The following is a 106865-nucleotide window of genomic DNA, read 5'->3' as shown; positions in this document are numbered from 1 at the left end:
CTTGGGGTCCTGGGTGTGCTCGTCGCGCCAGAAGCGGTAGCCCTCGGCGCTGCGGTCGATGACGGCCTCGGCGCCCATCGCCCGGCACCAGATCAGGACGTTGTCGCCCTGCTTCATCCCGGCGCCGTTGCGGGAGACCAGCTGCCGGTAGGCGGTGGAGTTGACCAGGCCGGGGGCGGCGGCCTCTTCCCAGCTCAGGTGCTCCGGCTTGGGCATCAGCTGGTTGGACTTGACCAGGGCGATCTCGGCCAGGCCGCCGAAGTTGGTCTCGAAGCCCCAGATGCGCTGCTCGGGGTCGAGCATGGTGTCGTCGTGCCCGTCGGCCGACTCCAGCTCGACGCTCAGGCAGTGCGCCACGACCCGGTCGCCGGGGCGCCACTTGTTCACGCCGGGGCCGGTGCGCAGGACGACGCCCGCGAGGTCGGAGCCGATGACGTGGTAGGGCAGGTCGTGCCGTTTGCCGAGCGGGGAGGTGCGGCCGTAGCGCTCCAGGAAGGCGAAGGTCGGGACGGGCTCGAAGATGGACGTCCAGACCGAGTTGTAGTTGACCGAGCTGGCCATCACGGCGACCAGGGCCTCGCCGGGGCCGACCTCCGGCACCGGGACCTCGTCCAGGTGCAGCGAGCGGCGCGGGTCCTTGTCGCGGGTGGCCAGGCCGGAGAACATCTCCGCCTCGTCCTTGCGCACGGTGACCGCGCGGTAGGACTCGGGGAGCGGCAGTGCCGCGAAGTCGGCGCTGCTGCGGGGGCCTTCGGCCGCGATCACGGCGTCCAGGATTTCCTTCATGTGACTCGCCTCCGGCGAAGCGTTCCGCCGCCGCGCCGCGGGCCGCCGGACGGCGGCTGCGGCGGAACGTGGGGGGAACGCTGGGGTCGGGTGGGGTGAGGGTGCCGTCGTCGGTCCGGCGTGGACGGGGACGGAACGGGTGGAGCGAAGGAACCGCGCGGTGGCGCGGAGGGCCTGTGACGCAGGCGTCCGGGCCAGGGGAGACAGCCGGCCTGCGGGGGGTCACCGCGGGCCGTCCGCCCGGACTGGGGCTACCGTATGGCACCGCGTGCCAGTCGTAAAGACACTGCGTGCCATATTTTTCTTTTCAGTGTCACCCCGCGCGAGGCGGCAGGCAACAGCGGCCGTCCGGGTGATCCGGACGGCCGCTGAGCAGGGTCTTCTCGAAGAGCGGAACTCAGGCCCTGCGGAGGGCTTCCTCGATGCTGCGCAGGATCTGCGCGGGCGAGGCGTCCGTACGCGCCACCGCGACCACGACCTCGTCCTGCCGGGTCACCGTCGCGGGCCGGTGGGCCGCACCGCGGGACGGTATCCGGCCGGCCCCGATGCCCGTGCCGAAGGTCGCCTTGATGACGTCGAAGGCGTGCTCCAGTTGCGCCTCCACGTCGCCCTTGCCGTCCGCCCGCAGCCAGCGCCGCAGCACGTGGTTGTGCGCGGCCACCACCGCGGAGGCCGCGACCTCGGCGAGCAGCGGGTCGTCGTCGCCGTACCCTTGCGCGCTCTCGTCGAAGTGGCCCAGCAGATAGCGGGTGAAGAGGCGCTCGTAACGGGCCACCGACGCGATCTCGCGCTCCCGCAGCGTCGGCACCTCGCGTGTCAGCCGGTAGCGCTCGACCGACACCTCGGGCAACTGCGCGTACATCCGCAGCACTTCGGTGATGCCGCGGCACACCGTGTCGAGCGGGTGCTCGTGCGGGTCGGCGGAGTCCAGCACCGCCTGCACGCGCACCAGGGTGTCGTCGTGGTCGGGGAAGATGGCCTCTTCCTTGGAGCGGAAGTGCCGGAAGAACGTGCGCCGCGCCACGCCCGCCGCCGCGGCGATCTCGTCGACGGTCGTGGCCTCGTAGCCCTGCGTGGCGAACAGGTGCATCGCGGCCGCCGCCAGATCCTGCCGTACGCGCTGCCGCTGGGCGGCGGCGCGGGGGACGATCGCGCCCTCGGGGACGCCGGACTTCGCGGACTGGGGCATGTGGGGAACGTAACACGGCGGACCGCCCCGCCCGGCACCCGGGGGAAAAGAGCCCCAGGCAGGGCCCGTGTCCCCGGCGGGTGTCCGGCGAGGGCGTCCGGGGCGTTCAGCGGCGGGCATACTCGCGGAAGCCGCGGCCGGTCTTGCGGCCCAGGCACCCCGCGGACACCAGATGCTCCAGCAGCGGCGCGGGCGCCAGGCCCGGGTCGCGGAATTCGTCGTGCAACACCTGCTCGATCGCCAGCGACACGTCGAGGCCCACCACGTCCAGCAGCTCGAAGGGCCCCATGGGATAGCCGCCGCCGAGCTTCATCGCCGCGTCGATCGCCTCCACGCTCGCGTAGTGGTCCTGGAGCATCTTCACGGCGTTGTTCAGGTACGGGAAGAGCAGCGCGTTGACGACGAAGCCCGCGCGGTCGCCGCAGTCCACCGGGTGCTTGCGCAATCTCGCGCACACCCCGTGCAGGGTGGCCCGCACGTCGTCGCCGGTCAGCACGGTGGAGACGACCTCGACCAGCTTCATGGCCGGCGCCGGGTTGAAAAAGTGCATCCCGGCGACGTCCTGCGGGCGCCCGGTCGCCCGGGCGATCGCCACCACCGGCAGCGAGGACGTCGTCGTCGCCAGCACCGCACCGGGCCGGCACACCTTGTCCAGCGTCCGGAAGAGCTCCTGCTTGACGAACAGGTCCTCGGCCACCGCCTCCACCACCAGGTCGGCCGTCGCCAGGTCGTCGTACGACGCGGCGGGCGTCACCAGCGCCGCCGCGGCGTCCCGCTGCCCGGCGTCCAGCCGCCCCCTGGCCACCGCGCGGTCCAGCGCCGCCGCGACCCGCGCGACCGCCCGCTCGGCCTTCTCCGGGCTGCGCGCAGCCAGCCGCACGGGGAAGCCCGCCTTGGCGAAGACCTCGGCGATGCCCGTCGCCATCGTCCCGGACCCGGCCACGCCCACCGTGCGGACCTCGCGCCCGGGGGCGGCGGGTCCGGCCGCACCGTCCTGGGTGCGGGGCTCGGGCACGACCGCGGAGCTGCCCGGTGCCTCGTAGCGGTAGAAGCCGCGGCCCGACTTGCGGCCGTGCAGCCCCGCCGCGGCGAGCTGGCGCAGCACGGGCGCGGGGGAGTGCAGCCGGTCCCGGGTCGCCTCGTACATCGCGTCCAGCACGGTCGTGGCGGTGTCGATGCCGATCAGGTCCAGCAGCGCGAGCGGGCCCATCGGCAGGCCGCAGCCCAGCCGCATCGCCGCGTCGATGTCCTCCCGGGTCGCGTAGCGAGCCTCGTACATCGCGGCGGCCTGGTTGAGGTAGCCGAACAGCAGGCCGTCGGCGATGAACCCGGGGCGGTCGCCGACCGGGACCGGCTCCTTGCCGAGGCTGCGCACCAGTGCGGTGACCGCCGCGGTGGTCTGCGGCGAGGTCAGCACGGTGGAGACGACCTCGACCAGCTTCATGGCCGGCGCGGGCGCGAAGAAGTGCAGGCCCAGCACCCGGTCCGGGCGGCCGGTCTCGGCCGCGAGTCGGGTCACGGACAGCGCGTTGGTGCCGGTCGCGAGGATCGCCTCCGGCTTGGCCAGCCGGTCCAGGGCCGTGATGACGTCCCGCTTGATGTCGTAGCGCTCGTCGACGACCTCGACGACCAGGTCGGCGGCCGAGGCCGCCCGCAGGTCGGGGAAGGTGCGGAAGCGGGCGAGCGCGTCGGCCCGCTCGCCGCCGGTGCAGCGCCCGCGCTCCACCGCGCGGGCCGTCGAGCGCTCCAGGGCGGCGACGGCGCGGCGGGCGGCGCCGGGGTCGGTGTCCACGCCGATGACCTCGTGGCCGGCCCGGGTCATGACCTCGGCGATGCCGGTGCCCATGGTGCCCAGGCCCACGACGGCGACGACGGAGAGGGGCGCGGCGGCGGGCGAGCCGCTGCCGGGCTGCGCCGCGGGGGCGGTGAGTGCGGGTGACGCGGGGGGTGCGGAGGGACGGGACATCGCGTGACTCCAGACGCTGGGAAGCGCGGGCGCGCCGCGGCGCGCACGGCGGGATGAGGGTGGGTGGAGTCGCGGGGCAGCCGGTGTGGTGGGGGCGCGCCCGCGGGAAACCCGGCCGGCCCTGTCCCGGGGCCGGCCGCGATGATGCCGGACCGAACGTCGTCGTGCGGTGCAGGGCGGCTGCGTCACCAGGCCGCCGTGCACGGTGCTTTCGAGGGTAACCGGCGAGTAACTTGAGCGCCACCCCTGCGCGCATGTGATCTGGGTCGCCGACAGATGAGCGCGCGGTGGCGGGTGCGGGCGGCGCCGCCCGTACGCCCCCGTGGCGCACGGACGGCCCGCCCGCACCCGCCGGGCAGGGGTCAGAGCAGCGTCAGCTGGGTGTCGCCCGGGCCGCCGCGATCCTGCTCCCGTTCCCGCGCGGGCCCCCGCTCCGGTGCGGCCTCCCGCTCCCGCGCCGCCTCCCGCTCCCGCGCCGCCTCCCGCTCCCGCGCCGCCTCCCGCTCCCGCGCCGCCCCCCGCTCCCGTACGCCACCGCGATCCGCCTCCGGCCCGCGGAACCCGCCGGCCGGGCCGCAGCCGAACTCGGCGGCGAACTCGTGCACCTGGCGGGTGATCCGGCGCTGGTACCACGTCGGCGCGTACGAGCCGCCCGCGTACATCACCTCGTAGCGCCGTACGAGATGCGGGTGCTCGCGGGCCAGCCACGCCATGTACCACTCCCGGGCGCCGGGCCGCAGGTGCAGCACCAGCGGGGTCACGGACCCGGCCCCGGCCGCGGCGACGGCCCGCACCGTCGCGCGCAGCTGCTCCGGCGAGTCGCTGAGGAAGGGCAGCACCGGCGCCATCAGCACCGACACCGGTATCCCGTTCTCCGCGAGGGTGCGGCAGACCGCCAGGCGCGTCTGGGGGGAAGGCGTGCCCGGCTCCACGCTGCGCCACAGCTCCCCGTCCAGGAAGCCGACCGACAGCGCGATGGACACCTCGGTGACGCGTGCGGCCTGCCGCACCAGCTCCAGGTCGCGCAGGATCAGCGAGCCCTTGGTGAGGATCGAGAAGGGGTTGGCGCGGTCCCGCAGTGCCGCGAGGATGCCGGGCATCAGCCGATACCGGCCCTCGGCCCGCTGGTAGCAGTCGACGTTGGTGCCCATCGCCACGTGCTCGCCGCGCCAGCGCGGCGCGGCCAGCTCGCGGCGCAGCAGCTCCGGCGCGTTGGTCTTCACCACGATCTGGGTGTCGAAGCCCAGTCCGGTGTCCAGGTCCAGATAGCTGTGGCTCTTGCGTGCGAAGCAGTAGACACACGCGTGGCTGCACCCGCGGTAGGGGTTCACCGTCCACTCGAAGGGCATGCGCGACGCGCCCGGCACCCGGTTCAGGATCGAGCGGGCGCGCACCTCGTGGAAGGTGATGCCGCGGAATTCGGGCGTGTCGAAGCGGCGGGTCACCGCGTCGGTGCCGAAGAGCGCGGCCGTCGCGTCCTCCCGGCCCAGCTGTTCCCAGCGCATGGCGCCCTCCCTGCGGTCGTCCGGTGTGCCGTTCTCCTCCACAATAGAACACAGATTCGAAAATCAGGTGTGGTTGGCTTGTGCGGCGCGTGAAGAACGCGCACGGACACGGACCGAGGAGAATCAATGGCGCTGGTCGAGGCCACCACCGAGCGGATCGTCGCCGCGGAGCCGGAGCGCGTCTATGCCGCGCTCGCCGACTACGCGGGCACCCGCGGCCGGGTGCTGCCTGAGCAGTTCAGCGAGTACGAGGTGCGCGAGGGCGGCAAGGGTGCCGGGACCCTGGTGCACTGGCGGCTCCAGGCCACGAGCAAGCGGGTGCGCGACTGCCTGCTGGACGTCACCGCGCCCGCCGAGCGGCAGCTGCTGGAGAGCGACCGCAACTCCAGCATGACCACCGCCTGGACGGTGGCCGAGGCGGGCGCCGGGCGCAGCAAGGTCGTCGCCACGACCCGCTGGCAGGGCGCCGGCGGCATCGGCGGCTTCTTCGAGCGCACCTTCGCCCCCAAGGGGCTCAACCGCATCTACGACGAGATCCTGGCGAAGTTCGCCGCCGAGGTCGAGGGCGGCAACTGAGCACCCGCCGGGGCGTTTTGCCCCGCCTGCCACTCGACCGGCTTCGTGATCTTTCACTGGTACGGGTGGTTTTGCCTACTTCCTGAGAATCGCCGCGCCCCTGCTTCGTTGTCGCCTCATGGCGGAGACGGTGGCGGAGCAGGTGTGACGAGGGGAGTGACGGGTGGCAGGCAGCGCGCTCACGGCGCGGAAGGCGGCACTGGCCAAGGACGGCGCAGGCGGCGCAACGGAGGAGGACGGGGAGCGGCGCGGGGCCCGCAGCCCCGCCCTGCGGCAGACGGCGGGGATCACCGGGAGCCCGCCGGAGGGCGCCGCGGCCGTCCGGCCGGCCCCGGGCGGCGGAACCCCGCGGGAGACCGGCGACGAGGCGGGAGGGCCGGACCTGGCCGCGCCCGTCGACCTGGCGCCGCGCCGGGTCCGGCTGGTCTTCCTGGGCCTGATGCTGGCCCTGCTGCTGGCCGCGCTCGACCAGATGATCGTGGCGACCGCGCTGCCCAAGATCGTCGGCGAGCTGCACGGCCTCGACAAGATGTCATGGGTCGTCACCGCGTACCTCCTGGCGTCCACCATCGGCCTGCCGATCTACGGCAAGCTCGGCGACCTCTTCGGCCGCAAGGGCGTCTTCCAGTTCGCGATCCTGACCTTCGTCGCCGGCTCCGCGCTGGCGGCCTGGTCGCGGTCGATGAACGAGCTGATCGCCTTCCGCGCGATCCAGGGCATCGGCGGCGGCGGGCTGATGATCGGTGTCCAGGCGATCATGGCCGACATCGTCCCGCCCCGGGAGCGCGGGCGCTACATGGGCACCATCGGCGCCGCCTTCGGGCTCGCCTCGGTCGCCGGGCCGCTGCTCGGCGGGTTCTTCACCGACCACGCCTCCTGGCGCTGGTGCTTCGCGATCAACATCCCCTTCGGCCTGGTCACCCTCGCCGTCATCGCGCTGGTGCTGAAGCTGCCCAAGCCGGCCGCGCGCCCCAAGCTGGACGTGCTGGGCGCGCTGCTGCTCGCCGCCGGCTCCACGTGCCTGGTGCTGCTCACCACCTGGGGCGGCTCCACGTACGGCTGGCGCTCCCGGGAGATCCTGGGCCTGGGCGCGGGCGCCGCGGGCTGCGCGCTGCTCTTCCTGATCGTCGAGCGGTACGCGGCCGAGCCCGTCATCCCGCTGCGGCTCTTCCGGGACGGCGTCTTCAACGTCACGGCCCTCATCGGCTGCGTCGTCGGCGTCGCCCTCTTCGGCGCCGCCAGCTACCTGCCGACCTTCCTGCAGATGGTCGACGGCGCGAGCGCCACCAGCTCGGGCCTGCTGATGCTGCCGATGATGCTCGGTGTCGTCGTGGCCTCCGTCGTCGGCGGCCAGCTCATCAGCCGCACCGGGCGGTACAAGATCTTCCCCGTCCTGGGCGGGGTGCTGTCCGCGGCCGGCATGTGGCTGCTGTCGCTGATGGACGCGGACACCCCGCAGGTCACGTACAGCGTCTACATGGCCGTGCTCGGCCTCGGCATCGGCATGGTGCTGCCGGTGCTGGTGCTCGCCGTGCAGAACTCCGTGCAGCCTTCCGACATCGGCGCGGCCACCAGCGCCAACAACTACTTCCGGCAGATCGGCGGCTCCGTCGGCGCCGCGGTCTTCGGCACCCTGCTCGCCAACCGGCTCGGCAAGCGCCTCGCCGTCGAACTGCCGCACGGCGCCCGGCTGCCCGACCCGCAGTCGGTCACCCCGCAACTCGTCCGCACCCTGCCCGCGGAGGTGCGCGACGGCTACATCCGCGCCTACGCCGAAGCCATGCCCCGGATCTTCCTCTACCTGGTGCCGGTGCTCGTCCTCGGCTTCCTCTTCGCCTTCCTGCTCAAGGAGAAACCCTTGGTCACCCAGCACGGCCCCGGGGCCGCGACCGCCACCACCGCGTACGACGGCCCCGCCGCCGGGTATCTGGACGGTACGGCGGGCGACCCGTCACTGCCCGGCGCCCGGACGGCCCCGTTCGCGTCCCCGCCGCACAGCGGGGTCGCCGTGTGCGGCACGGTCCAGCACTCCGACGGCAGCGGGGTCGGCCTTGCCGCGCTCACCCTCATCGACGGCACCGGGCGGCAGGTCGGGCGCGGCGCCACCGCCACGGACGGCCGCTTCGCGCTCAGCGCGCCCGGCGGGGGCAGCTACGTCCTGATCGCCGCGGCCGGCGGGCACCAGCCGCAGGCGGTCAGCGTCACCGTCGGCGAGCACCCGGTCGACCTCGATGTCGTCCTCGGCGGTGCGGGGCGCCTGGCGGGCGCGGTGCGCACCGCCGACGGCACGCCGGTGCGCGAGGCCGTCGTGACCCTCACCGACGTCCGCGGCGACGTGGTGGGCACCGCCCGCAGCGGCCGCGAGGGCGAGTACGTCCTGGCCGAGCTGGTCGCCGGCGAGTACACGCTGGCCGCGAGCGCCCCCGCCTTCCGGCCCGCCGCGCTCCCCGTCACCGTCCAGGCCTCCCGCGAGACCCGGCAGGACGTCGAGCTGGCGGGCGGCGCGGCCCTGCGCGGCACCGTCCGCGCGCCGGGCGGCCGCACGGTGGAGGACGCGCGCGTGACCCTGCTGGACGCGGCGGGCAACGTCGTCGACTCCGTCACGACCGGCCCCGACGGCAACTTCCGCTTCGTCGACCTGGCGGCCGGGGAGTACACCGTCATCGCAGCCGGTTACCCGCCGGTGGCCACCGTTCTCCAGGTCGCGGGCGGCGGCCGCACCGAACGCGACCTCCAGCTCGGCCACCCGGATTAGCGCTCCGGCCATACCCGAGCCCCCTCCCGCGCGTGCGCGCGCTCTGCGCTGCCGCGCGGGGTACCGGGGGCGCGCCTGCGCCGCGGGGCGGGCGTTTTCAGGCCGCGCCCGCCCGCCCGGCGGGCGTTTTCAGGGGCGCGTGGGTGCACCTCCCAGGCGGAGCCTGGGGGAGGACTGCGCGAGCAACCCACCACCGGCCGGTGGTCCTGGGGGCACCTCCCAGGCGGAGCTCTGGGGGAGGACCGAACTGCCCCTTCGGGCCGGTGACGACCCGCGCCGCGAACGTGGCTGAGCGCGCAGTTCCCCGCGCCCCCCCAAACGCTCACCCGGCAGCGCAGCCGCAGCCCGGGGACGCTCGCCCGGCGCAGCAGGGAGCGCACCGCCCTGCGCAAGGGCGGAGGTCAGTTGCTGGGTTTGGGGCACTGGGTGCCCCGGATGTCGGTGTAGGAGCCGCCGATACGGTACGTGCCGGCCGCCGGCACGTACAGGCGGGTCCACTCGCCGTCCGCGGCGAGACACCCGTGATGGTTGTCCTTCGCCCCTTCGATCCCGAGCACCGGCGACCACGGGATCCTCAGCAGCACGCTGCCGGCGTTCGGCATGGAGACGGTCAGCTCCGCCGGCCCGGCCTCCTCGACGGTGGCCGGCGGGTCGGCGAGCGGCTCGACCTCGCCTGCGACCTTGAAGACCTGCCAGTTCGCGTCGCTCCACACCGGGTGCAGCCAGTCCGGGGCGGAGCGGACGATCTTCGCCTCGGCGACGGCCGCGCCGTCCGGCTCGTCGGCGGGCAGCACGACGTAGTAGACGCTCCAGTGCTCCAGCCACGCCTTGTACGTGTCGGGGCTGAGCGTGCCGTCGTAGAAGAGCGGGTTGCGCTCGACGTCGGCCTGCCGGTTCCAGCCGCGGGCCAGGTTGACGTACGGGGACAGGCCCGACGCCTCCCAGTGGGAGCGCAGCGGGACGACCTCGACGCGGCCGCGGTCGGCCTGGACCTTCTGCAGCTCGGCGATGAGCGGCGGGGCGTGCCGCACCGTGGACGTGACGGCGGTGGTGTTGACCTGGTCGACGATCGGCTTGGTGATCTGCCAGGCCGCGACGCCCGCGAAGGCCAGCCACAGGGCCACCAGCCGGTAGCCGGTCCAGCGGCTGTCGCGGGCCACGAGGAGCATCACCGTGCCGCCGAAGAGCAGCGCGAGGCGCTCGACGTTGCTGCCGATGGGGGACGGGATGATCCAGGTCAGCGCGACGCCGGCGGCGTAGAGCCACGAGCCGGCGTGGATCTCCCGCCACTTCCTCGGCACCACGAGCGCGGTGACGACGGCGATGGCGAACGGGATGATCGCGAAGTACCAGGCGAAGGGCTGCACCCCGTAGAAGGGGAAGAGCAGCGAGGTCGCGCCGACGACCAGCGGCGGCACCGCGGCCAGCACGTACGCGTCGACCCGGCGCCCGGTCAGGAACAGCGAGGCGGCAAGCACCAGGATGAAGAGCCCGGCCACCGGACTGCACATGGTGGCCAGCGCCGTCATGGCCGCCGCGGTGGCCAGCTGCGGGGAGCGGCCCCGCAGGTTCTGCGCGGCGGGGAAGAGAACCAGTGTGGCGACCATCGCGAAGAGCATGCCGAGCGCGAAGGTGACCCGGCCGGAGACGACGTCACACCAAAGAGCGAACGTCGTCCACAGGACCGGCACCATCGGACGGCGGACGCCGCTGCGGACCAGGAGTGCCGCGCCGACCGTCGCCGACAGTGTGCCGGCGATCACCGCGGTCGTCCGCACCCCCAGCGCGGCCATGATGTACGGCGAGAGGATGCTGTAGGAGGCGGGGTGCATCCCGCCGTACCAGGAGAAGTTGTACGACGCCGACGGGTGCGCCCGTATGAAGTCGGTCCACGCATACTGCGCGGCCATGTCGCCGGAGTCCTTGGCCAGGTAGAAGGCCCAGAGCAGGTGCAGTACGGCGGCCACCGCGGTGGCCACGACGACCGGGTGGCGTACGTTCACGCGGCGCAGCAGGTCCCTGGGTTTTCGCGAAGCGGAAACCCGCGCAGGCTGCCAGGTCGTCACAAGGCCTCTTCCGGTAGCGGGCGGTTGCGTTGCCCCGGCCGGGCGGCTACCGGCGGGGTCGGACCTCGACGCTCAACAGGCCCGGATCGGAGTTCGAACACAGGCTTCGGACGCTAGCACGACGCGCGCGGTTGCCCACGCGCGGGCGTACGCCGGATTCAGCAGTTGCGGCCCGCGCCACACCGTACCGGTCGTACCGTGGTATCGGCATCGCAGATCTTGGGCTGTACGGGTGGTCTCACCTGCCGGGAAGGGGTCCGCGGCTGCCGGGGGAAGGAGCCCAGCCGACCATGGACGCCCGTATTCCGCCGGATTTCTCCGGTCGGATCCCGCTCGCGGTGATCGTCGTGGACGCGGCGGGCAGGGTGTCGCACTGGAGTACGGGGGCGCGCCGGCTCTTCGGCCCCTCCCGGGTCGAGGCCGTGGGGCGCCCCGCCGCCGACCTGCTGCCGGTGGCCGGCGCGCTGGAGAACGCGGCGCCCGAGCCGCCCGCGAGCGGCCCCGCCTACCCGGCCGGCGGCCGCTCGGGATTCGGCGACCTCGGCGACCTGGGCGACCTCGACGACCCGCTGGACGGCGCGGGCCCGTACCCCACCGCGGGCCGGGCGCGGCTCTTCGCCGAGCGGCCCGCGGCGGGCGAGGCGCTCGACGTGCTGTGGTGGGCCTACCCGCTGGTCGGGCCGGGGCCCGAGCGGCTGCTGGTCCTGGCCGCGGACGCCGTCCCGCTGCTGCGCGCGCTTCCCGGCGCCGCGGAGGTGGCCGGGGAGGAGGACGGCGAGTCCGCCGGGGCGGCGCCGCGCATCGCGCCCGGCTTCGCCCTGCACACCGAATTCGCCGGGGCCGACGAGCTGGCCAGGCAGCTGCCGGAGATCCTGCCCGGCATGAACCCGCTGGACAGCGCCCGGGTCGTGGCCCAGGTGCTGGAGCTGGGCTACCCGGTGCTGGAGGTCAGCCGGCACGACCGGGTACCCGTCACACCGGACTGGGGCGTGCCGCGCCGCGCGGAGCGGCAGGCCCGGCGGCGGGCCGCGGAGCAGGCGGCCGCGGCCGACCCGCTGTCCGTACCGGCCGAGGACCTGGCGCCGGACCTGGAGCACGCGGCGGTGCGCGAGCACCTGGAGTTCCTCAACGAGGTCAGCCGCCGGATCGGCACCTCGCTGGACCTGGCGCTCACCGTCGAGGAGGTCAGCAAGGCGGTCGTGCCGCGCTTCACGGACGTCGCGGGCACGTACCTGCGCGAGCAGGTGCTCGCCGGCGAGGGCTTCCCGGACGGGCCGCCGGACGTCACCACCATGTGGTACCGCGTCGCGGTCGAGCACACCGACGAGCCGGGCCGCTGGGACGACGTCGTGCCGGTCGGCGAGTCGATGCCCTTCCCCGCGCAGACGCCCTTCTTCCAGTGCATGACCACCGGCGACCCGGTGCTCGTCCCGCGGATCAGCGAGGAAATGGGCAGGGCCATCGCCGAGCAGTTCCCCAAGCGCGACATCAGCCCGCTGATCACGCACCGCTCCATGCTGGTCGTGCCGCTCAAGGCGCGCGACGTGGTGCTGGGCTTCATGATCCTTTTGCGGCACCGCGAGCGCCCGCCGTTCGACGACATGGACCGCGTCACCGGCGCCGAGCTGGCGGCCCGCGCCGGGCTCGTGCTCGACAACGCGCGCATGTACACGTACCAGGAGAACGTCGCCGACACCCTCCAGGACAGCATGCTGCCGCACATCCCCCCGCGGATGCCCGGCTGCGACGTGGCCACCCGCTACCTGCCCGGCACCCGGCTCGGCCGGGTCGGCGGCGACTGGTTCGACACCATCAAGCTGCCCGGCTCGCGGCTCGCGCTGGTCGTCGGCGACGTCATGGGCCACGGGCTGAACGCCGCGGCGATGATGGGCCAGTTCCGCACCGCCGTGCAGACCATGGCGCAGCTCGGCCTGCCGCCCGCGCAGCTGCTGCGCAACCTCGACGACCTCGCGCAGCGGCTCGGCGAGCAGTACCTGGCGACGTGCCTCTACGCCGTGTACGACCCGGTGGAGTCCGAGGTGCTGATCGCCAACGCCGGGCACATCCCCCCGGTGCTGGTGCGCGCGGCCGACGGCCGCAGCGAGCTGCTGGAGCTGCCGACCGGCGCGCCGCTCGGCGTCGGCGGGGTTCCCTTCGAGACGGCGCGCTTCCCCGTCGCGCCCGGCGACCGGCTGGTGCTGTGCACCGACGGGCTGGTCGAGGTGCGCGGGCAGGACATCGGGGCGGGACTGGCCGCGCTGTGCGAGAGCGCCGCGCACCCGGCCGCGTCCATGGACACCGCGTGCGACACCGTCATCCGCGCCCTGAACCGGCGCGGCGGCCGCAACGACGACGTCGCCCTGCTGATGGCCCGGCTGAACGGCATCCCGCGCTCCGACGTCGCCGAGTGGGAGCTGGCCGCCGAGCCGCGCGAGGTCGCCCGCGCCCGCTCGCTGGTGCGCGGGCGGCTGGACGGGTGGGGTCTGGCCGAGGCCGCGGAGACCGCGGAGCTGCTGGTCGGCGAGGTCGTCACCAACGCCGTACGGCACGCGCACGACGGGCCCGTGCGGCTGCGGATGGTGCGGGCGGACGCGCTGCTGGTGGAGGTGTCCGACGACGACCACGGGGTGCCGGTGCTGCTCAGCGCGGGCCCCGAGGACGAGGGCGGGCGCGGGGTGCGGATCGTGAGCAGGCTCGCGCGGGAGTGGGGCACCAGCCGCTCCGCGCGGGGCAAGACGGTGTGGTTCGAGCAGGCCCTTCCGTAGTCCTTCCGCAGGCGGCAGGGCCCGCTCGCCCGCACCCGTGTCGGTTCCGGCAACATCACGGCGTGGGGAGTGTGGTCGCGTGAACGTCTCCGGCAGGTACGCGAAGGCGTGGGAGAGCTTCTGGGAGGACGCACCGGCGGGGCCCGGCGGCGTCTTCTGGGACGCGGCCCCGGAACTGACGGTGGCCCGGCACGCGGACCGATTCGCCGCGCACTTCGACCCGGGCCTGCCGGTCGTCGACCTCGGCTGCGGCAACGGCACCCTGACCCGCTACCTGGCCGGCCGCTACCGCCGGGTCGTCGGCGTCGACCTCGCGCACGCGGCCGTCGCCCGTGCCGCCCGCGACGACCCGCGCGGGCTGGCCGCCTACCAGCAGCTCGACGGCGTCGACACCGACGCGGTGCGTGCCCTGCACGACGAGCTGGGCGACGCCAACGTCTACATGCGCGGCGTCCTCCACCAGTGCGAGCCCGCCGACCGCAGCCGGCTGGTCGACGGCATAGCCACCCTCACCGGCAGCCGCGGCCGGGCCTTCGTGGTGGAGCTGGCCGAGGCCGCCAAGGGCGTGCTCACGGGCATCGCGCAGGGCCCCGGCGGCCCGCCGCCGCGGCTCGGCGCGGTCTTCGCGCACGGCATCGCGCCCGGCGAGGTCGAGGACGCCGCGGTGCCCGGCTACTTCGCCGCCGCGGGCCTCACGGTGCTCGCCGAGGGCGAGGAGCCGCTGGCGACGGCGGAGTTCCGCCTCGACGGCGTGCGGATCGAGGTGCCGTCACGGTGGCTGGTGGCGGGGATGGCCGCGTAGTGTGACCTCGCATGCGGAAGATCCTCGTCTCGGCCGACATGGAGGGCGCCACCGGCGTCACCTGGCCGGCCGACGTGCTCCCCGGCACCGAGCAGTGGCAGCGCTGCCGGCACATGTTCACCTCGGACGTCAACGCCGCCGTCGCGGGCTTCCTCGACGCCGGTGTCGACAAGGTGCTCGTCAACGAGGCCCACTGGACGATGCGCAACCTGCTGCTGGAGCAGCTGGACGAGCGCGCGGAGATGCTCACCGGACGGCACAAGGAGCTGTCCATGGTCGAGGGCGTCCAGCACGGCGACGTCGACGGCATCGCCTTCGTCGGCTACCACACGGGCGCCGGCACCGAGGGCGTCCTCGCCCACACCTACCTGGCCAACTCGATCACGGGCGTGTGGGTCAACGGCGAGCCCGCGAGCGAGGGCCGGCTCAACGCGCTGGTCGTCGCCGAGTACGGGGTCCCGGTGGTCCTCGTGACCGGCGACGACCGCACCGCCGCCGACGCCCGCTCGTACGCCCCGCAGGCCCGTACGGTCGCAGTCAAGGACTACGTCTCGCGGTACGCCGCGGTCTGCCGGCCGCCCGCCAGGACCGCCGCAGACATCCGCGCCGCCGCCGAGCAGGCCGCGGCCCTCGCCGTACGCCACGAGCCCGTGCAGGCAGGGCCGTTCACGGTGGAGCTGGAGTTCGACGCCTGGCACCTGGTCGGGGCCGCCACCGCGGTCCCCGGCGTCGAGCGCACCGGCGAGCGTCGCGTCGCGTACACCCTGCCGACGATGTACGCGGCGCTGCGGGCCTTCAAGGCCGTCACGACGCTGGTGTCGCAGGCGGTGGAGGAGCAGTACGGCTAGAGGTGCCAGAGGTGCCCCGTGGGCCTCCACGCGGACCCACGAGACACCTCCTGAGCGCCGCGGGGCAGACCCGGGGCGGACGACGACGGGAGCGGGAGCGGCATGGCTGAGCAGGCACGGGGGGCGGTCCGGGCGGTCCCCGGCGGCGTGGACGACACCGCGCTCGCCGAGGTCGAGCGCTTCACCAGCGATCTGATCCGGCTGGACACCACCAACCGCGGCGGCGGCGACGGCAACGAGCGCCCCGCCGCCGAATACGTCGCCGAGCAGCTCGCCGGCGCCGGGATCGAGCCGCGGATCCTGGAGCGCGCTCCCGGCCGCAGCAACGTCGTGGCACGGCTGGCCGGGACCGACCCGGGCGCGGACGCGCTGCTGCTGCACGGCCACCTCGACGTGGTGCCCGCCGAGCCCGCCGACTGGACCGTGCACCCCTTCTCCGGCGAGATCCGCGACGGCGTCGTCTGGGGCCGCGGCGCCATCGACATGAAGAACGCGGTCGCGATGACACTCGCGGTCGTCCGCTCCTGGGCCAGGACCGGGCAGCGCCCCGCGCGGGACGTCGTGCTCGCCTTCACCGCCGACGAGGAGGACAGCGCCGCCTACGGCTCGGACTTCCTCGCCACCGAGCACGCCGGGCTCTTCGAGGGCTGCACCGAGGGCGTCAGCGAGTCCGGCGGCTACACCTTCCACGCCGGCGACGGCCCGGACGGCGAGCCCCTGCGCATCTACCCGGTCGCGGCCGGCGAGCGCGGCACCTCGTGGCTGAAGCTCACCGCGCGCGGCACCGCGGGCCACGGCTCCAAGATCAACCACGCCAACGCGGTGGCCCGGCTCGCCGCCGCCGTCGCCCGTATCGGCGAGCACCGCTGGCCGGTCCGGCTCACCCCCACCGTCGAGGCCGCGCTCACCGAACTGGCCGCCCTCTACGGCGTCACCGCGGGCCCCGCCGACCTCGCCGACCCCGACGCCCTGCTCGACCGGCTCGGCGAATCCGCCCACTTCGTCCGGGCGACCGTCCGCAACAGCGCCAACCCGACGATGCTGGACGCCGGTTACAAGGTCAACGTGATCCCCGGCAGCGCCACCGCCTACGTCGACGGCCGCGTCGTGCCCGGCGGCGAGGAGGAGTTCCGGACCACCCTGGACGAGCTGACCGGGCCCGACGTGGAGTGGTCCTACCACCACCACGAGGTGCCGCTCACCGCACCGGTCGACGCGCCCGCCTTCGCCGCCATGCGCGAGGCGCTGCTGCACTTCGACCCGGACGCGCACGTGGTGCCGTACTGCATGTCCGGCGGCACCGACGCCAAGCAGTTCTCCCGGCTGGGCATCACCGGCTACGGCTTCTCGCCGCTGCGGCTGCCGCCCGGCTTCGACTACCAGGCGCTCTTCCACGGGGTGGACGAGCGCGTGCCCGTCGACGCGCTGCACTTCGGGGTGCGCGTCCTGGACCGGTTCCTGCGCAGGACCGGAACGACCGAGGAGGGGACCGTATGAGCGCCACCTACGGGGAGTGGGCCTCGCCGATCGACGCGGCGACGGCCGCGTCCCACGACGGCCGGCCCGACGACCTCGGCCTGGTCGGTGCCGAGCTGTGGTGGACGGCCCCGCGCCCCGCCGAGGGCGGCCGCCGCGCGCTCGTCCGGCGGCGCCCGGACGGCACCGAGGAATGCCCGCTGCCCGCGCCGTGGAACGTCCGCAACCGCGTCATGGAATACGGGGGCACCCCGTGGGGTGGCGCGGTCGTCGGCGGCGAGCCGCTCGTCGTCTTCACGCACCAGGCCGACCAGCGCCTCTACGCCTTCCACCCGGACCGCCCCGGCGAGCAGCCGTACCCGCTCAGCCCGGTCTCGGCCGTCGGCGGCGGGCTGCGCTGGGCCGAACCCGTCGTGCACGTAGAGCGCGGCGAGGTCTGGGCGGTGCTGGAGGAGTTCACCGGCGAAGGGGCCGCGGACCTGCGCCGGCTGCACGCCGCGGTGCCGCTCGACGGCTCGGCGGCCGAGGACCGCGCCGCCGTACGCGAGATGGGCCCCGTCGAGCACCGCTTCGTCACCGGCCTGCGGCTGTCGCCGGACGGCGGCCGGGCCGCGTGGATCGGCTGGGACCACCCGCGCATGCCCTGGGACGGAACCGAGCTGCGTGTCGCCGACGTCCGCGGCGACGGCACGCTCGGTCCCGCCCGCACCCTCGTCGGCGGACCCGAGGAGTCCGTCGCCCAGGTCGAATGGGCCGCGGACGGCACGCTGTTCGCCGCGACCGACCGCACCGGCTGGTGGAATCTGCACCGCGTCGACCCGGAGAGCGGCGAGGCGGTCAACCTGTGCCCGCGCGAGGAGGAGTTCGCCGGGCCGATGTGGCGGATCGGGCTGCGCTGGTTCGCGCAGGTCGAGGGCGGGCCGATCGCCGTGCTGCACGGCGTCGGCGCGCAGCGGCTGGGCATCCTCGACCCCGGGAGCGGGGAGCTGACGCAGCCGAGCGGCCACTGGACGGAGTGGACCCCGACCCTCGCCGTCGCGGGCGGCCAGGTCGTCGGCGTCGCGGCGAGCGCCCGCAGCGCCCACGAGATCGTGCACGCCCCCGCCGTCCCCACCGCCCGGGTCGCCGCGCTGACCGCACTGCACCACGACGCCGTCGACCCGGCCTACCTGCCCGAGCCCGAGGCCCGCGTCTTCACCGGTCCCGACGGCCGCGACGTGCACGCCCACGTCTACCCGCCGCGCAACCCCGAGCAGTCCGACCACGGCGCAGCCGGCCCCGCTCCGTACGCCATCTGGGTGCACGGCGGGCCGACCAGCCGCACGCAGATGGTCTACGACCTGGAGGTCGCCTACTTCACCTCGCGCGGCATCGGCGTCGCCGAGGTGAACTACGGCGGCTCCACCGGCTACGGCCGCGCCTACCGCAACCGGTTGCGCGAGCAGTGGGGCGTGGTGGAGGTCGAGGACTGCGTCGCCGTCGCCGAGGGCCTGGTCGCAGAGGGCGCCGCCGACCCCGCGCGGCTGGCGATCCGCGGCGGCAGCGCCGGCGGCTGGACCAGCGCGGCGGCCCTGACCACCGTGTCCACCTTCGCGTGCGGCGCGATCAGCTATCCGATCCTCGACCTCGCCGGCTGGTCGCCGGCGGGCGGCGAGACCCACGACTTCGAGGCCTGGTACCTCGAATCACTCATCGGGCCGCATCTGGAGGTGCCCGAGCGCTACCACGACCGCTCGCCCGTCCACCGCAGCGACCAGGTCACCGTGCCCTTCCTGCTCATGCAGGGGCTCGACGACCCGATCTGCCCGCCCGTGCAGTGCGACCGCTTCCTCGCAGCGCTCGCCGGGCGCGACCTGCCGCACGCCTACCTCGCCTTCCCCGGTGAGAGCCACGGCTTCCGCCGCCTCGACACGCTGGTGACCTGCCTGGAAGCCGAACTGTCCCTCTACGGCCAGGTCTTCGGCTTCCGTCCGCCGGGCGTGCCGGTGCTGGACCTCACGCCGTGACCGCGCGGCCCCGCAGGCTGGTCCCGGGGGACCGGGTCGGGATCGTCGCGCCCGCGGGGCCCGTACCGGCGGACACGCTCGCGCAGGGGCTGGCGGAGCTGCGCGCGTGGGGCCTGGAACCCGTCCTCGCCCCGCACGTCCTCGACACCCACCCCTCCGGCTACCTCGCCGGCTCCGACCGGGCCCGCGCCGAGGACCTGCGGGACGCGTGGTGCGACCCGGACCTGGCCGCCGTGGTCTGCGCCCGCGGCGGCTACGGCACCCAGCGCATGGCCGACCTCGTCGACTGGGACGCGATGGCAGCGGCCGAGCCGAAGGTCTTCGTGGGCTACAGCGACGTCACCGTGCTGCACGAGGCCTTCGCGACCCGGCTGGACGTGGCCACCCTGCACGGCCCGATGCCCGGCACCCCCGGCTTCCTCGCCGACGCGGTGGGGCGCGAGCACCTGCGCCGCACCCTCTTCACCCCCGAGGAGGCCCAGGTGCTGCACGTCCCGTCCGCCACCGCCCTGGTGCCCGGCCGGGCCACGGGCGTCACGATGGGCGGCTGCCTCAGCCTGCTCGCCTCCGACCTCGGTACGCCCACGGGCCGCCCGTCCGCCGCGGGCGGCATCCTCTTCCTGGAGGACACCGGCGAGGAGCCGTACCGCCTGGACCGCTTCCTGACCCAGCTGCTGCGCAGCGGCTGGCTCGACGGTGTCGCGGCGATCGTCCTCGGCTCCTGGGAGGGCTGCGGCCCCTACCCCGAACTGCGCCGCCTCTTCCTCGACCGCCTCGCCCCGCTGTCCGTCCCCGTACTCGACTCCCTCCCCTTCGGGCACTCCCTCCCCACCCTCACCCTCCCCCTCAACACCCCCGCCACCGTCGACACCTCCACCTCGACCCTGACCTTCCCCCCGCCCCTGAGCTAGTGCTGTGACCGGGAGGGTCCACCGGTAGCCTGCGGCGTCCGGTGCGGTGCGTCGCAAGGCGCCGGATCGGCCTCGTAGTGGGCCTACTCGGTCGATGCGGCAACGCAGCGAGGGGTCACGTCCGCTGGAGTGGTGAACCCTCCCGGTCACAGCACCAGCCCCACGGGGCGCGGGAAACCGCCCGCGACCCCCACGCACGCGCGGCCGATTACCCGGCGCAAGCACCTCGGCTCCGCAGGGGTGCGGGGAACCGCGCGCGCAGCCCCCGCCGGACCTGTCCGCGTACCGCCCCGCGCAAGGGCGGGACCCCACCCGTGCCGGCCCGCCCGGCAGGGGCGGCTCGCCCGATTGCTGTAAGCGCACCTCCGCGGTCGTGCCCGGGCGGCCCCCGCCCGGTCCGGGCACGCGCGCACGCGCAACGCCGTATCCGCCCTGGCCCCGCGCAGCGGCCCTTGCTACCCAGCGTGCGGCGCACGGGACACATGCGGCGGCAGTGACTCCGGTTGCGGCGCCCCGCCCCACCCCGCTCCCACCCGCGCGGGAAGCGAGGTAGCACCGTTGACACCCCCGCACCGCCGTGTCGTACTAACGGGATCGCACTCGATGTCATGAGCCGGTCCCGGGACACCCGCCTTCGCGCCCGGGACCGATGGGGGGATTGCGGTGACGGGGACGACGGGGATGCGCTATCCGACCACCACGGAGGTCACCGCAGGTGCGCATGCGATCGCACTGAGCTACCCAGGGATCTGCCGGTTGGGCGCAGTGGGCACCTCGCGGGCCGGCCGCCCGCTGCTGATGCTCTCGGTCGGCCACGGGGAGCGCAACGTCCTCGTCGTCGCCGGCCCGCACGCCAACGAGGCGGCCGTCGGCGGCGCGACCGTCCTGCGGCTCGCCCGCATGATCGCCCGGCGGCGCGCCGAGGGCGACGACGACGGCAGCAGCTGGCACTTCCTGCTGTGCATCGACCCGGACGGCGCCGCCCTCAACGAGCCCTGGCTCTCGGGCCCGTACACGCTGCGCGGCCACTACGAGCACTTCTTCCGGCCCTGCACCGCCGAGCAGCCCGAGTGGCTGCCGGCGAGCGGAGCGGGCCCGGGCCCCGCGCTGCCGGAGACACGCGCGCTGGTCGACGTCCTCGACGCGCTGCGGCCGGTGCTCCAGTGCTCGCTGCACGGGATCGACGTCGGCGGCAGCTTCGTGCAGCTCACCAGCGAGGTGCCAGGGGTGCCGGAGCGGATCGGCAAGTCCGCGGCGGAGCTGGACATCCCGCTGGAGAGCGGTTCGTCCGACGCCTTCCAGTGGCCGAGCCCGGGCCCGGGCGTCTACGTGATGCCGCCGTGCGGCGACCCCGGGATCGGTGACGGCGCGCACTCCACGTGGGTGCACGCCCAGCGCTACCGCGGGGTGACCGCGATCGTCGAGGTGCCGATGTGGGCGTGCGACCGCAGCGCGGACACCACCCCGCACCCCGACGCGGACCGCGCCCTGCGGAGGGCGGGGGCCGCGCTGCGCCGCGACCTGCCGGCCGTGGCGCGCGTGCTGGACGCCGTGCTCCCGCGGCTGGGCCTCCAGGACGCGGACTGCGCGCCGCTGCGCACCGTACGCGAGCTGGTCGGGCTCGGGCCCGCGCTCACCGCGGAGTGGGACCCGGCGGTGCGGCCGCCGGACGCGGCCCCGTTGCCGGACATGACGACCGCGCGGGTGACCAGCATCGAGGTCTTCGCCCAGCGCATCCCGCTGCGGGCCGCCGCGATGCTCCGGCGGGTCGCGGACGTCCCGCAGGTCGCCCGGCTCGTGGACACCTGGTGCGAGGCCTACGAGCGGGCCTACCGCCCGCGGTGGGTGCCGGTGGCCGACCAGGTCGAGCAGCAGGCGCGCAGCGTGCTCGCCGTCTACGAGGAACTGCCCGCCTGACCGCCGCGGGCGCACCGCCGCCCCCGCACGCGTGCCGAACTCGTACACCCTCACCCGTTCGGCGCACTCCGCGCCCGCACCGGCGGCGCCGGCCGCGCCCGCCGGGCAGCATGGGGTGCAGGGAGTGCGGGCGTACCGCAGCGGACCCGGCCGAGGGCAGGTGGGCGTATGGCACCCGACAAGTCCGACCAGGCGTCCCGCGGCGGCCTGCGCGACCGGCTGACGCCCGGCAGGATCGTCGTGCTGGTGCTGGGCGTCCTCGCGCTCGTCTTCATCTTCGAGAACACCCGTGACGTGCGGATCCGGCTGCTGATCCCCGAGGTCACCATGCCGCTGTGGCTGGCGCTGCTCATCCCGTACGTCATCGGCTGGCTGTGCGGGCGCTTCCTGCGCCTCTCACGGGGCCGCCGCTGACCGCCGGCCGATGCCCGCCGGGCCGCCGCCCCCGGCCTCACCTCCGCCGCCTCCGTCGCCCCCTCAGGCGCCGGGCGCGGCCCGCGTGACGCCGAGCGGCTTGCCCATGCAGATGCTCAGCTCCTCGTGGCGGTAGTAGCCGAACTTCTCCACGGGCACATAGCCGCAGGACGTGTAGAGGGATATCGCCTCCGGCTGCAGCGACCCCGTCTCCAGCACCATCCGCGTCCGCCCGGCCGCGGCGGCGCTCGTCTCCAGCTCCGCGAGGATCGCCCGGGCCAGCCCCCGTCCGCGTGCCTCCTTCACCACGAACATCCGCTTGATCTCCGCGTCGCCGTCCTCGTGCCCCTCCGGCGAGGCGTCCTGCGCGCGCCAGCCGCCGCTGGCCACCGGCACACCGTCGGTGTCGTACGCCAGCAGGTAGAGCCCGTGCGGCGGGTCGAAGTGGTCGGCCGCCATCGGCGTCAGATCACCCTCGCCGTAGCGCTCGGCGTACTCCTGCTGCACCAGCTCGTTGAGCCGGACGGCGGCCGGCTCGTCGTATCGCGTCTTCCTGATCTCCACGTCCGCCATCGTAAAGGGTGGGTCCGACAATTCGTCGCACAGGTGTACGACCCGCGCTTTCCGGCGGGTGACGGCTCCGGGTATCGTCCGTGCGGTGACCATCGTGACCACCGTGAACGTGAACGGACTGCGGGCCGCCGCGCGCAAGGGCTTCCTGCCCTGGCTCGAACGGACGGCGGCCGACGTCGTCTGCCTCCAGGAAGTCCGCGCGGAACCCGACCAGCTCCCCGCCGAGCTGCGCGACCCCGACGGCTGGCACGCCTACCACGCGCCCGCCGCCACCAAGGGCCGGGCGGGCGTCTCGATCCTCTCCCGGGTGGCCCCGACCGCCGTGCGCGTCGGCTTCGGCTCGGCCGAGTACGACGCCTCCGGCCGCTACCTGGAGGTCGACCTGCCGGGCGACGGCACGGCCGGCGGCTCCGGTCCCGGCCTCACCGTCGGCAGCCTCTACCTGCCCACCGGCGAGGCGGAGACCGAGCGGCAGGACGCGAAATACCGCTTCATGGCCGAATTCCGCAGCTACCTCGACGCCCTGCGTGACCGCGCCGGCGCGGCCGGCGGCCACGCCCTGGTCGTCGGCGACTGGAACATCGCCCCCGCCGAGGCCGACCTGCGCAACTGGCGCGGCAACCGCAAGAACTCCGGCTTCCTCCCCGAGGAGCGCGCCTGGGTCGCCGACCTGCTCGGCGCCGAGGGCGGCTGGACGGACGTCGTGCGGCAGCTGCACCCCGGCGTGGAGGGCCCGTACAGCTGGTGGTCCTACCGCGGCCAGGCCTTCGACCGCGACACCGGCTGGCGCATCGACTACCACCTGGCCACTCCGAAGCTCGCCGCGGCGGCCGCCACCGCCGTCGTGGAGCGCGCGGCGACCTACGCCGAACGCTGGTCCGACCACGCCCCGGTCACCGTCACGTACACCACCTGACGCTCCCGCGTCCGGCGGCCGCCGCCCGTGCCGCCTACCGTTCTCGCCGGGTCGGGCACGACCCCCCGCAGGAGGCCCCCGAGCGTTCGCCGCGGCCGCGGCCGTGGCCGACGCCGACCGGCTGCAGGGGCAGATGGCGTCGCGTCACACGGCGGAGCGCGCCCGGCATAGGCTGGACCGCATGAGCGATGCGACGTACGCCGTCGAACCGATCGGCCGGGTCGAATCCCCGCTGGTCGCACGGGAGGACGCGCCGCGGCAGGGCGACGAGGGCGCGCCGGACGCGTGGCTGGTGCTGCGGCCGGACGTGGCGGAGGGGCTGCGCGGCCTGCTGCCCGGCACCGAGGTCCTCGTGCTGACCTGGCTGGACCGCGCCGACCGCGGCCGGCTCGTGGTGCACCCGCGCGGCGACCCGGCCCGCGCGCCGCAGGGCGTCTTCACCACCCGCTCCCCGGACCGTCCCAACCCCGTCGGGCTGCACCGCGTCCTGGTCACCGCGATCGAGCCGGCCCCGGACGGGCCGCGGCTGCGGGTGACCGGCCTCGAAGCGCTGGACGGCACCCCGGTCGTCGACATCAAACCGCTGCTCGGCGACATCGCCGACCGCTGACGGCGGAGCCCGTACGGGCCGAGGCCCGGCGGTGCGGGGCGGCGGTGCGGGGCGGCCGGAAAAGCCCGGGGCGGTCCGCCGCGCCGGTGGCATCCTGGCGCCGTGAACCGACCACAAGTGACCGTCAGAATCCCCGAAGGCCTCCGCCTCTTCCTGCCGTCCGACCGCCGTACCGCGGTCCTGTCCCTGACCACGGACGGCACGTCCTCGCTCGGGCACGTCGTCGAGTCGCTCGGCATCCCGCTGACCGAGGTGGGCGGTCTCGCCGTCGACGGGCACGACGCGCCCGCCCGCCATGTGCCCGCCGCGGGCGAGGTGATCGACGTGCGCGCGGTCGTCCGCCCGCAGCAGGTGCCCGGCGCGCCGCTGCGCTTCCTGCTCGACGTCCATCTGGGCACGCTCGCCCGTCGGCTGCGGCTGCTGGGCGTGGACGCGGCCTACGAGAGCGAGGACATCGGCGACCCGGCCCTCGCCGCGCTCTCGGCCCACGAGCGCCGCGTGCTGCTCTCCCGCGACCGCGGCCTGCTGCGCCGCCGTGAGCTGTGGGCGGGCGGCTACGTCTACAGCGACCGCCCCGAGGAGCAACTGCAGGACGTGCTGGACCGCTTCGATCCGGTCCTCGCCCCCTGGACGCGCTGCGTCGCCTGCAACGGCGAGCTGCGCGACGCCGACAAGGACTCCGTACGCGACCGCCTCGCGGACGGCACCCGAAAAACCTACGACGTCTTCGCCGAGTGCACCGCCTGCGGCCGGGTCTACTGGCGCGGCGCCCACCACGCCGAGCTCGCGGCCGTCGTCGACCGGGCGCTGCGCGAGCACGCGGAGCGCCGCGGGCACCGGGCCGGGTGACCCGGCCGGGCGTTGCCTCCGGGTCCTTGCGCCGACAATTGCATTCCCCTGGACAAAAAAAGTTTTCGGTGCAAGGGTGGAGCCATGCTGGACGTGAGCGTGATCGAGGACGCGGAGGCGGCAGCCGTCTCCCTCGACCCGACGAGGGCGCGGCTGCTCTCCGAGCTGGCCGCCGGGCCCGCCTCGGCGACGATGCTGGCCACACGGGTGGGGCTGCCGCGGCAGAAGGTGAACTACCACCTCAAGACCCTGGAGAAGCACGGACTGGTCGAGCTGGCGGGTGAGCGCCGCAAGGGCAACGTCACCGAGCGGCTGATGCGCGCCACCGCTGCCTCGTACGTCATCTCCCCGGCCGCGCTGGCCGCCGTGCAGCCCGACCCGGGCCGCTTCCGCGACCAGCTGTCCGCACGCTGGCTGCTGGCGCTCGCCGCGCGCCTGGTCCGGGACGTCGGGGCGCTGGTCACCGGCGCCGACCGCGCCCGGCAGCCGGTCGCCACGTACGCGCTGGACGGCGAGGTGCGCTTCGCCTCCGCGGCCCACCGCGCCGCCTTCGCCGAGGAGCTGACCCGCGGGGTCGGCGCGCTGATGGCGAAATACCACGACGAGGATGCCGAGGGCGGGCGCCGGCACCGTGTCGTCGTCGCCCTGCACCCCACGCTCAAGCCCGGCACCCTGGCACAGATCGACGGCACCGAGGAGCACGCACCATGAGAAAGCTGATCGTCAGTGAGTTCCTGACCGCGGACGGCGTCATGGAGGCGCCGAACGAATGGCACGGGCCCTACTTCGACGACGACATGGCCCGCGCCGTCAGCGCGTCCATGGACGCCACCGACGCGTTGCTGCTCGGCCGTGTCACGTACGAGGGCTTCGCCGCCGCCTGGCCGGCGATGGAGGGGGAGCCCGGCGCCGACCACATGAACGGCGTGGCCAAATACGTCGTCTCGCGCAGCCTCGACAAGGCCGAGTGGAACAACTCCACCATTATCGGGGGTGACCCGTACGAGGCCGTCACCCGTCTGAAGGAACAGGACGGCAAGGCCATCACCTGCACGGGGAGTGCGACTCTGGTGCAGTGGCTGCTCGCCGCCGGGCTGGTGGACGAGATCGACCTGCTCATCGACCCCGTCGTGGTCGGGCACGGCAAGCGGCTCTTCCAGGACGGCCTGCCCACCACGCCGCTGACGGTCGTGCGGTCCGAGACGTTCGGCTCGGGAGTGCACCACGTCGTGTACGCGCCCGTGCGCGGCTGAACCGGCGAAGGAGAAGGGCAGCACCATGTCCGTGCCGTTCGAGATCGTGCGCGAGTTCGAGGTCGAGGCGCCCCCCGAGGACGTCTTCGCCGCCGTCACCACCGGCACCGCGGGGTGGCTCTTCCCGCTGGAGTACGAGCCCCGCGAGGGCGGGGCCGCCTCCGCCGGCGGCACCGTCACCGCCTGGGACCCGCCGCACCGGGTCACCGCCCTCAGCGAGACCCCAGGCGGCGAGTACGGCCAGCTCCGCAACGAGCTCGACCATCTCATCGAGCCGCGCGGGCAGGGCGGCTCCTGGGTGCGCTACGTGCACAGCGGCATCTTCGTCGACGACTGGGGCGGCCAGTACGACGGGGCCAACCGCCACACCGACTTCTACCTGCACACCCTGCGCCAGTACCTGGCGCACTTCCGCGGCCGCCCCGCCGTCTTCGCCGCCGCCGACGGCCCGGCCGCGGCCGGGGCCCCCGACGCGCTGGAGAGGGCCGCGCGGGCGCTCGGGCTGCCGCCCGGAGCGGCGCCGGGCACCGAGGTGGAGGCCGACCTCCCGGGCGTCGGCCGCACGGCGGCCGTCCTCGACCACCGCAGTCCGTATTTCATCGGACTGCGCACGGCCGACGCGATGTACCGCTTCTTCGGCCGCAACCACTGGGGCGCGACCGTCGGCGTCGCCGTGCACGCCTTCGCCCCCGGCGCGGACGCGGCGAAGACCGCCGCCGAGGTCGCCGACTGGCTGGACCGCGCGTACTCCTGACGTCCGGTCGGCCGCCCCGATGGCGGTACGGTGTCGCCATGGCGACATATGTGCTCGTTCCCGGCGCGGACGGCAAGGCCTGGTATTGGCACCTGGTCGCGCGGGAACTGCGCGACCGGGGCCACACCGTGGTCGACGTGGACCTGCCCGACGACGAGGCGGCCGACCTCGACGCCTTCGCGGACGCGATCGCGGCGGCCGTGCGCGACGCGGCGCCGCCGCCCCCGGCCCCGGTCGTGCTGGTCGCGCAGTCCCTCGGCGGTTTCTCGGCCCCGCTGGTGGTCGACCGGCAGATCCCGGTCGACCGCATCGTCCTGGTCAACGCGATGGTTCCCCGGCCGGGTGAGACCGCGGGGGCGTGGTGGGGCAACACCGGGCAGCCCGCGGCCAGGGCCGCGTACGCGACGGCGACCGGGCGGGACCCGGACGCCGAGTTCGACCCGCGGACCGACTTCTTCCACGACGTGCCGCCCGAGGTGACCGAGGAGGCGCTCGCGGCGCCGCAGTCCGGGCCGCCGCCCGCGCTCTTCGTCCAGCCCTGGCCGCGGGCCGGCTGGCCGGACGTGCCGACCCGGTTCGTCCAGGGCCGCGACGACCGGTTCTTCCCGCTGGAATTCCAGCGGGAAGTGGTGCGCGACCGGCTCGGCATCGACGTCGAGGTCATGCCCGGCGGGCATCTGCTCGCCCTCAGCCGTCCGCGTGAACTGACGGCACAGTTGCTCGACGAGGCGTGATGCTGCCGCTCTTCGCCCGCCATGGGTGCGAATGTGGATACGCAGGGCAAAACGGGCGCCCACGGGGGCTGGGTGACGGGTGAGAGCCGGGTGTTTGCGAGGATCGTACCGATGACTGCCACTCCCTCCGACGCGTACGCCGACCGACGGCACGACCCCGGGCCCGCACCTCAGGCCTCCGGCGGGTCGGGCGGCGGAAGCGGGAACCACGGGGACCAGGGCCGCAACAGGCACCGCAGGCCGCGCCGCCGCGCGTGGCGCACCGGGGCCGTGATCGCCGCCGGGGTGGCTTTGATCGCCGCCGCGGGGACGGGCTACCTGGCCGTCACCCGGCACTCCGTCACGACGGCGAAGGACCGCGGTGCCGCCGCCCCGCACGCCGGGGTGCCCGCGCGGGCCGAAGGGCCGCCGCCCGGCGCCGCGACGCCGGCGGTGTCGCCCCCCGGGTCGCTGCCCGCCATCGCCGGCCTCGGCCCGAGGACCCGCGCCGAGATCCCGGCCGCCAGCCGCCAGGTGCTGGTCGCCTCGGGCGCGGCGAAGGACTCCTCCGACACGGTCGTCACGCTGTGGACCAGGGCCGCCAACGGCCGCTGGCTGCCCGGCGCCGCCTGGCCCGCGCACAACGCGCTGCACGGCTGGACCGCCACCCACCACTCGAACGACCTGCACAGCCCGATCGGCGTCTTCACCCTCAGCGACGCGGGCGGGTTCGAGCCCGACCCGGGCACGAAGTTGCCCTACCACCACGACAGCCGCTTCCGCGCGGGCGGTGTCGGCTTCGACGGGGAGGCGCTCGACGAGGCCTTCGACTACGTCATCGCGATCGACTACAACCGCGTGCCCGGCAACTCCCCGCTCGACGGCAGTCAGCCGCTCGGCGCGAGCCGCGGCGGCGGCATCTGGGTGCACGTCGACCACGGCGGGCCCACGCACGGCTGCGTCAGCATCTCGGCGGCCCACATGGTCGAGCTGCTGCACACCCTGCTCCCGGCCGATCATCCGGTCATCGTGATGGGCGACCGCGGCTCGCTGTCCGCGTAGTCCCTCCACCGGCGGACCCGCAGGTCGCGGGCCCACGGGCCCGACGCGGTGTCAGTTCCGGGTCTGACGGCCGCTGCTCGGTTACTCCTGGGGGAGTACGCCGTCCCGGTGACGTCGCTGACCGGGGGAGTAGCGGGAAACCATGCCGTGGGCCGATGTCACGTCCGCGCCGTTCCGGGAGTCTTGAAGGCAGGACGGATCGCCCGACGTCCCCGGGTGCAAGGGAGGCAACGGCATGGACGACGACCGGGAACTGACCGACTTCGCACGGCGCTGGGCCGAGGCGGAGCGGCGCGGGGACACCGCGGCGCTGGAAGCGCTGCTCACCGACGACTTCACGGCGGTCGGCCCGCAGGGCTTCGTGCTCGACAAGAAGCAGTGGATAGACCGCTACGCCTCGGGCGCGCTCATACACGACTCCTTCACCTGGGAGGACGTGACGGTGCGCAGGTACGGCCCGGCGGCGGTCGCGGTGGGGGTGCAGGGGCAGCAGAGCATCTACGACGGGCGTGACGCGGACGGCCATTTCCGCGTCACGCAGATGATCGTCGCGGACGGCGCACAGTGGAGGCTGGCCGCTGTGCACCTCAGCCCGACCGGGTGCCGCAGCGGGCTGGAGGACGACTGACCGCCGGGCGGGGCGGCCCGGCGGGCGGGCTCAGCCGCGTGGCAGCACGGTCGACTGGACCTGGGTGAGGCCGCGCCAGTCGTTGGAGGCGACCGTGGCGTGGGCCTTGGCCAGCTGGGCGACCCTGGCCTGCGCGTCGGCGGGCGCGGGGTTCACGTCGTCCAGTGCGGGCGCCACGTTCTGCGCGTCGGTCATGAAGAGCAGGTAGTGGTGGGTGTCGTACCAGGAGGTGTCGATGCTGCCGTTGAGATAGGCGGCCGCGTCACCGTCGAAGGCCACGAACCACGGACGCAGGGAGGTGTCGGAGTAGCGGGTGCGGGGGTCGCCTGCCTGGGCGGTGTGGACCGAGGGGAAGACGTTGGCCTGCGAGGTCTTGCCCTGGGAGTGCAGGTCCCGCAGGTAGCCGGCGTACTCGCTGTCGGTCCACAGCGAGTCGGTCGGGTTGGCCTCCTCGACCGTGCCGGGGATGACCTCCAGCACAACCTTGCCCGCGAGTTGGGCGCGGGTGGGCCAGTTGCCGGCTGTCGCGGCCTCGTCGAGGGTGGCGTACTGGCCGCCGCCCGGCTTGGCGAGCAGGTCGGCGGGCTTGAAGACCAGGCTGCCGAGGTGGGCGCTGATCGACTGGTCGAGCTTGGCCGGGCTCATGCCGAAGGTCGCCTGGAAACCGGCCTTCATCTCCAGCTTGACGAACAGCGGGCCGTGGCCGGGGTGGGCGCCCAGCCACACCCGTACGTCGTCGAGGCAGCTCTCCAGGTCCTTGTTGGCGCCGCCTGAATAGAGCTGCGAGGCGGAACTGGCGTTGACGCAGTTGTTGCTGTTGCCCAGCGGGTTGGAATGGCTGACCTTCCACTCCTGGGTGACGAAGTCGTCCCAGACGTCGAGCTCGATCATCGAGGTGCCGGTGTCGAGTGCCTGGGCGAGATAGCTGAAGGAGGCGGGGTCGTAACTGTTGTGCAGGCCCGACGTGGTGGCGCCGGACAGCGGCAGCGCGTCGGTGTCGGCGGCCGACGCGGCCGGGCCGGTGGCGGTGAGGGCGAGGCATGCCGCGAGCACGCCGAGCAGTGCGGCACGCCCTGCCCGCGCGGTGGCGCGGCGGAGCGGAAGGCGGCGGGTGAGCGGACCGGTCACGTGTCCTCCTGTGGGGATGGCTCTCCGTCAGGACGGTGACGCCCAGGCGTGAAGCGACGGAGACATGACACGTAACACGACCTGCATTCCTGCTGTCGCCTCCGAGTTCGGCCAACTCTTCGCGGGGCGGGGTGGAGGCGGGGTCAGGGGACGGAGAGCAGGCGCAGCACGGCGGTGGCCGCCGCAGCGGCGAGGACGACGACGAGAAAGGGGGCCTTGCGCCAGGCGCACAGCGCGCCGACGGCGACACCCGCGGGCCGGGCCGGGCCCGCGAGGGCGTGCCCGTCGGTGAGCGCCGAGGTGGCGACGAGTGCGGCGAGCAGTACGACCACGGCGGTCGCCAGCAGGCGTTCGAGCGCGGGCGGCAGGGTGACGCGGGAGCGCAGCGCGGGTCCGGCGAACCGGAAGGCGAAGGTGCCCGCGCCGAGTACGGCGGTGGCCGCCAGCAACGGTGCGTTGCCGCTCACCGGTTGTCCTCCGGGGTGGCGGGGCGGCGGCGCTCCGCGGCGGCGACACCCGCGAGGGCGAGCAGGACGGGCAGTCCGGCGGGCAGGAAGGGTGCGGTGGCGAGCGCGACCAGCGCGCCGGTGAGCGCCGCCCGGCGGGTGCCGGCGGTGCGCAGGGACGGGAGCAGCAGGGCGACCAGCACCGCGGGGAAGGCCGCGTCGAGGCCGAGGGCATCGGTGTCGCGCAGGGCGTGGCCGCCGTAGACGCCCAGCAGTACGCCGGCGTTCCAGCTCGCGAACAGGCCGGTGCCGCACAGCCAGTAGGCGGTGCGCCGGTGCAGCGGGTCGCGCTGCGCCAGGGTGAAGGCCACGGTCTCGTCGACCATGAGATGGCTGCCGGCGATGCGGCGCGGCCATCCCGCGCCGAGGGCGTCGCCCACGGCGAAGCCGAAGGGGAGGTGGCGGGTGTTCACCAGGAGCCCGGCGGCCACTGCCGCGAGCGGGTTGCCGCCCGCCGCGACCAGGCCGACGAAGAGGAACTGCGCCGCGCCCGCGAAGACGACCACGGACAGCAGCACCGGGAGCCAGGGCGGCAGTCCGAGGCCGACGGACAGGGCGCCGAAGGACACGCCGACCACCGCGTCGGCGGCGCAGACCAGGGCGATGTCCCGGGCCAGGCCGGGGACTTGGGGAAAGGGGAGCCGTCTTGTTCGTTGTATCGAACGCATCGCCGCCTATACTGAACACCAGGAGTGTCGTTCGTCAAGACGAACACATCGACCGATAGAGCGAACGAAGGAGCGGAAGTGCCGCACGACGGGATCCCGCGCGGCGGGCCGCCGCTGGACGTGATCGCGGCCGGGCTGCAGCGGGAGCGGCGGCGGGCCGGGCTGTCGCTGGCCGAGGTCGCGCGGCGGGCCGGCATCGCCAAGTCGACGCTGTCCCAGCTGGAGTCGGGCACGGGCAACCCCAGCGTGGAGACGTTGTGGGCGCTCAGCGTCACCCTCGACGTGCCCTTCGCCCAGCTCGTGGAGCCGCCGCGGCCCCAGGTGCAGGTCATCAGGGCCGGCGAGGGGCCGGCGTTCGCCGCCGAGCGGGCCGAGTACGTCGCGGTGCTGCTCGCGTCGTCACCGCCCGGCATCCGGCGCGACATCTACCTGGTGACCGCCCAGCCCGGCAGCGCGCGGGAGTCCGACCCGCACATGCCGGGGGTCGTGGAGCACGTGGTGCTCAGCACCGGACGGGCGCTCGTCGGTGTCGCGGAGGAGCCCGTGGAGATCGGGCCGGGCGACTACATCGCTTATCCGGGCGATCTCGCCCATGTCTTCCGGGCCCTGGAGCCGGGCACCTCGGCCGTGCTCGTCCAGGAGCACCGCTGATCCGCCGAGCGCAGGGAGCCGCCGTGCCCGAGCCGTCAGAGGAGCGGGACCGGCCCGCCGTGCGCAGTGAGCGGAACGGCCCGGTGACCACGGTCGTGCTGTCCCGCCCCGCGGTGCGCAACGCGGTGGACGGCCCGACAGCACGCGCGCTGGCCGACGCCTTCCGGGCCTTCGAGGCCGACGAGGACGCGTCCGTCGCCGTGCTCTGGGGGGAGGGCGGCACGTTCTGCTCCGGCGCAGACCTCACGGCCGTCGGTACCGCGCGCGGAAACCGCGTCACCGACCCGGCGGGCGCGCGGGGCCCGGACGGCGACGGGCCGATGGGCCCGACCCGGATGCGGCTCGGCAAGCCGGTGATCGCGGCCGTCGCGGGCCACGCGGTGGCGGGCGGGCTGGAGCTGGCCCTGTGGTGCGATCTGCGGGTCGTCGAGGAGTCGGCCGTCCTCGGTGTCTTCTGCCGCCGCTGGGGAGTCCCGCTGGTCGACGGCGGCACGGTGCGGCTGCCCCGGCTCGTCGGCGCGGGCCGGGCCATGGACCTGGTGCTCACCGGCCGCCCGGTGGACGCCGCTGAGGCGCTGGCCATCGGCCTGGCCGACCGTGTCGTGCCGGACGGCACCGCGCGCGAGGCGGCCGAGCAACTGGCCGCCGGCATCGCTGCCTTCCCGCAGACGTGCCTGCGCCAGGACCGGCTGGCCTTGCTGGAGCAGGAGGGGCTGCCGGAGGCCGAGGCCCTGGCCGTCGAGCTGGCGCACGGGCGGACCTCACTGGCCGAGGCGGCGCAGGGCGTGGCCCGCTTCACCGCGGGGGAGGGGCGGCACGGCGCGTTCGGCGGCTGACCCGAGGCCGCCCGGCGGCCGGGGCCCGAGGGCTCCGTGCGTGAGCCCCGGCCCCGCCGCCGGGAGCCGGACCCCGCCGCCCACGCCCGCCGCTCGCCCGCGCCGAGGCCGTGCGCCGGCGTGGCCGGCGCGCGGCCGAAGGGGGCCCGCTCGTCCGCCGTCATGCCGCCCTCGATGAAGCGCACCTGCCAGTTGACGCGCTCCTGGCGGTGCATTGAGGGCAGGAAGTCCAGCGCGCGCACCGAAGGATGGCGGCGCAGCCACCACAGGGCCGCCTTCGCACCCGCCGGCCGCGTGCAGTCCACCCGCGACTGCTGCCCCGCCCCGATGCCCCGCGCCGCCCGGCAGGGGAGCGACCCTGTGAAACCCGCCGCCCCGCTCAGCGGTCCCCGAGGCCGGCGGCGAAGGACAGCACCAGCTCGGCGACCCGTTCCGGCGCCTCCAGGATCGACGTGTGCCCCACGCCCGGCAGCGGATCGACGCGGACCCCGGGCACCGCCCGGTAGTCGCCGTACGACGCGGGCACCCAGCGCCCGTCCTGCTCCCCGTAGACCACCTGCACCGGCGTGCCGAGGGCCGCCAGCCGCTCCGGCACCGGCTGCTCCGCCAGATAGCCGTAGGAGGCGCGCATGGTCGTGAGGAAGGAGCGGAAGCTCATCAGTCGCAGCTCCTCGGCCAGTATCCGCGGCGCGTCGCTGCCCTCGGGGAAGCTGCCGCCGGAGAAGGCCCGGATCTCCTCGTCGGTCGGCGGCCACCGCACCTGCGCGCCGGCTGCGGCGGCGTCCTGGGCGGTGAGGGCGTCGCGGTGCGGACCGGTGTTGACGAGGACCAGCCCGCGCACCAGCCCGGGGTGCCGCTCGGCGAGGGCGACCGCGGTGTAACCGCCGCTGGAGTGGCCCACGACCACCGCCGGCCCGGCGTCCAGCAGCTCCAGCACCCGCGCCGCCCGGTCGGCCTGCTCCGGGATGCCGTACGCGCCGTCCGCCGGCTGCGCGGACCGCCCGTGGCCCAGCAGGTCGATCCGGACGACGCGGTGGGCGGCGGCCAGCGGCGGCACCATCGCCTGCCACGACAGCGAGGACGCCCCGGACCCGTGCACGAGCAGCAGGGCCGGGGCGTCGCGGGGGCCGTCCTGGCAGACGTGGATGGCGCCGCCGTCCAGCGGCAGCAGCGACACTCCTGCGGTGACGGGGCCGTCCGTGCGAGGTGATTGCGCATCAGGAATGGTCATGCCGCCCATTGTCGGCGCCGCGTCGCGCTCCGCGGGCATCGCGCACGATCGCCGGGCGCGTCGCCCAGCAGGCCGCCGGGCAGGCCGCCGGCGGGGCCCGGCGGCCCGGGGCTCATGCCCGGCCGGCGCCGGCCGCCACCCGCATCGCCCAGGCCAGGCAGCCCAGTGCGGCGGTGCAGGCCAGGGTCCGCGCGATGTTCCAGTGGATCCACGCGGACTCGAAGCCTGCCCGGACCGCCGCGACGTCGTGGATGCGCCCGGGCGCGCCCGCGTCCGCGAGCTTGTTGTTGAGCGGCACGCTGAAGCCCATGGTGATCAGCAGCGACAGTGCGTAGAGCACCACGCCGGCGATGATCCACTGCAGTGCCGGGCGCCCGGCGCCGCCGCGGTGCAGCACCGCCGCGACGATGCCGAGCACCAGCGCGCCGCCGAAGGCGAGGGTGAACCAGCCGTTGAGGATCGCGACGTTGATGCGCTGCATCGCCTCCACGAGCGTGCGGTCGCCCGACTTGCCGAGGCCCGGCATCACGGCCACCGAGAAGGCGAAGTAGAGCCCGGCCATCAGGCCGGTGGTCAGGGTCGCTGCGAGCAGCACGAGGCCGCTCAGGGTGCCGTTCACGGCAGCTCCTCGGGTGGTCGGGTGGCTGTCGGGCCGGGGCACGGGCGCCCACCGCCCGGCGGCGGGGACCGGGGACATCGGCGACGCGTACGGGGCCGAGCCGGTGGTGGGCAGCGGCGGCGCGTACGGGGCGGACTGCGTGGGGTGCGCGACGGGCGCGGGCTGGGACGGGGGCGTCAACGGCGCGACCGGCGCGGGCTGGGCCGGTCGCGTCAACGGCGCGTACGGGGCGGGCTGGGCCGGGGACATCTGCGGCGTCTGCGTCATGACCTCAGTCAATCGGCGCGCCCCGCCGCCCGGCCATCGCCGAAAAGCTCATCCGCATACGCGTGCGTCCACGCCTAGGCTGTGCGCATGGATGCCCTGGCCAGCCTGCTGGACGGTCCCCGCGCGCACGGCGCCTTCCTGCTGCGCTCCGTCCTCACCCCGCCCTGGTCGCTCCGGATCGCCGACCGGGCGCCGCTGACGCTCGTGCACGTCGTGCAGAACGACGCCTGGATACGCACCGAGGGCGTCCCCGCGCGCCCGCTGCACCCCGGCGACATCGCCGTGGTGCGCGGCCCCGAGCCGTACACCGTCGCGGGCGACCCGGACACCGAGCCGCGGATCGTCATCCACCCCGGGCAGGTGTCCACCACCGCCGACGGTGTCGAGCTGTGCGAGCGGATGGACCTCGGGGTGCGCACCTGGGGCGACGCCCCCGCCGATCCCGCCCGGCCCGGCCAACTGCCGCCCGGCTGCGGCGTCCTGGTCACCGGCACGTACGAGATGGGCGGTGAGATCGGCGGCCGGCTGCTGTCCGCGCTGCCGCGCGTGCTGGTGCTGTCCGCCGCGGCGTGGTCCAGCCCGCTGCCCGCGCTTCTCAACGACGAGGTCGTACGCGACGAGCCCGGCCAGGAGGTGGTGCTCGACCGGCTGCTGGACCTGCTGCTCATCGCGGTGCTGCGGGCCTGGTTCGCGCGCCCCGAGGCCGCGGCCCCCGCATGGTTCGCCGCGCAGGCCGACCCGGTCGTCGGGCCCGCGCTGCGGCTGCTGCACGACGACCCCGCGCACCCCTGGACGGTCGCGGACCTCGCCGCGCGCACCGGCGTCTCCCGGGCCGCGCTCGGCCGCCGCTTCACCGAGCTGGTCGGCGAGCCGCCCATGGCCTACCTCACCGGCTGGCGGCTCGCGCTGGCCGCCGACCTGCTGCGCGAGCCGGACGCGACGATCGCGGCGGTCGCCCGCCGGGTCGGCTACGGCAGCCCCTTCGCGCTCAGCGCGGCCTTCAAGCGGGTACGCGGCATCAGCCCGCAGCAGTACCGGGAACGTACCGCGGCGGCCTCGTAACCCGCGGCGGTACGCAAGCGGACGCACAGGAGCACACGCACAGGAGCACACGCACAGGAGCACACGCACGGGAGCACGGACCAGCGAGCGGACACCACGGAAGGGGCGGGACGGCATGACGCACGAAGGCACGGGAACGGACACGGGCGCGCGCGCGGGTTCAGGCACGCGTTCAGGCACGGGTACGGAAGCGGGCGCCGCGGGGGCCTTCACCCCGCTGACCGGCTTCACCGGCGGCGCCCTCCCCTACAGCGGCGGCAACCCCTACGCCGACTACCGCGCGGCAGACGGAGCACGCGCGGACCTCGCCGGGCTCGTGGACCTGGCCGACCGCAGACTCGGCGCCGGGGTCATGGCCGCCGGTGACGAATTCTTCGCCGAGCGCGAGAACCTGCTGCTGCGCGCCCCCGCCGCCTTCGACCCGGAGCGCTTCGGGCACAAGGGCAAGGTCATGGACGGCTGGGAGACCCGGCGGCGGCGCGGCCCCTCGGCCCACCTCCCGCACCCGCAGCCCGGCGACCACGACTGGGCGCTGGTCCGGCTCGGCGCGCCGGGTGTCATCCGCGCGGTCGTCGTCGACACCGCCCACTTCCGCGGCAACCACCCGCAGGCGGTGTCCGTGGACGCGGTCGCCGCCGACCCCACGGCCGCGCCGGAGGAGCTGCTCGACCCGGCGGTGCGCTGGACGGAGCTGATCGGGCACGCGCCCGTGGGCGGCCACGCCGAGAACGTCTTCGCCGTCCACCACGGGCGCCGCTTCACCCATCTGCGGCTGCGCCAGCACCCGGACGGGGGCGTCGCCCGGCTGCGGGTGCTCGGCGAGGTGGTGCCCGACCCGGCGTGGCTCGCGGCGCTCGGGACGTTCGACCTGGCGGCGCTGGAGAACGGCGGCACGGTGCTGGACGCCTCCGACCGCTTCTACTCGCCGCCCGAGAACACCTTGCTGCCCGGCCGCCCGCAGCGGATGGACGAGGCCTGGGAGACCCGGCGGCGCCGCGACACCGGGCACGACTGGATCGGCTACCGCCTCGCGGAGCAGGGCGAGATCCGCGCCGTCGAGATCGACACCGGCTGTCTGAAGGGCAACGCCGCAGGCTGGGCGGAGCTGTGGGTCAAGGACGCCCCGGACGACGGGAACGGCGACAACGCCGGCAACGGCGACAACAGCGCGGCCGAAGGCTCCTGGACGCGGCTCCTGGACCGCGTACGGCTCCAGCCGGACACCGTCCACCGCTTCCTGACGGCCCCGGTGCCCGCCACCCACGCCCGGCTCGACATCTTCCCGGACGGCGGGGTCGCCCGGCTGCGTCTGCACGGGTCGCTCACCGAGCAGGGCGCCCGGCGGCTCGCGGCCCGCCACACCGCGCTCTCCTGACGGCGGCGCACCTACGCGGCCGGGTACGGGCCCGACCCCGGACCCGTACCCGGCCGTCGGCTCAGCGCGCGCCGAACAGCTCCAGGAGCCCGTCCTTGCCGAACATCCGCGCGGTGTCCACGGCCGAGGGCGCGCCCGCTTCCGGGTCGGCGCCCGCCTCGACGAGCGCGGTGACCACGTCGTCCTCGCCCTTGAAGACCGCGCCGGCCAGCGGGGTCTGCCCGCGGTCGTTGGCGCGGTCGGGCTCCGCCCCGCGCTCCAGCAGCGCCCGGACGGCGGGCGCGTGGCCGTGGTAGGCGGCCAGCATGAGCAGCGTGTCGCCGCGGTCGTTGGTCAGGTTCGCCGGAACCCCGGCGTCGACGTAGGCGGCGAGCCGGTCGGTGTCCCCCCGCCGGGCCAGGTCGAAGACCTGGGAGGCGAGCTGCAGGACCTCCGGGTCGTGCGCGGGCTCCTGGTCGGCCGCGGGCGCGGGGCCCTGGCCGGGGGTCGGCTCGTTCATGGGGTCAGACTAGGCAGCGGCCCGCGAAGAAGGAGATCACCACGCGCTGCGGCGCGCCGTCACCCGTCCGGATGTCCAGCGGCACGCACGCCCGCCCGTCGCCCGCGACGAAGAAGGCCCCCAGGTACGCGGTCGCCGCGCCGGGGCAGCCCTGGAAGGTCACCGCGGGGGTCGGCGCGAGGCCCTGGTCGCCGCCGAACTCCAGGCCCGCGCGGGCCCGCTGCTCGGGGCCGATCACGACGGTGACCGGGCCGCCGCTGCCCAGGACGGCGCCGATCATGTAGTGCCAGCCGTCCGCGTCGTGGACGCCGTGCGCGTTCTGGTCGCCGTCCTCCAGCGCGCGCAGGCCGTGCAGGGTCAGCGGGCCGACCCTGACGTCCTTCGCGGTGGGCGCGGCCGGCGGCGCGGCGGGCGCCCACGGGCGGTCCACGGCGCCGGCCGTGGGCGTGCCCCGGACCGTTCCTGTGGTGTGGCCGTCGGCGCAGGTCACGGGGCGCGGATGGGCGATGCTGCCGACCGGCGGGCCGGGGGAGGCCGCGGGCGGCGGGTCGTGCGCGGCGCCGTGGCCGCCCGTCGAGCAGCCCGCCGCCAGCAGCAGGCAGGCTGCCGGTAACGACAAGAGGATCGCCCGGCCCATCGGGGCCGCGTGCCGGTGCCGTCCTGACATGGACATCACCCCCATTCAGGACGGTACGTGCTCAGCCCAGCGGCGACCAGACCGCCAGTTGCCGCACCAGGGCCGCCTCCCCGGTCACCCGCAGCGGCCCCGGGTCGTCCCAGGGCAGTCGGCGGTGCAGGGCGAGCAGCAGGTCGCTCGCGGGCGCGGACACCGTCGCGTCCGCCTCCGGGCGGCCCGCCCCGGCGGAGCCGCGGACGGCCGAGGCGCCCGTCGCGTCGAGTATCAGCGTCCAGGCGCGGCCCTCGTCCGCGACCAGCGCGACCCGGGCGGGGGAATCCGGCCAGCCGTCCATCGCGCCGAAGGTGACGTGCAGCAGCTCGTCCAGCGCGTCCAGCGCCACCCCCGGGGGCACGGGTTCGGCCGCCCCCGCGGCCTCCTGCGCGTCCCGTACGTGCACGGCCGCCTCCCGGACCTGCTGCCGCGCGACCGCCCCCGCCGTGGCGCGGGCCCCCGACTCCGCCCACCACGTCCAGCACGGCGCCCCGGGCCCGGCGGCGCGCAGCGCCCCGACCAGCGCCGCCGTACCGGCCGCCGACCACTCCAGCAGCTCGCCCGCGGGCGTGCGGTGCGGCACCTCCGCGTCGGCGGGCGGCCGCCGCGCGGGGCCCGCCGCGACGACCGCGGCCCAGAACCGCTGCGTGGCTCCCATGTGCGCCACCAGATCCGCCACCGTCCAGCCCGGGCACGCCGGGACCCCCGCGCCCTCCGGCGCCGCGCGCACCGCCGCCCGCAGCGCGGCGGACCGCTCCTCGATCAGCCCCAGCCGGCCGTCGAAGGCGTCCGGCGAGGAAGGCGGCGGCGAGGAGTACGGGTGCGCGGGAGGCGACTGCGGCGGCGACTGCATGCCTTCCGTTGTAGCAGCGAAGGACGACATACCGACCCCTGCCGCACACCCCCGGCGGGACCGGCCGCCCCGCAACGGAGTGCGGCTTGCGGGGCTTTGGCCGAATCCGGCCATGGGGGGCCTGTTCACGGCGCCGCGAAGGCTGTTCCATGGTGATCGTCAGACCCGCGGGACGCACCCGCCCCGCGGCGGCCCACCGCACCCGCGCGGTGCGGCCCACCAGCGAGAACCGGATGAGGTGTCCTTGGCTACGACCGTGACCGCCACGACGGTGCGCCTACCGGCCGCCCCGCTCGGCCCGGAGAATCCGCTGCCCGCGCTGCACCCGAACGGCGAGCTGCACCGGATCGACCCGGCCGACCTCCCCGGGCTGCCCGCCGACATGGCCCGGCAGATCGGCTACGCGCCGCTGCGCACCGTGCTGCCGGTGCGCGTCCTCGACGGGTACGGCCGGGACCGCGCGCCCGCCGACCTCGACGCCCTCGTCGTCGAGAACGACCGGCTGCGCGCCACCGTGCTGCCCGGACTCGGCGGCCGGCTCCACTCGCTCGTCCACAAGCCGACCGGCCGCGAGCTCCTCTACCGCAACCCTGTCCTCCAGCCCGCCGACTTCGCGCTCGCCGGCGCCTGGTTCTCCGGCGGGGTCGAGTGGAACCTCGGCGCCACCGGCCACGCCGCGCACACCTGCGCCCCGCTGCACGCCGCCAAGGTGCCCGCCCCGGACGGCGGCGAGATGCTGCGGCTGTGGGAGTGGGAGCGGCTGCGCGACCTCGCCTTCCAGATCGACTTCTGGCTGCCCGGGGACTCCGACTTCCTCTACGTCGGCGTCCGGGTGCGCAACCCGCACGACCGCACCGTGCCCGCCTACTGGTGGTCCAACACCGCGGTCCCCGACACCGACCGCACCCGAGTCCTGGCGCCCGCGCAGGCCGCCTGGCACTTCGGCCACCAGCGCCGGCTGCGGCAGGTCGGCCTGCCCGCGCCCGAGCCCGGCGGCCCCGACGTGAGCTACCCCGGCGGCTCCGAGCACGCCGCCGACTACTTCCTCGACATCCGCGGCGACGACCGCCGCTGGATCGCCGCGCTCGACGGCGACGGGCAGGGCCTCGTCCAGACCTCCACCGACCTGCTGCGGGGCCGGAAGGTCTTCTGGTGGGGCCGCGGCCGCGGCGGCCGCCGCTGGCAGGAGTGGCTCACCGAACCCGGCACGGGCGGCTACCTGGAGATCCAGGCGGGCCTGGCGCGCACCCAGTTCGAGCACATCCCGATGCCCGCCGACACCGACCTGTCCTGGCTGGAGGCGTACGGCCCGCTGGCCGCCGACCCCGACCTGGTGCACGGCGCCGACTGGGGCACCGCGCGCGCCGAGGCCGCCGCCCGGCTGGAGGCCGCGCTGCCGCGCGCCGCAGTCGACACCGCCTACGCCGACTGGCTGGAGCAGGCCGACGCCGAACCCAAGGAGATCCTGCACACCGGCTCCGGCTGGGGCGCCCTGGAGGCCGAGCGCGGCCACCTGCGGCTGCCCGGCACGCCCTTCGACGCCACGACCCTCGGCGAGCAGCAGAAGCCCTGGCTCGAACTGCTGCTGGCAGGCGTCTTCCCGCGCCCGCCGGCGGGCGCCGCGCCCGGCCCGGGCCTGGTCGCGCCGCAGTGGCGCGAGCTGCTGGAATCCGCCGACACCTACCCCGGCAACGAGTGGTTCCGCGACTACTACCTCGGCATCGCCCAGTGGGCCGCCGGCGACCAGGCCCAGGCCGTCCGCAGCTGGGAGCGCTCGCTCGCCGCCCACCCCTCGCCGTGGGCCGCCCGCGCCCTCGCCGTCGCCGACGCCGCCGGGGGCCGCACCGAGCAGGCCGCCGACCGCTACACCGCGGCCTGGGACGAGCTGGCGGCCACCGCCGAGCAGTACGGGCCGCAGGTGCGGGACGTGCAGCGCGCGCTGCTCGCCGAAGCCGTGCCCGTACTCCTGGACGCCGGGCGCGCCGCCGAGGCCGGACGGCTGCTCGCCGCCCCCGCCCTGGACGGGGGCGCCCCGCTCGACGACGGCCGGATCCGGCTGCTGCGCGCCCGTACCGCGCTCGCCCGCGGCGACGCGCCCGCCGCCCGCGCCCTGCTGGACGCCGGGATCGTCCTCGCCGACCTGCGTGAGGGCGCGGAGGAGCTGAGCGACACCTGGACCGCGGTGGCCGAGCGGCTGGTCGCCGGGGAGGGCGAGATCACCGACGCGGTACGGGCCGAGGCCCGCGCCGCGCACCCGCTGCCGGCGCACTACGACTTCCTGATGCGCCCCGAGGAGAGCTGACCGGCCGTCACCGACCGCCCCTCCCGCGGCGAAAACCGTTGGCCCGCGCGTGACCCGCGCGGCCACAGTGGTGAGCGCGTCCCCGGCGGGTCCGGGGGCGACCACACCACATCACCGGGGGAGGGGACAGCCATGTCCACACTGCGGGTGACCGCCGAGCGGCTCACCATCACGGAGCACCCGAACGCCGACGCGCTGGAGCTGGCGCAGGTCGGCCTGTACCGCGCCGTCGTCGCCAAGGGCGCCTACCGCACGGGGGACTTCGCCGTCTACATCCCCGAGCAGGCCGTCCTGCCCGACCCGCTGATCGGCGAGCTGGGCCTGACCGGGCGGCTCGCGGGCGGCGCCGCCAACCGCGTCAAGGCGGTACGGCTGCGCGGTGAGCTGTCCCAGGGCATCGTCTGCCGCCCGGCCGCGCTCGGCGACGCCGACCTGGAGCGCGCCGCCGCCGAGGACGAGGACTTCGCGGAGCGGCTCGGCATCACCAAGTGGGTGCCGCCGGTGCCGGTGTCGATGAGCGGCGACGTCGAGTCCGCGCCCGACCTGCTGCCCTGGACCGACATCGAGAACCTCAAACGCCACCCCGGCATCTTCGCCGCCGGCGACCTCGTCACCGTCACCGAGAAGCTCCACGGCACGGCCTGCTGCCTGACGTACCACGCGGACGGCGGCACCCTGCACGTCACGTCCAAGGGTCTCGGCTCGCAGCGCCTCGCCCTCGTCGAGGCACCCGGCAACCTGTACTGGCGCGCCGTCCGCGGCTACGGCCTGCCCGCTCTCGCCGCGGAGCTGGCCCGCACCCTCGGCGCGGCCAGGGTCGGCATCTACGGCGAGGTCTACGGCGGCGGCGTCCAGGACCTCGGCTACGGCGTCGACGCGCGCCGCGAGCTGCCCGGCTACGCCGCCTTCGACGTCTGCGCCGACATCGGCGGCCGGCTGCGCTGGCTGGACCCGGCGGAGCTGCCGGTCGGTGACCTGCCGCTCGTCCCGCGCCTCTACCACGGCCCCTTCGACCTCGACCGGGTGCTGGAGCTGGCGCAGGGCCGCGAGACGGTCTCGGGGCGCGAGGTGCACATCCGCGAGGGCGTCGTCGTCCGCACCGCCGACGACACGTACAGCCCCGTCCTCGGCGGCCGGGCGATCGCCAAGGTGGTCGGCGACGCGTACCTGACCCGCAAGGGCGGCACCGAGTACGAGTGAGGCCCGCGCGGCCCGTCCTCCGGGGGGCGGGCCCGCGCCATTTCCCGCCCGGTGCCGCATGGACCGGCCAGGGACGGGTACGCGGCTGGGGGTCAGCGAGACAAGCCACGCCCGCCCAGCGGCGAGAGGACACCCAGCGATGACCGACGACATCAGCCCCGACGGCGCCCTGCCCCCCGCCCAGCGCGCGCTGCACGAGATCGCGAACGGCAGCGAGAACGTCGTCGCGCTCAGCACCCTCGCGGTGAGCGACGTGCTGCTGCCGGTGCCGGGCAGCGACGAGCAGCCCGGTGGCGCCGCCGAGCTTCCTCCCGAGATCCAGCTGCCCGTCTACGAGCAGAACGACGGGCGGCAGCTCGTCCCCGTCTTCACCTCGGAGTCCCGGATGGCCGAGGCCCTGCCCACCACCCGCCGCTACCGGCTGGTCCAGCTCGCCGCGCTGAGCGGTGCCTGGCCCTCGGACGACCTGATCCTCTCGATCGACACCGGCAACGCCGACGCGCTCAGCATCTCCGGCCAGGGCGTCCGCGCCCTCGCCGGGCTGGTCGGCGGCAGCAACTGATGGTGCCGGGCGCCCGCCCGCGGGGGCGGCCGCCCGGCAGGCTACGCTCACACGGGTGAACGAAGGCCCGGCACAGCTTCCCGACCTGGTCATCTTCGACTGCGACGGGGTGCTCGTCGACAGCGAGCGGCTCGCCATCGGCATCGACGTCGAGATGCTCGCCCGGCTGGGCTGGCCCATGCCGCAGGACGAGGCCGTCGCGCGTTTCGTCGGCCGCGCCTTCGCCGACATCGGCGCCGACATCGCGGCCCACCTCGGCCACCCGCTCCCCGAGGGCTGGGACACCGAGTGGCGCCACCGGCTGCGTGTCGCCCTCGACACCCACCTCACCGCCGTCGACGGCATCGAGGTCGCCCTCGACGCGCTCGCCGCCCGCGGGGTGCCCATGTGTGTGGCCTCCAGCACCGGCCACGCGGGGCTGCGCCGCTCGCTCGGCCGGACCGGCCTGTACGACCGCTTCGCCGGCCGCATCTTCAGCGCCGCCGACGTCCCCCGCGGCAAGCCCGCCCCCGACCTCTTCCTGCACGCCGCCCACACCCTCGGGGTCCCGCCCGCCCGCTGCGCCGTCGTCGAGGACAGCCCCTACGGCGTCACCGCCGCCCGCGCCGCCGGCATGCCCTCCTTCGGCTACGCCGGCGGCCTCACCCCCGCCCACCGCCTCACCGGCCCCACCACCACGGTCTTCACCGACATGCGCACCCTCCCGTCCCTCCTGGGCCTCTGACCGACCCGCGGGCCCCCGGGGCGAGTGGAGGGTCTCGGAGAACGGCGCCGACCAGCCCACCACCGGCAGAAGGCCGTGGCACCGGCCGTGAGCGGCACTCCGGAGCGCAGCAGCCGAGCCCGCCACCGCGGGCGGGCCGTCCCGCCGTGCGCGAAGCCCCCGGGAGAGGGAGGGTGGGCATGTGGGGCGTCCACCACCACGGGGGCGACCCCGCGGAGCGCCGAGCGGAGGTGGGCCATGGCGATCTGCGTGCCGTACGGGGGCCGGCCCGACCCCGGCCTGCCCGTGCCGGCGTACTGGGACGCGCATCTGGCCGCCGCCACGTCCGGCAGCGAGGAGGCGGGCGGCGGGCCGCGACTGCTGGAGGCCGCGTGCGGCTACTTCACCCGGCGGGGCCTGTGGAGCGGCCCCGGGCAGGTGGTCGCCGCGCCCGGCGCGGAACCGCTGCTGCTCGCGCTGCTCGCCGCCACGGGCGGCGACCCCGTCCTCGCCCGCCCCGCACCCGCCTGGCAGCCCCCTGTCGCCGCGCTCCTCGGGCGTCCCGTGCACGCCGTGCCCAGCGCGCCCGAGGGCGGCGGGGTGCCCGACCCGATCGCGCTGCTGGAAACCGTCCGCCGGGCCCGCGCGGAGGGCGCCGACCCGCGGCTGCTGGTGCTCTCCGCCGCCGACGACCCGACGGGCACCGTCACCGCGCCCGAACTGCTGCACGAGACGTGCGAGGCCGCAGCCGAGGCCGGGCTCCAGATCGTCTCCGACGAGACCTACTCGGACACCCTGCACCACCGTGACACCGTGCTGCTCAGCCCCGCCGAGATGCTGCCCGACCACACGGCGGTGCTCACCGACCTGGGCGCCACCCTCGTCCCGTCCGGTGTGCCCGTGGCGCTCGCCCGCTTCCCCGCGACCGCGCACGGGACCGCGTGGCGGCAGCGCACCGCCGCCGCCCTCGCCGCGCTGCGCGGCGTCCTCCCGGCGCCCGTCGCCGCCGCGGCCGCGTACGTCCTGGCCGAGCCCGCCGAGGTCACCGGGTTCACCGCCGCGGCGAACCGGCTGCACGCGCGCGTCGCCGCCGCGGCGCACCGGACGGTCACCGGCGCGGGCGGCGTGTGCCGGCCCCCGAAGGCCGGCTTCCAGCTCTACCCGAGGCTCGACGCCGCCGGGCTCGACGCGCCCGCCCTGGAAGCGCGGCTGAGCGCGGCGCTGGGCCGTACCGTCCCCGGCGGCCACCGCTTCGGCGACGACCCGGCCGAGCCCCGGGTCAGGATCGGCACCGGCGCGCTGCACGGCCGTACCGACCGCGAGCGCCGCACCGCGCTCACCGCCGCCGACCCGCTCGCCGTCCCCCATGTGGCCGAGGCCCTCGCCGCGCTCGGCGCGGCCGTCAGCGCGCTGACCGGCACGGTCGAGGTCAGCGGTTCGGCGGGCGTGGGATCGCGGGGCGACCGGCGCTGACTTACGTTCGAGGGGCCACCGCGATCCCCCGGACGGACCGACCCGCCGGAGCACCCACCGGACGAACCCGCACCCCGCACGGAGTCCCGATGACCGATCAGAGCGAACGGATGCCGGCCACCACCGCGACCGCGCCGCGCCCGCCCGGCGAGCGCAGGAACTGGCCGAAATCCTTCGCCGACCGGCTCACCGAACCCCGGCCGGGGCTGCGCACGGTCGTCCGAGCCGTGCGCGAATGCGTCGTCCGGCCGCCCGCGCACACGCTGCGGCAGCTGCCGCTGCTGCCCGTCGAGCCCGGGCCGCTGCCCGACGCCCCGCCCGGCACCCTGGCCCTGACGTGGGCCGGGCACGCCAGCTGGGTCCTGCGCGTCGGGGGCCTGACCGTTCTCACCGACCCCGTCTGGTCGCGCCGCATCCCCGCGACGCCCGCGCGCGTCACGCCCGTCGGCGTGCCGTGGGAGGAGCTGCCGCGTATCGACGCGGTCGTCATCAGCCACAACCACTACGACCACCTCGACGTCCCGACGCTGCGCCGGCTGCCCCGCAGCACCCCGCTGCTCGTGCCCGCCGGACTCGGCAACTGGTGCCGCCGCCGCGGCTTCTCCCGGGTGACGGAGCTCGACTGGTGGGAGGCCACGGAGATCGGCGGGGTCCGCTTCGACTTCGTGCCCGCGCACCACTGGAGCAGGCGCACCCTCACGGACACCTGCCGCTCGCTGTGGGGCGGCTGGGTCCTCACCGACCCCGCGGGACCGCGGCTCTACTTCGCCGGGGACACCGGGTACGGGGACTGCTTCGCGCGGATCGGCCGCGCGTACCCGGGGATCGACGTGGCGCTGCTGCCCATCGGGGCGTACGCGCCGCGGCGCCTGCTCAAGGGGGTGCACGTCGATCCGGAGGAGGCCGTGCGGGCCTTCCTCGACCTCCGGGCGGCGGTCATGGCGCCGATGCACTGGGCGACGTTCCTGCTCTCCAGCGAGCCGCCGCTCGAACCCCTCACCCGGCTCCGCGCGGCGTGGTCCGCCGCGGGCCTGCCCCGCGCGGCCCTGTGGGACCTCCCCATCGGAGCGTCCCGCCTCGCCGGCGGGCGTGGGGTGACGCCACGGGGTGCGCCGTGAGCCCTTCTCCGCGGCCTTCCGCCGGTGGGGGCTGAGCGCGCAGTTTCCCGCGCCCCTTTGCGCTGCGGGGCGCCGCTCGCGGTGGGGCTCGCGACCGTCCCGCCGTCGTGGGTGGTCGCGCAGTGCCCCCGCGCCACTTCGCTCCGGGGTGCACCTTGCGGTGACCCGCGCGAGCTTCCGTCGGTGGGGGTTGGGCGCGCAGTTCCCCGCGCCCCTTTTCGCTCCGGGCTGCACCTTGCGGTGACGCGCGCGAGCTTCCGTCGGTGGGGGTTGGGCGCGCAGTTCCCCGCGCCCCTGTTTGTCGCCGTCTTACGCGGACGCAGCCGCCTTTGCGCCGCAGGGCAGGAGTTTTCAGGAGCGCGGGCAGCTGCGCGACCGGCCGCACACCGGCGGACGAGCGCGCAAAGCACCTCCGGGGCGGCCCGGAGGGTTCGCGTGGCCTCAGGAACGGGCGTGGCGGAGGAGGGCCGGGGCGGCGGCGATGGCGAAGGTGAGGGCCACCGCGAGGGCGACGCCCTGCCAGGGCTCGGGGAAGAGGGAGCCGCCCAGGATCCCGATGAGCTGGTACGTCGCCGCCCACGCGAGGCACGCGAAGACGTCCCCCCGCACGAACTTCCGCAGCGGCATCTCCGCGAGCAGACACGCGACCATGACGGGGATCCGCCCCGCCGGCACAAGCCGGGAGAGCACGAGCACGGCGGCCCCGTGCTCCTCCAGCCGCCGCTGCGCGGTCGCGAGCGTGCGCTCGTCCGCCCGCTCCTGGAGCCGCCGCAGCCACCGCGACCCGCCGCGCGACCGCACGCCGCGAAGCCCCAGCAGGTAGAGGCCGACGTCGCCGATGAGCGCCGCGAGGGAGGCGACGCAGAAGACGCCGAGCAGCGCGAAGGGGTCGGTCTGGTGGAAGGCGACGACCGCCGCGCCGGACACGATCGCCCCGGTCGGCACGACGGGTACGAGCGAGCCCAGCACGACGAGCAGGAAGAGCGAGGGGTAGCCGACGGCCTGCTGGGTGCTCTCGGAGGACGGCGGGCGGGCGGTCGTCGCGGCGGTGGCGAGGAAGCCGATCACCCGGTGGTCTCCCGCCCGGCGGCGTCGGGCACCCGTACGGTCCCGCCGTGCGCGGGGCAGTGCACGGCGACGCCGGGCGCGGTGCGGGCGGCGAGCCGCACGAACTCCTCGCCCGGGGAGTGGAATTCGTGCGGGCGGACCGCGTCCATGCCGATGGGCCAGAACGTGCCGTAGTGCACCGGCACGGCGACGCGCGGCCGCAGCCGTGCGAGGGCCTGGGCGGCGCGCGCGGGATCGAGGTGGCCGTGGCCGAGGAAGGGGCCCCACCCGCCGACCGGGAGCAGTGCGGCGTCGCAGGGCCCGACGGCCTCGGCCATGCCGTCGAAGAGGCCGGTGTCACCGGCGAAGTACGTGCGGGCGGCGCCCTCGACGACGTACCCGAGCGCGGGTGCCCGCTGCGGCCCGAACGGCACCCGACGCCCGTCGTGCGCGGCGGGCACGGCCCGTACGGTCACCGGCCCCGCGTCGAACGTGTCGCCGGGCCCCACCTCGGTCAGCCGCAGCCGGTCCCGCACCCGGCGCAGGGCGGGCACGGCCGCACCGGCGCCGCGCGGCAGCAGCACCCGCGTGCCGGGGGCGAGCCGGGCGAGCGACCCGACGTGCAGGTGGTCGGCGTGCAGATGCGAGACGAGGACGACGTCGGCCCGCGCCGCCCCGGCCGGCGGCACGTCCCCCCGGCGCCGCCGCAGATGCGCGAGCCGCCGGGTGAAGAGCGGATCGGTGAGCACCGTCACCCCGGAGTCCCGCACGCTCACCATGGCGTGCCCCCACCATGTGATCTCCACGTCCACCACCCGCATTCCTCTCACCACCCCTCCCCGCACCGTACGCCGCCGCCCGCTGCTCGCCCCGCCCAGCCCCTCCGGGCAGGAGGCCCGCACCTGCGCGCCGGCGCCCCGCCAGGGGGGACCTCCCGGGCGCGCTCCGGGGGACAACCGCGCGACAAGGACCGGCGGTCGGTCCGGTGAGGGCCTGCCGCACTCCACCGGGCCGGGAGGCCCGGGCCCGCGTCCGCCGGGACGTCCGCGCAGGTCCCGCCGGGGATGTGGCAGGGTGGGAGCCGTGCCTCAGCCGGGTGGGAAGCGGGAACGGGCCGCGGGGCGCGCCGCTCTGCGGGCGGTCGGACGCGTTGTCGTCGTGTGGATGGTGGCCACCGCCACCCTCGCCGTACTCGCGTGGCTGCTGCCGGACTTCCGGATCGAGGCCCCGAGCGGCGACAGCCCGACCCAGATCGCCGTGACGGCGGCATACGGCGCGGGCGCGTTCGGCGTGCTGAGCGCGCTGGTGTGGCCGCTGCTGGTCAGAGCGCTGCTGCTGGTGCCCGCGCTGGTGCTGGGCGCGCTCGTGTTCTTCCTCAACGGCTCGCTGCTGCTCGTCGCGCTGGACCTCACGCCCGGCGGCCGCGGCGAGGTCACGCCCGTGACGGCCGTGGTGATCGCGGCGGTGATGTCCGCGGCCTCCTCCGCGACGAGCACCGCGCTCGCCGTGCGGGACGACGCCGCGTACGGGCGGCGGCTGGCGCGGCTCGCGGGCCGCCGGCGTCGCCGGGCCGGCGATCCGCCGCTGCCGACGACGCCCGGCACGGTCTTCCTGCAGCTCGACGGCGTCGGCCACGACGTGCTGCGCGCGGCCCTGACCGGCGGCTCCCCGGCGATGCCGACGCTCGCGGGCTGGCTCGCCGACGGCACCCACCGGCTCACCGCGTGGCGTACGGACTGGAGCAGCCAGACCGGCGCGAGCCAGCTCGCCATCCTGCACGGCAGCAACCACGACGTCCCCGCCTTCCGCTGGTTCGAGAAGGAGACCGGGCAGGTCATGGTGTGCAACCGCCCCTCCAGCGCCGCCGAGCTGGAGCGGCGGGCGGTCGCGCGCACCGGCTGCCCCGGGCTGCTGGCCGCGGACGGCGCGAGCCGCGGCAACCTGTTCACCGGCGGCGCCGAGCAGTCCGCGCTGGTGATGTCGGTCGCGGCGCAGCGCGGCAAGTTCAGCCGCTCCCGCTCCGGCTACTTCGCGTACTTCTCGGACCCCGCGAACGCGGTGCGCACCGCGTGGTCGTTCGTCGCCGAAGTGGGCCGGGAGATCGGCGAGTCGACCGCGTCGCGGCTGCGCAGGGACCGGCCGCGGATCGGGCGCGGCGGGCTGTACCCGGTGCTGCGGGCCTTCGCCACGGTCGTGGAGCGGGACGTCGCGGTGGCCGCGGTGGTCGGCGACATGCTCGCCGGGCGCACCGCCGTCTACGCGGACCTGGTCGCGTACGACGAGGTGGCGCACCACTCGGGCCCGCACAGCCGCGACGCGCGCAAGGTGCTGGCGCGGCTGGACCGTTCGATCCGGCTGATCGCCGACGCCGCGCGCTACGCCCCGCGCCCGTACCGCTTCGTGCTGCTGTCCGACCACGGGCAGAGCGGCGGCGCGACGTTCGAGGACGCGTACGGCGAGGGGCTGCGCGAGGTGGTGCGCGCCGGGTGCGGGCTGCCGCCGGTGAGCCGCGGCCGCGGCCGGCGTACGGGCACGGAGGCGCGGGCGGCGGCCCGCAGCGCGCTGCGCAGGCCCGAACGCGGGCGGCGGGCGCCGGAGGAGGCGGAGTGCGCGGGGCCGCGGTCCGAACCGGTCGTGCTGGCCTCGGGCAACCTCGGCCTGGTGGCCTTCCCGGACATCCCGGGGCGGGCGACGCTGGAGGAGATCCGCCGCCGCAGCCCGAACCTGCTGCCCGCGCTGACCGCGCACCCGGGTATCGGCTTCGTGATGGTGCGCAGCGCGGAGCGCGGGCCCCTGGCGCTCGGCGCGGACGGCGGCGAGCACGAGCTGGCCACCGGCCGGGTCACGGGGCCCGACCCGCTGGCCGGCTTCGGCCCGGGCGCCGCGGCGGCGGTGCTGCGCGCGGACGCCTTCCCGCACACCGCCGACCTGATGGTCAACTCCGCGGTCGACCCGCGCAGCGGCAGCGTGCACGCCTTCGAGGAGCAGGCGGGCTCGCACGGCGGGCTGGGCGGCCCGCAGTCCCACCCCTTCCTGCTCTCGCCCGCGGACCTGCCGCTGCCGCGCACGCCGGTCGTGGGCGCTGAGGCGCTGCACGCCCTCTTCTACGGCTGGCTCGCCCCCGCCGGCGGGCCCACCCCCACCGCGAACGGGCCCGTCTGCGAGCCCGCCGCCGGCCCGGTCCGGAGCCGCGTCCCCGCGGCGCGACCCCCCGCCCCGCGGACACCGGGCACCGCCGTCCGCCCCTGAACGCTCGCGCGCCGCGATGGCGGCACGAGGTGCGCGTACCGCCCCCGGCGGGCTACGCCGTCGCGCCGCCGTCCAGCACCAGGTCCGTGCCGACCGTCGCGCCCGCCTCGCGGGAGGCGAGGTGGAGGACGGCCGCCGCGACCTCCGCGGTGCTCGCGGCGCGGCCGAGCGGCAGCTCGGCGCGCAGCCGCTCCGCCTTCTGCGCCGGGGTCTCGCCGGGGCGGGTGGACATCGGGGTGTCGACCGGGCCGGGGCTGACCGCGTTGATCCGGATGCCCTCCGCGATGTGGTCCAGCGCGGCGGTGCGCGTCAGCACGCTGACCGCGGCCTTGCTCGCGGCGTACGCGCCCAGGCCCGCGGCCCGGCGGTGGGCGCCGATGTTGGAGGCGATGTTGACGATGGCGCCGCCGCCCCCCTTGCGCATGCGCGCGATCTCGTACTTCATCGACAGCCACAGCCCGGTGAGGTTGGTGTCCAGGGTGCGCCGCCAGTCGTCCTCGGCCATGTCGCCGACCGGGCCGGGCGCGAGGAAGATGCCGACGCCGTTGACGGCGACGTCCAGGCCGCCGAGCCGGTCGGCTGCCTCGGCGACCATGCGCTCGGCGTCCGCCGCCTCCGTGACGTCGGCGGTGACGGCGACGGCCGTGCCCCCGGCGGCGGCGGCGAGCGCGACGGTCCCGTCGAGCGCCTCCCGGGTGCGGCCGGCGACCGCGACCCGGGCGCCCTCGCGCGCGAAGGCGAGCGCGACCTCGCGCCCGATACCGCTGCCACCGCCGGTGACGAGCACGGCCTGGCCGGTGAACCTGTCGGACATTGCGTCTCCTGATATGAGAACGAACATTCTGGAATGAGGGCGCGCGGGGCCCGGACCGGGGGGTGCGCCGCCCGTACGAAGGTGCCGCACGGGCGGGAGTCAGCCCATGAGTGCGAGCACCTGCTCCGCCGCGTCCCGCGCCCGCTCGGGGTCCGCGCCGGCCTTGCCGACCACCCGCATCCCCTGGAGCAGCACCAGCAGCATCCGGGCCAGCCCCCGCGGGTCGCGCCCGGCGGGCAGCTCGCCCTGCGCCCGGGCGCGCAGCAGCGCCGAGGTCAGCGCCGTCTCCAGGACGGACCAGCTGGCCTCCACCCGGCGCGCCGCGGCGCTGTCGTGCGGGGCCAGTTCGACGGCGGTGTTGGTCATGAAGCAGCCGCGGCGCAGCTCGTCGCACGCGGATTCCGCCGCGAAGCGCCCGACCAGCGCGCGGACGGCGGGGAGTGCGGGGCCCGGCCGGGACAGCTCCTCCAGCAGCACCGGGTCGCACAGTTCGCCGTAGCGGCGCAGTGCGAGCAGGTAGAGGTCGTGCTTGCTGCCGAAGGTCGCGTAGATGCCGGCCCGCGCCACGCCGAGGCGTTCGACGAGCGCGGACATGGTGGTCGCCTCGTACCCCCGCTCCCAGAACAGCTCAAGTGCAGCCTGGAGCGCGGCGTCCGGGTCGAACTCCTTGGTCCTGGCCATGGCCAGGACCCTAGGTCATAGCAGAACGAGCGGTCAAGAATAGTGCGAACGTCAACTCGTGGTTGACGACTGAGATCCGTCAACCTACCGTTGACGCATGGACAAGCACCCCGTACGGCTCGACGACCTCATCGACTTCGTCAAGAACCAGCACCCCGGGAGCGACCCGCTCCAGAACCTCGAACACGCCGTGACCGTCGCCGCGCACCTCGACGACGTCGCCGACCACCTCATCGGCCACTTCGTCGACCAGGCCCGGCGCGCGGGCGCCTCCTGGACCGACATCGGCCGGCACATGGGCGTCACCAAGCAGGCCGCCCAGAAGCGCTTCGTGCTCAAGGGGCCCGAGGACTTCGACCTCACCGAGTCCGGCTTCACCCGCTTCACCCCGCGCGCCCGCAACGCGGTCAGCGCCGCCCAGGAGGAGGCCCGAGCCGGACGGCACGCCGTCATCGGGCCCGAGCACCTCGTCCTGGGCCTGCTCGCCCAGCCCGACACCCTCGCCGCCCAGGCCTTCACCGATCTCGGCACCACCCCCGACGCGGTACGCGCCGCCGTCACCACGCCCGGCACCGAGGACGAGCCGCCGGCCGGCAACCTGCCGGTGAGCGCGGCCGCCAAGAAGACCCTGCAGCTGATCCTGCGCGAGGCCCTGCGGCTCGGCCACAACTACATCGGCACGGAGCACATCCTGCTCGGCGTCCTCAGCGACGACCAGGAGCCGTCCGCCCGGGCGCTCACCGGCCTCGGCGTCACGCACCAGGCCGTGGAGCAGTGGGTGCTGGCCACCCTGGCGCGGATCTCCTGGAAGAGCGACGACCAGCCCAAGGCCCCCGGCGCCGGGACACCCTGAAGGCCGCCCGCCCGCCTCCGCACCCCGCCCGCCTCCGCACCCGTCCGCCCGTCTCCCCGTACGCCGGACGGGCGCGGCGACGGCCCCGCAGGGACCGCCGTCGCCCCGCCCGGCGGGGTCTCAGCTCTTGCGCAGCGCCAGCAGCCGGTAGACCGGGTCGCCGCGCGGCACGTCCGGATCGGGCAGCCCGGCTATGCGCGCGGCGAGCGACTGCTGCTCCGCATCGTCCAGGGACAGCGCCGACGCGAAGTAGCCGCGCGCCACGTCCTGCGCCGCCCGCTCCGGGGACTTGCCCTGCCCGTGCCCGGTGAAGCGCGCCTCGCCCGCCCGGCCGAGCCCGTGCTCGCAGGCCACCGCGCGCACCCGCTCGTCCGCGTCGTACGCCGTCCGCCGCGACCGGAAGGGCGCCATCAGCTCGTCGACGTCGCTGTCCACGTCATGGCCCGAGTCCTTGTCGACCGTCGTCACGAACACCCCGCCGGGCCGCAGCACCCGGGCGCACTCGGCTATGACCCGCGGCGAGTCCGGCAGCAGGTGCAGCAGCCACACCGCGCACACCGCGTCCAGCGAGGCGTCGGCGAAGGGCAGCCGGTGGCAGTCGCCGAGCACCACCGCGCCGCCCGTCCGGCGCGCCGCGAGGCGGGCCATCCCGTGTGCCGCGTCCACGCCGAAGACCCGCAGGCCCGGCCGCGCCAGCCGCTCGGTCAGCAGCCCCGTGCCGCACCCCACGTCCAGCAGGGTGCGGGTCCGCTCGGGCAGGAGCGCGAGCACGGCCCGTGCCGCCGCCCGCGCTCGCGGCTCCCCGCCGCGCGTCGCGTCGTAGCGCGCCGCCTCCACCTCGTAGTCCAGCATGCGGTCGATGGTAGGTGTCGCAGATGAACTCCCGGCTGCCCGGGGGCTTGCACCTGTGTTACGTACCGGTGCGCGCGGCCCGGGCCCGGCGTGAGGCCCGGGCCCGGCGTGAGGCAGGAGCCCGCGGGGCGGGCGGCTCAGCCGAAGGCGTCCGGGTCCGGGCCCAGGCGCGTGCCGTCGTCGAGGGCCGCCAGCTCGGCCAGGTCCTCCGGCGCCAGCGCGAAGTCGAAGACGTCGATGTTCTCCCGGATCCGCGACGGCGTCACCGACTTGGGGATCACCACGTTGCCCAGCTGGAGGTGCCACCGCAGCACGACCTGCGCGGGAGTCCTGCCGTGCCGCTCGGCGACCCGGGCGACGACCTGGCTTTCGAGCAGGCCCTTGCCCTGGCCGAGCGGCGACCACGCCTCGGTGGCGATGCCCAGTTCGGCGTGCACCGCGCGCAGTTCGGACTGCGCCAGCTGCGGGTGCAGCTCGATCTGGTTCACCGCGGGCACGGTCGGCGAACCGTCGACCAGCCGCCGCAGGTGCGCGGGCTGGAAGTTGGACACACCGATCGCCCGGGCCCGGCCGTCGGCCGCGATCCGCTCCAGCGCGCGCCACGTCTCCGTATACGCGTCGCGCCGCGGCTGCGGCCAGTGGATCAGGTAGAGGTCGACGTAATCGAGCTTCAGCTTGCCCAGCGAGGTGTCGAAGGCGCGCAGGGCGGAGTCGTACCCCTGGTCGCTGTTCCAGAGCTTCGTGGTGACGAACAGCTCCTCGCGCGGCAGTCCGGAGGCGGCCAGCGCGCGGCCGGTACCCTCCTCGTTGGCGTACAGCGCGGCGGTGTCGATGCTGCGGTAGCCGGCGTCCAGCGCGGTCGCGACCGCGGATTCCGCCTCGTCGTCCGGCACCTGCCAGACGCCGAAGCCGAGCTGCGGCATCGTGACGCCGTTGTTGAGGGCTACGTCGGGGACCTTGCTCACGAGAGGTCGGGCCTTCCTTGGGTCGGGGGCGGTGGGCGTACGGCCGGGCAGGCCGCAGCCCGCGGTCCGCGGCGGCCGGCGGGCCGGAGCGGACCGAGCACGTACAACCCGGCGCCCGATCGCCGCATTCCCCCGCCCGGCGGTGACCTCAGCCGCTAACCTCACGCGCGGGGGGCCGGGCCCGGCCCGGGAGTGAGGGGAGCGGGACCGATGGCGGGGCGGGGAGCGACGGCGGAGCAGGGCGCGCGGGAGGGCGGCGCGCCCGCGGCGCCGCGCGGGCAGTGGCGCCGCGGGGATCTGCAGGCGCAGCCCTTCCCGGCCGTTCCGGTGGCCGCCGCGACCGACCCGGCGGTCCAGCGCGAGACGCTGGCGCGGCTGCGCGAATGGGCCGAGCTGGACGCCGAGACCGCCATCGCCTGGTACCTCGACGACAAGCGGCTCAAGCGCATCGGCTCGCGCCTGCTCCAGGGCCTCGCCATCGCCTGCGCCGTGGCCGGCGCCGCGGTGCCGCTCGGCACGGCCGCCGCCGGCGGCTCGGGCCAGGGCTGGGGCTACGTGCTGCTCGCGGTCGCCGCGGGCTGCAAGGGCTTCGACCACTACTTCGGGCTGAGCGCGGCCTGGATGCGGGACATCACCGTCGCGCACGCGCTGCGCACCGAGCTCAACGCGGTACGGCTGGAGTGGGCCACCGACATGCTGCGCGCCGGACCCGCAGCAGCCGACCCGGACCGGCTGCTGGAACCGGCCGAGTTGGAGCGGCAGTTGGCCCTCGTCGCCCGGCTCGCCGGCTCGGTCCGCGCCCGCATCGACGGCGAGACGGCCGACTGGCAGGCCGAGTTCAGCGCCGGCATCAGCGAACTGCAGGGCCAGCGCACGCTTCCGGGGGTGGAGCGCTGAGCGGGACGGGCTTAGGGGGCGGCCGCGCGGGCGCGGGCGGGACGGCGGGCCGATGAGCAGGATCCTCACGGTGGTGACCGTGGACGGCGTCGAGCACGACATCGAGCTGTACGCGCCCGAGTCCGCGCGGATGTGGGACCTGTCCGCGCGGTTCGGTCGGGAGTGGGCGGCCACCGTGCGCGTCCCCGAGAGCACGCCCGTGCCGCTGTCCTACCCGCGCCGCGCAGGCGCGACGGCACTGCGGCTCTACGCCGGGAGCGAGGAGCTGCCACCCTGGCTGACGCTCGCGGAGTCGCCGCTGCGCGACGGCGTGCGCGTCGGGCTGGGGAAACCACTGGTCCGGCCGCCGTACTCCGTGCGGCCGGCGGACGGCGGGCAGGTCGAGGCCACGGTGCGGATCGTCACGGGGGAAGGCGCCGGGGCGGAGGCGGTGGTCACCGACGAGATCCCCCGGGCCGCCGCCCTCTTCCCCCGCCAGCTCGCCGAGGGCGACGGCCTCGTGGTCGACTTCGCCGGCGAGTTCGTCCGCCAGACCAACCTGCTGGTCCCGACGGTCAGCCTCGGTGAGAGCCGCGTCGTCAGGGCCACCGGCGAGCCGGCGGTGCCCGGCTGGGAGCCCCCCGCGCGGGGAACGGTCTGGAAGGAGGGCACGCTGCTCACCGTGGGGCGCAGCTGCCTGCTGTGGTTCCGCGGGGAGCCGACGGAGTTCGGCGCCCTCCCGCCGGGCGACCACGGCACGCTGCTGCTCGACCCGCGGGCGCGGTCCTCGCCCCGTCCGGTCCTTGACGGCGTCCCGCAGCCGCCCGCGACGGCGCCCGTCGCACCCGAACGCCGGTACTTCTCCTACAGCCGGGCGGCCCGCGAGGTGCGTGCGCGGCGGCGCCACCAGGACCGCTTGCTGGAGCTGGTCCTGTCCGCGGCCGCCGACGTCCCGGTGCTCTGGCCGCGGTGGCAGGAGCGTCGGACGCTGGAGGAACTGGCCGACGCGGCCGTGGACCGGCTGGCGGTGTCCTACCCCGACCCGGCGGCGCTCGCCTGGGACATCGTCCGGCGCCCGGCCACGCTCTGGCAGCGCGGCCCGCAGGACGCCGACTTCCTGGCGCTGCGCTGCGGGCTGCGGACCGCCTTGCCGGCGCCGGCCGAGGGGCAGAGCGAGCCGGACCGCCACTCCCCACTGGGGGACCGCGCCCTGCCCGCCGTCGCCGTACTGCCCCGGCACCGCGTCACCGGCGTCGTCGGCACCGGCGACCGCTCTCGGCGGCTCGCGTCCTGGCTCGTCCTCCAGGCCGCCGCCCACCACAGCCCCGAGGACGTCGCCGTGCGCGTGCTCACCGACGCCTCGGGCGCTGCCGACTGGCGGTGGACGCGCTGGCTCCCCCACTCCTCCGCGGCCCTCGACGAGGACCGGGCCCCGCGCGTGCACGCCGACCCCACGTCGGTGGCGCGGCAGATCGACGCGCTGCTGCGCCTGGTGACCGACCGCCAGAGCGCCGCGTCGGCGGCGCGGTCCGCAGGCGCCTCCGGCGGGCCGCCGGCGCCGGACCGGAGTGCCGCGTCCGCGGCGCCGTTCGCCGACGGTCCGGCCGACCCCGCAGACGCTGCTCGGGCCGCCGGAGCAACGCCCGACGGGCGCGCGGCTTCTGCGAAGTGGTCCGGCGGGGCTCCCGGCCCGGCATCGGCGCCGTTCGCAGACGGTCCGGCCGACGCGGCAGGGCGCGCGGCAGCCCGCGGTGCCGTGCCGTCCCCCGGCAGGGGCGGCGCTCCCGGCGCCTCGGCTCCGGACAGCGCGGCCGGTGCCCCCGCCGTCCGCCACCGCCCCGCCGTCCTGCTCGTGCTGGACGGGATACGCCGGCTGCGCACCCTGCCGGGCGTCGGCCGGCTGCTCCAGGAGGGGCCCGCGGTCGGGGTGCACCTGGTCTGCCTGGGCTCGGAGGTACGCCAACTGCCAGCCGAGTGCGGCTACCTGGTCGACATCGGCGACGGCACCGGCTCGACCGCCGGGCCGGCCGGCGGGCCCGCGCTGCCGGTGCTGGCCGACCTGCCGCGGCCCGGCTGGTTCGAGGCGGCGGCCCGCGCCCTCGCGCCGGTACGCGACGCCGGGGCCGTACGGCGGGCCGCGGACCTCGCGGCCCTGCCGCTGCCCGAACTGCTCGGGCTGGACGTCGCCGACGTCGAGGAGTGCGCAGGGACGGTCGAGGCCCGCTGGTCGGCGGTGCCGCGCGCGACGGCCGCGGTCGTGGGGCAGGTCGCCGCGGCGCCGTTCGCGCTGGACCTGCGCGCGGACGGCCCGCACGCCCTGGTCGCGGGGCGGCCGGGTTCGGGGCTGGTCGAATTCCTGCGCAGCTGGGTCGTCTCGCTCGCGGTGGCCAACCGGCCGGACGAGATGATCTTCGTGCTGTTCGACGACCGGGGCGGCAGCGCCTTCGGCCCCGCCGCCGAGCTGCCGCACGTCACCCGTGTCGTGACCGACATCGACGCCCGGGAGGCCGAACGCGTCCTCGGCCGGCTCTTCGCCGAGCTGCGCGCCCGCGACGCGCGCCTCGCCGCCCACGCCGTCAAGGACGTCGACGACTACCAGCGGCTGCGCGACCGCGACCGGTCGCTGCCGCCCATGCCCCGGCTGGTGCTCGTGGTCGCCGAACTCGCCGACCTCGCAGGCGGCCGCCCGGAGCTGCGCGCCGGGATGCTGGACGTCGCCCAGCGCGGCCGCCCGCTCGGCATCCACCTGGTGCTCGCCACCCAGCGCCCCGCGGGCAGCGTGACCGAGGGCATCAGGGCGACCACCAACCTGCGGATCGCGCTGCGGCTCGGGGACGCCGCCGAGAGCGCCGCCGTCGTCGACGCGCCCGACGCGGCCGGGATCCCCCGCTCCAGCCCCGGCCGGGCCTTCGTGCGTACCGGGGTGCAGGAGCTGACGGAATTCCAGGCCTCCGTCGCCGTCGACCTGGTCTCGCCGATGTCCCCGGCGGCCGCGATCACCGTCCGTGACCTCGACACGCCCCGCTCCGTGCCCGTGCACGACGGCGCCGTGGCCGTACGCCCCGCCGACCCGCCCGGCGGGACCGACCTGGACCTGCTGGTGGCCGCCGTACGGGCCGCCGCCCTGCGCACCGGGGTGCAGCCGCTGCCCGGCCCGCTGCCCGAGCCGCTGCCCGCGGTCGTCAGCCTGCCGGAGCTGCCCGGCCTCACGGAGGTGCCCGAGCCGCCCGGCGGCGCCGCGGCACCGGTCGGCGTCGCGTACGGGCTGGAGGAGCTGGCCGACGAGGTCGGGAAGCAGCCCGCGCGCTTCAACGTCGCCGGGGAGGGGCTGCTGGCGGCGACCGGCGGGCCGCGCACCGGCAAGTCGCAGTTCCTGCGCACCCTGGCTGCCGCCCTGGCGGAGCGGCACTCCACCGCCGACGTCCACCTCTTCGGCGTCGACTGCGGCAACGGCGCCCTCCAGGTGCTCGGCCGGCTGCCGCACTGCGGCACCGTGGTCACCCGGGGCCGCCCCGACCACCTGGCCCGCTTGGTCAGCCGGCTCACCGCCGCCCTGCACACCCGCCGGCAGCTCTTCGCCGAAGGCGGCTTCACCGACCTCGCCGCGCAGCGGCAGGCCGTGCCCGCCGACCGCCGGCTGCCCCGGCTGGTGCTGCTGGTCGACCGCTGGGAGGGGTTGCGCGAGCTGACCGGCCGCGTCGACGGCGAGCGGGTCGCGGAGGACCTGCGGCTGCTGATGCGCGACGGCGGCCCGGTCGGCATCCGCGTCGTGCTCACCGCGGACGCGGCGGGCCTGGACGAGCGGACCGCCGCGCTGGTGACCGACCACCTGGTGCTGGACCGGAGGGACAAGGACGACTACCGGCGCCTCGGCGTCGACCCGCCGCTCGGCCACCTGCAGCCGGGCCGCGCCCTGCGCGCGTTCAGCGCGTGCGAGGTGCAGATCGCGCTGCTGGAGGGCGGCCCCAGCTCGCGCGGGCAGAGCGACGCGCTGGCCGCGCTGGCCGCCCGGCTGCGCGAGCGCGACGCGCACGTCCCGCACACCCGGCGGCCGTTCACCATCGACGACGCGCCGCGCGCCGCCGAGCAGTTCCACGTCGGCCCCGGCATGGGCCGCCCGGTCGGCCGGGAGGACGTCCTCGCATGGCTGCGCGACCGGCAGTCCACCGGCGCCTCGGCCGCGCTGCTCGGGCCGCGCCGGGCGGGCAAGACCTGGGTGCTGGAGGAGCTGTCCCGGCGGCTGGCCGCGGACGGCGGCCGGGAGGAGGTCCACCGGCTGGCCGTGCCGCCGCCCAGCGCCCCCGTCGACAGCCCGGACGCGCTCGCCGGCATCCTCTGCCGCACGGTGCGCGACGCCGCGAGCCCCGCCGAGGCGCTGCTCGACAAGGCCGCGTCCGGGGGCGCCCCGCTGGTCTTCCTGCTCGACGAGGTGGGCCGGCTCGCCGACTACGACCCGGTCGCCGTCTCCTGGCTGCGCGACCTCGGCCAGGCGGGCGCCTGGCTGCTGTACACCGGCACGGAGAAGGACTGGCGGACGGTCGTGCGCCGGGCGCTCACCGCGCCGGGCTCCAGCTTCGGCAACGACGTCAACGCCCGGCTGCTGGGACCGCTCGACGAGGAGGCCGCGCTGGACTTCCTGTCCGGCACCGCCGCCAACCTGGGCGTCGCCATCGACCGCGACACCACGGCCGCCGCCATCGTCCGCACCGTCGGCAGCTGGCCGTTCTACCTCCAGGTCGTCGGCGACGCCGTCGTACGCGCCGTCCAGGGCAACGACCTGAGCCCGCTGACCGGCGACGCGGCGCTCCGCTCGCTGGTCGAACGGCGGCTGCTCGACGAGTGGTCGCTGCACTTCCAGTCCCGCTGGGCCGAGATCGGCCCCGCCGGGCGCGCCGCGCTGCTCGCCGACCCCGGCGAACTGCCCGCCCGCGCCACCCCCGCGCAGCGCCAGGACCTGCGCGACGCGGGGCTGCTGCGCCCCGGCGAGCAGTGGCTGCACGACCCGCCGCTGCTCGGCTGGATCGCCAGGAACGACATCTCGCTGCGTGACGGGGAAACAGGGGAGTGGGCCGTATGAGCGTCTTCCGGCCGAGCCAGTCCTACCGCGCCGACCTCGACGTCAGGCTCGGCAACGGGCGGATGCCCAGCTGGATCCGTGCCACCGCCGAGGGCGCCGCGCCCAACAGCGCGGCCTGGGTGGCCGTCATGCCGCGCCGGGCGGGCAAGACCTGGCTGGCCCAGGGCATCGCCGCCGCCCGGCCGCCGGGCGGCACCGTCCGGGTCGACCTGCGGTCCCCGGCGTCGGTCCGCACCACCCGGCTGGGCTGCCTGACCGGGGCCAAGGCAGCGCCGCCGGCCGGTCCCGGGCAGCTCGTCGTCGTCGACGAGCCCGCGCTCGCCCGCCCCGGCGGTCCCGGCGTCGACCCCGCCGTCCTCGCCGCCGGCCTGCACCGGATACGCGACACCGGCGCCACCGCGCTGGTCCTCGCCACCCCCGCCGAGAGCGCCCTGCTCGTCCCGCACCTCGGCCCCGACGTGCCCAAGGACCTGCTGCGCCCGCCCGTGCTCGACGCGGACGAGTGCGCGCGGATGGCCGCCCGCGCACCGCAGTGGGCGCCCGCGCTCGTCGAGCGGCTGCGCGCCGCCGACCCCGGCTGGCTGCACACCACCTTCCTGCTCGAACTCCTCCTGCACACCGCCGAGGAGCACCCCGAGCTGCGCACCGGCGAGGGGTACGCCGCGCTGCTGCGGGCCGCCGCCGAGGAGGCCGACGACCGGCACGAGTACATCCGCCAGTGGTTCCGCGGCGGCCTCGCCGAGACGCACCGCGCCGCCCTGCGCGCCGCCCGCTGGCGGGCCGCCGGCCTCCCCGCCGCTGCTCGCCCCGTGCAGGACAGCACCCTCCACGTGTACGGGGCCGCGTCCGGCACCGGGGGGCCCGTGCCCGGGCACCTGCGGCCCGGCGGGTCGCTCGCCGACGACCCGGTGCTCGGCCGCCACCTGCCCGAGGTGCTGCGCGTCCACCACATATCCGACCTGCACCACGGCGGGCGGCTCTCGGACACCGTCGACGCCAGGGACCTCACCGGCGCCGGGCAGGCCATCGCCGCCCTCGCCGGGGCGGGCACCGCGCTCGACAGCTACCTCGACCACGTGCGCCGGCTCGCCGACCGGGGCCGTGCCCCGCACCTGCTCGTCGTCACCGGCGACCTCGTCGACCGCCCGCTCGACGGCCACGGCGAATGCGCCCGCGCCTGGCTGGCGGAGCTGGCCGCTCTCCTCGCCCCGCACCGCGACCTGCGGGACGACGACCCCCGCGTGCTGCTCGTCGGCGGCAACCACGACGTCTCCTGGGACCTGGCCCTCGACGAATCCCCGCAGGCCAGGCACCGCTGGTTCGCAGCCGCCTTCGACGGGCTGCCGCACCCCGACCTGCACCTCGCCGACCCGGGGCAGCGCCGCCTCTACGTCGACTACCCGGACGTCGGGCTGCGCTTCGCGCTGCTCGGCAGCGCCGAGTCCGGCGGCGAGGCGGCCCACGACGCCGACCGCGAGCGGCTGCGCGCCTTCCAGGAGCGGTACGTGGCCGCGAACGCCGGGGCGGGTGCGGACATCGCGGCCCTCGTACGGGACTTCGAGCGGCACGACCCCGGCGTGGTGGCCCGCGGGGTGCTCGACCGGCTCGCGCCGCAGCCCGGCGTCGTCACCGTCGCCGCGCTGCACCACCCGCTCTCGCCCGTGCCCGCGGTCGAGGTCGCGCCGTACTCCGGCGTCGTCAACGCGGGGCAGGCGAAGCGCGCGCTGGCCGCCGCCCGCACGTCCGTGGTGCTGCACGGCCACACCCACCTGGGCTTCGCGGCGGCCGAGCGGCTGCTGGACGCGGGACCACCGTGGACCATGCGGATCGCCGGCGCCCCCGCGCTGGCCAGCCGCGAGACGGAGGAGCGCAACGGCTACAACGAGCTGTTCGTCGCCCGTGAGGGCGGCGACCACACGCTCGCGCTGCGCACCGTCCGGCTGGACGGCGGCCAGTGGACCCCGGGCCCGGCGCACGCCTTCCGCCCCGGCGCGGCCGAGGAGCACGACCTCGCGGCGCTGTGCGCGGACGCGTGAGTGCGCTGCCCGCCGGGCCGTCACCCCCTCACCCCCGGTACAGCGCCTCGATCTCCCGGGCGTACGCGGACTCGATCGCCCGGCGCTTCAGCTTCAGGGACGGCGTCAGCAGCCCGCGCTCCTCGCTGAACTGCGCGGCCAGTATCCGGAAGGTGCGGATCGACTCGGCCTGCGACACCAGCGTGTTCGCCGCGACGACGGCACGCCGGATCTCGTTCTCCAGGTCCGTGTCGTGCACCAGTTCCCTGGTCGGCAGCCGCGGCTTGCCGCGGATCGCCAGCCAGTGCGCCACGGCCTCCGGGTCCAGCGTGACCAGCGCGGCCACGTACGGCCGGTCGTTGCCGACCACCACGCACTGCCCGACCAGCGGATGCGCCCGCACCCGGTCCTCCAGCGCGACCGGCGACACGCTCTTGCCGCCGCTGGTCACCAGGATCTCCTTCTTGCGCCCGGTGATGGTCAGATAGCCGTCCTCGTCGAGCATGCCGAGATCCCCGGTGGCCAGCCAGCCGTCCTTGAGGATCTCCTCGGTCGCCTTGACGTTGTTGAGGTAGCCGGGGAAGACCTGCCCGCCGCGCAGCCAGATCTCGCCGTCCTCGGCGATCAGCACGGAGGTGCCCGGCACCGGCAGACCGACGGTGCCGAAGCGGGTCTGCTCGGGAGGGTTCGCGGTCGCCGCGGCGGTGGTCTCCGTCAGACCGTAGCCCTCGAAGATCGTCACACCCGCGCCGCAGAAGAACAGGCCGAGGCGCCGCTCCATCGCCGAGCCGCCGGAGATCGCGTGCCGGACGCGGCCGCCCAGCGCGCCGCGCACCTTGCTGTAGACGAGCTTCTCGTAAAGCTGGTGCTGCATCCGCAAGGAGGCGCTCGGCCCCGGTCCGAGGCCGAAGGCGCGCGCCTCCACCGCCTCGGCGTGCCGCACCGCGACCTCCACGGCCTTCTCGAACGGCGCCAGCTTCCCGCCCGCCTCCGCCTTTCGCCGCGCAGCCTGGAAGACCTTCTCGAAGACGTACGGCACGGCCAGCACGAAGGTCGGCCGGAAGGACGCGAGCGACGGGATCAGCTCGGCGGCGGTCATACCGGGCTGGTGGCCGAGCCGGATCCGGTGCCGTACGCACGCCACCTCCACCATCCGCCCGAAGACGTGCGCGAGCGGCAGGAAGAGCAGGGTGGACGGCTCCTCGCCGGGCTTGCTGGAGAAGACCGGCTCCCAGCGGGCGACGACGTTGTCCGTCTCCGCCATGAAGTTGCCGTGGGTGATGACGCAGCCCTTGGGGCGCCCGGTGGTGCCCGAGGTGTAGATGACCGTCGCGGTCGCGCCCGGCGTCACGGCGAGCCGGTGCCGCTCGACGACGTCGTCCCCGATGTGCCGCCCCGCCGCGGCGAGTTCCTCGACGCAGCCCGCGTCGAGCTGCCACAGCCGGTGCAGCCGCGGCAGCTCGTCCACGGCCGCGCCGACGGTCATCGCGTGGTCCTCGTGCTCCACGACCGCCGCGACCGCCTCCGAGTCGTGCAGCATCCAGCGGACCTGCTCGGAGGACGACGTCGGGTACACCGGCACCGGCTGCGCGCCGATCGACCACAGCGCGAAGTCGAAGAGCGTCCACTCGTAGCGGGTGCGGGACATGATCGCGACCCGGTCGCCGAACCTGATGCCCTGCGCGAGCAGCCCCTTGGCGATCGCGAGCACCTGGTCGCGGAATTCCTCCGCGGTCACGTCCTGCCACTCGCCCCGCTCGTCGGCGCGCGCGAGCACCACCTGGTCCGGGGCCTGCCGCGCGTTCCCGAACACGGCATCCGCCAGACCGCCGGCCTGGGGTGCTGTGGCCAGCGGGGGGACGGTGAACTGACGCAACGGGTGCTCTCCTCGGGCCTGGTGCGGCCGTAAGTTACCCGATCCCGGGCCGCGGCGGGAGGGGGCCGAAAGTTTCGCCGAATCGGACGTCTGTACTGGTGAAGCAGGGGTTTCCGGCGGTCACAGGGCAACCGGCCGGATCCCCGCGCCCCGGGGGGCGGCGGAAGGCGGGTGCGGATCTCCACCAAATCTGCCCGCTCCGGCCACGCCCACTCCACCCCAAAGGATCGCCACCGCCCCGCACGCCCCGCCCTTCCCGTGAGTACGGCTGCCGCGCTCGGGCAGCGGGCGGACCAGGGGTCAGAGCAGCGGGCGGTGCAGCAGGCCGCCGCCCGCGAGGATCGCACCGGCCAGCGCGTCCGCCGCCTCCTGGACGCGCGAGGCCCGCCGCCCGTGCCGCAGGACGAAGTCCACGCCGCCCAGGTCCGGCAGCCCGCCGGCCCGCGACTGGACCCGCACCAGCCCGGCCGGAATCAGCCCTTGCGGATGCGCCATCACCCCCAGGCCCGCCCGGGCCGCCGCGACCAGGCCGCCCAGCGAGCCGCTCGTCCCCGCCAGCTGCCACGCCCGGCCGTGCCGCTCCAGCACGTCCAGCACCCGCACCCGGGTGAGGGCCGGCGGGGGATGGGCGATCAGCGGCACCGGGCGGCGCGGGTCGAGTCGCAGCCGCTCGCCGCCTATCCACACCAGCTTGTCCCGCCACACCAGCCGCCCCGGGCCCTCCGGGCCCGAGCGCTTGGCCAGGCACAGGTCCAGCCCGCCGGCGTCCAGCCGCTCGTGCAGCGCGCCGGACAGTTCCACCGTCAGCTCCAGGTCCACCTCGGGGTGGTCGTGCCGGAAAGCGGCCAGGATCTCCGGCAGCCGGGTCGGCACGAAGTCCTCCGACACCCCGAACCGCAGCCGCCCGCGCAGCCGGGTGCCGGTGAAATACGCCGCCGCGCGCTCGTTGGCCTCCAGGATCGGCCGGGCGAAGCGCACCATGGCCTCGCCGTCCTCGGTCAGCTCCACGGCGTGGGTGTCGCGCAGGAAGAGCCGGCAGCCCGCCGACTCCTCCAGCCGCCGCACGTGCTGGCTGACGGTGGACTGGCGCAGGCCGAGCCGGTGCGCCGCCTGCGTGAAGCTCAGCGTCTGCGCGACGGCGAGGAAGGTCCGCAACTGGGCGGGCTCGAACATGGCGGCACGTTATCGCGGGCCGTGATGGCGGTCGCGTCGGTAATCGGCCATCCCTGACGGCTGCTTCACGGCCACCGCGTCACAGCCGCAGCGCGGCCACCAGCAGCACCGCGAGCGACCACGACGTGAAGAGCCCGTACGCGAACAGCTCCCGCCCCCGGTCCCCGGCGCGCAGCTGCCGCAGCAGCACCCACCCGAAGAACAGCGCCTCCGCGCCCGCGCCCGCGACCCCGTAGGCCGGGTGCCGGATCCCGACGAGGACGGCGGCGGTGGCGGCGGTGTGCAGGACCCCGGCGCCGGTGAGGACCCACAGGTGCCGGCCCTGCCGCAGACCGAGCCGCGTCAGGCTGTCCAGCCGCTCGACCCCCGGCCCGAACCGGGTGAGCGCGGCGAGCGCCGACGGCACCACCTCCAGCAGCAGCAGGACCGTCAGGACGGCACCGAGGACGAACACCGCGGGGGCTCCTTGCAGGCGGAACCGGCCGGCGAGGACCGGCCGGACGGCGGGCGGCCGGCTGGGCGCGGCCGCCGCTCAGTGTGCCCGATCGGACGCCAGTGCGATACGGCCCTCGCCCGCGTAGACGTTCATGGAGTCGCCGCGCAGGAAGCCGACCAGGGTCAGCCCGTTCTCCCGGGCCAGGTCCACCGCGAGCGACGACGGTGCCGACACCGCGGCCAGCACGGGCACCCCCGCCATCACCGCCTTCTGGGCCAGCTCGAAGGACGCCCGGCCCGACACCATCAGGATCCGGTCCGCGAGCGGCAGCCGCCCCTCCCGCAGCGCCCGCCCGACCAGCTTGTCGACGGCGTTGTGCCGCCCTACGTCCTCGGCCGCGTCCAGCAGCCCGCCGCCCGCGTCGAACAGCGCGGCGGCGTGCAGCCCGCCGGTGCGGTCGAAGACCGCCTGCGCGTCGCGCAGCCGCCCGGGCAGCTGCGCGAGCAGCGCGGGCGTCAGCCGCGGCCCGCCCGCGGGGTCCACCGGCAGTCGGGTCGCGGTGCGGACCGCGTCCAGGCTGGCCTTGCCGCACAGCCCGCACGACGACGTCGTGTAGACGTTGCGCTCCAGCGTGATGTCCGGCACCGGCACCCCGGGCGCGAGCCGCACGTCCACCACGTTGTACGTGTTCGCGCCGTCGGCCGTCGCACCGGCGCAGTAGACGACGTTCGCGACCTCCTCCGCCGCGGCCAGCACACCCTCGCTGACGAGGAAACCGGTGGCCAGGGCGAAGTCGTCGCCCGGCGTGCGCATCGTGATCGCCAGCGCGCGGCCGTTCAGCCGGATCTCCAGCGGCTCCTCCGCCACCAGCGTGTCCGCCCGGTGCGCGGCCGCCGCCCCGCGGATCCGCAGCACCCGCCGCCGCTCCGTGACCCGTCCCATCCGGCCCCACTCCTCCCGCGCTCCCGCCGCGCCCCGCCGGCCGCTCCGTGCGCCCCGCGCTCCCGGCCCGGCACCAGGCGAGGGTGTCATAGGGTGATCCGGACCGCGCAGCGAGCACCACGGACTCCCAGGATGGCAGAACCGAGATGAGCGACCAGCCGACCGCCGAGCACACCCTGGAAGGCGACGAGCGGGCCCTGCAGCGGCTGCGCGAGCTGCGCGGCAGCATCGACAACCTCGACGCCGCCCTCGTCCACCTGCTCGCCGAGCGCTTCAAGTGCACCCAGCAGGTCGGCGAGCTCAAGGCCGCCCACGACCTGCCCCCCGCCGACCCGGCCCGCGAGGCCGCCCAGATCTCCCGCCTGCGCCGCCTCGCCGAGGACGCCCGCCTCGACCCCGCCTTCGCCGAGAAGTTCCTGAACTTCATCATCGACGAGGTCGTCCGCCACCACCGCGCCATCGCCGCCCGCCCCCAGCAGGCCGGCGGGAATCCCAGGTGAGAAGCACCGCGGATCCTTGGTAAGGTTGACCCAGTCACCCCGACCCAGGCGGTCGGGGCGGTCGACCCGGTCCGGGTGGCGGAATGGCAGACGCGCTAGCTTGAGGTGCTAGTGCCCTTTATCGGGCGTGGGGGTTCAAGTCCCCCCTCGGACACCAGCGAAAACCCCAGTTGACCTGGGGTTTTTCTGCTTTTGCGGGCAGACGTGCGGCTCGCTGTCAGTGGCGGCCCCTACTGTGCGTCCATGGCCGACGCCCCTCGGAAACCCCTTCAGCAGCCCGCCGACCGCCGGGCGGGGACGACCGCAGCCCCGTCCGGGGGCCTGGCGGCCGACGCCGGGCCCAGAGGCGTCGCGCTGTACCACGACATGCGGGTCGAGGAGGATTTCGCCAGGTGCGCCCACCGCCTCTTCTCGGTTCTCAAGAAGGCCGCGGTGTCCAACCCCGGTGCCCCGCGCTACCTGTTCATGGACGTCCAGGGGCACCGGAACTCGGTCGGAGGCTTCGACGCGGACGCGTGGGAGATCATGCAGGAGTTCCTGCTGGGATACCTCGGTCCATATCTCACGGAGATTAACACGCCGCTCTGCCACGTCCGGAACCCGCAGCCGCAGCGTGAGGACATCCCCGACGTCCTGACCATCAGGGACCCCGGCCGCGAGCACACCTACGACCACCGCGAGCTGCCGGTGCGCGGCCGGGACACCTGTGCCGACGGGCGCAGGTCCAGGCCCTCGGTCCGGGCCATCGCGGACTACCTCGGTCTCGACGAGCCGATCTGCCTGATCTGCTGGCAGAAGCCGGTGGAAAGGGCCCACGTGGTCCCGGCGTCGCTCGGCGGGTCCAACGACGTGCGCAATTTCGCTCTCCTCTGCCCGCGCCACCACCGCGAGGCGCCCGACGTCGCGGACGCCGAGGCGTTCTGGTCATGGGTCGACTACGCGTGCGAACGGGACGGTCACATGAAGTGGGCGGGTCTGGGGACGGGGGACCTTGCGCGCATGAAAGACGTCGGTATCCGCCTGGACACGTCCGGACCGGTACGGAAGAGCCTGCACCACTTCGGCCGGGTCCGTGACGAACTCGTACGTCACTACGGCTGGACACCCGAGGACTTCGCGGGCGGCGACCAGCGATGGGTCGCGCTCATGGAGCATTTCCACGCGGTCATGGACAAGGCGACCAGCACCCACTTCAACGTCGCCAAGAAGGCGTCGACCGAGGCATGGGCCTTCGAGGTCGCGCGCCGCCGACTGGCCGATGCGCCCGCGGAGCCCGCCGCTGACCGGCCGCCGCCGGTGTCGAGCCGCCCACCGGCCGAGATGGCGGAATGGACCGTACGCAAGGCACCGGGCAACGACGGCGCGCGGAGCCTTGCCGAAGCGGCGCGGCGGGCGGACATCGCGATCGAGGCTGCCGCGCTCGTGCGCGACATCATCGGGTCGACGGGGGTGTCCACCGCCGCCGACGTGTTGCGCGGCGTCAGGGAGGAAGTGGCTGACCGGACCGCGCAGTTCGATCGGCTGACCGGAGAGCTGATGGACCACGCGAGCTGCCGGCACTGCGGCCACACCATAGCCAGGATCGGGGAGAGCCCCTGGCGCCACGTGACTGCGCCGCTCATGTCCCGCGGCTGCCGGGCCGCCAGCTACGACCGGAACGGCACGTGGGACAACGCCCTCGAGCGGGCGTGGAAGGCAACGCCGCCGAAGGCCCACGGATGAGTCGCCCCGGGGCGCCGCTGTGGACGGCCGTCACGACGGAAGTGCCGCGAGGAGGCCGGTCGTCGCCTCGTGGAGGCGGGCGGCGGCGGTGGGGGAGAAGGCGGAGGTGTCGGTGGGGACGCGGCGGCCCTCCAGGACGGCGGTCAGTCGGGCCGGCGGAGCGGTGAGGTAGGGGAGGACCTGGGCGACGGCCCGGGAGACGGGCTTGCCGGTCGCCCGGAGGCCCGCGACGTGGGCGGCGGTCGCCCGGTCGTACTCGCCGGCGAAGCTCGTCGACACCACGCCGGGGTGGTTGACGACGTAGTGGACCGGGGTGTCGGCGTAGGTCCGGGCGCAGTGCGCGGCCAGCAGGTCGCAGAGGGCGCCGCCGTGGCCGAGGGCGCCGGTCCCCGGGTAGTCGCGGCGCAGCTGGAGGTCGTCCCAGCGGACGGGGCCGGCGAGGCCCGCGGCGCCGAAGTTGAGGACGACGGCCTGCTCGGCGCGGCGGAGCGGGCCGATCAGGCCGTGGCTGAGGAGATGGCGGCTGAGGTAGTAGAGCGCGAAGGTGCTCTCGAAGCCGTCCGGGGTCTCCACGCGGGTGGAGCGGTGGTAGCGCGCGCCGAGTACCAGCAGGTCGACCGCCGGGTAGGCGGCCGTGACGTGGTCGATCACCCGGCGGTTCTCCGCGACCAGGCTCAGGTCGGCCCGCAGGAAGCGCGCGCGGCCGCCGGCTCCGCCGCGGGCGGCTGCGGCCAGGAACGCCTCGCCTTTCGCCGTGCTCGTGCCGACGATCAGCACCTCGTGGCCGCGCTCCAGGTACGTGTCCGCGAGGGCGCGGCCGATGCCGTCGGTGCCTCCGGTGATGACTGCGGTGGGCATGGTCGTCCTTCCGGGAGGCGCGGTGGGGACGCGCGTCAGATGATTTGGTTTGATCAATCAAAGCATCTGGCCCGGTGTCCGGCAACAGCCGCCGGGCGCCGGTGAGTTGGGGGGCGCTGCCCGGTCAGGCGAGCGGGTCGCCGTACCCGGCCTCGGCCATCGCGGCGAGCATGTGCTCCTGGACCCGGAGCAGCGTGTCGGCCGCCCGGCCGAGTTCCTCGGGTGCGGCCGGAGCGAACGCGCCGGCCAGCAGTTCGCAGCGGGCGGCCCGGACCCGGGCGAGCGCGTCGCGGCCCTGGGAGGTGATGGCGATGACGCCGGAACGCGCGTCGGCCGGGTCGGGGAGGCGGCTGACGAGCCCGTCGGCCTTCAGCCTGCGGAGCTGGAGCGACACCGTCGATATGTCGATACGCAGGCAGTCCGCGATGTCCGACACCCGCATCGCCCCGGCGACGTCGAAATGCTCCAGCAGCCGCAGCGCGCTCGGCGGGACGTCGCACCCGGACAGCCGGGCGACCTCGGCCCGGGTGTACTTGCTCTCGCTCCAGCGGACGACCGCGGAGAGGGCCGCTTCCAGACGGGCCAGCTCCGCCGGCGGCGGCGTCCGCGGGGCGGCCCCGGGCGCCGGGGCGGGGGAGGAGGCCATGCGGCCAGGTTACAAGGCGGGCCGGGGTGCGGCGGCGGGGCGGCGCGGCAGGCGGGGTCCGCTCAGCGCAGGTCGGTGATCTCGGGGGCGTAGACGGTGCCGAGCGGCTCGGGGCCCACGTACTGCTGGCAGTTGCACTGCTGCGACTCGAACTGGAGCGGCTGGCGGTCGGCGTCCCACAGCGACGGCGTCTCGACCTCGGCGTGGCACCTGCCGTCGTCCCTGCCGTGCATCGCGAGGTGGTGGGTGCAGCCGCAGATCGCCTCCGGCGGGCGGTTCGCCGACGCCAGCGCGCTCTGCTTGCGCTCCTCGGCCTTGATCAGGTCGAGCTTGCGCTTGTGCCGCCGGTCCGTCGCGTCCTTGATCCGCTCGCCGATGGTTCCGCCGCCGAACAGGACCACCGGAATGATCCACCACAGGTTCTGCATTTCCCTGACCCCCGTCACTCGGTGCGCTCAGCATATCGCCGCAGGCGGCCCGCCCGGCAGGCCCGGTCAGGGGCCCTGCCGGGCGGGCCGGGTGAACGGCGCCGGGTAAACGATTTGGCGTAGACGTGCCGACCCCGTAAGGTTGGGTTCACCGACGCGGGGTGGAGCAGCTCGGTAGCTCGCTGGGCTCATAACCCAGAGGTCGCAGGTTCAAATCCTGTCCCCGCTACTCAGGGAAGGGCCCGGTGCCGTCACGGCACCGGGCCCTTCTGCTTGCCCGTGCGCCCACGGCACGTCACCGGCGGCGCCGGGTGCGGTCCCGCTCGCGGACCGGCTCGTACGGCGGGACGTCTCGGCCCGGCTGGTAGTGCGGCCCCTGCCGCATGTGCCGGACGACGACCACGCAGTCCGCCGCGGCGAGGGCAGCGATCGCCGCGCAGAAGGCGGCCCAGCCGGGCTGGCCGAAAAAGGCGAAGCCGACGGCGGCGGCGATGCCCCAGACCAGGCCGCACACGGCAAGCCCGAACCGCAGCCGCAGCGGGCTGCGGGCCTGTGTCGGTTCGTATCCGGTTCTTCGCACATCGGCTCCCGGTATAGGCTCCCGCCTTCCAGCCTCCCTCGCCGCCGCGCCCGGCGGAAGCCCCGGCCGCCGCACGTCCCGGGCCGCAAGGACGGGCACACCCGGCCGGGGGCGGCGCCCGGGGTCCGGCGGCCGGTAGGTTGGGGGGTCGTGAGTGCCACCCTCCTTGCAAAAGACATCGCCGCCGGTCACGGCGCCCGCCGGCTCTTCGACGGCCTGGACCTCGTCGTCGCGCCCGGCGACGTCGTCGGGCTCGTGGGCGTCAACGGCGCCGGCAAGTCCACGCTGCTGCGCCTGCTGGCCGGTCTGGAAGCCCCGGAACGGGGGGACGTACGGCTCAGCCCGGTGAACGCCACCGTCGGGTACCTCCCGCAGGAGCCGGACCGCAGGGACGAGTCCGTCCGCGACTTCCTGGCCCGCAGGACCGGCGTCACCGCCGCCCAGCAGGCTCTGGACGCCGCCACGCAGGCCCTCGTCGAGGAAGCTCCCGGCGCGGACGACGCCTACGCCGAGAGCCTGGAGCGCTGGCTCGCCCTCGGCGGCGCCGACCTCGACGAGCGCGCCGACGAGGCGGCCGAGGCGCTGGGCCTGGGCGTCGGGCTCGACCGGCGGATGCCCGCGCTGTCCGGCGGCCAGGCTGCCCGCGCCGGGCTCGCCTCGCTGCTGCTGAGCCGCTACGACGTCTTCCTGCTCGACGAGCCCACCAACGATCTGGACCTCGACGGCCTGGAGCGGCTGGAGAAGTTCGTCTCGGGCCTGCGCGCCGGCACGGTCCTGGTCAGCCACGACCGCGAGTTCCTGGCCCGCACCGTCACCCGCGTCGTCGAGCTGGACCTCGCGCAGCAGCAGGTCGCGGTCTACGGCGGCGGCTACGACGCGTATCTGGAGGAGCGGGCCACCGCGCGCCGGCACGCCCGCGAGGAGTACGAGGAGTACGCCGACACCAAATCCGGTCTTGAGGCCCGGGCGCGGATGCAGCGCGGCTGGATGGACAAGGGCACCCGCAACGCGCTGCGCAAGGCCCCGGACAACGACAAGATCGCCCGCCGGGCGCGCGCCGAGGGCAGCGAGAAGCAGGCCGCCAAGGCGCGGCAGACGGACCGGATGATCGAGCGGCTGGAGAAGGTCGAGGAGCCGCGCAAGGAGTGGGAGCTGCGGATGGCGATCGCCGCGGCCCCGCGCTCCGGCGCGGTCGTGGCGACGCTGGGCGGCGCGGCCGTCAGCCGCGGCGGCTTCCGCCTCGGCCCGGTCGACCTGCGGATCGACTGGGCCGACCGGGTCGCGATCACCGGCGCGAACGGCTCCGGCAAGTCGACCCTGCTCGCCGCGCTGCTCGGCCGGCTGCCGCTGGACGAGGGCACCTCCACGCTGGGCCCCGGGGTGCGCGTCGGCGAGGTCGACCAGGCCCGCGGCCTCTTCCGCGGCGACGAGCCGCTGCTGGACGCCTTCCGCGCCCCGGCGCCCGAGCTGGAGCCGGCCGAGATCCGCACCCTGCTGGCGAAGTTCGGGCTGAAGGCCGACCACGTGATGCGCCCGGCGGCCACCCTGTCGCCCGGCGAGCGCACCCGGGCGGCGCTGGCCCTGCTCCAGGCCCGCGGGGTCAACCTGCTGGTCCTGGACGAGCCGACCAACCATCTGGACCTGCCCGCGATCGAGCAGCTGGAGTCGGCCCTGGCGGCGTACCAGGGCACCCTGCTGCTGGTCACGCACGACCGGCGGATGCTGCACGCGGTGCACACCACCCGGCGGATCGAGGTCGCGGACGGGCGGATCACCGAGCGCTGACCGCGTCCCGCCGCGGAGGGGAACCCGTTCGGGCGTCCTTGCGTCCCATCGCCGACGGACCCGCCCGCGGCGGCGGGGGAAGCGGTGGGAGAGGGGATCCCGATGCGCCATCGGACGCTTGCCGGGACGGTGCTGCGGCCGGGGCTCGCGGCGGCGGCGGTGCTGGCCGCGGTGCTGGCCGCGGGCTGCGGCTCCGGCTCGGGCGGCACACGGACGCTCCCCGCACCCGGTGCGCCCGGCGGCGCGAGCACGTCCGCCGGGAGCACGGCCGCGAAGTGCGGGGACGTCGTCTACACCCTCTTCCGCAAGGGCGGGAGCGGCGCCCCCATCTGCCTGGACGTCGGAGCGACGCTGCGGGTGCGCAACGGCTCGGCCCCGCAGCCGGGCACGGTGCGGGGCGACGCGCTGGAGGAGGTCGCCCCGGGCGTCTACCGCGGGGTGTCCGCGGGCCGCGCCGAGGTGGGCGGCACGGCGCGGGCCTGCCCGGACGAGCCCGGCAAGGTGAGCTGCCTGGCCGTCACGCAGTGGAGCCTGACCGTCGACGTCCGCTGACCCGGTCGGACGTCCCGACGGACGGCGACGGGCCCGGACCGGCAGTGGGGGCCGGTCCGGGCCCGTCGCGCGACAAGCGGTGCGACGTCCCGTCAGGAGGCGGGGGTCAGCTCGCGTTGAGAGCGGTGTCGTCGAGCAGGAAGGAGGTCGCCAGGGTGGAGTCCTCGGTCCCGGTGAACTTCAGGGTGACGGTCTTGCCGACGTAGGAGCTGAGGCTCACGCTGTGCTGGACGTAGCCGGTGCCCTGGTTGACGTTGCTGTAGCTGGCCACGGTGGTGCCGTTGGCGGCGACGGTGAACTTGTCGTACGCCGTGCCCGTGCCCTCGTCGGAGGAGATGTACAGGTAGAAGCTCAGGGTCGCGGTGGAGCAGCTCGCCGGGACGGTCACCGACTGGGAGACCGTGTCGGTGTGCGTGGTGCCGTAGCCGTCGAACCAGGCCTTGTAGGAGCCGGAGTGGGCCGGGGCGTCGGTGCTGCTGTCGATGACGCCGGTGGAGGCCGTCCAGCCGGTGCTGCCGCTCTCGAAGCCGGGGTTGGCCAGCAGCTGGCCCGCGGTGCAGGTGCCACCGCCGCCGGTCGAGGTGACCGCCCAGCTGAAGGACGCCGAGCCGGAGGCGCCGGTGGAGTCCGAGGCGGTGACGGTGACGGAGGAGGTCCCGGTGGCCGTCGGGGTGCCGGAGATCAGGCCGGTGGAGGAGCTGATGCTCAGGCCTGCGGGCAGGCCGGAGGCGGAGTAGGTCAGGCTCTGCCCGGAGGCGGAGTCACTGGCGTGGATCTGCAGGCTGACCGCGGTGCCGACGACCGTGGACTGGCTGCCGGGGCTGGTCACGGTCACGGTGTTGCCGCCGCTGGAGGTGCCGTTGGTGAAGGCGGACGTGCCGTTCGGGGTGCCGAGGCCGGTCGGGCCGTCGTAGCCGGCCTGCGCGGTGCACAGGTAGCTGCCGCTGCACGAGCCGTTGCTGCCGCTGGTGACGTCGTTGAGCGCGCTGGTGTGGGCGTACGGGTACGACGCCGGGGTGGTCCCGGAGGCCGGGGTGCCGGCCAGGGCGTAGACCGAGGCGATGATCGGCGACGAGGCGCTGGTGCCGCCGTAGACCTGCCAGCCGCTGGCCTGGTAGCTGTCGTAGACGGCCAGGCCGGTGGCCGGGTCGGCGACGGCGGAGACGTCGGCGACGGTGCGCTTGGAGCAGCCGGTGTCGGCCTGCCAGGTCGGCTTGGCGTCGTAGGACGAGCAGCCGGAGCCGGTGCCCTCGGTGCTGGAGGTGTTCCAGACCGTCTCGCTCCAGCCGCGGCTGGTGCCGCTGGCGCGCTTCAGCGCGGTGCCGCCGACGGCGGTGACGTACTTCGACGATGCCGGGTACTCCGCGCCGTAGCCCGAGTCACCGGAGCTGACGGTGATGGCGACGCCCGGGTGGTTGAAGTACGACGAGTCGTAGCTGGTGTCGGAGGAGGACTCGCCGCCGCCGTAGCTGTTCGAGACGTACTTCGCGCCGAGGGTGACCGCCTCGTTCACCGCGGTGCCGAGGTTGGCCATGCTCGCGCTGGTGGCCTCGACGAGCAGGATGTGGCACTGCGGGCAGACCGCGCTGACCATGTCGAGGTCGAGCGAGATCTCGCCGGCCCAGCCGGAGTCGGCGGTCGGGTAGCTGGTGCCGCCGGTCTGGTTGACCTTCTTGAAGCAGCCGTTGGCCGTGGTGCAGGCCGGCAGGCCGTACTGGCTGCGGTACGTCGCCAGGTCGGCCTCGGCGCTCGGGTCGTCCTGGGCGTCGACGATGGCCACGGTGGCGCCGGAGCCGGCCGACGACGGCAGGGCGTAGGCGCTCTGCAGGTCGGTCGGCCCGTAGCCGGACGGCGTGGCGTCGGGGCTGATGCCGAGGTGGTGCACGACGTCGGTACGCGCCAGCGCCAGGCAGGACATCCCGCCGGGCGTGGACGCCTTGGCACACAGGTGCGCGGTGGTGGAACTCGCCGCGCTGCCGGTCGCACCGGTGGCTGCGGTCCCGGTGGTGGGTACGGCGGCCGCCGACGACGGGGCCGCGGTGGCGAGCATGCCGCCGGTGATCAGGGCGCCCGAGGCGACGATCGCCACCGCGGCGCGGCGGACGGCTCGTCTGATCGGGCCGGGACTTGTCAGCTGCAATGAACTGCCCTCCGTGGGGGATCGGCTCCCGAGGGTCCGCCGGACGGTCAAACTGTCAGGGTCATGACAAGTAACCATCGAACGGTTCCGACTGGGACATTCGTGTGTGGCGCACGTTCACCGGTGATCACGTTGACCAGAGTTGTCAATGCCCGTTCACTGTCACCACGTTCAGTGGTGGCCATGCTGAACGTAGTGAAACGCGCGCCAAGGGACCACCGGGTAATGGCAAAGCCTTTCCCTCGAATCCGTGGTCACAGGTCCCCTGCCCGCTGCCGTGAGCGATCAGGGACGTATACGTTGTGACGCGATGAACACCGAGGAAGAGTCCGTGGGAGACCTTGTCGCGCTGGGTCTCGCGCGCTATGAGGCGCGGGTCTACCTCGCCCTGGTCCGCCGCGAGTCCTACACCGCGGCCGAGGTCGCGCGCGCCGCCGACGTGCCCCGGCAGCGGGTGTACGACGTGCTGGACACGCTCGTCCGGCGGCGGCTCGCCGTCGCGCACCCGGGGCGGGTGGCGACCTTCTCCGCCGTCGACCCGGAGCTGGCAGTCGCCCGGCTGATGACCCTTCAGCGCGAGCAGCTGGAGCGTCTCGACCGGGTCTCCACCGCGCTGACCTCCGCGCTCGTGCCGGTCTGGGCGGACGGCCGGGACCAGACCGTGCCGCTGGACTACGTCGAGATCCTGCGCGACCCCAAGGCCATCGCCGAGGCCTTCGCCGACATCCAGGCGCACGCCCGGGAGGAGCTGCTCAGCTTCTGCAAGCCGCCCTTCGTCGCCCCCGCCGCCAACACCGCGGGCATCCGCGCCACCCGCCGGCTGCACCGCTCGGGCGGGACGGTGCGGGCCATCTACACCCGCGACGCGCTCGACGACGGCGAGGTGCTGGAGAACGTACGGCGCTTCGGCGCGGCGGGCGAGGAGTGCCGCTTCACCGACGAGCTGCCGCTCAAGCTCATCGTCGCCGACGCCCGGCTGGTGCTGTGCGACATGCCCGACCCGGTCGCCGGCACCGGCGCGACCACCGCGCTCTACATCGAGCACCCCGCCCTCGCCGCGTGCCTGCGGCTGGCCTTCCTGACCGTGTGGGACAGCTCCCGCACGGCAGCCGGCGCACTGGCCCCCGACGCGGGCGCCATCCACTCCTGACACGCGCGCGTGCACCCGTGACCACGGGCTTCGGGGCTACAGTGAGCCCGTGGCCGTGTTCCTGCTCGGCTTGGGCGCCGCCTGCTGCCTCGGCTTCGGTTTCGTGCTGCAGCAGCGCGCGGCAGCCCGCGCCCCGCTCGCGGACTTCCTGTCCTTCCGGCTGCTGCTCGACCTGATCCACATGCCCGACTGGCTGCTGGGCGTCGGGCTCATGGTGTGCGGCCAGGTGCTCGGCGCGATCGCCCTCGGATACGGCGAGATCTCGCTCGTCGAACCGCTCACCGCCACCAACCTGCTCTTCGCGATGGCGCTGTCCCGCCGGCTGTCCGGCCAGCCGCTGGGCTGGAACGGCTGGCTGGGCGTCGGGCTGCTCGCCCTCGGCGTGACCGCCTTCATCGTCGCCGGGCGCCCCAGGGGCGGCGGCGCGGAGGCCGGCGCGCTGCGGCACTGGCTGGTCTTCGGCACCGTCGCCGGGCTCGCCCTGCTGCTCACCCTCAAGGCCCGCCGGCTGCCCCGGTCCGGCGAGGCGGCCCTGCTCGGCCTGGCCGCCGGGCTGCTCTACGGGCTGCAGGACTCGCTCACCCGGGTGTGCGGCCAGATCGTCCAGGACCAGGGGATCGGCCAGCTCCTGGTGTCCTGGCAGCCGTACGCGGTGGGCGGGCTGGGGCTGACCGGCATGCTGCTGGTGCAGAGCGCCTTCGAGATGGCACCGCTGCGGATGTCGCTGCCGTCGCTCACCGCCGCCCAGCCGATCGCCGGCATCGTCTGCGGGGTGGGCTTCCTCGGCGACCGGCTGCGCTTCACCGCCGGCGCGCTGGCCTGGGAGGCCGCGGGGCTCGCGGCGATCGTGGTCGGCGTGGTGCTGCTCGGCCGGCACCCGGCGATGCCCGCCGGCAGCGCCGAACGCGAACCCGTCGGTGCCACCCGGCTGCGCTGACGCGCCCAGCCGTCCGCCGTCCGCCGTCCGCCGCCCGACAACCGGCGACGGCAGGTCCGTACCACGTCCGTACCCGGCGACGGCCCCGCATGCGCCGCGGTCATATGTGGCGCCGATACGGTCGAAGTGCGTCGGATCGCGGGCACAAGCGGTCGAGAGCGGTCGCGAAACGCCCAAAGATGCGGACCTTACGGTTTCCCGCGCTGGTGGGGTGCGGCCTTCACGACACTCGTGCCATGAGGGCGGACGCCGCCGGACGACCGGCGGTGCCTGCGGGGACTCACAACCGAAGGCGATGGTGGGTGCGGTCATGGACGTCCGCGGGAGGATCGCGCACGACCAGGTTCCGGCTCCTGGACCGTACGAAGGAGTGTGGCGCTTCACCGCCGCCGCCGAGGACGCCTCGGTGCCGCAGGTGCGGCACGGCGTGCGCACCCTCGTCGCGGACCTCGGGGTGCCGATCGACGACGACATCCTCTACGGGCTGCTGGTGATCGTCTCCGAGCTGGTCACCAACGCCGTCAGGCACGCCGCCGTGCTGTCGCCCGAGCTGGACGTGGAGGTCGCGGTGGGCCCGGACTGGATCAGGGTCGCGGTCGAGGACCAGCACCCTTACCGGCCCAAGGCGCTGGAGGCCGACCACGCCAGGACCGGCGGCCGCGGGCTGCTCCTGGTCAAGACGATCACCACCGAGGCCGGCGGCACCTGCGACATCGCGCAGACCCCCTCCGGCGGCAAGGTGATCTGGGCGGCCGTGCCCCTGCAGCCGCCCGCCCCCTGACCGCCCGCCGATGCGCCGGACCTGCGGGCGGCGGCGGGTCGGCGGGCGGTCAGGGGGCGGCGTGGGACCGGCGGCGCGGGCGGACGGCTACCAGCCCGCGCCGCCCCCGGTCAGCTCGCGCACCGCGGGCAGCGCCGCGTCCAGCACCGTGCCGAACCACGCCGAGAACGTGCCGTCGGCCCGCTGCTTGGCCAGCTCCTCGGGCGTGACGAACGCGGTGTCGTCGATCTCCTCCGGGTCCGGCCGCAGCTCGCTGCCCACCAGACCCACGAAGAGGTGGTTGAACTCCTGCTCCACCAGGCCCGACGCCGGGTCCGGGTGGTTGTAGCGCACCGTGCCCGCCTCGCGCATCAGCGCCGGCGCGGCCCCCAGCTCCTCCGCGGTGCGCCGCGCCGCGGCGACGAACGGCGGCTCGCCCGGGTAGGGGTGCCCGCAGCAGGTGTTGGACCACACACCGGGGGAGTGGTATTTGCCCAGTGCCCTGCGCTGGAGCAGCATCCGGCCCTCGCCGTCGAAGAGGAAGACCGAGAACGCCCGGTGCAGCCGGCCCGGGGCCAGGTGCGCCGACAGCTTCTCGGCTGTGCCGATCGTCACACCGCCCTCGTCGACCAGTTCCAGCATGATCGGCTCCGCGGCCTCGACCGTGGACGGCGGCGTGGCAGGGGTGCCGGCGGCAGGGCTGGTAGGCATAACCATCCTTCGTGTTTCGACGACGGGTCCTCAGTCTGCCTCACCCGGGCACCCGCTGATCGCGCACTCCGCGGGACCCGTCCATGGTGCGGCTATACCCGCACCTCAGGGCGTACCCGGGGACAGGCCGCCGGCACCGGCGCACTGTGGCGCGGGGGTGGTACGGGGGGCGGCCCGCGGGGGTGCGCGGCGCGGTCAGCGGCTCAGTGGCACAGCCGCGCCTCGTGCTCGGCGTGGCCGGCCGGCTCCAGCTGGAAGGTGCAGTGCTCGACGTCGAAGTGGGTGCCGAGGCAGCCCTGGAGGTCGTGCAGCATCTTCTCGTACCCCACCTCCTCCAGGACGTCCTGGCTGACCACCACGTGCGCCGACAGCACCGGAAGGCCCGAGGTGATGGTCCAGGCGTGCAGGTCGTGCAGGCCCTCCACGCCCTTGAGGCCCTCGATGTGGTGCCGCACCTCGGCCATGTCCACGTCCTTGGGCGCGGCCTCCAGCAGCACGTCCACCGCCTCGCGCAGCAGCCGCCAGGTGCGCGGCACGATCAGCACGCCGATCAGCAGCGACGCCACCGCGTCCGCCTCGCGCCAGCCGGTGGTGAGGAACACCACGGCCGCCACCACGACCGCGAAGGAGCCCAGCGCGTCGGCCATCACCTCCAGGAAGGCGCCGCGCACGTTCAGGCTCTCGCGCTGGCCGCCCATCAGGACCAGCAGCGAGACGGTGTTCGCGGCCATGCCGACCAGGCCGAAGACGATCGTGGCGCCGCCGGCGAAATGCTGCGGGGACACCAGGCGGGAGACGCCCTCGGCGAAGATGAAGGCGCCGACACCGAAGAGCAGCACCGCGTTGAGCACCGCGGCCAGGATCTCGGCGCGCGCGTAGCCGAAGGTGCGGCGCTCGCTCGCCGGGCGGGCGGCGATGTGCACGGCCAGCAGCGCCATCGCGATGCCCGCGGCGTCGGTGGCCATGTGGCCCGCGTCGGCGAGCAGCGCGAGCGATCCCGTCAGCAGGCTGCCGGCGACCTCGGTGGCCAGCACCAGCACGGTGATGCCGAGCGCCACCAGCAGCCGCCCGCGGTGCGCGGCGGTCGCGGTGCCGAGCCCGTGCGCGTGCCCGTGCCCGCCGTGCCCGTGGCCGCCTCCGTGACCGCGGCCGTGCCCGTGACCAGGGCCGTGTCCGTGGCCGTCCTGTCCGCGGCCCTGCCCGTGTCCGCGGCCCGGCCTGCCGTGCCGGGCGTCCTCGGCGGGCTCGCTGCGTGCTGCCCCCATCGGCGCGTCCCCTTCCCTTTTGCGCTGCCGTGTGCCGTCCTGGAATCGGCCGACGCGGAAGGTGCCCGGGGCACAGCGAACCTCCGGCCGCGGCGGCCAGTCAACACCGGTCACCCCTGGTGGGCAAGCCGGTACTGGAGACCGTTGTCATGTGCGATGACCTGCGATGATGTGCCACGCGGCGGGGCTGCGGGAAAGGCCGCCGAGGTCACCCGTACGCAGTAGCGGAGGGGGCGGTTGTCGGGACGGCGCCGATCGCGCATGATGATCACGCCGTAAGCGCCAAGTTTGGGCCAATACTCGGTGAACGACTCTCGTCGTCCATCCGATAGCCTCGGCCGTCGTGCCGGGCGGTCCGTTGCGCCGCCGCAAACCGCCCGCGGGCACGGCCTTCGCACACGTTCAGGGAGTGGGTTCCTCTGCCGACCGCAATTCTCACCGGCCCGCCCGCCGCAGGCTCGCCGTCGCCGCTGGCCGACGATCTGCGCGCGCTGGGGTTCCAGGTCGTCGAGGCGGGCGCCCCCGACGCCGTGGCGGCCCGGATCGCCGGGATTCCCGCGGGCGAGCGGGTGGCCGTGGTGGACCGCCGCTTCCGCGGGCACCGGCACGCGCTGCGGCTGGCCCTGACCGACCCGCGCTTCGACGCCGCCGCCGTCACCGGCGCCCTGACCGTACGCCCTGCCGCCCGCCCCGCCCTGCTGCGCGCCCTCGCGGCGCCGGCCGCGGGCGGTCCGGCCGCGGGCGCGCCGCGCTCCGCCGGGCAGCCGGGCGCCGCCGCGGGCGCCCAGGGCACCGGCACCGCGGCGGAGTCCGAGGCGGCGGGAGGCGTCGCCGTCGAGGCGCAGGCGGGCGCCGTGTCGCTGCCCGCCCCGCGCCGTGGCGACGCGGACGCGGCGGATGTGCTGCCCGACGCGCTCGCCGTCCGGCTGGCCGCGCTGGGCGAGCCCGTGCACCGCCCCGAGCTGGGCGTCCTGGTCGCCGAGGTGCCCGCCGACGGCGCCGCCGCCGAGGCCGCCGCGGGAGCGATCGCCGCCGTCGACGAGGAGTCGGTACGGCTGCGCAGCGCCGTCAAATCCCGCGACGGCTTCTTCACCACCCACTTCATCAGCCCCTACTCGCGCTACATCGCGCGCTGGTGCGCCCGCCGCGGCCTCACCCCGAACCAGGTGACGACCGCCTCGCTGCTGGTCGCGCTGATCGCAGCCGGCTGTGCGGCCACCGGCACCCGCGGCGGCTTCGTCGCCGCCGGCGTGCTGCTGATCGCCTCCTTCGTGCTGGACTGCACCGACGGCCAGCTCGCCCGCTACTCGCTCCAGTACTCCACGCTCGGCGCCTGGCTCGACGCGACCTTCGACCGCGCCAAGGAGTACGCCTACTACGCCGGCCTGGCCCTCGGCGCGGCCCGCGGCGGCGACGACGTGTGGGCGCTCGCGCTCGGCGCGATGGTGCTGCAGACCTGCCGGCACGTCGTCGACTTCGCCTTCAACGAGGCCAACCACGACGCCACCGCCAACACCAGCCCCACCGCCGCGCTGTCCGACAAGCTGGACAGCGTCGGCTGGACGGTGTGGGCGCGCCGGATGATAGTGCTGCCGATCGGCGAGCGCTGGGCGCTGATAGCGGTGCTGACCGCGGTCAGCACCCCCCGGATCACCTTCGTGGTGCTGCTCGTCGGCTGCGCGCTCGCCGCCTGCTACACCACCGCGGGCCGCGTCCTGCGCTCCCTCACCCGGCGGGCGACCCGCACCGACCGCGCCGCCCGGGCGCTCGCCGACCTGGCCGACAGCGGCCCGCTCGCCGAGACCGTGGCGGCCGCGCTGCGCCCGCTCGCCCGCCGGCTGCCCGGCTTCGCCGCCCCCGCCGCCGCGCTGGTCGGCGCGGGCGCCGTGACGGCGACCGCCGCGCTCGCCCCGGCGGGCAGCTGGTACCCGGTGCTCGCCGCCGTCCTCTACACCGTGACCTCGGGCCTGGCCGTCGCTCTGCCGCTCAAGGGGGCGCTGGACTGGCTGGTCCCACCGCTGCTGCGGGCGGGGGAGTACGGCACCGCGCTGGCGCTCGCCGCCGTCTGCGGGGTGAACGGGGCGTTGCCCGCCGCTTTCTGCCTGGTTGCCGCCGTCGCCTACCATCACTACGACACGGTGTACCGCATACGCGGGGGCGCCGGGGCGCCGCCGCGGGCCGTGGTGCTGGCCGCCGGCGGACACGAGGGCCGCACGCTGGTCGTGGCCCTCACGGCGGCCGTCGCCGCGCACCACACCGGCTTCACGGCCACGCTGGCAGTGCTCGCCGGCGCCATCGCGCTGCTGGTCGCGTCCGAGAGCATCCGCTTCTGGGTGACCTCGGGGACCGCCGCGGCCGTACACGACGAATCAGGAGAACCCGCATGATCGGCCTCGTGCTGGCTGCCGGCGCAGGCAGGCGCCTGCGTCCCTACACGGACACCCTGCCCAAGGCCCTGGTGCCGGTCGGCCCGCAGGACGCGCCGGAGAGCCTGACCGTGCTCGACCTCACGCTGCGCAACTTCGCCGAGGTCGGCCTCACCGAGGCCGCGATCGTCGTCGGCTACCGCAAGGAGGCCGTCTACGCGCGGCAGGCTGCGCTGGAGGCCGCCTACGGGCTGAAGCTGACGCTGGTCGACAACGACAAGGCCGAGGAGTGGAACAACGCGTACTCCCTGTGGTGCGCGCGCGACCTGTTCGACCAGGGTGTGATTCTGGCCAACGGCGACACCGTCCACCCCGTCTCCGTCGAGCGCACGCTGCTCGCGGCCCGCGGCGAGGGCCGCCGGATGATCCTGGCGCTGGACACCGCCAAGCAGCTCGCCGACGAGGAGATGAAGGTCGTCGCCGAGCCGGGCCGCGGGGTGCGCCGGATCACCAAGCTCATGGACCCGGCCGAGGCCACCGGCGAGTACATCGGGGTGACCCTCATCGAGCCGGAGGCGGCCGCCGACCTCGCCGACGCCCTCAAGGCCACCTTCGAGCGCGACCCGGACCTGTACTACGAGGACGGCTACCAGGAGATGGTCGACCGCGGCCTGACCGTCGACGTGGCCCCGATCGGCGACGTGGCGTGGGTCGAGATCGACAACCACGCCGACCTCGCCAAGGGCCGGGAGATCGCGTGCCAGTACTGACCCGGCTGATCCCCTCCCCGGTCGTCGTCGACATCCGGGCCGGCGCGCTGGCCCACCTGTCGCGGCTGCTGGCCGACCAGCGGATCTCCACGTCGGGCAAGCTCGCCTTCGCCGTCAGCGCCGGCTCGGGCGCCCGGCTGCGCGAGGCGCTGGCCCCCGAGATGCCCGGCGCCGACTGGTTCCCGGTCGCCGGCGGCACCATCGACGCGGCCGTCACGCTCGCCGACGCCATGCGCGGCAAGCGCTACGACGCGGTCGTGGGCCTGGGCGGCGGCAAGATCATCGACGTCACGAAGTACGCCGCCGCCCGCGTCGGCCTGCCCATGGCGGCCGTGGCGACGAACCTGTCGCACGACGGCATCTGCTCGCCGATCTCCACCCTGGACAACGACAACGGCCGCGGCTCCTACGGCGTGCCCACGCCCATCGCGGTGGTCGTCGACCTGGAGGTCATCCGGGAGGCGCCGGCCCGCTACCTGCGCGCCGGGATCGGCGACGCGGTCTCGAACCTGTCGGCCATCGCCGACTGGGAGCTGTCCCACCGCGAGACCGGCGAGCGCATCGACGGCCTCGCCGCGGCGATGGCCCGCAGCGCGGGCGAGGCCATACTGCGCCACCCCGGCGGGATCGGCGACGACGACTTCCTCGGCGTCCTCGCCGAGGGCCTGGTGCTCTCCGGGATCGCGATGTCCATCAGCGGCGACTCGCGACCCTCCTCCGGCGCCTGCCACGAGATCAGCCACGCCTTCGACCTGCTCTTCCCCGCGCGCGCCGCCGCGCACGGCGAGCAGGTCGGCCTCGGCGCCGCCTTCGCGATGCACCTGCGCGGCGAGCCCGGCGTCTCCGGCCTGATCGCGCAGACGCTGCGACGGCACGGCCTTCCGGTGCTGCCCACCGAGATGGGCTTCAGCGAGGCGGAATTCGTCGAGGCGGTGGCGTTCGCGCCGCAGACCCGCCCCGGCCGCTTCACGATCCTGGAACACCTCGACCTGTCCGCCACCGAGATCAGGGACGCGTACGCCGACTATGCCAAAACCATCAGTAGCTGAACTGCGCCCCGTCGTTCACCCCCCGGGTGTGAAGGACCGGCGCAGCGGCGAGCACTGGGCCGGGCGGCTCTACATGCGCGAGGTCTCCCTGCGCATAGACCGGCACCTCGTGCCGACCTCCGTCACGCCCAACCAGCTGACGTACCTGATGACCGTCTTCGGCGTGCTCGCCGCCCCGGCGCTGCTGGTGCCCGGGATCACCGGAGCCGTCCTGGGCGTGCTGATGGTGCAGCTGTACCTGCTGCTCGACTGCGTGGACGGCGAGATCGCCCGCTGGAAGAAGCAGTACTCGCTCAGCGGCGTCTACCTCGACCGGGTCGGCGCCTACCTCACCGACGCCGCCGTGCTGGTCGGCTTCGGGCTGCGGGCCGCGGACCTGTTCGGCGACGGCCGGATCGACTGGCTGTGGGCCTTCCTGGGCACCCTCGCCGCGCTCGGCGCCGTCCTGATCAAGGCCGAGACCGACCTGGTCGGCGTCGCCCGGCACCAGGGCGGGCTGCCGCCGGTCAAGGAGGCCGCCTCCGAGCCGCGCTCCTCCGGTGTCGCGCTCGCCCGCCGGGCCGCCGCCGCGCTGAAGTTCCACCGGCTGATCCTGGGCATCGAGGCCTCGCTGCTGATCCTGGTGCTGGCCGTCGTCGACCAGATCCGCGGGGACCTGTTCTTCACCCGGCTCGGCGTCGCGGTTCTGGCCGGAATCGCTCTTTTGCAGACCCTGCTGCATCTCGTATCGGTCCTCGTCTCCAGCAGGCTGAAATGAGGCGGGCATGGCGGGCATGAGCGAGTCGCTCACGGTCGGCGCGGTCGTCCTCACGATGGGCAACCGGCCGGTCGAGCTGCAGGCACTGCTGGACTCGGTGGCCAAGCAGCAGGGGCCCGCGATCGAGGTCGCGGTGGTCGGCAACGGCGCCCCGCTGCCGCCGCTGCCGCCCGGCGTGCGCTCCGTGGAGCTGCCGGAGAACCTGGGCATCCCGGGCGGCCGCAACGTCGGCATCGAACTGTTCGGGCCCGGTGGCGGCGAGGTCGACGTGCTGCTCTTCCTGGACGACGACGGGCTGCTGCCCGGCGACGACACCGCCGAGCTGGTACGCGCCGCGTTCGCGGCCGACCCGCGGCTCGGCATCATCAGCTTCCGGATCGCCGACCCGGACACCGGGGTGACCCAGCGCCGCCACGTCCCCCGGCTGCGCGCGTCCGACCCGATGCGCAGCTCGCGCGTGACGACCTTCCTCGGCGGTGCGAACGCGGTCCGCACCGCGGTCCTGGAGGAGGTCGGGCTGCTGCCGGCCGAGTTCTTCTACGCGCACGAGGAGACGGACCTGGCCTGGCGCGCACTCGACGCCGGCTGGATGATCGACTACCGTTCCGACCTCGTACTGCACCATCCGGCGACCTCGCCGGCCCGGCACGCGGTCTACCACCGCATGGTGGCCCGCAACCGGGTGTGGCTGGCGCGGCGCAACCTGCCGTGGCTGCTGGTCCCCGTCTACCTCGGCGTGTGGTTCGCCCTGACGCTGCTGCGGCGGCCGTCGGGCGCGGCACTGCGCGCGTGGCTCGGCGGCTTCCGCGAGGGCTGGGCGACGCCCGCCGGTGAGCGGCGGCCGATGAAGTGGCGGACGGTCTGGCGGTTGACCCGGCTGGGCCGACCGCCGATCATCTGACAAGCTCGGACCTGAGAGCATCAGGCGCAGCCCGGGACCCCCTGCACCCGGCGCGCACATTGAGGACGAAAGTGTCAACTGTGAGCGAGACAACGCACAATGGTGCGGTCGCCGTCGGAGCGCCACCGGCGCCCACGGCCGATGACGGCCTCAGTCCCTCCCAGCTCGCCGCAAAGTACGGGCTGACCGTCAGCGGAGCCCGCCCGGGGCTGGCGGAGTACACCCGGCAGCTGTGGGGCCGCCGACATTTCATCAACGAGTTCGCCAAGGCCCGCACGGCCGCGCAGTACACGCAGGCCCGCCTCGGCCAGCTCTGGCAGGTCATGACACCGCTGCTGAACGCGGCCGTCTACTACCTGATCTTCGGTGTGCTGATCGGCACCAGGAAGGGCGTCGACAACTTCATCGCCTTCCTGGTCACCGGCATCTTCATCTACACCTTCACGCAGAGCTCGGTGATGTCGGGCGTGCGGTCGGTGGCGGGCAACATCGGCCTGATCCGGGCGCTGCACTTCCCGCGCGCGTCCATGCCGATCGCGTTCACGCTGATGCAGCTCCAGCAGCTGATGATGTCGATGTTCGTCCTGATCTCCATCGTCCTCATGACCGGCGAGACGCCGAACGCCAAGTGGCTGATCCTGATCCCCGCGCTGCTGACCCAGTGGATCTTCAACACCGGGCTGGCCATGGTCGTGGCCAGGCTGGGCAGTAAGATGACCGACCTGACGCAGCTGATGCCGTTCATCCTGCGCACCTGGATGTACACCTCGGGTGTCATGTACAGCATCGACAACCTGACCGCACACTCCCCGCACTACATCAAGGTGCTGCTCGACATCAACCCGGTCGCGGTCTACATCGACCTCGCGCGGTTCGCCCTGATCGACAGCTTCACCTCCGCCCAGCTCCCGCCGCACGTGTGGGCGAGTGCCGTGGGCTGGGCGGTCCTCGCCGGTATCGGTGGCTACATCTACTTCTGGAAGGCGGAGGAGCAGTATGGCCGTGGCTGAGCAGCAGCCCGTCGCATCCGGTCCGCAGCCGGCGGCGGTCGGGCCCCGCGTGCCCACCGTGATCGTGGACGACGTCCACATCGTCTACAAGGTGTACGGCGCCGGTACCGGCAAGGGCAGCGCGGCGACCGCGCTCGCCCGGCTGGTGCGCCGCCGCGGCGGCAACCCGAACGTGCGCAGGGTGCACGCGGTCAAGGGCGTGACCTTCACCGCCTACCGTGGCGAGGCCATCGGCATCATCGGCTCCAACGGCTCGGGCAAGTCCACCCTGCTGCGGTCCATCGCGGGTCTGCTGCCGCCGGAGAGCGGCAAGATCTTCACCGACGGCCAGCCGTCCCTGCTGGGCGTCAACGCCGCGCTCATGAACGACCTGACCGGCGCCACCAACGTGCTGCTCGGCGGCCTGGCGATGGGCATGACGCAGGAGGAGATCCGCAGCCGCTACAAGGGCATCGTGGACTTCTCGGGCATCAACGACAAGGGCGACTTCATTTCCCTGCCCATGCGTACCTACTCCTCCGGCATGGCCGCCCGGCTGCGCTTCTCGATCGCCGCGGCCAAGAACCACGACGTGCTGCTCATCGACGAGGCACTGGCCACCGGTGACCGGCAGTTCCAGAAGCGCTCCGAGGCGCGGATCCGCGAACTGCGCAAGGAGGCCGGCACGGTCTTCCTGGTCAGCCACAGCAACAGCGCCATCCGCGACACCTGCGACCGCGTGGTGTGGCTGGAGAAGGGCGAGCTGCTGATGGACGGCCCGACCGAGGAGGTCCTGGCGGCCTACGAGGCGCACACCGGCAAGTAGCCCCCGCGTACCCACGGGCGGCCCGCCGCCCCTTCCGCCCCCCGCCGGAACCTCCGGCGGGGGGCGCGTGCTGTGCCGCCGCGGGCGGTGCCGCGGTCCCACGCGGCAGGGGGCGCCCCCGGCGTACGCCTGAGCGTTGCCCGACGTAAGCTGTACCGGTGCTGGGGAGCCCTTTCAAGATCGAAACCGGGTGCCGGACGCCCGGCACGGCGGCGTGTCCGAAATGGGAAGATTCGTCCGGGCGGTGTAGAACGGGGGATGTGGCGGCCATGACGAATGGGACCATCCTGCTCCGGGGCACCCGTCCCGCCTGTCTGCCGGGCAGCCCGCGGTGACCGCGGGCGACACGTCCCGGGCCGTTCTGGACAAGGCCGCGCGCGAGAACTTCCCCGTGGCCCCGGTCTTCCTGCCGCGCGCCTGGCGCCAGGACCTCACGGCGGTCTACGGGTTCGCCCGGCTGGTGGACGACATCGGCGACGGCGACCTCGCCGACGGCGGCCGTCCGGACGCCGTCCTGCTGGGTCTGGAGCCGGAGGCGGCCGACGACCGGATCGCCATGCTGGACGCCTTCGAGGCCGACCTGGGGCGGGTCTTCTCCGGCACCGGCGAGCCGTCGCACCCGCTGCTGCGGGCGCTGCGCCCCACCGTGCGCAAGCACGCCCTGACGCCCGAGCCCTTCCTGGGCCTGATCGCGGCCAACCGCCAGGACCAGAGTGTCGCGCGCTACGCGACCTACGCGGACCTGCTCGCCTACTGCGAGCTGTCCGCCAATCCGGTGGGCCGCCTCGTGCTGTCCATCACCGGCACCTCGACGCCGGAAAGGGTGCGGCGCTCCGACGCCGTGTGCACCGCCCTGCAAATCGTCGAGCATATCCAAGACGTCGCGGAGGATCTCGCCCGGGACCGGGTGTATCTGCCTGCGGAGGACATGAAACGCTACGCGGTGGACGAGGCCGACCTCGCACAACCGCAGGCCGGTCCGCAGGTGAAGGCGCTGGTCGCGTTCGAGGCCGAACGCGCCCGCGAGCTGTTGTACGAAGGTGCTCCCCTCGTGGGTAGCGTCCGTGGCAGGCTTCGGCTGTTGCTCGCGGGATTCGTGGGCGGCGGGCGCGCGGCGCTGAAATCGGTCGAGCTGGCCGGATACGACGTGCTTGCGGGTTCGCCCAAAGCCACCAAGAGCGGCCTGCTGCGCGAAGTGGGGTCGACATTGCGAAGAGAGGGGTGAGCAGGACCGTGAGCGGTTCCGCCCACACGTCCGGTCCGGTACTTGCTGCATACAAGTACTGCGAGGCCGTGACCGGCCACGAGGCCCGCAACTTCGCCTATGGGATCCGGCTGCTGCCCGCCGCAAAGCGGCAGGCCATGTCGGCCCTCTACGCCTTCTCCCGGCGGGTCGACGACATCGGTGACGGTGATCTCGCACCGGCCGAGAAAATCGAACGCCTGGAGTCCACCCGCAACCTGCTCACCCGGGTGCGCGGCGGCGAGGTCCGGGAGGACGACACCGATCCGGTCGCGGTCGCCCTCGCCGACGCGGCGCGGGTATTCCCCATTCCGCTCGAAGGCCTGGACGAACTCATCGACGGCGTTCTGATGGATGTCCGCGGCGAGTCCTACGAGACCTGGGACGACCTGGCCGTTTACTGCCGCTGTGTGGCAGGTGCCATCGGACGGCTGTCGCTGGGCGTGTTCGGCACCGTAAATGGGCACGATCATGTACGTGCCGCCGAATACGCCGACACGCTCGGCCTCGCTCTGCAACTCACCAACATCCTGCGCGACGTCCGCGAGGACGCGGGCAACGGACGGACGTATCTGCCTGCCCAGGATCTGGCGAAATTCGGCTGCGCCGCCGGTTTCCACGGCGACGTCGCGCCGCCCGGATCCGATTTCGCCGGCCTGGTCGAATTCGAAGTGCGCCGGGCCCGCGCACTCTTCGCCACCGGCTACCGGCTGCTGCCCATGCTCGACCGGCGCAGCGGCGCCTGCGTGTCGGCCATGGCGGGCATCTACCGCCGGTTGCTGGAGCGGATCGCGGCCGACCCCGACGCCGTGCTGCGCGGCCGGGTGTCGCTGCCCGGCCGGGAGAAGGCCTATGTCGCCGTCCGCGGACTCGCGGGCCTCGACGCGCGCCTGGTCGCCTCCCGTGCCCCACGGGGTGACAGATGAGACCCACCCGCGGATGCGCGGGTCCACGGCACGCGGCACAGCAGACGGAACATCACCTCCCGGCGCCCGCACGGCGCCAGGCAACCTGCCACCGCTCCTTCGCGTCCCCTCCCGCGACGGTGTGCCGCAGCCCGCGGCGCACGGCGGAAGACCAGGTCAGAGACCGGGTCGGACACCAGGTACGAGGGGAGGGTGAATGACCGCGCCACAGGCCTTGCGTGAGCAGGCGCCCGGCCGCACGGCCGTCGTCGTCGGCGGCGGGCTCGCGGGCGTCACCGCGGCGCTGCGGCTGGCCGACGCCGGGGTGTCCGTCACCCTCACCGAGGCCCGGCCCCGGCTGGGCGGCCTCGCCTTCTCCTTCAAGCGCGGCGACCTGACGGTGGACAACGGCCAGCACGTCTTCCTGCGCTGCTGCACCGCCTACCAGTGGTTCCTGGACCGGATCGACGCCCGCGACCTGGTGCACCTCCAGGACCGGCTCGACGTACCGGTGTACGACGTGGCCAGCGGCCGCACCGGGCGGCTGAGCCGGGCCGGCCTGCCGGTGCCGCTGCACCTGGCGGCGAGCCTGGCCCGCTACCCGCACATGTCGCTGCGCGAGCGCGCCTCGGTCGGCCGCGCCGCCCTGGCGCTGCGCGGCCTCGACCTGGCCGACCCCGCGCTCGACGACATCGACTTCGGGAGCTGGCTCGCCGCCCGCGGCCAGTCCGCCCGCACCATCGAGGCGCTGTGGGATCTGGTCGGCGTCGCCACGCTCAACGCGACGGCCGCGCACTCCTCGCTGGCGCTGGCCGCGATGGTGTTCAAGACCGGCCTGCTGACCGACCCGGGCGCGTCCGACATCGGCTGGGCCAAGGCCCCGCTCGGCGAGCTGCACGACGGCCGCGGCCGCACCGCGCTGGACAAGGCCGGCGTCACCACGATGCTGCGCACCCGCGCCACGGCCCTGCGCCCCGCGCCCGGCGGCGGCTGGCAGGTGGAGCTGGAGACGGGCCCCGGGCGGTGCGCCGAACTGGCGGCCGACACCGTGGTGCTGGCGGTGCCGCAGCGCGAGGCGCACGGCCTGCTGCCGGAAGGCGCCGTCCAGCATCCGGAAAAGCTGTTGCAGATCGGTACCGCGCCCATCCTGAATGTCCATGTGATCTACGACAGGAAGGTGCTCCACGAGCCGTTCGTCGCGGCTCTCGGCAGCCCCGTCCAGTGGGTCTTCGACCGCACGGAGAGCTCGGGCCTGACCGGCGGCGGCCAGTACGTGGCCGTCTCCCAGTCGGCCGTCGAGGACGAGATCGACCTGCCGGTCGCCGTCCTGCGCGACCGCTACCTGCCCGAGCTGGAACGCGTCCTGCCCGACGCCCGCGGTGCCGCGGTGCGCGAGGTCTTCGTGACCCGGGAGCGCACCGCCACCTTCGCGCCCGCCCCCGGGGTGGGCGCGCTGCGGCCCGGCCCCGTCACCCGCGCCCCCGGCCTCTACCTGGCCGGGGCGTGGACCGCGACGGGCTGGCCCGCGACCATGGAGGGCGCGGTGCGCAGCGGGCTGCACGCCTCCGCAGAAGCGTTGTCCGCCCTCGGCATGCCCGTTGACAACGGCGTCCTGGAGGCGGCATGAGTGCTATTGGTGCAACCCGAGGAGAAATCGTGACCGCTGCCGGCGTCATCGCGCTACTGGAAGACGGCCGCACCCTGACCACACCAGTGCTCCGCGCGGCAGTCGCACGCCTCGCACCGCCGATGGACACCGTCGCGTCCTACCACTTCGGCTGGATCGACCAGACGGGGCAGCCCGCGGAAGGCGACGGCGGCAAGGCCGTGCGCCCCGCGCTCGCCCTGCTGTCGGCGCAGGCCGCGGGTGCGCCCGCGGAAGTCGGCATCCCCGGCGCGGTCGCGACGGAGCTGGTGCACAACTTCTCCCTGCTGCACGACGACCTGATGGACGGTGACGAGCAACGCCGGCACCGCGACACGGTGTGGAAGGTGCACGGCCCGGCCCAGGCGATCCTGGTCGGCGACGCGCTCTTCGCGCTCGCCAACGAGATCCTGCTGGAGCAGGGCACGGCGGAGGCCGGCCGCGCCACCCGCCGGCTGACCACCGCCACCCGCCGGCTGATCGACGGTCAGGCCGAGGACATCTCCTTCGAGCACCGCGAGCGCGTCAGCGTCCAGGAGTGCCTCGACATGGAGGGCAAGAAGACCGGCGCGCTGCTGGCCTGCGCCTCCTCCATCGGCGCGGTGCTCGGCGGCGCCTCCGAGGCGGACGCCGACGCGCTGGAGGAGTACGGCTACCACCTGGGCCTGGCCTTCCAGGCGATCGACGACCTGCTCGGCATCTGGGGCGACCCCGCGAGCACCGGCAAGCAGACCTGGAGCGACCTGCGGCAGCGCAAGAAGTCGCTGCCCGTGGTCGCCGCGCTGGACGCCGGCGGCCCCGCGTCCGAGCGGCTGGGTGAACTGCTGGCGGCGGATGCGAAGAATCCTGAAACCGGTGCCTTCAGCGAGGAAGAGTTCGCCCTGCGCGCGGCGTTGATCGAAGAGGCCGGTGGGCGGGAATGGACCTCGGAAGAGGCCCGGAGGCAGTATGCGACTGCCATCGCCGCACTGGACAAAATGGATATGCCGGAAGGAATCAAACGTAAGCTCGTGGGTCTTGCGGATTTTGTGGTGGTCCGCGAGAAGTAAAGAAGTACCAACGTGGAGCGCTGACGTCGCCGGTCCCTCGCATGTGACGGCCGACGGCCGCCCCAACACCGCAGAAGTCTCAACTGCAAAGGGGAAGCCATGACAGCGACGACCGATGGCAGTCCAGGTTCGCCAACCCACCGGACACCTTCGGCCAGCACCTCGGACCCGGAGTCTCTTCCAGCCGGCGGCACCGAGGCGGCGGTGCAGCGTGCCGTGCAGCGCGCCGCAGACCACCTCCTGGCGCGGCAGCACCCTGACGGATGGTGGAAAGGCGACCTCGAGACCAACGTGACCATGGATGCCGAGGACCTGCTGCTGCGGCAGTTCCTCGGCATCCTGGACGCTCGCACGATCGCCGCCTCCGCCCGCTGGATCCGCTCCCAGCAGCGCGAGGACGGCTCCTGGCCGACCTTCCACGGCGGACCGGGTGACCTGTCGGCGACCGTCGAGGCCTACGTCGCGCTCCGGCTCGCCGGCGACTCGCCGGAAGAGGCGCACATGTCGCAGGCCGCGAAGTGGTCCCGCGGCGAGGGCGGGGTCGCTGCCAGCCGGGTCTTCACCCGGATCTGGCTGGCCCTCTTCGGCTGGTGGGACTGGGACGACCTGCCGGAGATGCCGCCCGAGGTCATCTACCTGCCCAAGTGGATGCCGCTGAACATCTACTCGTTCGGCTGCTGGGCCAGGCAGACCATCGTGCCGCTCACCATCGTGGGCGCGCTGCGCCCGGTGCGCCCGGCGCCGTTCGGCATCGACGAGCTCCATCTGGACCCCAGCCGGCCCAGCCCCAAGCAGCGCCGCGCCTCGATCACCAGCTGGGACGGCGTCTTCCAGCGGCTGGACCAGGTGCTGCACGCCTACCGCCGCTTCAGCCCGCGCCCGCTGCGCCGCAGCGCCATGAACGCGTGCGCCCGCTGGATCATCGAGCGCCAGGAGTCCGACGGCTGCTGGGGCGGCATCCAGCCGCCGGCCGTCTACTCGGTCATCGCGCTGCATCTGCTGGGGTACGACCTCGACCACCCGGTGCTCAAGGCCGGACTCGAGTCGCTGGATCGTTTCGCCGTATGGCCCCAGGAGGGAGTGCGGATGATCGAGGCCTGCCAGTCCCCGGTGTGGGACACCTGCCTCGCCACCATCGCGCTCGCCGACGCCGGGGTGCCCGCCGACCACCCCTCGCTCGTCAAGTCCGCCGACTGGCTGCTGGACGAGCAGATCACCCGCCCCGGCGACTGGTCGGTCCAGCGCCCGGAGCTTCCCCCGGGCGGCTGGGCCTTCGAGTTCCACAACGACAACTACCCGGACATCGACGACACCGCCGAGGTGGTGCTCGCGCTGCGCCGGGTCGCCCACCCGGACCAGGCCCGTATCGACACCGCCGTGGACCGGGCGGTGCGCTGGACGGTCGGCATGCAGTCCCGCAACGGCGCCTGGGGCGCCTTCGACGCCGACAACACCAGCCCCTTCCCCAACCGGCTGCCCTTCTGCGACTTCGGCGAGGTCATCGACCCGCCCTCCGCCGACGTCACCGCGCACGTCGTGGAGATGATGGCCGCGCTCGGCATCCAGCACGACCGGCACGCCCGTACCGGCATCGAATGGCTGCTCGCCGAGCAGGAGGAGAACGGCGCCTGGTTCGGCCGCTGGGGCGTCAACTACATCTACGGCACGGGCTCGGCCGTCCCCGCACTCGCCGCGGCCGGGCTGGGCCCGGACCACCCGGCGATCCGCCGGGCCGTCGACTGGCTGGAGTCGGTGCAGAACGCCGACGGCGGCTGGGGCGAGGACCTGCGCTCGTACTCCGACCTGGAATGGGCCGGCCGCGGTTCCTCCACCGCCTCGCAGACGGCGTGGGCGCTGATGGCACTGCTGGCCGCCGGGCGGCGGGACACCGAGGCCGTCGAGCGCGGGGTGCGCTGGCTGGCCGACACCCAGCTGCCGGACGGCTCGTGGGACGAGCCGTTCTTCACCGGCACCGGCTTCCCTCGTGATTTCTCCATCAACTACCACCTCTACCGGATGGTCTTCCCGCTCACCGCGCTGGGCCGCTACGCCCGCCGCGAGCCGCTCGGGGCCGCGGTGCACACCGCCCCGGCCACCGCGGGCGCCGGGAAGGGGGCCTAGGGCGTGGGCCGTCCCCGACCTCCGCTGCTGGTGGTGTGCGCCCTGCGCATCGAGCGCTTCGCGCTGCGCAGGGGCGCGGCGAGAGCCGCCACCGCACACCCGGTCACCGTGCTGCGTACCGGCATGGGACCGACAGCCGCGGAAACGGCCGTACGCGACGCACTGCGCGACCCCGCGCGGCGCGATGCGGCCGTCCTCACGACCGGCTTCTGCGCGGGCCTCGCCCCGGGCATGCGGCCGGGCGACGTCGTGGTCTCCGACGAGGGCCACGAGAGCGAGGCGCTCGCCGCCGCGCTCAAGGCCGCGGGTCACACCGTGCACACCGGCCCGCTGGCCGAGTCCGACCATGTCGTGCGGGGCGCCGAGCGCGCCGCGCTGGCGGCGAAGGGTGCCATCGCCGTGGACATGGAGTCTGCCGCCATGCGGCGCGCCGCACTCGCCCAAGGGGTGCGGCACATCGCCGCGGCACGCGTCGTCGTCGACACGCCCGAATACGAACTCGTGCGCGTCGGCACACTGCGCACCGGGATCATCGCATTCCGGGTGCTCAGAGATCTTGTTCCTGCCTTTCTCGATTGGCACCGCACTACCACTGCTCCCCCGGAGGTGAGCTAGATGGCTATGCCGCTTCGTCAGACCATCCGTGTCGCGTCGTACCTCTTCGAACAGAAAATGGTCCGGCGGCGCGAAAAGTTCCCGCTCATCGTGGAGCTGGAACCGCTCTTCGCGTGCAACCTCAAATGCGAGGGCTGCGGCAAGATCCAGCACCCGGCGGGAGTGCTCAAGCAGCGCATGCCGGTCGCGCAGGCCGTGGGGGCGGTGCTGGAGTCCGGTGCCCCCATGGTGTCGATCGCCGGCGGCGAGCCGCTGATGCACCCGCAGATCGACGAGATCGTGCGCCAACTGGTGGCGAAGAAGAGGTATGTCTTCCTCTGCACCAATGCCCTGCTGCTGCGCAAGAAGATCGACAAATTCACCCCGTCGCCCTACTTCGCCTTCACCGTGCACATCGACGGCATGCGTGAGCGGCACGACGAGTCGGTGGCCAAGGAAGGCACCTTCGACGAGGCCGTCGAGGCGATCAAGGAAGCCCAGCGCCGCGGTTTCCGGGTCACCACGAACTCGACCTTCTTCAACACCGACACGCCGCAGACCATCATCGAGGTGATGAACTTCCTCAACGACGACCTCAAGGTCGACGAGATGATGCTGTCGCCCGCCTACGCCTATGAGAAGGCTCCCGACCAGGACCACTTCCTGGGCGTGTCGCAGACCCGCGAGCTGTTCAAGAAGGCCTTCGACCACGGCAACCGGCGCAAGTGGCGGCTCAACCACAGCCCGCTCTTCCTGGACTTCCTGGAGGGCAAGGCGGACTTCCCGTGCACCGCCTGGGCGATCCCGAACTACTCGCTCTTCGGCTGGCAGCGCCCCTGCTACCTGATGGCGGACGGCTACGTGCCGACGTACCGCGAGCTGATCGAGAAGACCGACTGGGACAAGTACGGCCGCGGCAAGGACGAGCGCTGCGACAACTGCATGGCCCACTGCGGGTACGAGCCCACCGCGGTCCTGGCGACCATGGGCTCGCTCAAGGAGTCCATTCGCGCCGCCCGGGAAACCGTCGCATCCAACCGCGCGAAGTGACCCGAGGGTGAGAGGGTACGAGCCACCGGCCGGGGTACGCGGCCGGTGGCTCGCCCGCGCGCGCCAACAGGAAACCGGCAGGAACGAGGTGCAGACATGTCGTTGCTGGAGAGCGTCACATGCCCCGACGACCTGAAGGCGCTGCCCGACGGCAGGCTCGACGAGCTGGCGGCGGACATCCGCCACTTCCTGGTGCAGGCCGTCGCCAGGACCGGCGGCCACCTCGGCCCCAACCTGGGCGTCGTGGAGCTGACCATCGCCCTGCACCGGGTCTTCGACTCCCCGCGCGACCGCATCCTCTTCGACACCGGCCACCAGTCCTACGTCCACAAGCTGCTGACCGGCCGCCAGGACTTCTCCAAGCTGCGCACCAAGGGCGGCCTGTCCGGCTACCCCTCGCGGGCCGAGTCCGAGCACGACGTGATCGAGAACAGCCACGCCTCGACCGTGCTGGGCTGGGCCGACGGGCTGGCCAAGGCCAACGAGCTGCTGCGCCGCGACGACCACGTGGTGGCCGTCATCGGTGACGGGGCGCTCACCGGCGGCATGGCCTGGGAGGCGCTCAACAACATCGCCGCCGCCCGCGACCGCCCGCTCGTCATCGTCGTCAACGACAACGAGCGCTCCTACGCGCCCACCATCGGCGGCCTCGCCAACCACCTCGCGACCCTGCGCACCACCGACGGCTACGAGCGGTTCCTGTCCTGGGGCAAGCAGGTCCTCCAGCAGACCCCGGTGATCGGCCAGCAGCTCTACGAGTCCCTGCACGGCGCCAAGAAGGGCTTCAAGGACGCCTTCGCACCGCAGGGCATGTTCGAGGACCTGGGCCTGAAGTACCTCGGCCCGATCGACGGCCACGACGTCGCCGCCGTGGAGTCCGCGCTGCGCCGCGCCAAGCGCTTCCACGGGCCCGTCGTGGTGCACTGCCTGACGGAGAAGGGCCGCGGCTACCCCGCTGCCGAGCAGGACGAGGCCGACCGCTTCCACGCCGTCAACGCGATGGACCCGGCGACCCTCACCCCGCTGTCGCCCTCGGGCGGGCCCTCCTGGACGTGCGACCTTCCTCAACCGCGCCTTCGACCAGGTGCTGATGGACGTCGCCCTGCACAAGTGCGGCGTCACCTTCGTCCTGGACCGGGCCGGCGTCACCGGCGTCGACGGCGCCTCGCACAACGGCATGTGGGACATGTCGATCCTGCAGGTCGTCCCGGGCCTGCGGATCGCCGCGCCGCGCGACGCCGCCCAGTTGCGCGCCCAGCTGCGCGAGGCCGTCGCCGTCGAGGACGCGCCCACCGTCATCCGCTTCCCCAAGGAGACCGCGGGCGCGCCGCTGCCCGCCCTGGAGCGGGTCGGCGGTACGGACGTGCTGCACCGGCCCGCCGAGGGCCACGCCGAGGACGTGCTGCTCGTCGCGGTCGGCGCGCTCGCCGGCTGCGGCGTCGCGGCCGCCGAGCTCCTCGCCGGGCGCCGTATCGGCGTCACCGTCGTCGACCCGCGGTGGGTCAAGCCCGTCGACCCGGCGCTGCCGGAACTGGCCGCACGGCACCGCATGGTGGCCGTCGTCGAGGACAACGGGCGGGCCGGCGGCGTGGGTTCGGCCGTCGCCCAGGCGCTGCGCGACGCAGGTGTGGACGTGCCCGTACGCGACTTCGGCATCCCGCAGCAGTTCCTGGCGCACGCCAGGCGCGACGAGCTGCTGGCCGACCTCGGCCTGACGCCCGCCGAGATCGCCGGCGGCATCGGCGCGGCCCTGCTGCGGCTGCGCGACAGGAGCCCCGGGGACACCCCGACGATCCCCGCCCCGCATACTGCCGGGAGCAGCGGGGGGCAGCAGCAACGCACGCAAGGAGCAGGTGAGCGATGACATCGTCCGAGCCGACCGACACCGAACCGGCGCAGCGCGAGGCAGCGGCGGCCGCCGGGCAGCCGGACGGCGTACCGAACGGCGCACCGGACGCGTCGGACACCCGCCCCAAGGGCTTCGACCTGGCGACACTGCTGGCCGAACGCGGCGCCGAGCGGTACGAGCTGCAGGCCAGGTACGTCAACCACCAGCTGCCGCGCATGCTGCACACCATCGGCTTCGACCGGGTCTACGAGCGCGCCGAGGGCGCCCACTTCTGGGACGCCGAGGGCAACGACTACCTCGACATGCTCGCCGGCTTCGGCGTGATGGGCGTCGGTCGGCACCACCCGGTGGTGCGCAAGGCGCTGCACGACGTCCTGGACGCCGGGCTCGCCGACCTCACCCGCTTCGACTGCCAGCCGCTGCCCGGCCTGCTCGCCGAGAAGCTGCTCGCGAGCACCCCGCACCTGGACCGGGTGTTCTTCGGCAACAGCGGCACCGAGGCCGTCGAGACCGCGCTGAAGTTCGCCCGCTACGCCACCGGCAAGCCCCGCGTCCTGTACTGCACGCACTCCTTCCACGGGCTCACCGCCGGCTCGCTGTCCGTCAACGGCGAGGAGGGCTTCCAGGACGGCTTCGCGCCGCTGCTGCCCGACACCGCCGTCCCGATGGGCGATCTGGACGCGCTGGCCAGGGAGCTGAAGCGGGGCGACGTCGCCGCGCTCATCGTCGAGCCGATCCAGGGCCACGGCGTCTACATCCCCGAGCCCGGCTACCTGCGCGCGGCCCAGGAGCTGCTGCGCAAGCACAAGGCCCTGCTGATCTGCGACGAGGTGCAGACCGGTATCGGCCGCACGGGGAAGTTCTGGGCGTACGAGCACGAGGAGGGCGTCGAGCCCGACCTGGTCACCGTCGCCAAGACGCTGTCCGGCGGCTACGTGCCGGTCGGCGCCACGCTCGGGCGGGACTGGATCTTCAAGAAGGTCTACTCGTCGATGGACAGGGTGCTCGTGCACTCCGCGAGCTTCGGCTCCAACGCCCAGGCGATGACCGCGGGCCTGGCCACGCTGTCGGTCGTCGAGGACGAGCAGCTGGTCGAGAACTCCCAGGCGATGGGCGAGCTGCTGCGCGACCGGCTGGCCGCCCTCGTCGGTCGGTACGAGATGCTCAAGGAGGTGCGCGGCCGCGGCCTGATGATCGCGATCGAGTTCGGCCGTCCCAAGTCGCTGGGCCTGCGCAGCCGCTGGACGATGCTGCAGACCGCCCGCAAGGGGCTGTTCGCCCAGATGGTCGTCGTCCCGCTGCTGCAGAAGCACCACATCCTCACCCAGGTCTCCGGCGACCACGTCGAGATCATCAAGCTGATCCCGCCGCTGGTGGTCGACGAGGCGGACGTCGACCGCTTCGTGACCGCCTTCACCGCGGTGATGGACGACGCCCACGGGGGCGGCGGCCTGATGTGGGACTTCGGCAAGACCCTGATCAAGCAGGCGGTCGCCAACCGCTAGTGCTGTGACCGGGAGGGTTTGCCGGTAGCCCGGTCACAGCACCAGCGGTACGGGCCGGGGCCGGACGCGGGTGCGCCCGGCCCTCCGCCGTACGGCCGGTCGGGCCGGTCAGGCGTCGAGCAGGTGCTCGCGCAGCCGGGCCCGGCGCTCCGGGGTCAGGCCCAGGCCGTCGGCGAGGTAGCGGTCGACCGAGCCCCACTGCTCCTCGATGGTCGTGAAGGCCGCCCGCAGGTAGTCGACCCGCGCCTCGAACAGCGGGTCGAGCAGATCCCTGATCTCCGGGTCGATCGCGGAGCCCGTGCTGCCGTCGCCGCGCACCACCTGGTAGCGGCGGTGCCTGGCGTTGCTCTCCAGGTAGTCCGCCTCGATCGCGGACCGCTCGACCCCCAGCGCCAGCAGGACGATCGCGATCGAGGTGCCCGCGCGGTCCTTGCCCGCGGCGCAGTGCAGCAGCGCCGGGACCGCGGGGCGGCTCGGCTCGCTCAGCAGCTCCAGCATCCGGCCGTGCTCGGCGGTGCGTTCCAGGACGAGCCGGCGGTAGGCGAGGGTCATGCGCTCCGCGGCCCGGCCCTCGGCGAGCGCGTCCCGCAGCGCCGGGAGGTCACCGTTGCGGACCGTCTTCCAGAAGCCGGCGCCCTCGGCCGGGTCGCTGAGCGGCATGTTGACGTTGAGGGTGCCCGGGAGAGCGGTGTCCGGGCCCTCCAGCGCGATGTCGTCGGCGTTGCGGAAGTCGAAGACGGTGTGCAGGCCGAGGCCCTCCAGATACGCGGCGTCCTCGGCCGTCGCGTGCGCCAGGTGGCCGCTGCGGAAGAGCACCCCGCGCCGGACCCGGCGGCCGTCCTCGGTCGGCAGGCCGCCGACGTCGCGGAAGTTCCGCACGCCGGTCAGCCGTGGCTCGGGCTCGGGTCCTGTCGGAACGGTCTGCCGCACTTCCTGCGTCACCGGCGCTCCTCGTCGCTCGCTCCTGGTCATGCTGGGGCACTCCAGACGATACGGCAGCGCGGGTTGCGGCGTACCGACCGGTATGTGCACGCCGGACGACTCCCGCGGGGTGCAACCATTGCCCCTCCCGCCGGGCCTGGCCGATGATGTCCGGATCCGACCCTGCGGCGGCCGGAAAGTGGGGGAGTGCGAATGATCGAGACGGGCGGCTCCGGCAGGCTGTGGCTGCTCTCGGGACCGGGCAGCAGCTATGCCCTGCACCTGACGGAGCGGGACGAGCTGCTGCACCTGCACTGGGGACGCCGTATCGGCCTGGGCGACGCCGAGGCCCTCGCCGCCGAACCGCCGTGCGCGCAGCGGCCGTTCGGGCCCGCGCCGGCCCCCCGCGCGGAATTCCCCGTCGGGGGCGCCCCGGAGCCGCTGCCCGCCGCCCTGACCGTACGCCCGCGGCACCCGGGCGGCGCCGAGTGGTGCTTCGAGGAGTACGAGATCGCCGCCCCCGCGGACGGCAGTGGGCAGGAGCTGCGGCTCCACTTCCACGACTCGCACCACCACCTCGACCTGACCCTGCACTACCGGATGCGCCGCGGCAGCGACGTCGTGGAGCGCTGGACCACCGCGACCCATGTCGCGGGTGGACCCGGCGGGCGGCTGGAGCTGCTGCGCGCCGACGCGGCCTGCTGGACGCTGCCCTACCGGGACGACTGGCGGATGTCCCGGCTGCACGGCCGGTGGGGTGCCGAGTCGCAGCTCGCCCGTTCCCCGCTGCCGCCCGGCGACCAACTGCTCGGCGGCGGCTCCGGATCCGCCGGGCAGCGCCACCTGCCCTGGTTCGCGCTCGATGCGGGGGACGCGGGGGAGGAGCACGGCGAGGTGTGGACGGCCGCGCTGGCCTGGTCCGGGCCCTGGCGGATCGCGCTGTCCCGGCTGCCGGACGGCCTGGTCCGGGCCACCGGGGGCGCCGGCGGCGGGGGCGCCGCACCGGTGGAGCTGGAGCCCGGCGCGAGCTGCACCAGCCCGGTCTTCGCCGGGCTGTGGACCGACGGCGGCTTCGGGGCCGCCAGCCGCGCGTGGCACGCCCACCAGCTGGACCACGTCGTGCCCGGCGCCTGGCGGCTGCGCCCGGTCGCCTGCTACGGCGGGGCGCGCGGCACGCGGGGCGGCGGCACGGACCGCGGTACGCCCGGCGGTCCGGGGGAGGATGCCGTGGATGCCGTGGATGCCGTGGACCCCGTGGACGCAGCCGACGGCGCGGACGGCGAGGGCGCGTACGACCCGTACGACAGCCCCCGTCGCGGGGTGCTGGGGCAGGCCGAACTCGCCCGGCGGGCGGCGGGGATGGGCGTCGAGCTGTACGTCGTGGACGACGGCCCGCCCGGCGCGCGGCTGTGCGACCGGGCCGCGCCCGGCGACGCCGACCCGGCGGCGGGAGACTCCCCGGATGGCCTGAAACCGCTCTCCGACGAAGTGCACGCGCTCGGTATGCGCTTCGGCGTGCGGATCGCGCCCGAGACCGTCAGCCCCGACGCCGACCTCGCCCGCGTCCGCCCGGAGTGGCTCGTGCGTCCCGCGGGCGGCGACGGGCAGGGCGGCCGGCTGCTGCTGGACCTCGCGCGGGCCGATGTCCGCGACCACCTCGCCGCGGCGATCGGCGCCCTCCTGCACAGCGCCCCCGTCGACCACCTGGTGTGGGACCTGGACCGGCACCCGGCCGACGGGGACGGGGAGGAAGAGCGCTCTCCTGGCACGGGCGCAGGCCCGGGCGCCCGCACCGCGGGCCTCTACGCGCTGATCGACCGCGTCCGCGCCGAGCACCCGGGCCTGACCGTCGAGTCCTGCGCCTCCGGCACCCGGGTGGATCTCGGCATGCTCGCCCGCACGGACCGGCTGGGCACCTCCGACAACACCGACCCGCTCGACCGGCTGGCCGTCCAGCACGGTTTCGGGCAGCTGCACCCGGCCCGCGTCATGGCCACCCTGGTCACCGGCGGCCCCGCGCCCGGCCTCAACCACCGACGCAGCTCACTGCGCTTCCGCTTCGTCAGCGCCATGGCCGGCGCCCTCGGCATCGGCGCCGACCTGCTGGAGCTGGGCCCCGAGGAGCGCGCCGAGGCGGCCAGCTGGATCGCCCTCTACCAGCAGGTGCGGCCGGTCGTGCAGTTCGGCGAGCTGTACCGGCTGCGCCCGCCCGGCAGCGGCGGCCTGACCGCCGTGCAGTACGTGCGCGGCCCGGAGACCGCTGTCCTCGCCTGGCTGCCCGCCCAGGGCTTCGGTGCCCCCGTGCCGCCGCTGCGGCTGCGCGGCCTGGACCGCGACGCCTGCTACCGCGACGTGACCACCGGTGTCGTCCAGCGCGGCGCGGTGCTGGCCGAGCGCGGCCTGCGCACCACGCTGTCCGGCGACCTGGACGCCGCCGTATTCCATCTGCGGCGGGTTTGACCTGGTGGGATGAATCACGTGCCGTCAACCCCTCCTTACGGTCGCGTAGGTCACAGCCGGAGGAGAAAAATGCCAGGCGTGGCTGATGGCGCGCAGGGACGACAGGGACGGCGGGGCCGGATCGACGGAAGCGGCGGCGGTGCCGGTACCGGGCCGATCGGCTCGTACGCCGCCGTAGGGGACAGCTTCACCGAGGGTGTCGGCGACCCGGGCCCGGGCGGTTCCTTCGCCGGCTGGGCCGACCGGCTGGCCGTACTGCTCGCCGACCGCCACGAGGACGCCCTGGAACGCGCGGGCGCGGCGAGCCCCGGCGGGGGAACGGGCACGGGGACGGCCGGGCCCGATTTCCGCTACGCCAACCTCGCGGTACGCGGCCGGCTGCTGGACCGGATCGTCGCCGAGCAGGTGCCGCGGGCCGTCGAACTGCGCCCCGACCTGGTCAGCTTCTGCGCCGGCGGCAACGACATCCTGCGGCCGGGCAGCGACCCGGACGCCATCGCCGAGCGTTTCGAGGCCGCCGTCGCCGAACTTGCGGGGGCCGTCGGCACGGTCCTGGTCTGCACCGGCTTCGACACCCGCGGGGTGCCGGTACTGCGCCATCTGCGCGGCAAGATCGCCACCTACACCGCCCATGTGCGGGCCATCGCCGACCGGCACGGCTGCCCCGTCCTCGACCTGTGGTCGCTGCGTTCGGTGCAGGACCGCCGGGCCTGGAGCGACGACCGGCTGCACCTGTCACCCGAGGGGCACACCCGGGTCGCGCTGCGCGCCGCGCAGGTGCTGGGGCTCGACACGCCCGCCGACCCGGATGCCCCCTGGCCGCCGCAGGACCGCCGCCCGCAGTCGGCGGTGCGGCGCGAGAACATCCAGTGGGCCAGGGAGTACCTGGTGCCGTGGATCGGCCGCCCCGGATCGGCCTCGTAGCGGGCCTGCTCGGTCGATGCGGCAACGCAGCGAGGTGCCGTGCCGGGCGTCGCAAGCCGGTGAACCCTCCCGGTCACAGCACTAGGCCGGTCGGGACGGCCGGTCGGGTCGGGACGGCCTGCCGGAACGGGCCTTCGCGGGCCCGGGGCCCGGACTGCCGGACCCGGCGGAGGCGATACGTCAGCGGGGCGGGCGGTGCGAGGCCAGTTCGGCCCACACCACCCGCCCCGTACCGTCCTCCGCCGGATCCGACCCCCATGCCAGCGAGAGCACGCTGACCAGCAGCAGCCCCCGCCCGCCTTCTTCGTCGGCGCCCGCGAACCCCGGCGCCGGGACCTCGTTGCCCCGGCCCTGGTCGGTCACTTCGACCCTCACGACACTTCCCGCGTCGTGCAGCGCACAGATGATCTTCTCGCTGTCGGTGTGCCGCACGGCGTTGGTGAACAGTTCCGTCACGACGAGGCTCGCGTCGTCGCGCAGCTCCGCGCACAGTCCCCACTCGTGCAGGCGAGCGCGTATCCGCCCGCGGGCGTCCGCGACGGACGCGCTCAGCGCGGGCAGCCGGAACACGTCACGGCGGCCTGGGAGGCCGACGCCGTCCCGGCGCTCACACCGGAGGGCATCAGGTGAAGGAACCACTCTGCAACTATGGGGGTCGCGTGGGACACATGGCAAGGTCCGATCTGTAATTTACAGAATCGGCGCTACATGCTGTTGTGTGCGCTGACAACATGACAGACTGCTTCTCAGCCACGGGAGTTGGAGGAGGACATACCGTGATGGACCCCCGGCCGGGCGGAGCGCCCACCGTCCTGCGCATGGTGCTGGGCAAGCGCCTCCAGGACCTGCGCGAGCAGGCCGGTATCAGCTTCGAGCAGGCGGGCCGGGAGCTGGACGTCACGCACGCCACGATCCGCCGGATGGAGAAGGCCGAGGTCGGGCTCAAGCTTCCCTACGTCGAGAAGCTGCTCCACACCTACGGGGTCAC

The 106865-nt window shown here is 74.7% G+C and carries 92 protein-coding genes, 2 tRNA genes and 1 pseudogene; 62 read left to right on the top strand and 33 right to left on the bottom strand.

Annotation, left to right across the window (positions count from 1 at the left end; all coding sequences use genetic code 11):
- The 4 genes from IH54_RS0118525 to IH54_RS0118510 all read right to left on the bottom strand — a co-directional run.
- Nucleotides 1–786 (bottom strand): alcohol dehydrogenase catalytic domain-containing protein (locus IH54_RS0118525; protein WP_031518159.1); only part of this gene is annotated, 786 nt, incomplete at its 3' end.
- Nucleotides 787–1183: 397 nt separating this feature from the next.
- Nucleotides 1184–1975 (bottom strand): TetR family transcriptional regulator, encoded by a 792-nt coding sequence (locus IH54_RS0118520; protein WP_031518157.1) that lies wholly within the window; start codon nucleotides 1973–1975, stop codon nucleotides 1184–1186.
- Between the two features lie 106 nt (nucleotides 1976–2081).
- Entirely contained in the window at nucleotides 2082–3941 is a 1860-nt protein-coding gene (locus IH54_RS0118515; RefSeq protein WP_031518155.1) for a 3-hydroxyacyl-CoA dehydrogenase family protein, read from the bottom strand.
- A 362-nt stretch (nucleotides 3942–4303) separates the two neighbouring features.
- The gene (locus IH54_RS0118510; protein WP_052397597.1) at nucleotides 4304–5446 is read right to left on the bottom strand and encodes an Rv2578c family radical SAM protein; all 1143 of its coding nucleotides are present in this window, start codon (nucleotides 5444–5446) and stop codon (nucleotides 4304–4306) included.
- Nucleotides 5447–5572: 126 nt separating this feature from the next.
- Between IH54_RS0118510 and IH54_RS0118505 the strand changes: the two genes are divergently transcribed.
- Together IH54_RS0118505 and IH54_RS0118500 are read left to right on the top strand one after the other, a co-directional pair.
- Nucleotides 5573–6022 (top strand): SRPBCC family protein, encoded by a 450-nt coding sequence (locus IH54_RS0118505; RefSeq protein WP_031518151.1) that lies wholly within the window; start codon nucleotides 5573–5575, stop codon nucleotides 6020–6022.
- A gap of 268 nt (nucleotides 6023–6290) precedes the next feature.
- Nucleotides 6291–8777 carry an MFS transporter gene (locus IH54_RS0118500; protein ID WP_031518149.1) on the top strand — a complete coding sequence of 829 codons (2487 nt, stop codon included), beginning with the start codon at nucleotides 6291–6293 and terminating at the stop codon, nucleotides 8775–8777.
- Nucleotides 8778–9178: 401 nt separating this feature from the next.
- Here the strand turns inward: IH54_RS0118500 and IH54_RS0118495 are convergent, their stop codons facing one another.
- Complete coding sequence (locus IH54_RS0118495) at nucleotides 9179–10780, bottom strand: hypothetical protein (protein WP_107060197.1); 1602 nt, start codon at nucleotides 10778–10780, stop codon at nucleotides 9179–9181.
- A gap of 353 nt (nucleotides 10781–11133) precedes the next feature.
- On the opposite strand from IH54_RS0118495, the gene IH54_RS0118490 reads away from it, so the two are divergent.
- The 8 genes from IH54_RS0118490 to IH54_RS0118455 all read left to right on the top strand — a co-directional run bounded on the left by IH54_RS0118490 (nucleotide 11134) and on the right by IH54_RS0118455 (nucleotide 21982).
- The gene (locus IH54_RS0118490; RefSeq protein WP_031518145.1) at nucleotides 11134–13608 is read left to right on the top strand and encodes an ATP-binding SpoIIE family protein phosphatase; all 2475 of its coding nucleotides are present in this window, start codon (nucleotides 11134–11136) and stop codon (nucleotides 13606–13608) included.
- A 79-nt stretch (nucleotides 13609–13687) separates the two neighbouring features.
- Nucleotides 13688–14410 (top strand): class I SAM-dependent methyltransferase, encoded by a 723-nt coding sequence (locus tag IH54_RS0118485; RefSeq protein WP_031518144.1) that lies wholly within the window; start codon nucleotides 13688–13690, stop codon nucleotides 14408–14410.
- 11 nt (nucleotides 14411–14421) lie between these two features.
- Nucleotides 14422–15258: a M55 family metallopeptidase gene (locus IH54_RS0118480; RefSeq protein ID WP_031518143.1), complete on the top strand. Its 837-nt coding sequence runs from the start codon at nucleotides 14422–14424 to the stop codon at nucleotides 15256–15258.
- A 102-nt stretch (nucleotides 15259–15360) separates the two neighbouring features.
- Entirely contained in the window at nucleotides 15361–16755 is a 1395-nt protein-coding gene (locus tag IH54_RS0118475) for a M20/M25/M40 family metallo-hydrolase (protein WP_031518142.1), read from the top strand.
- On the top strand, nucleotides 16752–18740 hold the full coding sequence (locus tag IH54_RS0118470; RefSeq protein WP_031518141.1) for an LpqB family beta-propeller domain-containing protein: 1989 nt from the start codon (nucleotides 16752–16754) through the stop codon (nucleotides 18738–18740). The genes IH54_RS0118475 and IH54_RS0118470 overlap by 4 nt, the downstream gene beginning before the upstream one ends.
- Nucleotides 18737–19651 (top strand): S66 peptidase family protein, encoded by a 915-nt coding sequence (locus IH54_RS0118465; protein WP_031518140.1) that lies wholly within the window; start codon nucleotides 18737–18739, stop codon nucleotides 19649–19651. The genes IH54_RS0118470 and IH54_RS0118465 overlap by 4 nt, the downstream gene beginning before the upstream one ends.
- Before the next feature lie 681 nt (nucleotides 19652–20332).
- The gene (locus tag IH54_RS0118460) at nucleotides 20333–21568 is read left to right on the top strand and encodes a M14 family zinc carboxypeptidase (RefSeq protein WP_063762325.1); all 1236 of its coding nucleotides are present in this window, start codon (nucleotides 20333–20335) and stop codon (nucleotides 21566–21568) included.
- 168 nt (nucleotides 21569–21736) lie between these two features.
- Nucleotides 21737–21982 carry a hypothetical protein gene (locus IH54_RS0118455; protein WP_031518136.1) on the top strand — a complete coding sequence of 82 codons (246 nt, stop codon included), beginning with the start codon at nucleotides 21737–21739 and terminating at the stop codon, nucleotides 21980–21982.
- Nucleotides 21983–22045: 63 nt separating this feature from the next.
- Here the strand turns inward: IH54_RS0118455 and IH54_RS0118450 are convergent, their stop codons facing one another.
- Nucleotides 22046–22555, bottom strand: a complete 510-nt coding sequence (locus IH54_RS0118450; protein WP_043181426.1) for a GNAT family N-acetyltransferase — start codon at nucleotides 22553–22555, stop codon at nucleotides 22046–22048.
- A gap of 85 nt (nucleotides 22556–22640) precedes the next feature.
- Here IH54_RS0118450 and IH54_RS0118445 point away from each other — a divergent pair, with 85 nt between their 5' ends.
- The 9 genes from IH54_RS0118445 to IH54_RS0118405 all read left to right on the top strand — a co-directional run bounded on the left by IH54_RS0118445 (nucleotide 22641) and on the right by IH54_RS0118405 (nucleotide 29340).
- Nucleotides 22641–23471 carry an exodeoxyribonuclease III gene (locus tag IH54_RS0118445; RefSeq protein ID WP_107060196.1) on the top strand — a complete coding sequence of 277 codons (831 nt, stop codon included), beginning with the start codon at nucleotides 22641–22643 and terminating at the stop codon, nucleotides 23469–23471.
- Nucleotides 23472–23652: 181 nt separating this feature from the next.
- The gene (gene tsaA, locus IH54_RS0118440) at nucleotides 23653–24081 is read left to right on the top strand and encodes a tRNA (N6-threonylcarbamoyladenosine(37)-N6)-methyltransferase TrmO (RefSeq protein ID WP_031518130.1); all 429 of its coding nucleotides are present in this window, start codon (nucleotides 23653–23655) and stop codon (nucleotides 24079–24081) included.
- A 102-nt stretch (nucleotides 24082–24183) separates the two neighbouring features.
- Nucleotides 24184–24930 carry a Mut7-C RNAse domain-containing protein gene (locus IH54_RS0118435; protein WP_031518128.1) on the top strand — a complete coding sequence of 249 codons (747 nt, stop codon included), beginning with the start codon at nucleotides 24184–24186 and terminating at the stop codon, nucleotides 24928–24930.
- An 84-nt stretch (nucleotides 24931–25014) separates the two neighbouring features.
- A complete protein-coding gene (locus IH54_RS0118430; RefSeq protein ID WP_031518127.1) occupies nucleotides 25015–25641 on the top strand; it encodes an ArsR/SmtB family transcription factor in 627 nt (208 codons plus the stop codon).
- Nucleotides 25638–26183, top strand: a complete 546-nt coding sequence (locus IH54_RS0118425) for a dihydrofolate reductase family protein (protein ID WP_031518124.1) — start codon at nucleotides 25638–25640, stop codon at nucleotides 26181–26183. The genes IH54_RS0118430 and IH54_RS0118425 overlap by 4 nt, the downstream gene beginning before the upstream one ends.
- 25 nt (nucleotides 26184–26208) lie before the next feature.
- Nucleotides 26209–26937 carry an SRPBCC family protein gene (locus tag IH54_RS0118420; RefSeq protein WP_031518121.1) on the top strand — a complete coding sequence of 243 codons (729 nt, stop codon included), beginning with the start codon at nucleotides 26209–26211 and terminating at the stop codon, nucleotides 26935–26937.
- A gap of 38 nt (nucleotides 26938–26975) precedes the next feature.
- Nucleotides 26976–27671, top strand: coding sequence for an alpha/beta hydrolase (locus IH54_RS0118415; protein ID WP_031518119.1), 696 nt, complete (start codon nucleotides 26976–26978; stop codon nucleotides 27669–27671).
- Nucleotides 27672–27782: 111 nt separating this feature from the next.
- Nucleotides 27783–28712 (top strand): L,D-transpeptidase family protein, encoded by a 930-nt coding sequence (locus IH54_RS0118410; RefSeq protein ID WP_107060195.1) that lies wholly within the window; start codon nucleotides 27783–27785, stop codon nucleotides 28710–28712.
- Nucleotides 28713–28947: 235 nt separating this feature from the next.
- On the top strand, nucleotides 28948–29340 hold the full coding sequence (locus IH54_RS0118405) for a nuclear transport factor 2 family protein (protein ID WP_031518115.1): 393 nt from the start codon (nucleotides 28948–28950) through the stop codon (nucleotides 29338–29340).
- A gap of 30 nt (nucleotides 29341–29370) precedes the next feature.
- Here the strand turns inward: IH54_RS0118405 and IH54_RS0118400 are convergent, their stop codons facing one another.
- The 3 genes from IH54_RS0118400 to IH54_RS44590 all read right to left on the bottom strand — a co-directional run bounded on the left by IH54_RS0118400 (nucleotide 29371) and on the right by IH54_RS44590 (nucleotide 31642).
- Nucleotides 29371–30468, bottom strand: a complete 1098-nt coding sequence (locus IH54_RS0118400; RefSeq protein WP_234343599.1) for a phosphatidylinositol-specific phospholipase C domain-containing protein — start codon at nucleotides 30466–30468, stop codon at nucleotides 29371–29373.
- Nucleotides 30469–30611: 143 nt separating this feature from the next.
- Nucleotides 30612–30935 (bottom strand): AzlD domain-containing protein, encoded by a 324-nt coding sequence (locus tag IH54_RS44595; protein ID WP_031518111.1) that lies wholly within the window; start codon nucleotides 30933–30935, stop codon nucleotides 30612–30614.
- On the bottom strand, nucleotides 30932–31642 hold the full coding sequence (locus IH54_RS44590; RefSeq protein ID WP_043181422.1) for an AzlC family ABC transporter permease: 711 nt from the start codon (nucleotides 31640–31642) through the stop codon (nucleotides 30932–30934). Before IH54_RS44590 ends, IH54_RS44595 begins: the two co-directional genes overlap by 4 nt.
- Before the next feature lie 78 nt (nucleotides 31643–31720).
- On the opposite strand from IH54_RS44590, the gene IH54_RS0118385 reads away from it, so the two are divergent.
- Nucleotides 31721–32293: a helix-turn-helix domain-containing protein gene (locus IH54_RS0118385; protein WP_078862323.1), complete on the top strand. Its 573-nt coding sequence runs from the start codon at nucleotides 31721–31723 to the stop codon at nucleotides 32291–32293.
- A 23-nt stretch (nucleotides 32294–32316) separates the two neighbouring features.
- Nucleotides 32317–33129 (top strand): crotonase/enoyl-CoA hydratase family protein, encoded by an 813-nt coding sequence (locus tag IH54_RS0118380; RefSeq protein ID WP_234343598.1) that lies wholly within the window; start codon nucleotides 32317–32319, stop codon nucleotides 33127–33129.
- 379 nt (nucleotides 33130–33508) lie between these two features.
- On the opposite strand, the gene IH54_RS0118375 is transcribed toward IH54_RS0118380, so the two are convergent.
- Complete coding sequence (locus tag IH54_RS0118375) at nucleotides 33509–34360, bottom strand: alpha/beta fold hydrolase (protein ID WP_052397598.1); 852 nt, start codon at nucleotides 34358–34360, stop codon at nucleotides 33509–33511.
- A gap of 112 nt (nucleotides 34361–34472) precedes the next feature.
- Nucleotides 34473–35246, bottom strand: coding sequence for a DUF1772 domain-containing protein (locus IH54_RS47935; RefSeq protein WP_324607804.1), 774 nt, complete (start codon nucleotides 35244–35246; stop codon nucleotides 34473–34475).
- Nucleotides 35247–35333: 87 nt separating this feature from the next.
- Here IH54_RS47935 and IH54_RS0118365 point away from each other — a divergent pair, with 87 nt between their 5' ends.
- Both IH54_RS0118365 and alc read left to right on the top strand, forming a co-directional pair.
- Nucleotides 35334–36308, top strand: a complete 975-nt coding sequence (locus tag IH54_RS0118365) for an AraC family transcriptional regulator (protein WP_031518098.1) — start codon at nucleotides 35334–35336, stop codon at nucleotides 36306–36308.
- Nucleotides 36309–36423: 115 nt separating this feature from the next.
- A complete protein-coding gene (gene alc / locus IH54_RS0118360) occupies nucleotides 36424–37683 on the top strand; it encodes an allantoicase (protein WP_078862322.1) in 1260 nt (419 codons plus the stop codon).
- A gap of 61 nt (nucleotides 37684–37744) precedes the next feature.
- Here the strand turns inward: alc and IH54_RS0118355 are convergent, their stop codons facing one another.
- From IH54_RS0118355 to IH54_RS0118345, 3 genes are read right to left on the bottom strand one after another with little or no spacing between them, the layout of a single operon-like run.
- Nucleotides 37745–38182 carry an ankyrin repeat domain-containing protein gene (locus IH54_RS0118355; protein WP_052397596.1) on the bottom strand — a complete coding sequence of 146 codons (438 nt, stop codon included), beginning with the start codon at nucleotides 38180–38182 and terminating at the stop codon, nucleotides 37745–37747.
- 4 nt (nucleotides 38183–38186) lie between these two features.
- A complete protein-coding gene (locus tag IH54_RS0118350; protein WP_159011924.1) occupies nucleotides 38187–38849 on the bottom strand; it encodes a hypothetical protein in 663 nt (220 codons plus the stop codon).
- Between the two features lie 31 nt (nucleotides 38850–38880).
- Nucleotides 38881–39705, bottom strand: coding sequence for a maleylpyruvate isomerase family mycothiol-dependent enzyme (locus IH54_RS0118345; protein ID WP_078862321.1), 825 nt, complete (start codon nucleotides 39703–39705; stop codon nucleotides 38881–38883).
- 244 nt (nucleotides 39706–39949) lie between these two features.
- On the opposite strand from IH54_RS0118345, the gene IH54_RS0118340 reads away from it, so the two are divergent.
- The 6 genes from IH54_RS0118340 (at nucleotide 39950) to IH54_RS0118315 (ending at nucleotide 47063) form a co-directional block, all read left to right on the top strand.
- Nucleotides 39950–42007: a DUF5107 domain-containing protein gene (locus tag IH54_RS0118340; RefSeq protein WP_031518087.1), complete on the top strand. Its 2058-nt coding sequence runs from the start codon at nucleotides 39950–39952 to the stop codon at nucleotides 42005–42007.
- 132 nt (nucleotides 42008–42139) lie between these two features.
- Complete coding sequence (locus tag IH54_RS0118335; RefSeq protein WP_031518083.1) at nucleotides 42140–43207, top strand: RNA ligase (ATP); 1068 nt, start codon at nucleotides 42140–42142, stop codon at nucleotides 43205–43207.
- A 139-nt stretch (nucleotides 43208–43346) separates the two neighbouring features.
- A complete protein-coding gene (locus IH54_RS0118330; protein ID WP_031518081.1) occupies nucleotides 43347–43769 on the top strand; it encodes an SseB family protein in 423 nt (140 codons plus the stop codon).
- A gap of 55 nt (nucleotides 43770–43824) precedes the next feature.
- On the top strand, nucleotides 43825–44493 hold the full coding sequence (locus tag IH54_RS0118325) for an HAD family hydrolase (RefSeq protein ID WP_031518079.1): 669 nt from the start codon (nucleotides 43825–43827) through the stop codon (nucleotides 44491–44493).
- A gap of 237 nt (nucleotides 44494–44730) precedes the next feature.
- Nucleotides 44731–45945, top strand: coding sequence for an aminotransferase class I/II-fold pyridoxal phosphate-dependent enzyme (locus IH54_RS0118320; protein WP_052397595.1), 1215 nt, complete (start codon nucleotides 44731–44733; stop codon nucleotides 45943–45945).
- 89 nt (nucleotides 45946–46034) lie between these two features.
- Entirely contained in the window at nucleotides 46035–47063 is a 1029-nt protein-coding gene (locus IH54_RS0118315; RefSeq protein WP_052397594.1) for an MBL fold metallo-hydrolase, read from the top strand.
- A 441-nt stretch (nucleotides 47064–47504) separates the two neighbouring features.
- On the opposite strand, the gene IH54_RS0118310 is transcribed toward IH54_RS0118315, so the two are convergent.
- Nucleotides 47505–48131, bottom strand: a complete 627-nt coding sequence (locus IH54_RS0118310) for a DedA family protein (RefSeq protein WP_031518073.1) — start codon at nucleotides 48129–48131, stop codon at nucleotides 47505–47507.
- Nucleotides 48128–48922, bottom strand: a complete 795-nt coding sequence (locus IH54_RS0118305) for an MBL fold metallo-hydrolase (RefSeq protein ID WP_031518071.1) — start codon at nucleotides 48920–48922, stop codon at nucleotides 48128–48130. Before IH54_RS0118305 ends, IH54_RS0118310 begins: the two co-directional genes overlap by 4 nt.
- 352 nt (nucleotides 48923–49274) lie before the next feature.
- Between IH54_RS0118305 and IH54_RS0118300 the strand changes: the two genes are divergently transcribed.
- On the top strand, nucleotides 49275–51359 hold the full coding sequence (locus IH54_RS0118300) for an alkaline phosphatase family protein (RefSeq protein WP_031518069.1): 2085 nt from the start codon (nucleotides 49275–49277) through the stop codon (nucleotides 51357–51359).
- Between the two features lie 52 nt (nucleotides 51360–51411).
- Here IH54_RS0118300 and IH54_RS0118295 read toward each other — a convergent pair whose 3' ends face one another.
- Both IH54_RS0118295 and IH54_RS0118290 read right to left on the bottom strand, forming a co-directional pair.
- The gene (locus tag IH54_RS0118295) at nucleotides 51412–52173 is read right to left on the bottom strand and encodes an SDR family NAD(P)-dependent oxidoreductase (protein WP_031518067.1); all 762 of its coding nucleotides are present in this window, start codon (nucleotides 52171–52173) and stop codon (nucleotides 51412–51414) included.
- Between the two features lie 99 nt (nucleotides 52174–52272).
- Complete coding sequence (locus IH54_RS0118290; RefSeq protein WP_031518065.1) at nucleotides 52273–52854, bottom strand: TetR/AcrR family transcriptional regulator; 582 nt, start codon at nucleotides 52852–52854, stop codon at nucleotides 52273–52275.
- A 97-nt stretch (nucleotides 52855–52951) separates the two neighbouring features.
- Here IH54_RS0118290 and IH54_RS0118285 point away from each other — a divergent pair, with 97 nt between their 5' ends.
- Complete coding sequence (locus IH54_RS0118285; protein ID WP_031518063.1) at nucleotides 52952–53707, top strand: Clp protease N-terminal domain-containing protein; 756 nt, start codon at nucleotides 52952–52954, stop codon at nucleotides 53705–53707.
- 120 nt (nucleotides 53708–53827) lie between these two features.
- Here the strand turns inward: IH54_RS0118285 and IH54_RS0118280 are convergent, their stop codons facing one another.
- Together IH54_RS0118280 and IH54_RS0118275 are read right to left on the bottom strand one after the other, a co-directional pair.
- The gene (locus IH54_RS0118280) at nucleotides 53828–54559 is read right to left on the bottom strand and encodes a class I SAM-dependent methyltransferase (protein ID WP_031518061.1); all 732 of its coding nucleotides are present in this window, start codon (nucleotides 54557–54559) and stop codon (nucleotides 53828–53830) included.
- Between the two features lie 137 nt (nucleotides 54560–54696).
- Nucleotides 54697–55524, bottom strand: coding sequence for an aldo/keto reductase (locus tag IH54_RS0118275; protein ID WP_031518059.1), 828 nt, complete (start codon nucleotides 55522–55524; stop codon nucleotides 54697–54699).
- Between the two features lie 210 nt (nucleotides 55525–55734).
- Between IH54_RS0118275 and IH54_RS0118270 the strand changes: the two genes are divergently transcribed.
- The 3 genes from IH54_RS0118270 to IH54_RS0118260 are packed head-to-tail and all read left to right on the top strand — an operon-like array spanning nucleotide 55735 to nucleotide 63513.
- Nucleotides 55735–56421, top strand: a complete 687-nt coding sequence (locus IH54_RS0118270; RefSeq protein WP_031518057.1) for an SLATT domain-containing protein — start codon at nucleotides 55735–55737, stop codon at nucleotides 56419–56421.
- Between the two features lie 52 nt (nucleotides 56422–56473).
- On the top strand, nucleotides 56474–61477 hold the full coding sequence (locus tag IH54_RS41745) for an FtsK/SpoIIIE domain-containing protein (protein WP_052397593.1): 5004 nt from the start codon (nucleotides 56474–56476) through the stop codon (nucleotides 61475–61477).
- Nucleotides 61474–63513, top strand: a complete 2040-nt coding sequence (locus tag IH54_RS0118260) for a metallophosphoesterase (RefSeq protein WP_031518053.1) — start codon at nucleotides 61474–61476, stop codon at nucleotides 63511–63513. Before IH54_RS41745 ends, IH54_RS0118260 begins: the two co-directional genes overlap by 4 nt.
- 28 nt (nucleotides 63514–63541) lie before the next feature.
- Here IH54_RS0118260 and IH54_RS0118255 read toward each other — a convergent pair whose 3' ends face one another.
- From IH54_RS0118255 to fdhD, 4 genes are all read right to left on the bottom strand, one after another.
- Nucleotides 63542–65368: an AMP-dependent synthetase/ligase gene (locus IH54_RS0118255; protein ID WP_031518051.1), complete on the bottom strand. Its 1827-nt coding sequence runs from the start codon at nucleotides 65366–65368 to the stop codon at nucleotides 63542–63544.
- A gap of 300 nt (nucleotides 65369–65668) precedes the next feature.
- Nucleotides 65669–66541 carry a LysR family transcriptional regulator gene (locus IH54_RS0118250; RefSeq protein ID WP_031518050.1) on the bottom strand — a complete coding sequence of 291 codons (873 nt, stop codon included), beginning with the start codon at nucleotides 66539–66541 and terminating at the stop codon, nucleotides 65669–65671.
- 79 nt (nucleotides 66542–66620) lie between these two features.
- Nucleotides 66621–66995 carry a hypothetical protein gene (locus IH54_RS45595; protein ID WP_031518048.1) on the bottom strand — a complete coding sequence of 125 codons (375 nt, stop codon included), beginning with the start codon at nucleotides 66993–66995 and terminating at the stop codon, nucleotides 66621–66623.
- Between the two features lie 78 nt (nucleotides 66996–67073).
- On the bottom strand, nucleotides 67074–67919 hold the full coding sequence (gene fdhD / locus IH54_RS0118240; RefSeq protein WP_031518046.1) for a formate dehydrogenase accessory sulfurtransferase FdhD: 846 nt from the start codon (nucleotides 67917–67919) through the stop codon (nucleotides 67074–67076).
- Between the two features lie 146 nt (nucleotides 67920–68065).
- Between fdhD and IH54_RS0118235 the strand changes: the two genes are divergently transcribed.
- From IH54_RS0118235 to IH54_RS46195, 3 genes are all read left to right on the top strand, one after another.
- Nucleotides 68066–68419, top strand: coding sequence for a chorismate mutase (locus IH54_RS0118235; RefSeq protein ID WP_031518040.1), 354 nt, complete (start codon nucleotides 68066–68068; stop codon nucleotides 68417–68419).
- A gap of 69 nt (nucleotides 68420–68488) precedes the next feature.
- A tRNA-Leu gene (locus tag IH54_RS0118230) sits at nucleotides 68489–68576 on the top strand.
- An 86-nt stretch (nucleotides 68577–68662) separates the two neighbouring features.
- Nucleotides 68663–70141 carry an HNH endonuclease gene (locus IH54_RS46195; RefSeq protein WP_063762324.1) on the top strand — a complete coding sequence of 493 codons (1479 nt, stop codon included), beginning with the start codon at nucleotides 68663–68665 and terminating at the stop codon, nucleotides 70139–70141.
- A 30-nt stretch (nucleotides 70142–70171) separates the two neighbouring features.
- Here the strand turns inward: IH54_RS46195 and IH54_RS0118215 are convergent, their stop codons facing one another.
- From IH54_RS0118215 to IH54_RS0118205, 3 genes are all read right to left on the bottom strand, one after another.
- On the bottom strand, nucleotides 70172–70999 hold the full coding sequence (locus IH54_RS0118215; protein WP_031518038.1) for an SDR family NAD(P)-dependent oxidoreductase: 828 nt from the start codon (nucleotides 70997–70999) through the stop codon (nucleotides 70172–70174).
- A gap of 124 nt (nucleotides 71000–71123) precedes the next feature.
- Nucleotides 71124–71645, bottom strand: a complete 522-nt coding sequence (locus IH54_RS41735) for a MarR family winged helix-turn-helix transcriptional regulator (RefSeq protein ID WP_052397592.1) — start codon at nucleotides 71643–71645, stop codon at nucleotides 71124–71126.
- Nucleotides 71646–71707: 62 nt separating this feature from the next.
- Nucleotides 71708–72073: a hypothetical protein gene (locus tag IH54_RS0118205; RefSeq protein WP_031518034.1), complete on the bottom strand. Its 366-nt coding sequence runs from the start codon at nucleotides 72071–72073 to the stop codon at nucleotides 71708–71710.
- A 155-nt stretch (nucleotides 72074–72228) separates the two neighbouring features.
- Here IH54_RS0118205 and IH54_RS0118200 point away from each other — a divergent pair.
- A tRNA-Met gene (locus IH54_RS0118200) sits at nucleotides 72229–72302 on the top strand.
- Nucleotides 72303–72368: 66 nt separating this feature from the next.
- On the opposite strand, the gene IH54_RS0118195 is transcribed toward IH54_RS0118200, so the two are convergent.
- Complete coding sequence (locus tag IH54_RS0118195) at nucleotides 72369–72653, bottom strand: DUF6343 family protein (protein WP_043181417.1); 285 nt, start codon at nucleotides 72651–72653, stop codon at nucleotides 72369–72371.
- A 150-nt stretch (nucleotides 72654–72803) separates the two neighbouring features.
- Here IH54_RS0118195 and IH54_RS0118190 point away from each other — a divergent pair, with 150 nt between their 5' ends.
- The gene (locus IH54_RS0118190; RefSeq protein WP_031518031.1) at nucleotides 72804–74438 is read left to right on the top strand and encodes an ABC-F family ATP-binding cassette domain-containing protein; all 1635 of its coding nucleotides are present in this window, start codon (nucleotides 72804–72806) and stop codon (nucleotides 74436–74438) included.
- 102 nt (nucleotides 74439–74540) lie between these two features.
- A complete protein-coding gene (locus tag IH54_RS0118185) occupies nucleotides 74541–74990 on the top strand; it encodes a hypothetical protein (RefSeq protein ID WP_159011922.1) in 450 nt (149 codons plus the stop codon).
- A gap of 106 nt (nucleotides 74991–75096) precedes the next feature.
- On the opposite strand, the gene IH54_RS0118180 is transcribed toward IH54_RS0118185, so the two are convergent.
- Nucleotides 75097–77040 carry a putative Ig domain-containing protein gene (locus IH54_RS0118180; RefSeq protein ID WP_107060198.1) on the bottom strand — a complete coding sequence of 648 codons (1944 nt, stop codon included), beginning with the start codon at nucleotides 77038–77040 and terminating at the stop codon, nucleotides 75097–75099.
- Between the two features lie 400 nt (nucleotides 77041–77440).
- Between IH54_RS0118180 and IH54_RS0118175 the strand changes: the two genes are divergently transcribed.
- The 3 genes from IH54_RS0118175 (at nucleotide 77441) to IH54_RS0118165 (ending at nucleotide 79998) form a co-directional block, all read left to right on the top strand.
- On the top strand, nucleotides 77441–78280 hold the full coding sequence (locus tag IH54_RS0118175; protein WP_031518025.1) for a TrmB family transcriptional regulator: 840 nt from the start codon (nucleotides 77441–77443) through the stop codon (nucleotides 78278–78280).
- Between the two features lie 49 nt (nucleotides 78281–78329).
- The gene (locus IH54_RS0118170; protein ID WP_031518023.1) at nucleotides 78330–79217 is read left to right on the top strand and encodes a DMT family transporter; all 888 of its coding nucleotides are present in this window, start codon (nucleotides 78330–78332) and stop codon (nucleotides 79215–79217) included.
- Nucleotides 79218–79527: 310 nt separating this feature from the next.
- Entirely contained in the window at nucleotides 79528–79998 is a 471-nt protein-coding gene (locus IH54_RS0118165) for an ATP-binding protein (RefSeq protein ID WP_043181444.1), read from the top strand.
- 87 nt (nucleotides 79999–80085) lie between these two features.
- On the opposite strand, the gene idi is transcribed toward IH54_RS0118165, so the two are convergent.
- Both idi and IH54_RS0118155 read right to left on the bottom strand, forming a co-directional pair.
- The gene (gene idi, locus IH54_RS0118160) at nucleotides 80086–80688 is read right to left on the bottom strand and encodes an isopentenyl-diphosphate Delta-isomerase (RefSeq protein ID WP_031518018.1); all 603 of its coding nucleotides are present in this window, start codon (nucleotides 80686–80688) and stop codon (nucleotides 80086–80088) included.
- A 203-nt stretch (nucleotides 80689–80891) separates the two neighbouring features.
- Complete coding sequence (locus IH54_RS0118155) at nucleotides 80892–81953, bottom strand: cation diffusion facilitator family transporter (protein WP_078862318.1); 1062 nt, start codon at nucleotides 81951–81953, stop codon at nucleotides 80892–80894.
- A 482-nt stretch (nucleotides 81954–82435) separates the two neighbouring features.
- Between IH54_RS0118155 and IH54_RS0118150 the strand changes: the two genes are divergently transcribed.
- The 16 genes and pseudogenes from IH54_RS0118150 to IH54_RS0118075 all read left to right on the top strand — a co-directional run bounded on the left by IH54_RS0118150 (nucleotide 82436) and on the right by IH54_RS0118075 (nucleotide 101572).
- Nucleotides 82436–84340 carry a DUF5941 domain-containing protein gene (locus tag IH54_RS0118150; protein ID WP_420711781.1) on the top strand — a complete coding sequence of 635 codons (1905 nt, stop codon included), beginning with the start codon at nucleotides 82436–82438 and terminating at the stop codon, nucleotides 84338–84340.
- Nucleotides 84337–85089, top strand: coding sequence for a sugar phosphate nucleotidyltransferase (locus IH54_RS0118145; RefSeq protein ID WP_031518013.1), 753 nt, complete (start codon nucleotides 84337–84339; stop codon nucleotides 85087–85089). Before IH54_RS0118150 ends, IH54_RS0118145 begins: the two co-directional genes overlap by 4 nt.
- Nucleotides 85077–86138 carry an iron-containing alcohol dehydrogenase family protein gene (locus IH54_RS0118140; RefSeq protein ID WP_031518005.1) on the top strand — a complete coding sequence of 354 codons (1062 nt, stop codon included), beginning with the start codon at nucleotides 85077–85079 and terminating at the stop codon, nucleotides 86136–86138. Before IH54_RS0118145 ends, IH54_RS0118140 begins: the two co-directional genes overlap by 13 nt.
- On the top strand, nucleotides 86116–86895 hold the full coding sequence (locus tag IH54_RS0118135; protein ID WP_078862317.1) for a CDP-alcohol phosphatidyltransferase family protein: 780 nt from the start codon (nucleotides 86116–86118) through the stop codon (nucleotides 86893–86895). Before IH54_RS0118140 ends, IH54_RS0118135 begins: the two co-directional genes overlap by 23 nt.
- A 16-nt stretch (nucleotides 86896–86911) precedes the next feature.
- A complete protein-coding gene (locus IH54_RS0118130) occupies nucleotides 86912–87796 on the top strand; it encodes a glycosyltransferase family 2 protein (RefSeq protein ID WP_031518001.1) in 885 nt (294 codons plus the stop codon).
- Nucleotides 87797–87876: 80 nt separating this feature from the next.
- Complete coding sequence (locus IH54_RS0118125) at nucleotides 87877–88806, top strand: ABC transporter permease (protein ID WP_031517999.1); 930 nt, start codon at nucleotides 87877–87879, stop codon at nucleotides 88804–88806.
- On the top strand, nucleotides 88793–89611 hold the full coding sequence (locus IH54_RS0118120; protein WP_052397591.1) for an ABC transporter ATP-binding protein: 819 nt from the start codon (nucleotides 88793–88795) through the stop codon (nucleotides 89609–89611). The genes IH54_RS0118125 and IH54_RS0118120 overlap by 14 nt, the downstream gene beginning before the upstream one ends.
- Nucleotides 89612–89942: 331 nt before the next feature.
- Nucleotides 89943–90836: a squalene synthase HpnC gene (hpnC, locus tag IH54_RS0118115; protein ID WP_031517995.1), complete on the top strand. Its 894-nt coding sequence runs from the start codon at nucleotides 89943–89945 to the stop codon at nucleotides 90834–90836.
- Nucleotides 90833–91780 carry a presqualene diphosphate synthase HpnD gene (hpnD, locus tag IH54_RS0118110; RefSeq protein ID WP_078862316.1) on the top strand — a complete coding sequence of 316 codons (948 nt, stop codon included), beginning with the start codon at nucleotides 90833–90835 and terminating at the stop codon, nucleotides 91778–91780. Before hpnC ends, hpnD begins: the two co-directional genes overlap by 4 nt.
- A gap of 196 nt (nucleotides 91781–91976) precedes the next feature.
- The gene (gene hpnE / locus IH54_RS0118105; RefSeq protein ID WP_031517992.1) at nucleotides 91977–93386 is read left to right on the top strand and encodes a hydroxysqualene dehydroxylase HpnE; all 1410 of its coding nucleotides are present in this window, start codon (nucleotides 91977–91979) and stop codon (nucleotides 93384–93386) included.
- Nucleotides 93383–94453 (top strand): polyprenyl synthetase family protein, encoded by a 1071-nt coding sequence (locus tag IH54_RS0118100; protein ID WP_043181414.1) that lies wholly within the window; start codon nucleotides 93383–93385, stop codon nucleotides 94451–94453. The genes hpnE and IH54_RS0118100 overlap by 4 nt, the downstream gene beginning before the upstream one ends.
- Before the next feature lie 99 nt (nucleotides 94454–94552).
- Nucleotides 94553–96574: a squalene--hopene cyclase gene (shc, locus tag IH54_RS0118095; RefSeq protein ID WP_052397589.1), complete on the top strand. Its 2022-nt coding sequence runs from the start codon at nucleotides 94553–94555 to the stop codon at nucleotides 96572–96574.
- 3 nt (nucleotides 96575–96577) lie between these two features.
- Complete coding sequence (locus IH54_RS0118090) at nucleotides 96578–97189, top strand: hypothetical protein (RefSeq protein WP_031517985.1); 612 nt, start codon at nucleotides 96578–96580, stop codon at nucleotides 97187–97189.
- A complete protein-coding gene (gene hpnH / locus IH54_RS0118085; RefSeq protein ID WP_031517983.1) occupies nucleotides 97190–98218 on the top strand; it encodes an adenosyl-hopene transferase HpnH in 1029 nt (342 codons plus the stop codon).
- Nucleotides 98219–98314: 96 nt separating this feature from the next.
- A pseudogene (locus IH54_RS39905) lies at nucleotides 98315–100082 on the top strand (1-deoxy-D-xylulose-5-phosphate synthase).
- The gene (locus tag IH54_RS0118075; RefSeq protein WP_078862314.1) at nucleotides 100079–101572 is read left to right on the top strand and encodes an aspartate aminotransferase family protein; all 1494 of its coding nucleotides are present in this window, start codon (nucleotides 100079–100081) and stop codon (nucleotides 101570–101572) included. Before IH54_RS39905 ends, IH54_RS0118075 begins: the two are co-directional and overlap by 4 nt.
- Before the next feature lie 108 nt (nucleotides 101573–101680).
- Here the strand turns inward: IH54_RS0118075 and IH54_RS0118070 are convergent, their stop codons facing one another.
- The gene (locus IH54_RS0118070; RefSeq protein WP_031517978.1) at nucleotides 101681–102514 is read right to left on the bottom strand and encodes a tyrosine-protein phosphatase; all 834 of its coding nucleotides are present in this window, start codon (nucleotides 102512–102514) and stop codon (nucleotides 101681–101683) included.
- A gap of 192 nt (nucleotides 102515–102706) precedes the next feature.
- Between IH54_RS0118070 and IH54_RS0118065 the strand changes: the two genes are divergently transcribed.
- Nucleotides 102707–104953 carry an alpha-galactosidase gene (locus tag IH54_RS0118065; protein ID WP_031517977.1) on the top strand — a complete coding sequence of 749 codons (2247 nt, stop codon included), beginning with the start codon at nucleotides 102707–102709 and terminating at the stop codon, nucleotides 104951–104953.
- Nucleotides 104954–105073: 120 nt separating this feature from the next.
- Nucleotides 105074–105877 (top strand): SGNH/GDSL hydrolase family protein, encoded by an 804-nt coding sequence (locus tag IH54_RS0118060; protein ID WP_234343603.1) that lies wholly within the window; start codon nucleotides 105074–105076, stop codon nucleotides 105875–105877.
- 180 nt (nucleotides 105878–106057) lie between these two features.
- Here IH54_RS0118060 and IH54_RS39900 read toward each other — a convergent pair whose 3' ends face one another.
- On the bottom strand, nucleotides 106058–106447 hold the full coding sequence (locus IH54_RS39900) for an ATP-binding protein (RefSeq protein ID WP_234343594.1): 390 nt from the start codon (nucleotides 106445–106447) through the stop codon (nucleotides 106058–106060).
- A gap of 206 nt (nucleotides 106448–106653) precedes the next feature.
- On the opposite strand from IH54_RS39900, the gene IH54_RS0118050 reads away from it, so the two are divergent.
- Nucleotides 106654–106865, top strand: a 212-nt coding sequence (locus IH54_RS0118050) for a helix-turn-helix domain-containing protein (protein WP_159011920.1), incomplete at its 3' end; no start/stop codon positions are given.

Origin of the sequence: Streptomyces sp. NRRL F-5123, from assembly GCF_000721495.1 — a bacterium.
Taxonomy (GTDB): domain Bacteria; phylum Actinomycetota; class Actinomycetes; order Streptomycetales; family Streptomycetaceae; genus Actinacidiphila.
Note: the sequence above shows the minus strand (reverse complement) of the source record. Positions and strands in the feature narration are given on the sequence as shown.

What these genes read in the sequence shown, in the direction of transcription:
- IH54_RS0118520 (WP_031518157.1), bottom strand. Translation starts at nt 1,975, where the DNA reads ATGCCCCAGTCCGCGAAGTCCGGCGTCCCCGAGGGCGCGATCGTCCCC.
- IH54_RS0118320 (WP_052397595.1), top strand. Translation starts at nt 44,731, where the DNA reads ATGGCGATCTGCGTGCCGTACGGGGGCCGGCCCGACCCCGGCCTGCCC.
- IH54_RS0118515 (WP_031518155.1), bottom strand. Translation starts at nt 3,941, where the DNA reads ATGTCCCGTCCCTCCGCACCCCCCGCGTCACCCGCACTCACCGCCCCC.
- IH54_RS0118330 (WP_031518081.1), top strand. Translation starts at nt 43,347, where the DNA reads ATGACCGACGACATCAGCCCCGACGGCGCCCTGCCCCCCGCCCAGCGC.
- IH54_RS0118300 (WP_031518069.1), top strand. Translation starts at nt 49,275, where the DNA reads ATGGTGGCCACCGCCACCCTCGCCGTACTCGCGTGGCTGCTGCCGGAC.
- IH54_RS0118155 (WP_078862318.1), bottom strand. Translation starts at nt 81,953, where the DNA reads ATGGGGGCAGCACGCAGCGAGCCCGCCGAGGACGCCCGGCACGGCAGG.
- IH54_RS0118480 (WP_031518143.1), top strand. Translation starts at nt 14,422, where the DNA reads ATGCGGAAGATCCTCGTCTCGGCCGACATGGAGGGCGCCACCGGCGTC.
- IH54_RS0118075 (WP_078862314.1), top strand. Translation starts at nt 100,079, where the DNA reads ATGACATCGTCCGAGCCGACCGACACCGAACCGGCGCAGCGCGAGGCA.
- IH54_RS0118135 (WP_078862317.1), top strand. Translation starts at nt 86,116, where the DNA reads ATGCCAAAACCATCAGTAGCTGAACTGCGCCCCGTCGTTCACCCCCCG.
- IH54_RS0118315 (WP_052397594.1), top strand. Translation starts at nt 46,035, where the DNA reads ATGACCGATCAGAGCGAACGGATGCCGGCCACCACCGCGACCGCGCCG.
- IH54_RS0118270 (WP_031518057.1), top strand. Translation starts at nt 55,735, where the DNA reads ATGGCGGGGCGGGGAGCGACGGCGGAGCAGGGCGCGCGGGAGGGCGGC.
- IH54_RS0118205 (WP_031518034.1), bottom strand. Translation starts at nt 72,073, where the DNA reads ATGCAGAACCTGTGGTGGATCATTCCGGTGGTCCTGTTCGGCGGCGGA.
- IH54_RS0118355 (WP_052397596.1), bottom strand. Translation starts at nt 38,182, where the DNA reads ATGAACGAGCCGACCCCCGGCCAGGGCCCCGCGCCCGCGGCCGACCAG.
- IH54_RS0118375 (WP_052397598.1), bottom strand. Translation starts at nt 34,360, where the DNA reads ATGACCATTCCTGATGCGCAATCACCTCGCACGGACGGCCCCGTCACC.
- shc (WP_052397589.1), top strand. Translation starts at nt 94,553, where the DNA reads ATGACAGCGACGACCGATGGCAGTCCAGGTTCGCCAACCCACCGGACA.
- IH54_RS0118460 (WP_063762325.1), top strand. Translation starts at nt 20,333, where the DNA reads ATGCGCTATCCGACCACCACGGAGGTCACCGCAGGTGCGCATGCGATC.
- IH54_RS0118100 (WP_043181414.1), top strand. Translation starts at nt 93,383, where the DNA reads ATGAGTGCTATTGGTGCAACCCGAGGAGAAATCGTGACCGCTGCCGGC.
- tsaA (WP_031518130.1), top strand. Translation starts at nt 23,653, where the DNA reads ATGAGCGATGCGACGTACGCCGTCGAACCGATCGGCCGGGTCGAATCC.
- IH54_RS0118235 (WP_031518040.1), top strand. Translation starts at nt 68,066, where the DNA reads ATGAGCGACCAGCCGACCGCCGAGCACACCCTGGAAGGCGACGAGCGG.
- IH54_RS0118285 (WP_031518063.1), top strand. Translation starts at nt 52,952, where the DNA reads ATGGACAAGCACCCCGTACGGCTCGACGACCTCATCGACTTCGTCAAG.
- IH54_RS0118175 (WP_031518025.1), top strand. Translation starts at nt 77,441, where the DNA reads ATGAACACCGAGGAAGAGTCCGTGGGAGACCTTGTCGCGCTGGGTCTC.
- IH54_RS0118475 (WP_031518142.1), top strand. Translation starts at nt 15,361, where the DNA reads ATGGCTGAGCAGGCACGGGGGGCGGTCCGGGCGGTCCCCGGCGGCGTG.
- IH54_RS47935 (WP_324607804.1), bottom strand. Translation starts at nt 35,246, where the DNA reads ATGACGCAGACGCCGCAGATGTCCCCGGCCCAGCCCGCCCCGTACGCG.
- IH54_RS0118290 (WP_031518065.1), bottom strand. Translation starts at nt 52,854, where the DNA reads ATGGCCAGGACCAAGGAGTTCGACCCGGACGCCGCGCTCCAGGCTGCA.
- IH54_RS41745 (WP_052397593.1), top strand. Translation starts at nt 56,474, where the DNA reads ATGAGCAGGATCCTCACGGTGGTGACCGTGGACGGCGTCGAGCACGAC.
- IH54_RS0118065 (WP_031517977.1), top strand. Translation starts at nt 102,707, where the DNA reads ATGATCGAGACGGGCGGCTCCGGCAGGCTGTGGCTGCTCTCGGGACCG.
- idi (WP_031518018.1), bottom strand. Translation starts at nt 80,688, where the DNA reads ATGCCTACCAGCCCTGCCGCCGGCACCCCTGCCACGCCGCCGTCCACG.
- IH54_RS0118405 (WP_031518115.1), top strand. Translation starts at nt 28,948, where the DNA reads ATGGACGACGACCGGGAACTGACCGACTTCGCACGGCGCTGGGCCGAG.
- IH54_RS0118280 (WP_031518061.1), bottom strand. Translation starts at nt 54,559, where the DNA reads ATGCTGGACTACGAGGTGGAGGCGGCGCGCTACGACGCGACGCGCGGC.
- IH54_RS44590 (WP_043181422.1), bottom strand. Translation starts at nt 31,642, where the DNA reads ATGCGTTCGATACAACGAACAAGACGGCTCCCCTTTCCCCAAGTCCCC.
- IH54_RS0118430 (WP_031518127.1), top strand. Translation starts at nt 25,015, where the DNA reads ATGCTGGACGTGAGCGTGATCGAGGACGCGGAGGCGGCAGCCGTCTCC.
- IH54_RS0118185 (WP_159011922.1), top strand. Translation starts at nt 74,541, where the DNA reads ATGCGCCATCGGACGCTTGCCGGGACGGTGCTGCGGCCGGGGCTCGCG.
- IH54_RS0118490 (WP_031518145.1), top strand. Translation starts at nt 11,134, where the DNA reads ATGGACGCCCGTATTCCGCCGGATTTCTCCGGTCGGATCCCGCTCGCG.
- IH54_RS0118345 (WP_078862321.1), bottom strand. Translation starts at nt 39,705, where the DNA reads ATGCAGTCGCCGCCGCAGTCGCCTCCCGCGCACCCGTACTCCTCGCCG.
- IH54_RS41735 (WP_052397592.1), bottom strand. Translation starts at nt 71,645, where the DNA reads ATGGCCTCCTCCCCCGCCCCGGCGCCCGGGGCCGCCCCGCGGACGCCG.
- IH54_RS0118215 (WP_031518038.1), bottom strand. Translation starts at nt 70,999, where the DNA reads ATGCCCACCGCAGTCATCACCGGAGGCACCGACGGCATCGGCCGCGCC.
- IH54_RS0118250 (WP_031518050.1), bottom strand. Translation starts at nt 66,541, where the DNA reads ATGTTCGAGCCCGCCCAGTTGCGGACCTTCCTCGCCGTCGCGCAGACG.
- IH54_RS0118455 (WP_031518136.1), top strand. Translation starts at nt 21,737, where the DNA reads ATGGCACCCGACAAGTCCGACCAGGCGTCCCGCGGCGGCCTGCGCGAC.
- IH54_RS0118180 (WP_107060198.1), bottom strand. Translation starts at nt 77,040, where the DNA reads ATGCTCGCCACCGCGGCCCCGTCGTCGGCGGCCGCCGTACCCACCACC.
- IH54_RS0118120 (WP_052397591.1), top strand. Translation starts at nt 88,793, where the DNA reads ATGGCCGTGGCTGAGCAGCAGCCCGTCGCATCCGGTCCGCAGCCGGCG.
- IH54_RS46195 (WP_063762324.1), top strand. Translation starts at nt 68,663, where the DNA reads ATGGCCGACGCCCCTCGGAAACCCCTTCAGCAGCCCGCCGACCGCCGG.
- IH54_RS0118350 (WP_159011924.1), bottom strand. Translation starts at nt 38,849, where the DNA reads ATGTCAGGACGGCACCGGCACGCGGCCCCGATGGGCCGGGCGATCCTC.
- IH54_RS0118420 (WP_031518121.1), top strand. Translation starts at nt 26,209, where the DNA reads ATGTCCGTGCCGTTCGAGATCGTGCGCGAGTTCGAGGTCGAGGCGCCC.
- IH54_RS0118335 (WP_031518083.1), top strand. Translation starts at nt 42,140, where the DNA reads ATGTCCACACTGCGGGTGACCGCCGAGCGGCTCACCATCACGGAGCAC.
- hpnH (WP_031517983.1), top strand. Translation starts at nt 97,190, where the DNA reads ATGGCTATGCCGCTTCGTCAGACCATCCGTGTCGCGTCGTACCTCTTC.
- IH54_RS0118415 (WP_031518119.1), top strand. Translation starts at nt 26,976, where the DNA reads ATGGCGACATATGTGCTCGTTCCCGGCGCGGACGGCAAGGCCTGGTAT.
- IH54_RS0118505 (WP_031518151.1), top strand. Translation starts at nt 5,573, where the DNA reads ATGGCGCTGGTCGAGGCCACCACCGAGCGGATCGTCGCCGCGGAGCCG.
- IH54_RS0118510 (WP_052397597.1), bottom strand. Translation starts at nt 5,446, where the DNA reads ATGCGCTGGGAACAGCTGGGCCGGGAGGACGCGACGGCCGCGCTCTTC.
- IH54_RS0118365 (WP_031518098.1), top strand. Translation starts at nt 35,334, where the DNA reads ATGGATGCCCTGGCCAGCCTGCTGGACGGTCCCCGCGCGCACGGCGCC.
- IH54_RS0118450 (WP_043181426.1), bottom strand. Translation starts at nt 22,555, where the DNA reads ATGGCGGACGTGGAGATCAGGAAGACGCGATACGACGAGCCGGCCGCC.
- fdhD (WP_031518046.1), bottom strand. Translation starts at nt 67,919, where the DNA reads ATGGGACGGGTCACGGAGCGGCGGCGGGTGCTGCGGATCCGCGGGGCG.
- IH54_RS0118165 (WP_043181444.1), top strand. Translation starts at nt 79,528, where the DNA reads ATGGACGTCCGCGGGAGGATCGCGCACGACCAGGTTCCGGCTCCTGGA.
- IH54_RS0118295 (WP_031518067.1), bottom strand. Translation starts at nt 52,173, where the DNA reads ATGTCCGACAGGTTCACCGGCCAGGCCGTGCTCGTCACCGGCGGTGGC.
- IH54_RS0118260 (WP_031518053.1), top strand. Translation starts at nt 61,474, where the DNA reads ATGAGCGTCTTCCGGCCGAGCCAGTCCTACCGCGCCGACCTCGACGTC.
- IH54_RS0118470 (WP_031518141.1), top strand. Translation starts at nt 16,752, where the DNA reads ATGAGCGCCACCTACGGGGAGTGGGCCTCGCCGATCGACGCGGCGACG.
- IH54_RS0118130 (WP_031518001.1), top strand. Translation starts at nt 86,912, where the DNA reads ATGAGCGAGTCGCTCACGGTCGGCGCGGTCGTCCTCACGATGGGCAAC.
- IH54_RS0118145 (WP_031518013.1), top strand. Translation starts at nt 84,337, where the DNA reads ATGATCGGCCTCGTGCTGGCTGCCGGCGCAGGCAGGCGCCTGCGTCCC.
- hpnE (WP_031517992.1), top strand. Translation starts at nt 91,977, where the DNA reads ATGACCGCGCCACAGGCCTTGCGTGAGCAGGCGCCCGGCCGCACGGCC.
- IH54_RS0118425 (WP_031518124.1), top strand. Translation starts at nt 25,638, where the DNA reads ATGAGAAAGCTGATCGTCAGTGAGTTCCTGACCGCGGACGGCGTCATG.
- IH54_RS0118410 (WP_107060195.1), top strand. Translation starts at nt 27,783, where the DNA reads ATGACTGCCACTCCCTCCGACGCGTACGCCGACCGACGGCACGACCCC.
- alc (WP_078862322.1), top strand. Translation starts at nt 36,424, where the DNA reads ATGACGCACGAAGGCACGGGAACGGACACGGGCGCGCGCGCGGGTTCA.